This window comes from Ruminiclostridium cellobioparum subsp. termitidis CT1112 (assembly GCF_000350485.1).
Lineage (GTDB): Bacteria > Bacillota > Clostridia > Acetivibrionales > DSM-1351 > Ruminiclostridium > Ruminiclostridium termitidis.
Map to the genome: position 1 here is coordinate 1 of NZ_AORV01000018.1, position 105,381 is coordinate 105,381.

Here is a 105,381-nt window from a genome sequence, read left to right on the forward strand (position 1 = left end):
GGTATTATGAATAAACGAGAACGAATTAAAACAGCCTTTTTGTATGGTGCTTTCATTTGCTACATACTCTTGTTAATGAAAATATTGCTCTTATCAAGAATTTCGATTTTGGGGCTGTTTAATAATGAAAGGACTTTATTTAGGTCGATCAATCTCATTCCATTTTATAGTATAATGGAATATATATCTGGCAGCCCTGCAATTACGAATGCACTTGCTTTTGCTAATGTGGCTGGCAATATCGTTATTTTTATTCCCCTTGGTATATACTTGCCTTTATTCAAAAATGATAAAAGAGCAATAACCAATCTGCTGTTTATATTGATAGTGAGTTTATTTGTTGAAATCACCCAGGGGCTTTTAGGCATCGGAGCATCAGACATTGATGATGTAATTCTAAATTGTTTGGGTGGATGGATTGGTATTTTAGGGTACAAGTTTTCATTATTTATATTGCGAGATGAGAAAATAGTGCACACTGCAATTACAATACTATCTGTAATCATAGGATTACCTGTTACATTATATTTTTTATTCATAATTAAAATGAGATTCTGAATATTTATTGTATATTCCAGAAGATACCCTGCAACCTGTAGGGGATGTTTAAACCGGACAAACGTGTTGATAGCAATGATAAGAAGCAGAAAGGATACACCATGATATTCAAAGAAACTCCGAATAAACAGATGCCCACAATAATTTTGCTACATGGGGGCGGACTATCCTCCTGGTCGTTAAACAGTATTGTAGAACAGCTGCAATCTGATTTCCATATCATTACGCCTATTATTGACGGTCATGGAGAGGATGGTGATGAAGAATTCATATCCATTCAGGATTGCGCAAGGAAACTCATAGAATATATTGATACAAATTGCAATTCTCAGGTGTTTGCTATGGGTGGATTGTCAATTGGAGCACAGATTGTAACAGAGGTTCTATCTCAAAGGGAAAAAATTACAGATTATGCAATTATCGAAAGCGTATTGGTTTATCCGATCAGGGGAACGACAGCTTTGACTGTACCCGTATACAAGCTCTTTTACGGTCTGATTAAGAAAAAATGGTTTGCCGGAATGCAGGCAAAAACACTATGTGTCCCTCTGGATATGTTTGAACAGTATTATCAGGACAGTCTGAAAATATCAAGGCAATCGCTGATTAATATCACACTGAGCAATGGTAACTATAACTTAAATGAATGTATTGCAGACACAAAAACAAAAGTCTTGATTATTGTAGGGGAGAATGAAGTCGGAATTATGAAAAAATCCGCTCGTCTATTGCATGATAAGATACCGGGAAGTGTACTTTATACTGCGCCTGGAATGAAACATGGTGAATTGAGTTTAAAGTACCCTTTAAAATATGTTGATTTATTAAAATCATTTTTTTGTAAATAAGAAGATTACAAATGTTTATGATGCTTAGAAAGATTCTGTGGCTCTACCGGAGAAATCCTATGAAAAAGCTGTTTTGTACATTATTCATGTTGATGACTTTTTAGATTAGTTTTAGATTAGTAATGTTATAATCCAGATAAACATTTGTCGGATAATGTAAAGAGCAGAAAATTTATATTAGGTTAAATAGACCGGATCTGAAAGAATATATATTAAATATATCAGCAGAATTTGAGAAACTAGAAAATAATAAAGGAACAAATAATATAGAAGGAGCACTACAAATGGAAATGTGCACTTTTTCTAAACCAATATGGCATTACGGACTTGGGTGTTAAGTCCTGTGAAAAATGAGATTGAATTGCTGGATATTTGCATTAATAGACCGCATACAAAATGCGAAAAAATGTATCTGGAAATGATGGAATTTGCATTAGGTAAGATGACTTATGAGAAGTTTGTGGAGAAATCAGGAACAATGTGGAGTGATTGAACTGATAGACAAATACCAATTTTTATAGGTGATTAGCTCGTAACTTTTTAATATAATGAATTTTATTAAAAATAACAATAAATCAGAATTTGCCGCTGTGTTTATATATTGAATTTCCACGGTTTTGGGCAATGTAAAGTCAAGTTGCGTAATTGTAAAGTTGATGTGGTGGCATCAGAATGAGTTTTCTACTACAATGAAATCATCAAATCAAAGGAGGATTTCATATGAAATTAGCAGATAAAATATTAAATATTAGAAAGACGTATGGAATGTCACAGGATGATTTGGCTGAGAAGCTGAATGTTTCCAGACAGGCAATTTCTCGTTGGGAAATGGGGACAGCACAGCCTGACACACCTAATGTGTTGCAGTTAAGCAAGCTCTTTGGTGTTACAACTGATTACCTGTTGAATGATGATTATGAAAGTGACCGTGATGTGCCGGTTGTGAAAGAAACCGAAATCACAACAAAGGCCGAAGCCAGTCGACAATCAGCATTTATTCTTCTAACGGGTCTAAATGTTATGATTTTATTTCATCAGTTGATTGCTTGCTTTGTCCTTCAAAATGCCATTTTCTCTTTAGCTGGAACGATGCTTAGTATCGCTGCAGTTGTCGGCTTTGAATTTGGATATAGATATCGTAAAATTGCACCTGAGCCGGAGAGTGCAAAGAAATACTACTACAAATTCTACGTTATAGCCTTTTGGCTTGCAGCATATTTTCCTATTAGACTACTGGCGAATGTAGCAATGATGCTGTATCCTCGTTCATACTCTGGTCTCGTATTTGAGATTATTGTGGTGTTGGTATATTTGTTAGTCTCAATTCTTGCTACGCAGTTGATTAAGAAAAAAGCAAAGTAAAAGCCAACGTGCAAAATCCAATTTGCAGCAGAGGTGTAATTGTTGATTTACAATCTTCATTTGATCAAAAACACTTAAAATGCCTATTAATATCCTTATCCGAAGTTCAAATACATCTAATAAACATAATATGTATACAAGTAGTATTTTACCAAAATTTAATTATGAACTTAAAGCCGTTGGATGCTATGTACCTCCCCTCCAATTACGCGAAATTATTATTTCGCGTAATTGGGTAGGCCTGACTGTCGGGGGGTATCTGAATAAAAAATGTTATAGATTATCCCTTATCGCAGTAAATTAGCATAGTATCATATTTTCTATAACTATTAAAAATTGAAAAGTTATAGAAAAAGCATAAATATTCGTAATTAGTCTACTTATACGTATAAAGATGTAACTACTTACCACTATAATTGCATCTTTTTGCTTGCTCTCAATAGCGTGATTCTACTAATACCAGTAATGTTAGCTATTTCTTGAAATGTGTATTGATCTCGAAGTTTCAAGGCTTCACTTAACTGCTTTTTAGTGTATTTTACGGGTTTTCCGGAAGGAATTGTATTATCTAATTGATGGTTTGTCTTAGAAATTAAATGTCCAATACAGATTTTTTCATACTTGGTATCTTCTTCAAACACTTTTAATGCATTAATCCAGTTTTCGTTTGATATTATGTTAGTCTTCGGTATTATTTCACCTAAATCAAGTACTTTTAAATTAATCTGAAACTTCATTCTGATAAATATTTGTAATTCCTTGATTTTTTAGGAATTCAAGCTGTCTATTCTTGCTAATATCTCTTTCTGGTGAACAATTCTCTATAATACAACGGCAATTATATCCCAACCATTGCTGCTAATGACGATGCTTAATCATAGACCATATCATCCTTTCCCTTGCCCCCGCCTACTATGGATACTAAGCAGCGGTTGGGCTTTTCCTCCTGCAACCCACCCCAAGGTTACCCCTGACGCAGTTTCGGATGGGAATATTCCTACTACTGGAACATCAGACGCTTGTCTGCACTAACCTTTCAAGAAGAAGCCGCTTCTTGTCGCACTCCCATTATTATCCTAATGGGAAACTGGTAATTCCTACACTTGTTTTCTTTCATTCAATCTTCTTTAAATGATTGATTCAATATCAGTAATACTCTATTCACCATACTTAATCTCCATGGGTTTTGCAGAGTTAATAATTATCTCTTCTGCAATAGCACGTATCAAAGGTATTTCTTTTGAAAGATCTTTATCGTGCTTAAAAGGTTCATATCGTAATTTTTCTCCTTCCTTACTATGAACAATGGCATTTCTGACAGAATAAACCCTATTGCGAATAGCTACGTAAATCACATCCGATATATCATCGAAATTGATTATCTTTCCTTCATCCGCAAATAAGACATTATTATTTTTATAGTAATCAATTGCCGATGAATCAATTGCATGGATAGCATTTTTCAAGACTTCAACATTAGGGATAAACTTTTTCAAACAAAGTAGCAAGCCTGTCTTTTCATCCCAAACACCATCTTCTCTTTGATCTCTCATCTTCTTTTTTATTTTATTATAAAACAATCTAATATCTTCTTTTTTATAAGGCGAAAACGATGGACGAGTTATAAAACTCTCTATTTCCTGAAACGCCTCTTGTTCAGCAATTGTTTGGAAAAAGAACTCTGCAACATGATAGAATGCCAAGTACTGGGTAAATGGGATATCAGTTGAGGCGCCTTGATAGTAATACTTGACTAATTCTGCGTTATATGATTTATATGGGAAAAGTTGACCTCCTCGTCGTACACTACGTCTCATAGGTTGTCGATTTTCAGATAAATCTACGACAGAAAATACTATATTTCTGTTATATGATATATTGAACAAGTATGACTGAAGCATTCTTTTGAATTCAGATAATGAACATTCTACTGGTGCAGCTATTTTTGCGGTCATAATTCTAAACAAATCGCTTAGCTCCTCGAGAGACTTAAATATACCATCTCGCATCATAGTACGATACAATGGCGGTAAATCCAAATTGATATCAGAGTGTGATGATGAAAAACACATTAAAGCAATTATGTATTGAGAGCTTGCCTTGGTAATAAGAAGTTCGTAATTATGTTCTGAGACCAAAAATTGGTCTCGATCAAAAAATCTATATGAGGGTATTTTCATACGATCTTGTGCTTTAATTGCCACTTCAAAACCCACTTTTTTATACAATATATAGTCATTAAAAGTGGTTCCATTAGTAACATCATCGACAACAGCCTGTATTTCTGTAAGAGGTATTTCTCCTAATAGTTCGTTTTGACCTTGAGCAAATCCGCCATCCATTGCAAATCTTGAGATTAACAATTTATTCTCATTCACTATGACCTGTATGTTATGAAAAGCATTTTGTAATCCTCTAATAAAATTCTCTGTAGTAAACATTAATATTCTCCTTTTTTAAAAAAGCCTATTTACCTTCCCATTATTGCTAAAACATTCAGCTACGCGAACATCCGATTTTTAGCCAGACTAGAATGTATATCTAAACTTTTATAGCATCTTTTTTCTTAATTTTATTAATTGCATCCTGTAACTTATATCTCTTGTTTATAGAAATTGTAACACCAAAATGGAAATAATGATTTAAATAGCCCAGCAACTGTTTATTAGCCTTATAGATACCAAACTTAATTATATGCCTGAGTACTCATAAATAGGCATTTCAATTACAGTATCAACGGAGACAGTATCTTTTGCTTTATCGATTTGAGCAAAAGGAAACTGTTGTTTAGCAGCAAATGGTGCAATTATTTTCATGGCAATACATAGAGCATCCGAACAACAATTTTTATATTTTTTAGAACTCTTACAAGGGCAGCTATCATTTCTTCCAATATTTTTGTATCTATCCCATTCATAAGGAGCAATTTCTGTTATTAACTTCCACGCCTTTTTATCCCTTATGAAAAAGAATACTTCTTTTTTTAAAGTTGTTCCCATATGTATCCCGTTTCCACCTGCCATTGTGGCAGAAGGAGATTTATACTCAAATTTAATTAAAATACGTTGTAAAGAATCTTGGCGATAACTTATACATTTAGTATATGAGTTATTAATTATAGCTTCGTTTATCTCATCAACTTGGAATTGGTTTAGAATATTTACTTTATTACTTAATATGTACTTTGGGGTAAAACCATTTGAAAACACAGCATAATACTTCCCAGACAATGGAATTAAAAGCATCATATCCCGTAGACCTATATGTCTATTACTTATATTAAAAAATCTATTTTTAATCCCTAGAGCCACTGATGCAAGATATTGGTCACTTAGTATGAACTCATTATTTTCACTTTTAATTACTGAAAAGTTATAGTAATTAATGACTGTCTTGCTTAATTCACGTATGTAAGGAGAATTCATAACTTTTTTCAACATTACAAAAACTCTATCTGCTTTAATTTTTCTTTCAAATTCAAATTCGGTAAGTAAAGCGCCGCTTCTATAATAAAATATTATAAACTCACGCATATATTGCGATAATGCCTTTTTTACTTCTGAAAATGGGCATTCGCCAATTTCATGTTTTTCGATGGTATCAATTATTCTTTGAACAGCATCGCCAATATAACTCTCAATTTTATGAAAATACTTTTCAACTATATTTCTTTCCAACGCTGGATGCTCATAAGTAAATCTTTCAACCATTGAGTTTTTATAATTTGTTGAATATACTTTGCCTGATTCTACAAGTGCCTCAAATACTTGATCTTTTGAATTAGCAAAGAATTTTAATAAACACTGTGCAATATAATGTTGATTTTTTACATACTGTTCTGCCATAATAAATTATGCTCCTCGATTATCCATTAACCAAACTTCCCATTATAGCCATAATATTTATACAAGTAGTATTTTACCATAATTTAATATAAATTGTTAAAAATTCAAACAAATATAGAAAATTATATATAAATTAAAAAAAGCCGCAAATGCGACTTTTTTTATAATTATACATTTTTTATAAATCAACTTTATCTAATATTCTATAACATTATAGAATATCTATAATACAAATAAGTACTGACTTTGGAGGTATAATGAATACCAAAAATAATTTTCTATAATTTCATTCAGATATAAAATATAGTATCTTAATAAATGTCCATTGACACTATCATATATGGAGACATTATTGTCTCTTTGTACTATTTTCTGCTTTATTATATAATCACTGGGATTCATTTACTTATAAAAAACTTAATGACAGCACCTCCACAAGATAAGCTTTCTACTGCGCTAAAAGTTCCAAAATTAATACGAAAATGAAATAGCAATAACCATAGCTCCAAGGATAAATCTATAGACTGTGAATATTCCAAGCCCTTTATTCTTTAGATACTCAAGCAGGAACTTAATGCCTATGATGCCAACTACTGCTGCTGTTATCATGGCAGTAAAAAATGGCACCTTGTCAATAGATGTATGAATTAGATCCTTTGCATGATATAAACCATCTCCCAGAATAATCGGAGTTGACATTAAAAACGTGAATCTGGCAATACTCTCTCTGGTCATACCTAATGCACGTCCGACAGTCATAGTGATACCAGAACGGGATACTCCAGGAATTATTGCAAAAACCTGTGAAAGGCCTATAAGTAAGCTTCGTTTAGTACCTGTCTCTTTAATATCAATTACTTTTTTCCCATATTTATCTGCGACATATAACAGGATACCCATGATAATCAGCATAATACCGATCAATGCCGCATTCCTGAACATCTCCATATATTTGTCCAGCAAAACACCGAATAAAGCACCCGGAATTGTTGCCAGCACCAAAAGCCAGAACAGCTTTCCATCCTGCGTTTTAGGCTTTGTAAAACCTGCACCGATTAAATTCAGCCAATCTTTAAAGAAATATAAAATAACGGCCGCTGCAGTTCCCAGATGTAATGCCACATCAAATGCAACACCAGGATCTTGCCATCCAAATAGCCATGGTGCTAATATTAAATGCGCGGTACTTGATATAGGTAAAAATTCTGCGATTCCCTGCAAAATTCCGTAAATAACTGCTTGAAATATGTTCATTAACCAACCTCCTTACGGGTTTATGAGTATTTTTCCATATAAGATTTATAAGGGTTACTTAAAACTTAATTTTTATTAGTATTCATCCAGTTCTCTGGGAAATTTCTACAAAATTATTCATCGACAGCAGCAAATTTATTTTCTTTTCCCGAAGCCTGAATTTCGGTCGCATGATTCATTTAAGTACTGCTAATGATGCATTCAAAGCAGCTTTGCATGCTGGAGCATCCTGATGTCTGGCGCGTAGTTGCGATAATACTTCGTCGATGGTGTTGTCGATCTCAGTCCACTTTGCCTTATTCATTGATTTGAGACGGGCCGTAGCATTGTCCCAGGCTACTTCCAATTCATCAACGCGTGATTTAGCGCCAGACAAATCGCCTGCCTCTACCAGACTTAGCGTATCTTCCTCGATTTTCGTAAAGTTTGACAAATCACCTAATGGTTCAGTTTGTGTAACATTACCAGCCATCTCCCCTTGAGATGAGACTTCATTTTGAAGCGTAGTTTGGCTCCATAAAAATCCTGTTCCGACCAGGATAACCAGTAAGAACGCAACGATTCCAAGTTGCCATTTGACAGTAAATGGTTTTGAAACAGTTTCTTCTTTTATTGGTGTTCTAGCGATCAAATCTTTCTTTATGACAGCAAGGAAAATTACTGTCGCCATAATCGCTAACAGAAATATTGCACTTGTGACAGCTACACCTAATCCTACCCCCCCATACGTCGATGGTTGTGAAAGGTAATCCCCTAATGAGGCACCCAGAGGCCGGGTCATAATGTAGACAAGCCAGAATGCCAGTATAGGGTCCATCTTGAATCGCCAGGCAGCTGCCACCACGGCAATCACTGCAGCAATTAAGATCCCTGTAACAAGGTAACCAAAGCCCAGGCTCTCTGCCATAAGGTCTCCGGTTGCCGTACCCAACGCAAAGGTAAAAAGATTGATGTTCAGGAAATCCGATGCCGTCTCACCGACCGTGGTACATAAGACTTTAATGATCCAGAAGAAAATGGTTACCTCAGGGACTTTGCATCTTTTTCATCTCATTTGTTTTGATTACTTCCATTCTTCCATCTCCTATTATATAAATTTTCTCTCGTATTATTCCGCTGTATCATGAAATCTTCATATACCGCAGCAAAACAATCATATAAAGCTTTTCTTAAAAGCCAATTAAAATCAGATTAGAATAGGATTAGAAAATTTAGGCCACTACACTTAAAATCATTAAAGAACTTGATTTTAAGCAATGAATAGTTTGTCTGTTTAAATACGGTCCCATCAAAAAGCCTCCTTGCTCTGGCAAAATTGGAGTAGCCTTTTTGTCTTAAATAAACCAAATTATTCGAACTTTACAAATATTACAGCACTTCCTATAAACTTTCCTATGAGAATGGATGTAAGCAGGACGCAATTCAATGAAATTCCTCCACATGTCGAATATTCTTTGACGGAAAAGGGCCAGGCCTTGCGCCCGATTTTAACCTCTATAGTCGAATGGAGCCAGAAATATATAAGCAAAGTATAGCTTTGCGGTTGGCCTATTCCATATCCAACACAACTTTAATGGCACAGGCCGGCTTTGTTGCGGTTTCAAACGCTTCTGCAGCATCTTCCAACGGGAATTTATGCGTAATGATTTCAGGAATTTTTGTATTCTTCTTTGCCAGATTCGAGATGACTTCCTTTATATCTTCCGGCTCATACCCACGGGAGCCCATAATTGAACACTGCGTGCTCATAATCTCGTGGAATCGGATGGGAAGCTCCCCCTTATGGAGCGCTATGCAGCAAAATCTGGCTTTCTGCTTCGCGTGCTTCATGAATTCATCTACGAACATGGGGATTCCCGCGCAATCTATGACAACATCAATGTTCAGTACGGAGTTGGGTTCAACCGTCATTTTCCCGTTTTCCATACCAAGCCGGTGATTTGTATTATCCTGAACACCGAAATATTCTTCCAGAAATTTCACCATTGCTTCTGTTCCCGCTTTTGTGTTAAGGCCAATACCACCAAGCTTTTCGACAATTTTTAGGCGGTTGTCGTCAATAAAGGCGTCCACAGCCATAGCCCCGAATACAGCAGCGTGATATTTCCATCTGATATCAAATTATTTGCCTTCAGGTGATAGTCGATGATACTGAAATTGACAAATTATCCCGTTTAATTTTGTGGTAGGCGTAAACCACCAAAGCATCAAAAGAATAAATGGCACAATAGGCCATTTGTAACCTAACTGGTATTCCGGGATTCCATTTTTACTTATATAGCTGATACGTAACCGTTATATTTTCCGGGATGACAATAAATCTACTAAAACAGTAATAGCATTGTCCCGGATACAACCAGCAGCACACCGGCAAAGGCTTTTTTCGTAAGCTTTTCTTTGAGAAATATATAGGAAAAAGCAATGGCAACGACGATACTCAATTTATCAATGGGTACAACCAGACTGGCCTTTCCCTCCTGTAGCGCACGGTAATAGCAAAGCCATGAGAGACCCGTTGCCAGGCCAGAGAGCATGATAAATATCCAGCTTTTCCTGTCAATATCTCTTATGAGAACAAACTTTTTTTGAAACAATACGATTCCCCAAGACATAACCAATACTACAATCGTACGGATTGCCGTCCCTAAATTTGATTCGATTCCCTGAATTCCGATCTTGCCAAGGATAGAGGTCAACGCGGCAAAGACTGCAGACAGAACGGCATAGAAAAGCCATGACTTGCTCTTGACGTTTAAGGCTTCCGATTCCCGTCTTTGTATCATAAGGTAGGTCCCGGCAGCAAGCAGTACGATTCCAAATCCCATCCACATGGTAGGTATTTCCCCTAAAAATAAAAACGCAAGAAGGATGGTCAATATTGTACTGCTCTTGTCAATGGGAGTCACCTTATTTACATTTCCGAGCTGCAAAGCTTTAAAATAGCATAGCCAGGATGCACCAGTTGCGCCGCCTGAAAGAATCAGGAATATAAGGCTGCAGGTAGAAATCATACCGATGGTATGCTGTGAACCTACAACGAAAACCATCAGCCATGAAAACAAAAGCACAACGATTGTGCGGAGTGCCGTGGCCAGGTTGGAATCGGTACTTTTAATCCCGATTTTCGCTAAAATAGTTGTCATTCCTGCTAACAACGCCGAGACAAAAGCATATAGAAGCCACATTGACATCCCTCCATGAATCACAAATTTTTCAGGTTAAACGGCTAATTAAGAGGATTTTGTCTTTTGATTGGCTTCCAGTTTGGAATCCTCGCGCAGATCCCAAAAGATTTTAAATTCCAGTTTTTCAACTTCTCTTTGCTGCTTATAACTAATACGAAGTGTGGCCTCCTGCGGGATGGTGATATCCCTGTCCAGCTCTCTCAATAAGGTTTTGATATTATTGTTATTCTCTCCTAGCGTAGACAAGGCTTCATTGATTTTGCCAAACAAGGCGGACGATGTGCCGGGTACATCTTCGGAAACCATATATCGATCATTCTGATTGATATAATTGATGGAATCTCCGGAAGCAAGCCAGCGAAGCAGGGCCTCCCTGCTGAACCGCCACTCCCGGCCAATTTTGCGGGCAGGAATGTGTTCTGCACGGAGCAGTTTAATAATCGTTTTTTCACTGACCCCTAAAAATTCAATTGCTTGCTCAAGATTTAGAATATCATCTGTCATTACAAAAACCCCCTTATAACTAAATATAATTATACGGCAACAAAATGTAAATATCAACAATAAGCAGAATTTAATATCCAATTAACAGTAAATAATATGAAGATAACATGATATTGTTTTTATTGTGACGAGATGTATACGAGATCACCTTCATTGCTTGAATTATAAAACCAACTTTGCACTTTTGGGGGATCTATCTTGTTTATTTTAGGAAATTAGTCCGCGTTGGGTAATCACAACCGGCCTTTTATACGATCTAAGGTTAACATTGAAACTTCATAATGGAGCTTGTTCTTCATCAAGTTACTTTATATCCGCTGGTATCTGACATTAGTTTTGATTTTTTAGTTCGAATTTTGACCCTATCAGATATTTTTTTAAAATATTTACCCAATGTTACATCAGCTGTATTACTTATGAACTATTTTCATGTGTAGCAGGCGTTCTATCCCATCCGCAGTAATTATGGCAATAAAGTTTTAGCCAGAAAAGGCTGCTGAAGCTTAAACATAGTCTTATTTTTTAATTGTAACCGAATCCTTTAAAGCATTTTTGCTGTCATATGCATTGATTACCATTTCGGTATCGGAGACTGTAACCGCAAGATACATTTGTGTTTTCAGCTGCAGGCCCACTTCCTGCCATGAACGTGATTTTTGTGGATAGAATTTCACACCGCCGCTGTTACCCACCATATATATCGTACCCTTTCCAGGCTTGACCACAGCTCCCTTTTTCAAAGGATAGGAGCGTACGTAGTTATGGTCATGGCCCTGCAAAACCAGGTCGATGCCAAGCTCATCAAATACAGGAACCCAAGCCTTTCTGATGTCTGTAGTGTTATAGGTGGCACCGTAAGGCCCCCTGTGCAGGGCGACAATCTTCCACGGCTTGTCCGATTTTGCCATATCTTTTCGAAGCCAATCCCCCTGGCTTTTGAAATTTTTACTGCCGCATTCCGTATTCATGACAGCGATATGTGTATTACCATAGTCAAAGGAGTAAAACGTACCGGCAGGGGCACCCGTATTCTGTTCTGCCGGCAGATTAAACCTGTCGGTAAAGTTCTTTGCATTCGAATTGGTTCGGTTTTTATTAAGGACATCGTGATTTCCAACAACCGGAGCGATGGGAAGATTCATCAGCTCGCTTTTTGCCGCACTTGCAAAATTATCCCACTGATTTGTTTTGTCTCCATTATCCACTATATCTCCCGTATGTACCAGAAAGCGTGTGCTTGGAAACTTCTCCAGCGCTTTGTCAAGTATATTCTTCCATTTAGCATAGTCCCCGACCGTTACACCTTGCGTATCCGTAATATTGATAAAAGTAAAACTCTTCAAATCGCTTTCTGCGGTTTTGAACGTTCCTTTTTCGCAGTAGCCGCCGGTATCTCCAATACGGTATACATATTCCGTTCCGGATTTCAAATTTTTCAGTTCAGCTTTATGTATCATCCTCTTGTCCAGGTCGTTTTTCACTTCGTAACTCCTGGCTGTCGCTCTGCTGATATTGCTTTTGTCAAAACCCTTGAATTCATCCTTGATGCAGTATTCTACAACACTTTTTTTTACTGCTGTTGAGGTATTCCAAGTAAAACAGCGTCCGGTTGTTGGATCTTTCCCGAAAGTATTGATAATGCTTTTCGGTATGGCAGTCTGCGCAGATGCCGCTCCGGATACACAAGCAAGCAGAGAGAACAAAATACACAGAACTACAATTCCAATTACTGTCTTTAAGAATATCCTTTTCATACGCACACTCTCTTTCTATCCACTATTTTACTTTAGAAGATACGATATCATTGTACAAAATGGTCTTCTTTTATATCAACGATCTCAATACTTTATCTCCCTTGTCAGGGATCATAACCTGATTCGGATCTTCTACGACCTTTTCCACTATTAGTTTATTCTTGCAAAAAAATCAAATGAAACAGTATTTCACCCAATCTTTTGTTAATGTTCACATCATAACTCCCTTTCCTAAAGTGTGGTCTGGGGCAGCATAATGGCTACGACTGTACCTTCACCTATCGTGCTCTCAGCCCGGATGCTCCCTCCATGGGCATCCACAATCCATTTTACAATGGACAACCCCAGTCCGCTCCCTCCGGATTCCTTCGACCTCGCCTTGTCAACGCGGTAAAACCGGTTGAAAATATTATTGACCTCATCATCTGGAATACCTATGCCGGTATCTTCTACGACAATATTTACGGTATTATTTCCCCTCCCGGCGTGAACGGTTATTTTCCCATCGGTTGGTGTAAATTTAAAGCTGTTGTCAATGAGTGCCCTCAGCGCTTGTTTAATCATTTTTCTATCCGCTGTAAGAGCAATCTCTCCGGCCACATCACAATGCAAATCATGTATCGATGAAATAAGGTGACTTTCCTTACACACTTCCTCCATCAGCTCATTTAGGCTAAATTGAATTTTTTGCAGCTTTTGATTTCCACTGTCTCCTCGGGCAAGAAAAAGAAGCTTTTCAATCAAATCCGTCATCCCAGACGTTTCATTTTTTATTGCATCAATTGACTCCTGGAGAACACTTTTATCTTCCTTACCCCAACGGTCTATTAAACCGATATACCCCTGGATGACAGATATAGGTGTCCTTAACTCATGGGAAGCGTCGGAAACGAATTGGTTTTGCTTGTCAAAAGACTGTTTCAATCGGTCAATCATCTCATTAAAGGTTTCTGCGAGCCTTGATAACTCATCATCGGCTTGACTTACCTCAATCCGGCGGCTCAGATTATTTATGCCTATGCTCTGGGCTGCCTTGGTGATTCTGTCAATGGGTAAAAGCATTCTTCTACTGATCAGATAACCCGCAAGAAGGGAAATTGCAATGCCTACCGCATCGGCACATGCCATTAAAATGAATAAGACTTTAAGAAACATGTACTCATTTTCCATGTTAACCGCGACCTGGAGATATGCTTTCGTCTTACCGTCTGCTAAAACCTGCCTGTTTGCAATCGCTAAATGCATTTCATCCGACTCTGTTTTCCTCACAGAATCAAGTGATGAGGAGAAAGGTATCTTCTTCAAATGAAAGCTGTCCTCCGAATTTACAAGGATACCCTCGGGATTTGCTATTCTAACGCTGACTGTGGCGTCGGTGCGGGCTTCTCCGATCAGTTCAGGGTCCTCCAACGACATTTTTTCCTCCGTTGGTCCCACAATTCTTTCCGCTATTGTATTGCTTATGTTCTTGACTTTTTGCAGGGACTGGTTCACAAGATAGAATTTAATGCCGTAGAGTACGGAAGCACTTAAAAGGATCAACACCAGAGAAAATATGGATGCATAAAGAAGGGTCAGCTTCCAGGATATTTTCGTGAATTTGAAAAAGTTCATTCTCATCCCTTTTCCTCCCTCAGAATATATCCTACGCCACGTACTGTCTGTATCAGCTTTGTATCGTGTTCATCATCAATCTTACTTCTTAAATACCGGATATATACATCGACAACATTGGTATCTCCTGCATAGTCATACCCCCATACGTTTTCCAGTATCTGATCACGGGTTAAAACAATTCCCTTGTTCCTGAGCAGGTATTCCAGCAGATCATATTCCTTCTTTGTGAGGTCGATACTTTCATCCCCTCTGAATACTTGCCGCTTTGCCAGGTCCATTCTTAAGTCACCTGCAGCAAGACTTTTCTGCGGTTGCTTGGACTGATTTCTATTTCTCAGCACGGCCCTGATCCGTGCCAGGAGTTCTTCAATCACAAAGGGTTTTGTTACATAGTCATTGGCGCCTATATCCAGTCCCATTACTTTATCTGTCGTTTCATCTTTGGCTGTGAGCATAATAACAGGCACCTCTGAAAATTGCCTGATTCTCCTGCATACTTCCATACCGTTAATGCCTGGCAGCATAATGTCCAGGAGAATCAGGTCAGGCTCATTCTCTTCCGCTTTTCTGAGGCCCCCCCTGCCATCGTATTCAATTTCAACAGCATAGCCCTCGTGCTTTAGTTCAAGCTCCAGGAATCTTGCTATTTGTTTTTCATCTTCAACGATTAATATTGTTGTTGGAACCATCGAAACATTCTCCTCATTTATATATAAATACATTCTGCCAAAGTAAAGAAATTCATGCAGGTCGTAAAACCATATGATTCAGCTTACCGGATTAAGATTAGAATTCCATTAGAGAAAGATTAGAGCAGGATTAGAAAGTAAAAAGGGGGCCAAAACTTTGCTCCTGATCAAAAAAAGTTATCCGGTACCGGCTCTTTTGCGCAATGTTCGGTTGACTTTTTTAATATCATATACATTTAACCGGGCCATTTTGATATAGCAGAATGCAGCCGGAACAAAAAATATCTGAAACAGGGTTAATGTGATGATATAGCTGTTGGGTTCATTAGTAAAATTGGACACGAAAGCGAGAACAATTCCTACCCCGACATTGCCTATTGTCCTTCCTATGCCGCCTATAAGATTTGCCAGGCTGAAAACCGTAGCCCTATGCTCCGGAAGATTTACATCCGTTATCAGCGCCAGCCAGTTTGGAGTATTGGCCGACTGGGCTGCCGTGGCGAGAAAAGCTAATATAAACATCAGCATAGTCCATGGGTTTAGGACTATCTCTTTCAATAAGTATAGCAAAATAGAAATTGGACTGTTATCGTCAGGCAGCCGCAGATGATTCATTGGTATTGCGAACATTGCCGTATATATCGGTGCAGCCAGGAAAACGACAAGCGCTGTAAGGTACGCTCTTCCTTTATATGTTTTGCGCTGGAAAACATCTCCGAGATACCCGAAATAGGAGGAGGTCAAGCCTCCTATTTGAAGCAATGCAAAAAGATATCCTGCTGCAACAATGGACGTCTGTGTACTGTAGCCTGAATGCTCAATTTTTGATATATACAAGGTAGGGAGCCATATCAATGTACCCGTCGTTATGTTCATAAAAAAGCCCTGCTGCAGCAGCCATATGTTACTGGACTTTGAAACAATGCCGTATAGATGCTTCATTTCAATTCTATAATTATATTCCTGTCCATTTCTGACGAACTCTTTTAATTCCGGCTCCGATTCACCCATGCTTGGTTCTCTTATAAATACATACAGGAACAAAAGAAAAAAGCCTATTACACTTACAATTCCAAAGGGAGTCCGCCAGCTTGAAGCGGTCGCAATAAGGGATGCCATCAATGCTCCGGCAATTCCGCCAAAACCCTGTGCCATCCCCCAGAGGCTTAAAAGCATTCCTCTATATTTGTGAGGAATATAATCCGTCAGAACACTATAGCCGATTGATGCTATACAGCCTAATCCAATCCCCGTAAAAACCTGCAGGACAAAAAGCTGTATGTAATTTTTACAAACCGATGTCAGGAAGACAGAGGCGGCCCATATAACCGTTCCAATAATGATGTATTTTTTACGATTTCCTTTCCCTGCCAGGTACCCCCAATAGACTGAAGATAAGGAAGTAACCAAAATATTCACTGCCGATATGATCCCTAAAGAGGAAATATGAACGTTGAAATCTTTTGCGATCAGTGAAAAAAGCGGCGGAAAAAGCCCGATGACAATATTGTCAAAGGCAGCAAGGACAATAAAAACAAATATGGTATAAACTATTCTTATTTTTTGCGTATTAATTACCATCTAAATCTCCATTTTAATATCCAGACCCAAAATGAAATTTACAATATTTTTTGCCGTATCCGGATTGGTAAACTGTTCTTGGGACTTTTTTATCTGATTCAATTTAAGCGCATTGTCAGAAAGCAACTCACTGATCGTCTTCTGTAAATTCTTCAGATCCTCACAGACCACACCCAAATTATATTTTGAAGCAAATTCAGGGTTTCCCTGCTCCTGTCCGGGTAATGCTCCTGTAATCACCAGGGGGACATTACAGGACACAGCCTCCATGATAACATTCGGACTTCCTCTCGTAAATGCTATATCAGAAGACATCATCAACTCTTGAATGTTATTTACAAACCCGTATATTTCTACTTTTTGTCCGAATTTTCCGTACAAGGTATTCTCTAATTTCCTTTTTGCTGCCTTATTCCTGCCCGCCACAATTTTTACCGTGCAGTTGAAATTTTCCAGCAGTATCGAAGCTATTTTACTCATGTTCCCCGAGCCCTCTCCGCCACTCATGATTAAACACTTCAAGGGTATATCCTGTCTGTATCTATCATCTTTATCCGGATAGCCTATCCGATGATTATAAAATCTGGAACGCACCGGGAACCCCAGAATTTTAACCTTTTCTTCCGGGAATTTAAAGTATACGCATTTGTTTTTTGCTTCATACGTAGGGCTGATAATCCAATCTGCCTTTGGATTAGTCCAATGAGGACTTATACTTACCAAGTCGGCAATCAGTGTAACAAAAGGTATCCGGATTCCAGACTTCTCCATAATATTTAACACGGAACCATTGAAATTTGGATGTACCGATAAAATCAAATCCGGCTTTACCTGTTCCAGTACATTTAAAAGGTTATCTTTAATAATGATCTCTACCGCTTCATCGATCAGCTGCGGTTTGGTCAAAGATATTTTCCAGATCAGCTTCCACAGTTCTTTAGCATTTCTAGTGATTGGTCCATAGGATTTCCCCACCTGTATCATGGCTTTCCCGCCAAGAGAAAATCCGTCAATAACTTTTACATTGATGTCTTCGTACTGTGAAAATTTTTCGCACAAAGCTTCGGTTATGCTTTTATGTCCATGACCAGTATAGTCAGAAGATATAATCAATATATTTTTTATCATGACAAAAACTCCATATCATTTGTTATTTAAATAAATACCGCTTACGCTCATATGCAGTAAAATAAAACCGACGTTGCAGTTGCAAGTACCATACCGGCAATTACATCGGACAGGTAATGCACTCCCAGGTAAACTCTGGATAGCCCAACCATCAGGGCTGCTGGGAGAACAAGAAAAGCCAGCAGCGGCATATAAAGGGATACCGTCACAGCGATTGAAAATATAGCTGTTGAATGTCCCGATGGAAAGGAGTATAAATCAATGGGCACATTGAAAACATTAATTTCTTCAAGCATGTCTTTAGGACGCTTTCGGCAGACATTTCTCTTTACTATTTCTACGATGATATGGCTGACAGTAAGTGACACCAACGCCGTAATTCCTGCATTCCTTACCTTTGCGCTTCCAATCCCAATAAGCAGAAAGCAAATTGAGACTGTTGCTGCCGCGCTTCCTATATAGGTTAAGACAGGCAAAAATTTAATCTAAAAACTTGCATTTAAGCTTTATATTAAAAAAGAATGTCAACTGCACATCCTTATTTAAAATTTTGCTTTTTAATTCTTCCATGGCAAGACCTCCCATGAATGACAATACCAAAGGTCTTTCGGTGCTTTGTCCTTAAATATTCACTTTAACAAAGCACCGGAAAACCTTGACCAGTTATTTGGAACTTATGTCATTCAACATTTTAAGTACTACATCCTTTATCATGCTAGACATCCCGCGTTCGTCATCTTCTCCCCCGCTACGCTCAAATCTGCCTTCTGATTCGTCTCTGTGCCTTCCGTACCCTTCCTTGTCCTTTATATTCGTCTCATTGCTGGTACCATTCAGCAGTGCATAATACTGCTAAGGCGTAAGCTGCGTATATATACTTTTTTCGAGGTCTGAAATGGCAGTCTTGCCCGTTGTGGTGGATAGCTTGATTGTTTTGAGTTTTTCCAAAACCTTCATTTTATCATCCCTTTCAATTTTATTTTCTGTCCTATCCTTATTTTACAGAATCAACCTTTGAAACACCTTAAGTGATTATTAAGTAATTACTTAAGGTAATTTAAAGGCAAATTTGGTATGATAAACGATATGGAGGTATTTTTATGAGACTCTTATTAATTGAGGATGACCAGAGACTATCCGATGCTCTCATTAATATATTTGAAGATAACAGCTACTCCGTGGATACGGCATATGACGGAGAAAATGGGCAGGATTTGGCTGAAACCGGAATTCATGATGTAATCATACTTGACAGGATGCTTCCACTTAAAGATGGCTTACAGGTTTTAAAAGAATTACGAAGCAAGAATATAAAAACTCCGGTACTGCTGTTAACCGCAAAAGACACCATTGAAGATAAGGTTGAAGGACTTGATACCGGTGCTGACGATTATCTTATAAAGCCCTTTTCAACCAAGGAGCTTCTCGCGCGTATCCGCGCACTATCAAGAAGACAGCCGGAACAGCTCCAGCCAGATATACTCAAAGCCGGGTCCCTTTCACTTGATATATACCGTTGCGAGGCTTCAAACAGAAATGGCGTAATAAGGCTAACCTATAAGGAAGCACAGTTACTGGAGCTTTTTATGAGAAAAAAGGGCCAGGTTATATCGAAAGAGCACATTTTAGACAAAGTATGGGGGATGTCCTCCGATGTGGAAATGAACAATATTGAAATATATATTCATTATCTCCGTAAAAAATTGAATCCCGAAGCGTGTGGTATTCAGATTGAAACCATTAGAAACGTTGGCTATTGCCTGAAGGAGGATTGAAATGTTCAATAAACTCCGGTTTAGACTTACACTTACGAACGTTATTGTCGTAAGTGTTATTTTCATCGTATTTGTTTTAAGTATATTTTTGGTAATGAATAAAATAGTGAATGATCAGACAGAGCAATTGGTCAATCTGATTGCTTCCAATGCAGGAGTGAGCAATCTCCCGGAAAAAAACGGCTATGATAAGCATGAAGAGCATCAATACCGTTACTTTTATATAAGGTTGGATTCTTCTGGTAAGATCATAACTACATCCACCAATTTGAATTTGCAAAACAGCCCACATCTATCTGAAATGATCTCCGAAGCCTTTGCAGCTAAAAGGAGCAACGGTGTTGTTGACATTGATGAAGAAACTTATCAATTTTTTAAAAGCTCAGTTGGCAGCAATGAAACCTTTATTGCCTTTGTGAATACGCATGCGGAACATGAAATGCTTGGTGAACTGCTCATTGTGCTTATGCTTGCAGGCTTAGGTGGTCTTGTTCTTGTTTTTTTCGCAAGTTTGTATATGGCTAACAGATCACTCATTCCAATAAAAGAAGCATGGAACAGGCAAAAGGCCTTCGTAGCTGATGCTTCCCACGAACTCCGCACCCCATTATCTGTCATAGAAACAACCATTGATCTCCTTTCCAACAGAAAGGAAAAAACAATTGCCAGCCAGATAAAATGGCTTGAAAACATTCAAACGGAAAACAAGCGTATGACAAAGCTTGTATCCGACCTGTTGCTTCTTGCCAGAGCGGACTCTGATCAGGATACTCTTGAGCTTCAAAGTTTTCCTCTTCATACGGCACTTCTTGAAGCTTATATACCTTTTGAAGCTGTTGCTATGCAAAAAGGCATATATTTGCAGGCTTTTAACGGAAACCCCATCGAATTTTACGGAGATGAAGCGAAAATCAAGCAGTTAGCCGTAATTCTCGTTGATAATGGTATTAAATATACACCTTCCGGTGGAACAGTAGGAATGACACTAAAAGACATTGGCGACTCTGTAGAAATTTGTGTTACAGACAGCGGAGAGGGCATCTCCGAAGAGCATTCAGGTAAAATATTCCAAAGATTTTACAGAGTTGATAAATCGCGTTCAAGAAAAGATGGCAGTGTCGGCCTTGGCCTGTCTATTGCAGAATGGATTGTTAAACAACACTCTGGACATATAAATGTGGATAGCATTAAGGGCAAAGGCAGTATTTTCCACATCTACCTGCCTAAACAAAAATAGTTATCGTTAAACTATCATTTATTTTTTCAATATTCTATTGGATTGGCTAGCAGCTCCTTGCGAAATGTTTTGGCTTGAGTCTCTCCGATCAATATTGGATAAATCCGGAGGAACAGTCACTTGAATGAGAGAAGATTAATTTTTTTAACAATACCTTTTCTACCGAAATCCCGGTTTTTCCTGTGACATTGAATGTCCAAAAAGTTTTTTATAAACACTGTAAAGATAATGCCAATCCGAATATCCCACTTTTTCGGCTATTTCATATATCTTCATATCTGTATTTATATAAAGATTCCGGGCCTTTTCTACACGGAGTCTGGTTATATATTCAATAAAATTAACACCCATGGTTTGTTTAAAAATTTTACAAAAGTAATTCCTGCTTAAACCTACATGGTCGGCTACCATCTGGAGTGACAGGTTTTTATCTCCCAATTTATTCTTTATATAATCCAGTGCAATTTTCATTTCCTTATTTAAAGAAATATTACCTTTAAATTCCCAGGCATACGATATGTTCCCGCTTCCCAAACTTCCTTTGGATGCTTCAAAAGTAGCCTCCAGATATAATTTTGATAAATCGGTAAAAGTAGTGGACACATTACTTATTCCTATAGAAAAATCCAGTTTAAAATTAGTATTCATAAATTCTATAATCAGATGGATTTTTTTCTCAACATTATCAGTGAATTCCTTATTAGTGAGATTTTCCCCATCCCAGGAAACAAGTATATATTCATAAAAATTACTGCTTATAAATTGATGAATTGCTCCTTGTCCCAAAATATCATTAGCAGCTTCACAAACAGCTGCTTTTAAAAGATTTATATTGTTCTCAAATTTTTCGACTAAGCTCTCCTGGTAAAAATTCAATTTAAACACCGAAACAACTATTTTGTTTATATTTCCATTCAAATTGAACCTTTCCAATCCCTGAAGATACCGGTCTTGTTCAATCCCGGAGCCATTCAGCAGTTCAAAAAAGAATGTTCCCCTGTCCTGCGGATGGTTATGTCCCTCAATTTTGTTAGTTACGGACTTTGACTTTGATATTCTGTCCTTTTGACGGACAAAAGCTTTTTTTACTACCTCCAGAATATCATTTGGCAGCATAGCAGGTTTGAAAAGATAATCAAAAGCACCAAGCTGAAGAGCCTGCCTTACTAAATCGAACTCATTATAGCTGCTTAAAATTATTACTTCTGTTTCAATTTTCAACCTTCTTATTTCAGTCAGCAATTCCATACCGCTCATACCAGGCATTTTAATATCGGTCATAATGATATCAATATCTTCTGCTGACAAAACCTTCAACGCCTCATCACCGTTTGAAGCGGTAAATACCTGAATTGTATTATCTGCTGCTTTAATACTGTCTTCTATAGCTGTTCTGGCAAATGCCTCATCATCTACTATCAATATTTTCTGCATCAGATACCTCCTGCCTTTTTATTATAGGAATTGTCACAGTAACACAGGTTCCTTCCCCTATTTCACTTTCCAGCGTAAGTTTATATTTATCGCCATAATTCAGTCTGATTCTATCTTGTATGTTATGGAGTCCTATACCTGTCAGCTTGTCAAAGCCCATGAAATTAAAACCTTTTCCGTTATCTCTGATCTGAATTCTTATGAAGTCCTCATACAATTGACCTCGTATGGTAATGCGGTTATCACTGCTGCCATCTCCAAAGCCGTGAAGAATTACATTTTCCACAATGGGCTGCAATAGTATTTTCAAAATCATAAAATCGTCCAGTTCCTTATCCATAAAATAATCAATATGAACTGAATTATTATATCTGACTTCCTGAATATACACATAATCTTTAATAAACTGAATTTCCTGAGGAATTGGTACCAGTGTATCAACTTGCCTGCAGCTGTATTCCAGCATATTAACCAGGGATACAACCATTTTTGCTATATCTTCGGCACCTATCCTCACAGCCATCCACTTTACGGCGTTTAGAGTATTATACAGAAAATGAGAATTGATCTGGGAATTTAAAGCTATATGCTCCATAGTCATTCTTTCCCGCTCTTTATGGATATTTTCCTTCATCAGTTTATCCACTTCAGAAATCATGATATTGAAACTATCAACAAGTTCTGAAAGATCTTTATCGGCTACAGTATCAACTTTAATATTAAAGTCACCCCTGCTTACCTTTTTCATATTCCTTATAATACTTGTAATTGGCTTGGTAATACTTAAAGACAGGCTTAAAGCAATAACTCCTGCTGCCAGCATACATATAACAGCTATTGTCACCCAAATGTCTCTGAATTTAGCCAGCTCCTGCCTGAGCATCTGATCACTGTTTATCTGTATAATATTCCAGTTGCTGCCTTTTATTGCACACCTTCTTATGGTCATGCTATCTATATTTACCTTATCATGATTACCGGCTTTTTGCAAAATGGTATCCAGTGACTTATCGGCAATTGATATCTGTTCAGCAGATTTCCCTGCCTGCTGTTTATCGGGGGCATATATGACTTTACCGTCATTATCTACAATAAAGACCATATCTTTATCTGTCACTTCCATAAAATCCATTGCGTCTTTTATCTTCTGATAACTTACGTCGATCTGAATCAGCCGTATAACACTGTTTCCGTTATATTTATTTAAATAGGTCACAAAGCTGGCAACAAGCGGAGGATTTGAACCTGCACTCAAATATTTGTAGGCTGCCGTATGAGTTGGTATTGTTACCGTCCCTCCCGCCTGCCGCTTTTCATCATCCTCAGTCCAGTCACTTTTCAGAAATTCTTCCTTATTCCACTCTTTATTTGAGGTGTAGTAATTGCCGTCAAAGGTAACCATATAAATATTGTCTACTGAATCATTAGATACACGTATATTGGATAATAATGAATTCACATTCCGGAGTAAAATCAGCTTCTCATAAGAATTCATCTCGTTATAATTATTAAACATGGAAGAACTGACGGCCAGTCCCAATACCTGTTCCGATACAGTTCTTCCTTTGTTGATGGTATCCTCTATGTGCGATTTCATCATGTTAAGAGTATTTACCTGATATATTTCAATTCTATCTCTGTAGAAATTGTTAATGTTTCCGAAATAGATTAAAGATAAAAGTATCCCGGGAATAAGCGCCATGAAAATCATAGCCAGAGTAAAGCGGAAACGAAGAGAAGTACGGCTTCTGATTACCACATCATTTCCGCTGTTGCCGTTATATGCCTTTCTATTCCGCATTATCTTCCCTCCATTGTCTCACAACAATTACCATATTCATTATTTTGTATAAATGGCTTTACACTTGGTACTTTTTCATAATTCACAGGCTCATCAGCCAGATCTCTTTTGCCTTTTGCAAATAGTCTTTAAGCTCCATCCTGACAGGAATAATCTTGCAGCTGTATTCTTTCTTTATCATCCCATAAATCGATTCATAATCCTCATCAGCATCAGGGTACCTGTCCGAAGTAGACAGGCGTGTTAATTTTCCTTTCATAAACTCTAAAATACAGTTGAAATACAATTTGTCATTGTCTGTCAGCCATATAAAAACCACAGCATTATCAATTTCACCTTTAAGACAGGCTTTGAGCCTTTCCATATAACATCTCATTGTCTGGCTGTTTCTTTTGTATATCTTTATTCCGGCTCCGTTCTCCTGAGCATGGTAAAGACCAATAAAGTAATCATCTATATCCTGCTTATAAACAGTAGCTTTCTGTATTTCACCGTAGTAGCTTATCAGCCCCTCAGGAGTGTAAACTCTGATTTCTATTATATCAGAAAATTCGACAAAAATATCATCTATGCTGAGTACCTGTCCTTTGACATATGCTTCCAGTGAAAAGTTCTGATGGTCTGAGGTCTGAGCTTTATATACTCCTGATCCCTGATCCAGGATATGAAGTATCTTTCCTGTATTTATAAGTGGAGCAAGAACAGTTCCAAGGTTTGTCCATATTTCAGGTTTTAAAAACTCTATTTTGATTCTGCCGTCAATCATTTGCTGCTTCCTCCATTTCTACCTTCCAGATCTGAACAGTATGTGCGGGTATATCAATCACAAGGCTGCTATCCTTTGCCGAACCGCTGCTCCTCCACACGGCCGAAAATATGCAGACACCTTTGAACTCCAACAGTGCTGTTTGTTCTTCAACTGCTTTATTTGCTATATAAAGCAGCTGGATTTTAGGATTAACATGGTTTTTATGGACAGAAACTTCTATATTGGGGTTTTCGCATGAAACAATGTTATTTACAAGGCTTTTCGTATTTATCATACTTATATCAAAAGCTTCCGGATCCTTTAAAGGAATTATCTGCCCGTTGGAATGCTTCTTGATTTCTTCCTCCAGAAGGCTGCAGTTGTTGAAATCACGGTCCAAATATGGAGTATATGGCCCAAGTATTAAGCGCTTGTCCTTTGTTTGAGAAAATTGTAAAAGCTGCTCCTGAACCTTTTTATCCATAAAATCATATGAAGAAGCAATAATGACATCGTACTCTGTCCACTTTTCTGCAGGCAGATAGTGATCCGAATAATTGTAGTCATAGTGCTTTGAGTCCAAAATTCCGGAAATCTGCTCCACCCATTTTTCATCACTGTAATTTCCCGGTGTATAATCCAGGTTCAACTGTAAATCTACCTCTGGAATAAATAGTTCATGGGGAATATCCAAACCGTTTATAAAGCAGTTTGATGATAGTGTATTTAAATCCATAATGGAATACAACGCTCTGAATCTGCCCATATCATAATTCCTCATAATAAGAATTTTCGGTTTTCTCTTATATTGATGCAGATTGTGCTCTTTCATCATTTTTACCATATCACTGAACATATTATAATAATTCAACCGTTTCCGTCCGTCATTTGTGACAGGGCAGCCGCTCCAACGGTCACGCTCCACCAGCATATAAAAGTTAACAGCCTTCAGACCGTTCATTATGGAATATAAATAGCCGAATTCCTCTTCTTCCGCCGTAAGGAGTACTTCTCTGTCAAACCATGAACCCGATCCGAATTCAGGTACAAAAGGAAGTCTGCTGCTGCCCGCCAAATATCGTATTCGCCTGCGAAGCATGGCAGTATCACCGGGTTCAGGATATGCATCAATGCCTGCGACCTCCAGTTTATTAATCATTTCGGCCCGCTGGACCGAAATCGGAGTGTAATCCTGATAAGCACAATTATGGAAAACAGGAATGCCCAGCTCTAATTTTTCCAATATTGCAATTATCCTTTTCAAGGTATCAAGTATCTGATATTCCTTATATTCAACCCAATCAAAGTAATGGGGCAAATCCTCCCTGACCGTTCCCTTAAACCCCCACGGAGCTTTAATTTCCACGAAATCATCATATGTACTGCGGTATACCTGGTTTAATTCACTTATACTATTGTACTTTTCTGTCAGAAACCTGTGATACAAATCGGTTGAGGCAGATGAATAATCCATGATATAAGGCCTGTCTCTAAAAAAGTTGCAGGTTTCATTATCAGCCTGGATTAAAATTATACATCCCTTTTCATGAATATGTTTCTTTAAAACAGGTGCCAGCTTTTTAAAATAAATTTCTGTCTTTTCATATAATTTTTCACTTGAATAGGAGGGTATGGGAAACTGCTTTGCTGCATATGGATATACTACAGTTGAGCCCCATGGGGTTCTTGCCTGGATATCCTCATCCATAAGTATCCATTCAGGATATCCGAAAAAGGTCATTTCGGCGTTTATATGCGGCCCTGGACGAACTATAACATGGAGTCCCTTTTCTTCACATAAACTTAAGAACCCATCCAAGTCCTTGTTACTTTCTATTTCACCAAAATCAAATTTTCCTTCTTCATACTCATGAACAGACCATGGAATATAGGTTTCAATGATTTCAAAGCCCATATTGCATATATGTTCCAAAATGGTATCCCATTTTTCCCTGTCACTTCTCCAATAGTGTATTGAACCGCTGTATAATGGTTTTTCAATGCCATGAATCATAACCCCGGTTTCGGTAAATTTTATCATCCAGTCCTCCCCCGCAAGCCAGTTGCCTATCAGCTTTATAACCTGCGTCAATAATTGTAATATTAAATAAAATAATTTTTACATAACTCATATTTTTATCTGTACCGCCTCGTGCCGAGTTTATCCTTTGACTGCTCCTGCTGTCATACCTGCTATTACCTGCTTTTGGAACAGCAGATACATAATGACTACGGGTGCAATTGATATTGCAAAACCGGCGCAGAGCAAGCCGTATTGAGTCAGGTATGATCCTTTTAAAACCGATATTGCAACGGATAATGTCCGTTTAGCGGGTGTTGAGATTACTACCAGGCCCAGCAAAAGGTCATTCCAGCAATTCAGGAAAGCTAATGTTGCTACTGTGGCCAGGCCCGGTTTTGCTATGGGTAATAATATCTGAAAGAAAACCCTTGCTTTTCCGCAGCCGTCAATAGTTGCCGCTTCGTCAATCTCTTTTGGAATGCTTTTCAGAAATCCGTTCATTATAAACATGCTGAAGGAAATATTTACTGCGGTATATACCAGAATAAGACTAAATAAATTATCTGTTAGCTTTAAATATTTAAAGATTAATACCGATGGAATCAATAAAGCATGTATGGGTATCATAAGTCCCAGAGAAAAATATGTGGATAACAGCTTACTTTTAGCCACTCTGGTCAATATATAGCTTCCCATGGATGTAATTACCGCCAGAATTACCAAAGCTATCATACATACAAATAAGCTGTTAAAAAATGATCTTCCTGCATTGGCACTCTTCCAGGCCTCGGAGTAATTCTCCCATCTGAATATGCGCGGAAGCCCAAAGGAATTACCATAGATATCATTATTATCCTTCAATGACGTAATCAATACCCAAACGAAAGGATACAGAGAAATGACCGACACTAAAAGGAGAAAAATATACTTTACTGTTCCTTGAATCTTGTATTTCAGCGGCTTATCAAAAAAATTACGCATCTGTACCTCCTAATTTTCACTCCCGGATGCAGCGAACCTGTTAAATAATAATGTTATAGTCAAAGAAATTAGAATAATTGTTATTGTTATGGCACTTCCCATTCCGAAATCGGAATTGCCGAAGGCTGTTTTATACATGAATACTCCCAGATATGCCGAACGTACCCCGGGACCGCCGTTCGTCATGATATAGGAATGGTCAAAGGCTTTAAGTGAACCTGTGACGCATAAAACTATGCATATGTTAAGGAAAACAGATAACTGAGGCAGAACAACATGAAAGAATGTTTTGACTTCTCCTGCTCCATCAATCTGGGCGCTTTCTATCAAATCTTCCGGGATTGACTGCAGGGCTCCTAAAAAAATAGTAACATATAAGCCTATATACTGCCACACCTGAGGTGCCATTACAGCATACAGCAAAGTTTTCGGGTTTGACAGCCAGTTGGTTTGAATCATGTCCAAACCAACTGCAGAAAGAATTTTGTTAAAAATCCCGATCTCGCTGTTATAAAATAGTGAAAACATTAATCCGATGGCCACAGGAGCGATAACGACAGGCAGGAAAAATACTGTTCTGAAAATTTTCATTCCCCTGGTTATTGTATAAAGTAGATATGCCAGCAGCAGTCCAAAGGAAATCTGAACTATTAATGAGACAGCTGTTAATTTAAGGGTGTTAAAAAAAGTTATCCAATAATCGTTATTTTTGAGCAGCTCTTTATAATTTCCCAATCCGATAAACACTTTTTCTGAAACTCCGTTCCATTGGGTAAGACTGTAGTAGCTTGTCTGAAGCATGGGTACAAAGAGAAACGTTGTATAGATCAGAAATACAGGAGCCAGAAACAAAACCGGTAAGGTTAGTTTATTAATTTTATTTTTCATTAGAGTCCCTTTCTGAAAAGAAGGCCATCTCAATATTTTATTTTGAGACAGCCTTTACATTTTCATTCTATACAGTAAATAAACCTTAACCTATTTACTGTTTTTATCCAGAACTGCTTGTATTTTGTCAACAAAAGCCTGTGGTTCCAGAGCCTTGATAAACAATTCATCCAGGCTGCTGTCGAACATGTTGAGGGCGTCAAGACTTGGCATGGTTGAGAAATGAACCTGTATCAATTTCTTGTCAGCTGCATAAGCCATCATCTTCTGATAGATCACTTTTTGACCGTTCATATCCACATTGACCTTCTTGGCAGGAATCATACCGCTTTTTGAAAGGTTGACTGAAAGCTCATCCGATGCGAGAAAATCACAAAGTTTTATCATTGCATCATGTTTTTCAGGATCATTAAAGGTTGCCTTATTTATCTCAAAACCATAAACTGTGAAACCTGACATAATTGCAGCAGGATCTATATCTGCATCAGGGAGTTTGGGAATCGGAACAACTTCGCTGATCTTTTGTATTTCTTCAGGAATGGACTCAAACATCCATGGATAAGTATATGTCATAGCTGCCTTTTTATCTGTATACAGCTGCAGGCATGCTGCCCAGCCGCCGTTTGCCACAGTGTCCTTGGGGAACATTTTATTATTGATCATATCCTGTATGTTTGCAGCTACTTTTACAGCATTGGCAGTATTGAATTTTCTTGATGCAGTGAGGTTTTTAAGTTCATCTGCCGCACCATTGTATTGATTGTACAATTCACTGAAGAAGAACTCGGACGGTGTTCCACCGCTGCTTGCCATTGCTATGGGAATAATTCCTTTATCATTAAGTACTTTTGATACCTGTTTTAATTCATCATATGTTTTAGGTACTGTGAGACCATTTTGTTTAAATATTTCAGTATTTACAAGGAAAACTCCGCGGGTTGATTCAAGAGGAACACCGTAAGTCTTTCCATCTGCAGCCGTATAGTAGCTAAAGGAAGAAGGTTCAAAATTTTCTCTCTTCACAGTTTGACTGGCTTTAAAATATTCATCAATATCCAAAAGCAGACCTGCTTCAACCATAACATTCATCATGGCTCCACCCCAGTAGGTAAACGCATCGGGTAAATTTCCAGATGAAATCTGAGTCTTTATTTTTGTCTTGTAATCCTCAGTGCTGTATGTTTCAAAGGATATATCCATAGAGTCCTTGTTCGCATTCTGGAATTCCTGGAATTTAGGATAAAAATAATTGTATTTTGAGTCCCCTTCACCCCAGTTTGTCGACAGTACCAGTGAAACCTTCTTTTGAGCAGTATCAGCAGTACTTACGGCTGCTGTCGAATTTGCAGTCTGACTAGAAGATGTATTATCAGATGAATCCTTGCTTCCGCATGCAGCCATACTAACTGTTAAAACAGCTGTCACGGCCAATGCAAATGCCTTTTTACTAAAATTTTTCATGGTCATCCTCCTGTTATTATATATTTCTTCCTGATAGTTATAACATGCGCAAGTTGTAACTTTATATAAAGGTTTTCCCTTATGTGAAAATTGTATAGGATTAAGCACAAAAGATAAATACGATAAAATTCAGTAATATGTTATAAAATATTACGCTTTACATGCAAAAGGCTGCAGTAAACTAAATCGATTATTAGTTTACTGCAGCCTTTTGAAGCAGGAACGGAGATTTCCCACCCCTGCTTATCATTTCTCTTTATAAATTAAAATTTGTTCTCCATGCTTAGGATTTGAATATCGAAATCTTAGAAAGCTTCTTTCTCAAATTAAATGCATCCCAGGGCAGATGTTCCGCATTGTTCATGTTCCTCATAAATGTCAATGCTTCATTGTATAATTCTTTATCATGTGGTTCATCCAGAAGGTGCTTAAATTCACCTTATTAAATCAATTCCTTTTTGTAAGGTTTTTTCATCAATACCCCCTTGAACCCCTGTCACAATATAGCCGTCCTTATCAATAAAGATTGTTGTAGGTATGGACGCAATACCGTATTTATCGGCCGCATCCTGCTTGGTGTCAAAATAAACAGGAAACGAAAAATCCTCGTCCTTTACATACTGTGCACCTTTTTCTTGTGTTTCACGCTGCCCGTCCACAAGATCTATCATTATAAATGTGATGTCCTGTCCAACTTCCTCATATACCTTATTGAATTCGGGCATTTCACTTTTACATGGAGGGCACCAGCTTGCCCAAAAGTTCAGTACAATTGGTTTGCCGAATAATTCTGACAGTTTCACATTATTTCCGGCCGCATCTAAAACCGTAAAATCAGGTGCTTTCATTTTTTCTGTTACCTGCTCCTGGTTGTCTTGAGACACCTGACCATTTTTTTGAGAAATGTCAATATTATTTTGCGGTGATACCCTTTGGCTGAGTATGTTGTACACACAAGCAGCCAGGACAACAAACAAGGCAAATGCTGCTATCAGGATGATTGTTTTTGTTTTCTTGTTCATAAATATGCCCCCTAAAAAGTTAAAAGTGAAAGAAAATATCCCATGTATCCGGTTGCCATAAGTATACCGATAATGATGAGCAGTCCGCCGGATATAAAATTGATGATTTTATAATTTCTCTTAATAAAATTGAATGCACCTTTAAGCTGGTCAATTAATAGAGCACTTGCGACAAATGGAATCCCCAGCCCTAATGAAAAGGTAAGCAGCATGGAAATTCCTTGCAGTGATGATCCTCCCAGAGATGCCATCAGCAGAGCAGAACCCAGAAATGCCCCCACACAGGGTGTCCAGCTAATGGAAAACACAAGCCCAAAGAGCATGGATGAAAAAAATCCAAGATTTTTAACAACAGCATTTTTATTGCTTATACGGTTTAAAAATCCGATTTTTATAACTCCTAAAAAATTCAGACCAAATACAATTACAATTAGTCCTGTTACAACATTAAGTATTGTTGTGTAATCACGTATAACTCTTCCAATAATCCCCGCAAAAGCACCCATTGTAATAAAGACGACGGTAAACCCCAAAACAAATCCAATTGCATTCATGAGTGTTTTTCTTCCATTTACTTCATTTGCTGCAAAATACGATATGTATATAGGCAGCATGGGCAAAAGGCAGGGAGATATGAATGTAATAATGCCTTCTAAAAACAAAAGAATATATTGCATACTGATATACCTTTCAAATGTACTATACCTTTATTTGTTTATACTAAAACAATAAAATTATTATCTAATCATCACAATAATATTTTCTCAGCGTTTGGATAATTTCCTCAACCCTGTGGTCGGCGATTGAATAAGTTATATTTTGGCCATTTTTAGTAAAGTCCAGTATCCCATGTGCTTTCAAGAGCGCCAGGTGCTGTGATAATGCCGACTGTGTAATATTGGGAACTTTCTCGGCGATCCTGCTGACAGTTTTGGGCTCTTTCATCAACACACACAAAATCATCAAACGGTTTTCATTTGCCAATACTTTTAAAAGCTCTGCCAGCTGTTTCGCTTTTTTTTCCATAAACTTATCCCCTCTCTTTGTTTTTATGTTGAAATTGCTTTTGTCAATGTTTACATATCATTAATTAAGTAATTTCTAATATTCTACTATACAAATAAAGATTAATCAAGTGTAATACCGGAATGAAGACATTGGTTTTCCCAATTCTTTAAGACAAAAAAAGAGGGTATCTTCGTTAGAAAATACTCTCTTCTAAATTATCTTGCCATGCCGGCTGTGGCTGCTTATGCAGCAGGTTCAAACTGGCTGTTGTAAAGGTCGGCATAGAAGCCGCCCTTCGCCAGCAGTTCCAGATGGCTGCCGCTTTCGATGATATCCCCGTCCTTCATTACCAAAATCAAATCGGCGTTTTTTATGGTTGAAAGCCGGTGGGCAATCACAAAGGATGTGCGGCCTTGGGTCAGCTTATCCATTGCTTCCTGAATCAGCAGTTCAGTACGGGTATCCACGCTGCTGGTCGCCTCGTCCAAAATCAGCATTGGCGCATTCTGAATCATGGCTCTGGCAATAGTAACAAGCTGTTTTTGCCCCTGTGAAAGGTTGGCCTTATCATTCAACGGTGTGTCATACCCGTGCGGCAGTGTCTTGATAAAGTGGTGCAGTCCCACTGCCTTGCACGCGGCAATTACCTGTCCGTCTGTCACACCTTGCTTGCAATAGATGATGTTTTCCTTGATAGTGCCCTCGAAAAGCCATGTATCCTGCAACACCATACCGAACTGCTCATGCACGTTTTCACGCCGGACCTGGCTTTCGGGTATGTCATCCAACAGGATTTCACCGCTGTCCAGCTCATAGAAGCGCATAAGCAGGTTGACCATTGTGGTTTTTCCCGCGCCGGTGGGCCCCACTATTGCCACTTTCTGTCCGGCCCTGATTTTAGCCGAGAAGTCGTGAATGATAGTCTTATCCGGTGTATACCCAAACTTTACATGGCGGAATTCTACATCACCTTTTACGTTTTCCAGCCGCTTTGCTTTTTGGCTCTCGTCGGACAGTTCTTCTTCATCAAAGAACTCGAATACGCGCTCACTGGCAGCAGCAGTTCTTTGCAGGTTTTGAAAGGCCTGTGCGATTTGAGACAGGGGTTGGGTGAACAGGCGGATATATATCATAAATGCGACTATCACCCCGAAGCTAATGGTTCCGTTCATGGCCAGAGCTGCTCCCACCACGCAGACGGCCACATAGCCGAAGTTGCCGATAAACGCCATAAACGGCATCATCATACCGGACATAAACTGGCTTTTCCAGCCGCTGTCAAACAGATTTTGATTTACATTTTCAAAAACCTTCTTGGCTTCCTTGCCGCCGTTATATGCTTTTACCACGTTATGACCGGAGTAAACCTCCTCCACATGACCATTGGCCGCACCCAAATCATTTTGCTGCCGGACGAAGTATTTTTGAGATTTCATCATGATAATGCTCATGAAGGCAAACCCGAAAATGCTCGATCCAATGGCGGTCAGTGCCATAATCCAGTTGTTATAAAACATCATAATGGCAGAGCCCACAAACATGGTAATGGATGTGACCAGGTTTCCGATGCTTTGGTTCATGGTCATGCCAATGGTGTCCACATCGTTGGTTACACGGCTGAGAACATCACCATAGCTGACCTTGTCAAAATATTTTAAGGGCATCCTGTTGATTTTTTGGGATATGCCGGTACGCATATTTTTGCTGATTTTCTGCGTTATCGTTGCCATCATGTAGCTTTGAATAAAACTGAGAACGGTAGAACCTGCGTAAAAAGCAACCAGCAGGAACGCGATGCTTTTTACTGCGGATAAGTCTATTGTACCAAGAATCTGTTTGCCGTTTACCAGCGCGGGCAGCCCCTTCATGATTTCATTGGTTATTTCCTTCAACTTATCGGGTCCGACTATTTGAAGCACCGTTCCGATTGCCGCCAAAACGAGAGCGACAACCACCGCGGGCATATAATTCTTACAATAGGCAATCAACTTGCCCCAGGTTTCCTTAAAGTTTTTCGGCTTTTCTGCCACGCCGCCCATAGGCCCCGGCCCCATCGGCCCTCCGGCAGGTCTGCCATGCGGTTTGTTTCTTGTTTGCGCACTCATGATACAAGTTCCTCCTCACTTAATTGGCTCATGGCAATTTGCCTGTATACCTCACAGGTTTGCAGCAAATCCCTGTGTCTGCCCTTCCCAACAACCCGGCCCTCATTCAGCACGACAATCTGGTCGGCATCCATAATAGTACCGATACGCTGCGCCACAATCATACTGGTCACTCCGGCAGTTTCTTTTTTCAGCACACTGCGCAGAACCCGGTCGGTTTTGTAGTCCAGCGCAGAAAAGGAATCATCGAAGATATAAATTTCCGGCTTCCGGCAGACTGCGCGGGCAATGGCGAGCCGCTGTTTTTGGCCGCCCGACACATTTGATCCGCCTTGAGAGATGTCGGCGTCATAACCACCGTCCATGCGCTCCACAAAATCCGAGCCCTGTGCAATAGCAACAGCTTTTTTAACTTCATCTGCTGAATATCCACCCTGTCCGTTATCGCCGTATGCCACATTAGAGGAAACTGTACCCCTGAATATGACCGCCTTCTGCGGCACATAGCCGATTTTGTTGTGCAATGCTTCCTGCGTATATTCCCGGATATTTACGCCGTCAATCAGAATTTCGCCCTCGGTGGCATCAAAAAATCGTGGGACAAGATTAATGAGGGTTGACTTGCCGCTGCCTGTGGAACCGATAAAGGCGATGGTTTCACCCTGTTTTACCGTGAAATTCACATCCTTCAGCACATAGTCAGCCGCACCCGGGTATTTAAAGCTCACATGCTTGAACGTTACCTCTCCGGCCAAACCCGGAATGCTTTCTGTCCGGGTTCCGTCCAATATCGTGGGTTTGGTGTCCAGCACCTCGTTGATACGTTTTGCGGAAACACTGGCCCGTGGAAGCATGATAAAAATCATGACCAGCATCATAAAGGACATGATAACCTGCATGGCATAACTGGAAAATACCACCATGTTCGAAAACAGTGTCAGTTTATCCGTCATCTCGGCAGCATTAATCAAGTATGCGCCTATCCAATATATAGAGAGGGACAAACCGCTCATAATCATGCTCATAACAGGCAGCATAATTGCCATAGCCCGGCTGGTGAAAAGCTGGGTAGCAGTTAATTCGTCATTGGCCTGCTCAAATCTTTTTTCCTGGTAATCCTCGGCATTATAGGCCCTTACCACACGCAAGCCCGTCAGATTTTCGCGGGTAACACGGTTCATATTGTCAGTCAAGGTTTGCATCTTTTTGAATTTTGGTATGACGAATATCATCAGGAAACCGATCATCACAATCAAAATCACTACTGCAGCTCCTGTCGTCAATGTCCATTCGAAGCCCTTTCCAGCAATTTTGGTAATAGCCCATACAGCTGTAATAGGCGCTTTAATGATAAGCTGCAGCCCCATTGTAATCAACATTTGAACCTGCGTAATGTCATTTGTGGAACGGGTAATGAGGCTGTCAGTGGAGAAACGGTTGATTTCCTCCATGGAAAAGGCTTCCACCTTGTTAAAAAGCAGACTGCGCAGCTGCTTTGAAAACGTGGCGGCAATTCGTGCAGCAAAAAAACCAACAATAATGGCAGATATCAAGCTGCCAAGCGTGCAAAGCAGCATTTTGCCGCCTGCTATCCAAATGTCACTCATGGCACTGCCGGGTGTTTGTACCAACATTGTGATTTTAGACATATAATCCGGCGATTTTAAATCCAGCCAGACCTGTATCACCACAAAAAACAAGCTGATGAATGCCATCAGCCATTCTCTTGGCTTGAGGTATTTAAAAATTCGAATCATGAAAAAGACTCCCCCTTGTTATCCGTGTTAATATTGAACGCCGTTAGCGTTCGAGGTTTTTTAATGCAGACATATTGCAGCCTGCATTCTTAATTTTACTTTATTTCATTTCTGGTTGCTTGGGACATTCACCCGACGGGCATTTTCTACTCGGTAATATCCGGCATGGTTCGCTGGGCAATCTCAAAGAACCGTTCCATAAGCCGGACAAACTCCTTTGCGTCCTTCTCTCCCATTTCGGTCAGTACACAAATCATATGGTTCCTCATTTGCTGCATAAATGTATGAATTCGTTCACGCCCTGCATCTGTGATCGTGACCAGAATATTGCGGCGGTTGGACGTATCGATCTCACGATGGATCTGCCCTTTTTTTTCAAGGGTTCCGAGAGCTACTGAAATTCGTGCCGTGCTGCTTCGCAGTGCTTCACTCAACTCGGAGGGAAGCGCAGGTGAAGCCTTTTCAAAAAGATACTTCAGAATAAAAAGCTCGCCTTTCCCTGAACGATGAAAATCTTCCATAAATTTACCGCGGGCCATCAAAGCATCTAATGCATTAACCGCTTCTTCAATAGCGTTCAATTTATTCATCTCCTTTTATAATTTGTAGCATTAATGATTAATACTGTTAATAGTATACGCTGTTTGTTTTAATTTATCAATAGGGTTCTGAAAAAATTTAACTGTTCTTTTTTAAATTATCAGTGTTTAGGGAGTTTTTAGCAGTGCATGAAATTATTTGAATAAACCGGATAAGAAGCCGCTTTGCATTTCCTCGTCTGAAATTAAGCAGCCGTGCTGCCCAATTGAAATTGACGGCTTGGTTTTACCATGATAATCACTGCCGCAAGTAACAAGTATATTATTATTTATTGCTGCTTTATAGAATTTAAAGGCCGCTGACGGTGAATGGTAGCTGCTGAAGGCCTCTATACCGTCAATTCCTTTTGAAATAATATCATTCAGTATTTTACCATTGTCTTTCAGAGAAGCACCGGGATGTGCGAGAATGGCCTTTCCCCCGTTTTCATGAATGATTTCAACAATGTGCTCCAAGGTTGGGTAAAGCATTTCAACATAGCAGGGTTTCCCCTGGGAATAAAAATCCCAGTAGAAATTAACATACGGATTATCACTTCTGGACTCACCGGGACGATAAGGCAGAAGTAATTTATGATTTTTATACTCATGTTTATTTAACAGTACTTCCGCAAACATTTCCCCGGTCCATCTGTCATTCCAATACATATTTTCAGTCAAAGAGGACATATCGTCTCTGCTGATACCGAACCCTAACTTTTGAGTGGCAAGCAGCATTTTGTAAGACACTTCGGAACTTTGTTTTGTTATATCGTTCTCGATTATTTCAAAATCAGGACTGTTATAATCGATTCCATATCCCAATATGTGAAGATTGGTACCATTAAAAGTGCAGTCAATCTCTACAGCGGGAATATAAGTTATTCCTGCTGCCAATGCCATGCTTTGTGCCTCCCCATTTGCTCTTACACAATTGTGGTCGGCAATTGCCATAATTTGAATATCATTATTTTTGCATTTTATAACAAGTTCCTGGGGGCTGACTTCCCCATCATCACTATAGCAAGAGTGCAAATGCAAATCAATGGCACTTTTCACAAAACAGTCCCTCCTTTATTATTTATAGATAATCCTGTACATCAAATTTTTTATTTCCAACCAGGCTTTGTAAGGCAGTTCTGCAAACATTCTGTCTTTTTGCTTCATATAAATTTGCAGCCTTTCCATATAGCTTATAATTTATAAATTAAGGTATAGTGTATCAATTATTTTAAGAGCTATCTGTCTGATTCCTGCTTCGAAATCAGTATTTAAATCCGTTGATGTAATAATTTCCGGAAGCATGATTTTTTCTGCGGCCGACAGACTTTTTTCATGGCTGATCCAAGCTATTGAATCAGCTGATTTTTCTCCATAAAGGACAATGGTATCCGGATTGAACATACACTGAAATGCCTGTATGGTTTTTATCTTTATATTTTCCATATCTGCAGGGTTGTAATCAAAGGATTCCCAGTCTATACCAAATGGGAGATATTTTATTTCTCCGGCCAAACCGTTTCTCCCCTTGTAAATATCACCGTTCAGGTGGATTCCGGCTCCAGGTGGGTATTTGCCGGGAAAGTAGAGTCCAATGACACATTTATTGCTGGGGATATTATTCTGACGGCAGTAGCCAATTACAGCCGCATTTATATCATTTTCTATATGGGCGGGCAGATGAAATTTTTCATGTATATGTCCTGAGAGGGATTGTTCCTTCAATTCCTCATAATCGCTTATGACAAGCCTTTGATTCACCTCTTCACCCGGAATACCAAAACATATTGCTTTGATTTGAGGATATTTGGAAATAAGATATTCTATAATGGAGTCGAAGCTGTCAATACTAACGTTGGATAAATTTTGTTCGATTCTTTCTATCACCCCTCCCCTCAAATCGGTAACACAATAAAAAGCTGTATCCTGCCCCTTGTATTCATGCATAAAAATTGTCAAAGCCAGGCGGAATTTACTGTTATATCTGAATGATGCCGCCGGACGTCCACCGTCGGAATTCAATATTGTGTCGGTATGCAGCTCGCCTGTATCCAACAAGGTATTTACCAGGGAATTTACGGTTACCACACTGAGACCTGTAATTTCGGCTAGCTGGGGTTTGGTGGCAGTACCGGCATCTTTTAGGGCACTGCGCACTTTATTTAAATTAATTTCTTTTATTATATTGCCGTTACCTTTTTGATTCATATTTAGCTCCTCTACAGTATAATAAAGGTACTTTATAAATAGAGTTTATAAAGTACCTTTATTATATTTCTTTTCAAAAACATTGTCAACATGACGGGAATTCCTAATACAAATACTATTGCTTTCAATTTTAGGTTCGGTTACCATAGATATATAATTGATTGCAAGGCCTGATAGATAAGAATGTTGAGGGGATGGATTTTAATGACAATAAAAAAGCAGTATCAATCCGATATTGATAAAATTATGGTCAAACGTTATGACAACGGCGATGATTATTGGACCACTCCCGACAGACGTCTGATAAAAGGAAGTCCGTTTTCTACCCTTAACTGCGCATATATGTTGTCAGAACTGGGAATGGATGGTTTCGAACCTGTATTGAAAGAGACAGCCGACCTGATCTTAAGTTCATGGCGTGAAGACGGACGATTCAAGCTGACCCCTCAAGGTGCAATATATCCCTGCCATACTATTAATGCAGCCAGAACCCTCAGCCATTTGGGATATTCTTCTGACGGCAGGCTCAAGAAAACCTTTGAGCATCTCCTGGAAATTCAGCACAGCGACGGCGGCTGGCGGTGCAATAAGTTCAGCTTCGGCAGAGGCCCTGAGACGGAGTTTTCAAATCCTGGTCCGACGTTGGCGGCGCTGGATGCTTTCAGATTTACTCATTATTTAAACTCGGCTGAAGCTCTTGATAGAGCTGTAGAATTTCTGCTTGAGCATTGGGAAACCCGTATACCGCTCGGCCCTTGCCACTATGGAATCGGTACGCTTTTTATGCAGGTTACCTATCCGTTTTTCAGTTATAACCTTTTTTTCTATGTTTACGTTCTATCTTTTTATAACAGGGCAAAAAAGGACGGAAGATACCTCGAGGCACTGGGAGTTTTGCAATCCAGATTAAAAAGCGGCAGTATTGTAGTGGAACGGCCCAATCAGAAGCTGGCAGGGCTCACCTTCTGCAAAAAAGGGGAACCGAGTGACCTGGGGACTGAGCGTTACCACGAAATATTAAAAAACCTTGAACATAAATATGATTGAGATAATGTTTTCAATCAATCAGCTTAATTTTTTCAGTGAAGCTGTCTTTGGTGTCTTCAAAAAAATTATACTTATTCTTGTATGGTGAATATGTGACCACTTGGAGTAATCCTGATTCGGGGTGAAAATTGAGATATCTTAAATATCCGTCTCCTCCATGCGGTGCTTTTTGATAATCCGACAGTATTTCTATTACCTTTCTGGTGCTTCCATCGGTATTTATAACAGTTTTTATTCTTCTGACAGCACAATGGTTATGCCCGCATAAAACCATAATCACATTGCTGTTTTTTGAAATTATGCGGTTGAATACGTTGTGAGCAACGTAAGTCAGGGAGGAATTGCAGTTGAGATATTCGTGCATGGCTAATATGGCGGTCCGGCCGGAATATTTTTTCAGAATATTATTTGACCATTTGATGGTTTCTTCAGTAATATTTGTACTATAGTCCAGATAAAGAATAATAAAATCATGGCCGCCAAGGGTTATTAAGTCATAATGGTTGAGATTGTTACTCATGTTTCCTCCGTACCATGATTTGGCTTTAAAGCGTGATTTTCCAAAATATTTATTGTACATTTCATAATTCAATCCATTAATTGACACGTCATGATTTCCTGCAAGGACGCCGTAAGGAACATTTGCAGTATCAAGCTTTTTAAAATTGCGGTCGGCAACCTCCCATTGCCTGATATCGCTCGCAACATTTACCAGATCGCCGGTATTGATTACATAACCAAAAGAACCTTTCTTATATTCTTTGACAAGCCAGTCACCCAGGAAATCGAATATTTCAGGATAGGACTCGGCGTAATATTGCGTGTCGGTAAACCATACCATTGAAAAAGGTTTTTCATTAATTATTCTTTTTCCCTGTTCTGCTGTTTGACTATTACTTTTAACACCGCGGATATCACTTATCTGTGCAAATGTGATGTTGGAGTAATTGTTCATCATTAGGAAAACAGCCGTTAAAACAGCAAGCAACCGCCTTTTCATTTCCTCACCCACCTATAATATACTTAATTAATTGTCACTATTATTTTGAGTAATATTATTGGCGGCATACTTGAAATTAATAGAAAAATTTTTACATTCCTTGTTATCTTTATGCGCTTGCGCTTATTGCCACGGTAAAGATTTTTTCAATCAGGGACAGTGCACCTTTATACCCCACATACGATCTTGAAAGAACTACTTCATACGAGGACGGAAAGCCTATTTCAACTATATTACCCTTTAATTCTTTTGCGATATCCCTGTCCCAGGTAGTTCCAAAGATAATGGCGGGCTTTTCGGCTGCTGTACGCAGTGCTTCTTCAATCAGATAGCCGTCTTCCAGAAATTCAACCTCCAGATTCACATCGTGGTCAATATGTCTGAACTCTTCACGGATTTGTTCCTTATATTCCTCGGGAGTGTTTTCAGTTATGATTTGTTTTACTGAAATAAGCCCCAGCTGCTTTACAAGAAATTTTGTGATGGATAAGCTGTAGATACTGTCGCTGACGACGGCAAACCTGGCAGGTACACCCCACCAGTATTCGGAATAGAAATCGGAGAAATCCTCCACATATTTGTAATAGCTCTCTTCCTCTTTAGCGATAAATTCTTCTGTTGATTTGGAATTCAGACCGGCGAACTTTGATACCTTGCGCAGGAATTCAGAGGTCTCCAAAGCGCCTATGGGAATGGCAGGAATATGCAGGTACGGTTGATTGTACTTATTCTGAAGATGTTCCGCAATTCCGAGCCCTACCCAGGGCGATATTACCAGGTTGAAAGCCGCTTTGGGAATATCCAGCCATTCAGTGACACCTTTGGAGTCGTGCCCGAATAAAATATTTACCTTCAGTCCGATTCCTTTCAGGATTCGTTTGATCTCGCCCAGATCGCCGCGCCAGTATGTATTTTGATAGGGCACCTCTGTCCAGACATTTACGGTGTTTTTAATTTTATTTCCCGAATAGTCGCCTATAAATTGATCTATAATAGCACGCACCACAGTTTCATGACCAACCAGGTTGTTTCCGTGAAAACCGCCGGTTTCGGCATAAACGATGGGCACACCTTTCTGCTGGAACTCACTGACGACAGAAGGTATATCATCCCCAACTATGTCCGGAATACAGCCGGTAAGCACAACAAACAGGTCGGCAGCCATGATTTTGGTGGAAGCCTGTATCAGCTCTCTCAGCCTGTTGTCTCCTCCGAATACCACTTCGTTTTCAGAAATATTTGCGCTTGGGGGCACTGCTCCGCCGCTGTAGCCTCCGCCCTGAAAACCGTTATAAAATGCAAGACTCACATACTGCTTATCGGCACAGCCGGGCCCGCAATGGGTTATGGGTATCACCCCTGGTATGGCGGCAGCAGTATGTGTTGCTCCTATGGCGCAGCCGTAGCGCGGCCGGCTTATGGAATTTGTTTTTGTATCCTCAAGTAAAGACATCTGATTTCCTCCATTTCATATAAATAATGCCTGTTATAAAATCAATCCCGTTCATAAAATAAAACTCGTGCATAATCTGCATGTAATGTAATCTTGTATATAATCAATCCTGATAGATCAGCTGGGGGTTTCTTGCGACAATATAGGGATCTGTCTGCTCAAGCCACCACTTGGTATAGGGCAGTTTGACATGTTTTGAAAGATCCTCATGAAACTTTCTGCGCTGCAGGATTTCCAGGATGGCATTGCCAAGATTCACAATTCCGTCATAACCTACGGCAATATGCTCATCGCCCAGCGGAGCAGCAGGGATTCCCAGCCGTGAGGCAAGGGGAGCAAGCCCGTTGTGCCTTATGAGTATAAAGTCCGGATTTACCCTTTTTAGAAGAGCATAAAATTGGTGCTGCTGTCTGTTGCTGACACTGAAATTTTCTACATCTCCGTAGTTATCCACCAAAAAGGCCAGGGAGTCCTGAGCGGGGTCTTCACTGTCATAGATAGGATCATGATGGAATACCAGGGAGCCGTTTACCTCAATCCCCAGTTCTCTCATAACGGCTATCAGACCGTGGGAATATGCGGAACCTGTGGCTACATAGCCCTTTTTACCCTTCAGCTTGAGCTTTAGAGCAGCTATGAGGGGCTTGATCCGTGCATGTTCCTTTTTTATATATCTTTCGGCCGGTTCTTCACGGTGAGTCAGCTTTGCAAGTCCCCGGAGCCATGCATCGGTGCCTGCGATTCCATAGGGCTGCGGAGCCTTTAACTCCGGCACGCCGAAATTCTGCTCCAGCCCCTGGGCAAGATAGGAGGATAACGTGTTGCAGAAGCCGACTGTGGCAGCAGCCTCCGACATTTGTGCCAGATCCTCCACCGTTGCCATATCAATTACATAATTCACGCGCAAGTTCAATTCCTTCAGCATTGGGGTAAAAACGTCCGAACCCCAGAGATTGATCACATTGACCAGATCTTCCTGCTTTTTTGGATTTTTTCTCACTATATCCCTTAAAATCCCATGCTGTGTGGAATCAAATCCTGTACTCCAATGTTTTGACCTGAAACCCTCGCAGTGGAGCGGCACAACCGGAAGCCGGTGCTGCTCGGTATATTCGGCGGCTACACTGTCTATGTCGTCACCGATAATACCAGTGGAACATGAAGTTCCGATAAAGATAGCTTTTGGATTGTAACGTTCAATAACATCATCCAGAGTTTGCTTAAGCTTTTCAATACCACCAAAGACCATATCCTGTTCAAGGAGGTTGGTCGATACTATTTTCAGATTTTCCACCGGCAGATTCCTCATGGCAAGTCCGTTCCTGTAAATGGAGTTGTATATGGTCTGGCTGACGGCACAACCAATTGGAGAATGTTGTATGAGCACCGCATCACGGACGTTTCCGGCCTGACATTCAACCATCTGCTCACTGCAGACCGAGCCCTGTGTAAAGGGTCCTCTCACCTCACACAGCTCACATGCCTTCCCCTTTCTTCCGGTACATTTTCTTGCATACCCCGATTCTTCGGCGAGACTGTCGGCATTGCCGTCCCAGCCTATGATGGTACCAAGCCGCTGTTCGCGGCTTTCTACAGCGGTTGCAGCTAAATTGATTCTTTTCACTAAAATTCACTCCTTACATTTTAAGAATAGTTTTTCCAGTAAATAAAAAAGACTGTTTATAAGTACTTGATATACTTAAAACAGTCTCTGATAAATTCAGTCAACTTCATTATTGAATTTTTGCAGTTCAATAACACCAATTTACATTTTCATTTAAATTCTAGTAAAGTGTAATAACGTTTTTATAATTCAAAATATATTATGCATATATATTTAATATGTTAATATTAGCATACAATGTATTTTTTGTAAATCCAAAAATTTTTAATAAGCATTATTAACGTAAAACTCAATCAGCTGTGGGATAGCCGAATACAATCCTGTCAACCTTACTTTCTTTTATCAGTAAAACCAATGCCTGTGCTTTTACCGGTTCATCAGATTTATGCGGATCTGCATAGATTATCATGGCTTTTTGATAATTATTATACATATCAGCAGGTTTATGGCTGGTCAAAATATGTTTTATATCATTTAATTCATAGGTATCTTCAATCTTTTTTTCGGTATCCTTTTCCTCAGCTCCGAGGTTGTAGATATTGCGGTCTCCGAATCGGTCCGTCACTTCCTTGACAGTCATTCCCACTTTCAGGCCGCAGTCAAGTGCCTGACCATTACCTGTTAAATCAAATCTAAAGGTTGTATCGGTTTCGGAAGGCTGTTTTTTAGGTTGGTAACCTGAATAGAATTCCAATTCCATACCGGGATATTCTGCAATATGGTAGTATTCAAATGTATCCGGGCCGTCGGCAGGAGAATTTATTTTGCAGGTCCGCATATGGGCCGGAAGTCCAAACGATTGCACCAGCTTTTTATATGTAATATTCAGTAAAGGTTTTTTGCTGCTGCAAATATCGGACATTGCAAAACCCCATTTGACTGTTCCGTCAGGCGCATCAGATACCTGTGCCTGACCGGCAGTGTTCTTCCCTTTAACAGGCCGGTATTGCAGCTCGGAAGAATAGATCATCTTGACAGGAAACTTTTCATTTTTTCTGAAAAGGACAATGCTGTCATCACGGCCGGTGCTGTAGCTCCAGATGCCACCAATAGAGCCAGGCTGCGGGCTTTCATCAGTGCACCCGACTTCATTTGATTTGTTAATAAGGGCTTCATTGATGCTGTATACTTTCAGGCTTTCCTGCTCTTTGGTTAAAACATAGCTCAAATCCAAAGCATTATGTTCTATGGTTATTATTTCTCCTTTCGCAGGGAAACTCTCCAGCGGGTAATCAAAAACTACCGTATTGCTCGAGAATTCTATTTTTCTTATCCTGTTTTCCCTGCTGTTAACTTGGTATAGGTATAAACGGTTTTTTTCCTTATTTGTGGAATTATCATCATATGCGTAGCCGGATAGAGTTTTCCAATTTCCAGTTTTTCGCTCTTCAATCAATTTCAGAGTATCATTTTCAATTAAATAGACTGTGTCACCGGTGGACAGGAGGGTTTTTAAGGTACCTCCCCCGATATATCCGAACAGCACTTTTACATTTTTAAGAGAAAATTGAGGTTTCCACTGTACCGCATTGATTATGGTTTCAGTATCGTTTTCATTTTTTATATTCAGTAAAATGTTCTTTTCATCATCTATCAGCAAGCCGCGGCTGGTCAAAGAGCCCTGTATACTGTCTTCAACAGCTGTAAATCTGAGATTGGAGCTGAGACCCTGGGGCATATCATAGTAATTTATCTCAATGGTGTCAAAATCCGATTCATAGCTCTCCAGGTCAGGTAAAACATACTGCAGCAGAATTCTTGGTTTGGAACATACCAGCCCGCCGTAGCCCGAGGAATAGCTTATTTTTGCGAAGGCTATGGGATTCCTGATTATTTCCAGGAATTCTTTTTGTGTTACGGTTTTCTTTTTTTCATTTAATTTAACCCCTTGCAGTTCTGGCAAAGGAGAGTAATTTTCAGCTGAAAACAGGGTTTCTTCAATTGCATTCCCGGGAGCAGCAGTCATTCCCCGGTTGTTTGGCGGGGTGCTGTCCTTTTTACCAATTTCAACAAATTTATTTTTTTCTTTGTCGATTCTGAAATTATCTTGTCCGCAGCCTGTCATGCCGGCTAATATAAATATTAATAAAAACAAAAATAAAAATCTTTTCAATTTTACAGCCTCATTTCAATTTATTAGGCAATTATTATTTCCCTTAAATGTATACTAATGGAAATATTATATTATACAGGTATAAAAAAATCTATTATTTTACAAGAAAATTTGCTGCGCTCATTTTTTAGTGCTTATTGACTCTTATAAAAGTTATAAATTCATATACGCAAAAAAGTACCAGCCTGAATATAAAACGGCTGGCATTTTCAAAATCATATAAAATCAAATAACATATAATATAAACAATATAAATAGAAAAAATGGAGTGAATTTTTCTATTTTTTGAGTTGAGCGGGTTTGACAGGCATATTCTTAAATACCGGTTTTTTGTTCAGGGCTGTTTTCATCCTGCTTGTATGAAGCAAAATCAGGTCTGCATATGTAGTTGAATAATTTTTTGATAGCTGCCGAATATCCGCCGTCCCAGTCGCTGAAGGTACCTTCACTGGCAAGGTTCAAGCTGCTCTTGCCGGCCTGGCTGACCTTGACGGAGGCTTTGTGGGGGCCCTTGCTTCCACTGGAATGTGCATACAGGATGGTGTCTCCGGAAACCTCGTACACTATACCAATATGTCCCCCTCCATCAAAGCGTATGTAATCCCCGGGACGTACTTCTGAAAAGGTTGCTATTTTTTTGCTGCATTGGGTGGAAGTCATATTCGCTGCACTGACTCCCCAGTGAAGTACATTGTCAGTAGGAATTTTAAACACCTTTTTGTAATATTGTACTGCCAGGCCGTTGGTAGCAGCGTTTATAACCTGTAATACAAAGCCGGAACAATCAATCCCGGCCGCCTGGGGATTTGCCGATACTTTTTCCTGAAGTTTGGGATCGTCGGCAGTCAATCCAAGCTTTTGCATATTTTTATTCATTTCTTCCACAGACCATTTTCCCTTGCCGGAATCCCCTCCCCATTGATAGGGCAGCTGTATCTTCTTACTTTCCTTGCCGGACTTGTCGGTATACTTGAAATCAATATAGCTGCTGATCTTATCTTTTAGCATATCAATGTTTATTGCTCCGTTATCGCTGTTTTTTTCCTGAACTTTGTCCTGGGCTTTGTCCTGAGTCTTGTTCTGAACTTTATGGGGCTGAGGTGAACTTTTGTCAGGTGCCGGTATTTTCAGCTTTTGGCCCGGATATATACGGTTTATATCCTTAATGTTATTCAGGTTCTTAAAAGTTTCAACAGTGGTATGATATTTTTCTGCGATTTCACCAAGTGTGTCACCGCTCTTTACTGTGTATAAACTTTGACTTTCCTGAAGTTCCTTTAAAAATTGGCTTGTTGCACTGTTGCCGATGGTCTTCTGCAGTAAATTAATATCGTTGTATGTAAGAGAACCCGGGTTAGTGCGGAGCCTTTGTATAATTTCAAAGGGGTTGGTCTGCTTTACAATTGTTTTGCTGGAGGAGGCAGTCTTTTGGGGCGGCTTCTTGGCTCCTTCAGCCCGGGTTTGTTCATTTTCTTTGGAATGTAAACTTGTATACATATCAAAGCCTCCTTTAATTAAGCTTTCAAATAATAAGTAATATTAAAAGGGAGTTATACAACCTATATGTTTGTCAATGAACAAAAAGGCAGTGTGAAATAAAAAGAAGTATAATTCTGTCTTTGACAAAATTATACTTCGGATGTTTGGAACTATATAAATTTGAAGCTAATCCAATCTCAATTAAAAGACTTTAAATTCGGAGAAGCTGGCCCAACAACCGTCCTCCAGGCCTGTTACCGTTACTTTGACATATCTGATGTTACTTATGTTAAAGCTGTCTTTTTTTGTCTGTACAGCCGTGTTATTTCCTGTATTGTCTACGGCTGCCGTCCAGTTTGTGCCGTCGGCCGAAACTTCAATCCGGTACTTGTATACCTTGTTCTTTTCCCATGTGATTTCAGTACCTGTCAGGTCCAGGTTGCTTCCAAGATCTACCTGCCACCAGTGATTAACATTTCCGTCTGCTGCACACCACCGTGTGTCAAGGTTTCCGTCATTTCCGTTTTGAGCGGAGTTGCCGTTTTCCTCACTGTCCGAAACAGCACTCCTGCCCAGAGCTAAATTATCTATTGACGGCTGCTGTGTGGAAATTGTCACAGGCAGGGACTGGGGTGAATTGTTTCCAGCAGCATCATATGCCGATACTGTATAGGTATATGATGTATTTGCGGCAAGACCCGTATCGGTATAAGTTGTGCCGGAGGTCACAGTTTGAATCAGACTGCCGTTCCGGTATATCCTGTAACCGGCTACACCTGTGTTATCTGTAGAAGCTCTCCAGTTTAAAACCACCTGGCTGGATGAAACGGCTGAAGCACGCAGAGTGTCCGGAGTTGAAGGCGCCTGTGTATCAACATCGGTGCAATACAATTGACTCTTGGGAACAATTTGCTTTGTCTGGCTGGGGCTTGACCAGAAGAGTTTTGCCTCTGCTTCGTTGGTCTTATCGAAATATTCATATTTTATATCATATTTCTGTCCGGCTGTAAGTGTAATAGTACCGCTGCTTTCAGCAGAACTGTGTTCCCTCCAGTCGTCTATTATCCTGGTTCCGTTTATCCATAGCCTTGCACCGTCGTCAGAAACCGTAGTGAATGTGTATGTTTCCGAATACAAGGGCTGTATTTGTCCTGTCCAGCGGACAGAAAACTCATCTGCGCCCATTGAGGGTATGGGGGCATTTTTCCACCAGTTAAAGTTGATATTTTCATCCACTCTTTCCTTTATCAGGTTGGTGAAATCAATATTGTCATAGTACTCACCTTTGAGTCCATTGCCTGTACCCAGCGGGACCTGAGGTGTGGAGGTGCGGGTTGTTGCCGCTGCACTTGAGCTCTTGTTTGAGCTGTTACCCTCAGCATCAAAGGCTGCAACCTGGTAGGTGTATGTTGTATTTGCAGCCAGGCCGGTATCTGTAAAAGTCGTTGTGTTATTTACCGTTCCTGCCAGGACACCGTTTCTGTAAATCCTGTATCCTGCAACACCTGTATTATCTGATGAGGCATTCCAGGTCAAAGTGATTTGATTTGCAGAGACAGCCGAGGCCCTGAGACGTTCAGGAACTGTGGGCGCCTGTGTGTCTGTGCCGGAAGTTGTTCCGGAAGAATAAAGCTGGCTTTTAGGAACGATTTGTTTTGATTGACTGGAGCTTGACCATTTAAGATTAATTCTTCCTATATCACAATTATTATAGTACTCCAGTTTTATGTCATACTTCTGTCCCGCAGTCAGATTAATGTTTCCATTATTCTCCGTTTCGCTATGGTCACACCAATTGTCGATAAGTTTTACGCCATTAACCCATAATCTGACGCCGTCGTCTGATGTTGTGTAAAATGTATATGTTTCTGAATACAGTGGTTGAATTTGTCCAGACCACCTGATGGAAAATGTCTCTTTATCTATTCTTGAGTCAGGTGAGCTATTTTTCCAGTAATTATCTACTGTATCGTCGGTACGTGTAAATTTTAGGTCGGTTAAATCCTTATTGTTGTAATATTCGGCCTTCAGACCGTTTCCGTTTCCATACCAGGAATCACCGCCGTTTGAGTTCGGAGTTGTCACATAGGCAAATTCACTGTGATTTGAATAATTGCCTGCCGCATCGTAGGCGACTATGGAGTATACATAGGTGGTGCCTGCTGCCAATCCTCTATCCCTGTAAGAGGTGCCCTTTGATATATCGGCTACCTCGTAGCCGTTTCTGTATATTTTATAGCCTGCTATTCCCACATTATCATAAGAGGCATTCCAGTTCAAAGCAACTTCGCTGGGGACCGGAGCGGTTATTTTAAGGCTGGTGGGAGCTGTAGGAGCTTTTGTATCAACATTGGTATTTGTGCCTCCACTGCCAAATACCTTGAATTCGGAGAAACTTGCCCAACAGCCTGATTCCAGGCCTGTAACGGTAATCCTTACATACCTGGCCGAATTTGCACTGAAGCTGTCTGATTGAACCTGCTGCTTGCTGTAACTGTTGGTCTTATTAGCTTTAAGAGTCCAGTTGTAGTTATCGGGAGAAACTTCTATTTTGTACTTATATGCCTTATTTGGCTTTTCCCATGTTACCTGTGAACCGTTGATGTTGTAGAGGGCTCCCAGATCTACAGTCCACCAGTGGTTTATGGAACTGTCGGATGCACTCCAACGGGTTGAAGTATTTCCGTCATTACCCTTGTAGGCCGGATTTTCAGATTGCTGGCTGTCGGAAAAGACGCTTTTGTTTAATGCTATATTGCTTTGAGCGGCATCAGTTGAAAAAATAGTTGCTCTGTCGGCTGTAACATTAGTTCCTTTGGATTTGCTGTTTTTAGTTCCTGTAACGCGCACCTTCAGTGTATGCTGGCCTGGTTTCAAAACAGGACTTGTGTATACTAAAACATTGTCCGCTCTCTTGGAAGAGTAAAAATCAACATTGGTTTCCCGTCCGTTGTCGATTGAAACAGCGGCAATACCGTGATTATTCGAGGTTGCTCCATAAAGCTTTATCTGTGTGCCTTCAAATTTTACCTTATAATAAGCATTGCGGCTTGAGGACCAGTGATTATCCTCCAGATATGCATTTGCCTGTGTTCCGTAATTCCATTTTCCGCTGTAATTAAACTGGCCCAAGCCATTGCCTTTAGTATTGTCATTAATGCTGGTGCTTCCGTCATCATCAATGATAATGGCACCGGCACCTTCGTTAATTTCGGCATTCTTTCCCAGTACTTCGGCTATAAATTTTATCAATACTATTGTTTGATTTTTCTTGTTGCTTGTCAGAACACTGTTTTTGATTTCAAAACCGTTAACCTTTATTTTATTGTTGTCAAGATTCATAACCAGAGTAATGTTACCGTCTGTTATTGTAACAATGTGTGTTTTGCTGTTCCAGTTGACATTTGCCCCAAGGCCCTCCTGAACAGGTTTTACGGGTAATACAAAATTTTTGTATTTAATGGTATCCCCATCGTTGACAGAGTACTCCCGGCCGTTGATAAAAATTGATGTGGACCCATCCTTGTACTTTTGTTTTAACTTTAATATCTGATTAATAATTTCCTGGATATATTGCTGATCATAATAATCATAGTTCCTGTCATCTCTGCTGTAGTTATTAAGTATTGCCTGTAATGCGTTTATGGCATTTTCATACTCGTCGTTATAATTATTAAACTTTTTGTCATTGCCATTTCCGTTACCGTTAGTGGCAAAAACCGCTGTTGATGACAATAACAGCACGCATGCCAATAAGATACACAAAAATTTCTTCATAATTTTTAACCTCCAAATAAAATAAAAAAATATAATTCAGACTTAAATTTAAATCCTGTTGATTTTATTATATTCTATTTTCATTGTTAAATAATGGAGGTTAATTAAATATAATACTATTGTAAGTTTTTTGTAATAGTACTTACATTTTACATCGGACAAAAAAGTGATGAAACCCGGATTTTATGCAATACTCCAGCCTTCAGCCTGCTTTCTTATGGCATGGAACCGGCTATATATGCCATCTTCTGTCAAAAGCTGCTCATGTGTTCCCTGTTGAACTATTCTGCCTCCGTCCAGTACCAGAATCTGATCGGCATTCTCTATGGTCGCCAACCTGTGAGCTATGACTATGATGGTTTTCCCATGGGTTAAAGCACTGATGGCCTCCTGGATATAATGCTCATTTTCGGGATCGACACTTGCAGTTGCTTCGTCCAGTATGACAACAGGTGCATTTTTCAGGATTGCGCGGGCGATGGAGATACGCTGCTTTTCACCTCCCGACAGAGTCGAGCCTCCTTCGCCCACCATGGTATTATAACCATCCGGTAAATCGGTAATGAAGTCATGACAACGTGCCTTCCTGGCAGCTTCAATAATTTCCTCCATGGCAGCGTCAGGTTTTCCGAATTTGATATTATTAACAATCGTGTCATTAAAGAGATATACATTCTGAAATACCATGCTTATGTTTTTCAGCAGACTGTCACAGCCCATTTCCCTCACATCGGTGCCTCCGATGGATACGCTCCCCGAGTCCACATCATAGAATCTTGCAATGAGGCTGCAGATGGTGGTTTTACCGCTTCCGGACGGCCCAACTATTGCGGTTGTCGTATTTTGGGGTACGTTAAAGGTGACGTTATCAAGTATGGTACGTTTATCATAGGAAAATCTGACGTCCTTCATTTCAATGCTAAAATTCTTAACTTCAATGTCTTTTCCCTTGCTGTCAATAAATTTTGCCTGCTTGATTTTGTCCAGTTTGTCCAGAGTAGGCCCGATAACCTGCAGTACATGAGTGGCATTATTTATTTTTTCCACATGCCCGAAAACTACGAATGAAAATATTGCCAGCATGAGGAAAACAGGAATGGTCAGGCTTCCATCCGCTGCCAGGTATGCGGATACCGAAGCTATGGCAACCGAAGCCAGTTTCAGGGAAATCAGGTGCAGGCAGTTACAGGGTACATAATTTTTTTCAATCCTCACATTGATATTCCGGTGCTTTTTATAGGCCTGTCTGATGCTTTCGGTAGATGCTCCCTCCTGTCCGTAGGCCTTTACTACAGGTATTCCCCTGATATATTCCAATGTGGCAGTAATAATATCGTTTTGGGCCTGCTGATGGACGGGCGCATTGCGATGGCTGAACCAGCCCATAAGTCTTAAGGCCAGCGCCGACAAAATAATTCCCAGGACTGAAAAAGCCGCTGCCTGCCAGCAATAAAAGGAGAGGCATAAAATCATTGCAAAAGCACTGATGTATCCTCCGATCACTGTGTCTATCATGTTCATCGCAAACATTTCAACAAAAGAAAGGTCGGTGGTAACCGCACCTACAAGATCTCCCGTGTGGTTCCTGTCAAAAAACCCCAGGGAGACCCGCTTTAGGATACCGCCTATTCTCATGCGTTCCTCAGCTGTTATCTCAAAACCTATGCTATCCTGGTATACTGCACGGAGATAGGAAAATAAGAACCGGCCCAATATCATTAATACCATGAAAACAAGCATATACAGTGCCCATACCGGTGTCAGCCTTCTAATGCCGGCCTGGTCCTCCAGCATAAGGTTCAAGGTGTGGGCAGCACCTATTATGGGCATGGCTGTAAATACAGCACTGAGGAAGGACCAGAGAAATCCCAGGTACAGCCGGGATTTATGCTCTCCTGCCCAGATTATGATACGTTTAATTGTTTTAAGCATGAACTCGCCCCCCTTTTCTTCCGTTGTTTGCAGACCAGACTTTTGAACCTATATGGGCCTGCCACATATGGTGATAGAGCAAGCTTGTTTCTAAAAGCTCCTCATGTGTTCCTTTAGCTGATATTTTCCCTTTTTCCAATAAGACTATCTGGTCTGCATTTTTTACTGTGGAAAGCCTGTGAGCAATGACCAACAGTGTTTTACCTTTTGTAAGAGCCGCTATGGAGCGCTGGAGCTTATCCTCGTTTTCCGGGTCTGTAAATGCAGTTGCTTCATCAAGAATTACTATCGGAGCATTTTTCAGTATGGCTCTTGCGATTGCCAGACGCTGCCGCTCGCCGCCCGAAAGCTTTCCTCCGGCTTCTCCGGCCGGGGTTTTCCAACCGTTGTCCAGCCGTAGGACAAATTCCTCGCACCGGGCGGCTCTGGCTGCTGCATAGACTTCTTCATCACTTGCCGCAGGTTTCCCCAGTCTGATATTTTCCAGGATAGAGCAATTGAACAGAAAATTATCCTGGGCAACATAACTTACCATCTGGGACAGCTGTGAAAGAGGAATACTGCGGATATCTGCTTTTCCTATGGTAACAGCCCCTTTTCCCACGTCCCAGAATCTGGCGAGCAACCGTGCCACAGTGGATTTGCCTCCTCCGGACGGTCCCACCAGAGCGGTAAAGCTTCCCTGGGGCAGCACCAGGTTTATATCATGGAGGATGTCGCCGTCTGTTTTATTATAGGCAAAGCTTACATCCTTCAGTGCTATATCAAAGGTATCAAGGGAAACATCAGCTTTCGCATCAGGCAGCTCGGGAAGTTCCAGCAGCTGATTTACATCTTTTATTGCATACTCAATGGATTTCCAATCGTTTACGGCAACCGTGAACCAGGTTACCGGAGCCACGATGCTCAGGGAAAGAATCATACACAGGGTAAGCTGGGCAGGATTCAGACTTCCATCGATATACAGAAGTATTCCCACCGGAAGAATTCCCAGCAGGGTGGACGGCAGCAGTGCATTTCCAAGATTCATCAGCTTCCACGTGCTGCGGAACCATGCAAGGGTAAATTCCTTAAAGGATTTCACCGCCCCTGCAAATTTTTCATAGGAACCGGAGGAACGGTTAAAGGCTTTGATGACCTGTATGCCTTCAATGTATTCTACAATTACGCTGTTTACATGGCTGCCTGCCTCCATGTACGCTGCATACTGCTGGTTGTAATTTTTCATCATTACGGCAAAAACTATGGCACCAAGGAATACACATACCAGAGATGACAGTGCTATGCGCCAGTCAATATGCAGCATATATGCAAAAACGGCCGCCGGGAGCAGGAGATTTGAAATACCTTCAGGTATCATGTGGGCAAGCGGCAGCTCAATGGTCTCGACCCGGTCCACAACAATGCTTTTAAGTTTGCCGGCCGTATTGGACAGAATCTCACCCAGGGGAGCCTTCATAAGTTTCCTGCTTATGGCAAGCCTGATACTTTCCAGTATCTGATAAGCAGACGAATGTGACAGGGTTGTTGATATACCGTAGAACAGCATTTTAATAACATAACCCCCTGAACAAATTAACGTCCAGAAAAATATTTCCCCGGCAGTGCGGGACTCACTGAAAAACAGCAGTATGAGCCGGTAAACTCCCCAGTAAGGGACCAAGCCGCCTGCCACGCTTATTATGGCGGTTAAAATGGAAAGCAGCATTTTTCCCCTGCATTCCTGTGCAAAATAATAAATAGTACCCAGAGTACTTTTACGCCTGGTTTTCATAATTCAACTCCTTTTCGGCTTTGGTTGCAAAGCCATTTTTAATTAATCTGAAATTGCCGGTATATTTGTGATATCGACTATACTGATACTTTCAGCATCGATAAAACATAAATTTACACAAAAAAGAATGATCAGTATTAACCAACCATTCTTATGATAGTACCTTTAACTGTTCTTCACTACTCCATAAAGGAGATAAGCCCTCCATTCAGACAATGGATTTCCGGTAATCTGCCGGAGTTGTTCCAATAACCGATTTGAAAGCGGCAGAAAATTTGCTGGCATTTTCGTAGCCCATTTGCATGGCTATTGAAGTAACACTGTCCTTTGTCCTTCGGAGCAATACGGCAGCCGCATTCATGCGGTAATCCTTCATATAGGCGTAAATGGACGTTCCGTATACCCCTTTGAAGCAGTTCTTCATGGAGGTGACGGGAAAATCAAACCTTTTGGACAGTTCCTCAAGAGTATAATGCCGCTGCGGCTCTCCGGTGATAAGCTCCATTATGGCTTTGACTTTTTCAACATGGGTTTTGCAAAAGTAAGGGCGCTCTCCCAAGTCTGGCGAAACATTCAGTGAATTCAGAAACAGCAGCAGCTCCAAAACCTTTATCTTGAAAAACATGTTGCGTATTGACTCGGGTACGGTATAAAGCTCCGAAAATATATGTTCTATACTGGCTCCGGCCCTCATGATAAAGGGCTGCTTTCCTGAACAGAATTTATCCCTGAGTGAACAGACGTCTACCGAAAAACCCTCAAGTATTCCCGGAAGTACAGCTTCTGCTTCTTTTACACAAATTGAAACGGTGATACCATGATAATGTCTGAGGGGAAAATAAAACATTCTGGAATGTTGAGCACGGGAATTCATTTGCAGATCTCCCGCTTCCATATACATGCAGCTGCCGTCGTCCATCTCCCATTCCAGACGGCCTTCACGGCAGTGATCAATGCAAAATATTTCGGTGCCTGGCTGAAAATAGGACTTGCATTTTTCTATATGGAAATCATGGTAAAAAAGACTGACACCCGGAAAGACCGAATATCCGGTCATGATTCCTTCACCGGAATTATCCTGCAGCTTGTAAACTGTACAGGTACTGTCACTGCATACTACTGATACGTTTTTACCCAAATAGACCGATCCGTCAAGCAACAATATCTACACCACCTTTTGTTTACGTTTACTGTCAGCCTGTTCTCTTGGGGCATCAAGGAAATAACCAAGCATTTTTTCAATCCCGCATTCATCCAGAGGATAATTTTCTGCAATTTGTCCTTTTTCAACCTGTATGATATGGGTGCAGCAGGACAGAATAAATTCCGGATCATGTGTTACAATAAACAGGCTGTTTCCCCTTTCAGACAGACTGCGGAGGTTACGGGCCACCTCTTTCATGTGCTGCAGATCCAAACCGCTTGTAGGCTCGTCAAAAATGATTATCCTTCTTGAAGATGCTACTGCCGATGCAATTGCAACTCTTTGTTTCTGACCTCCTGACAGTGACATGGGATGGACCTCCTTGAACTGGAGCAAATCCAGACCTTCAAGGATTTCTTCAGCCAGATTCTGCTCCTCCTGTTCCATGGATATAAGGACTTCATCCAACACACTTTCAGTGAACAGCTGATGATTTACATCCTGCATTACCATGTAGCAGTTTTTCAGGCGCTGCTTTTGCAGGAGAGTCTGACCATTTATTTTTACACTTCCCCGGCATTTTTTCTCGAGACCGCACAAGCAGCGGGCAAAAGTTGATTTTCCGGCGCCGTTGTGTCCTATAACCGCTACTGCGGCTCCTTCAGGAACTGCGGCCTTATGTATATCCAGCACCTCCGAACCGTTGGGATATGTAAAATAAAAATCGGAAAAACTTAAAAAACTGCTGCTTTTATTGGTTTGTCCAATGGCTAATTTTCGAAGCTCCTCCAGTGACAGCACACGCAGCCCAAGATCATACAGGTCGCTTCTTTTCATGGCGGAAAAATCCCTTCCGCTGAATTCTTTGCAAATCTGTCCGTTTTCCATATATATCACACGGTCTGCCAGTTCATGGAGGTAATACAGACGGTGTTCCGCAATGACTACGGTTTTGCCCTGGGCTTTCCAATATGCCAGAAGGGCGCGTAGATCCTCGACTGCAAAGACATCAAGGTTGGAAGAGGGCTCATCCATAACATATATGTGCGGCTCCAGTGCCGCAACCGAACCGCAGGCTATCTTTTGCTTCTCACCGCCTGAGAGGGCAAAAATACTGCGGTTCAGCAAGGGATTTAAACCAAGCTCGGCTGAAGTCCTGGTGACCCTCCTGTTTATTTCATCGGCAGGCAACCCCAGATTCTCACAGCCAAAGGCCAGTTCGCCGGTGGTATCTACATTAAAAAACTGGCTGCGGGGATTCTGAAAAACCGAGCCTACTATACCTGCCATATCATACAGGGGAACACCGGAGACATTGATGCCGTCCACCAGCACCGAACCTTCCAGCCTTCCTTCATAATAGTTTGGAATCAATCCGTTAATCAACCTGGTAAGCGTGGTTTTTCCGCAGCCTGAGCTTCCGCAGAACAAAACGAATTCGCCATCCCTTATGGTGAGATTTATGTTGCTCAGGCCGCTTTCTCTCCCGCCGCTCTCATATGTAAAAGAAACCTGTTTGAATTCAATCATTTTAGTATAATCAGCCTTTCATTATTAATTTTACGCGTTATGCCAGTTCAATTTATGGTGATATCAATTGTAATTGCCCGTCCAGCCAATTTAAAATACAGCCCAGAGAAGCAGAGCACAGGTTGTAACAACAAGAAAGAAACAGTCAGCAGCTCCAAAGCCTATACTGCATATATTTGTCCGTTTGACAGGTTTGCCCAGTCCCCTGGTCAAAGCCGCCGCTGAAAGCTCTTCACCAATTTTGACGGTACACATCAGCAGAGGAACCAACCGGTATTCCAGCAAGGCTCCCGGTCTTTTCCCTCCCGCTTGAATGCCCCTCATGCGCATGGCATCGCTTATGGCTGAATTTTCTGCCCTGACAGTGGGAAAAAAACGGAGCATCACTGAAAAAGGGATGATGATGCTTTGAGGCAAATGAAGCCGCTCCATGGCTGCAATAAATTCAGCTATTTTTGTGGTGCTAACTACATAGTAACCCATGACCAGGCCGGGTACAAAACGGGTATTTAATCCCGAGAATATCACCAGAAGGAGGTTTAAAAGGCCTTGCGTTCTTCCCACGAGAAAACCTTCACAGGACAGGGCGGCTCCTATAAAAATGAAATACATTACCGATTTTCCATATTTTTTCTCCGAAAGCAGCAGGATAAACGGAAGAAATGCCAGCATGGGACGGATAATTACCGAAATACCGCTAAAGCCTCCGCCCAGCAGAACGATGTTTACTGCCAAAAGCATGACCAGTTTGGTTCTGGGATCAAGGGGAATGCGGGCGGCTGTATTTTTACCCGGGGCAGCAGTATCCATCAGACGATTCCCGCCCTTTTAAAATGCTTTTTAAGGGCTGCTTTCCCAAGGTATGCTCCGAGAATGGCTCCGGCGGCAGCAAGCACAATAAATACACCCAACAGCCAGGCAGGAGTAATTGCCATCAGGGTATCGGCATAGGTATCTCCGTATCCGCTTCTTATAGAAGCAAAATATGTATCGCGCATAATAAATAAAGGAATCATAAGACCCACTATCCACTGGCTGAATACGGCATATCCGGCGCATAGGGATATCCACTTTCGGTAGCCTCCCGATTTCATGATCAGATCGCCTGCCAGGGAGAAAAATATACCCGTCAGCAGGCATACCCAGGGATGGCCGGTAAGCATCATCAACAGGCTGAGGATGATGCCCATAATGGATACCATGCCGAACTTCCGTACCCGGGTGAGAAAAAGCATAAAGGGAATTCCCGCTGCAAGAGGGCATAAAAACGGCAGTGCAAGCAGCATAACCGGTATATAGCCTGTCATTCCGGTCGCAAAAAACACGACAAAATAAATAGCGGTGAAAATTCCTATGTTAATGAGATCTTTTGCGTTCAATTTCTTGTCCATATTTTGTCTCCTTATTGTGAGTTAGCAGTGGCTAACTATATTTTTAAATAAAAGCGCCGGCCTGGCGCTTTTATTTAATCATGAATAATTTATCAGAAACCGTTTTAAAAATCCACTCCATTCGGATAAAACTACTCCGATGAGACAATAAATGTATATTAATTATATAAATATTGTTAAATTTCCCATCCCACCGACTGGGACTGAATTGTCCATAATTTCTTAAACAGACCGCTTTTCTCAATTAATGTTTCAAAGGTACCTTCCTCCGATACTCTTCCAGCGTCCATTACAATAATATGGTCTGCGTTTTTAATGGTTTTTAATCTGTGGGCAATAACAATGACTGTCCTGCCTGCAATCAGTTCTCCTATTGCCTTCTGGACCTCCACTTCGTTTTCGGGATCCAGTGAAGCGGTTGCCTCGTCCAGAAGGATGACCGGAGCATTTTTCAGCATGGCACGGGCTATGGAAATACGCTGCTTCTCTCCTCCGGACAGAGTGCAGCCCCCTTCCCCCACCATTGTGTCAAAGCCTTTCGGCAGCTTCATTATGAAATCGTAGCAGCAGGCTTTCCTGGCGGCGGCAATGACCTCCTCCTGGGAGGCATTCTCCTTGCCGAACCGGATATTATTGCCTATGGTATCCTGAAACAGATAGACATCCTGGAATACCATGGATATTTTCTGCATCAGCCTTTCAGGGTCCATGGAAGCTTCGTCAACACCTCCAAAGGTGACTTTTCCGCTGCCGGGATCATAAAATCTTGCGCAAAGCTTGAGCACAGTACTTTTACCGCTGCCCGACGGACCGACCAGAGCTGTCATTGTCCCCTGCTTCATGGCAAGTGACACATTGTGGAGGACATCTTTTTCGCCATACCCGAAAGAGACATTCTGAAAAACAATATCGGTGCCTCCCTTGGGAAAGTTTGTCCCTCCCATTTCAGGCTCGTTCATCAGGTTGAGAATCCTTTCACCGGCCCTCTCGTCATAGCGGAGTTCTGCAAATTTCATAAGAGCCGAGCTGAGAGGATCGTATACACGTGAACCGATTACGAGAAACATTACAAAGGTCAGCAGATCAAGTTCTCCGCCTATCAGAAGATAGGAACCGGTCAGTATCATCAGAGTGAGCCCTGCGCGGATCAAGGTAATTGTCAAAAGCAGAACGGGACCGGACAGCGCTTCAAAACGGATACTCTCTTTCATCTGTTTGCGGAAGGAAGCTTCGAGACGTTCAAACTTTTCACCTATCATGTTATAGGCCTTCATTACGCGGATTCCCAGAAGATATTCCTGCAAACGGTTTCCTGCATCCAGCTTTGACTTCATCTGCCTGTCGGCCATACGCTTGTTGACCTTGGTATTGAGCCAGAGAATCACTATTGCCGCAGGCAGGGCAATAAACATTGCCAAAGACATCTGCCAATTGATAAAAAGCAGTGAAACGAATGCCAGTACCGGCATGACAAGTGCACCGAAAAGCTGCGGGACTATATGGGATACTCCTGTCTCAACCAGTGTAAAGTCCCCCATCATCATATTTGCGAGATCGCCGGGGTCACGTGAGGTTATGTATCCCAGCGGCAGCTTTCTGAGATGCTCGGCAAGATTTGCCCTGCCTGAGGCCGAAATGTCGTAGGCATCCCGGTAACTGTGGCGGTAGGCAGGTTTTTCGGCAAAGAACATAATTATCATATATGCGAAAAGTGTACCGATAATTATCCAGAGCCTGACCGTATCAAGGCCTTTCTCGGGATAAGCAAACGAATCGAAAATTATTCTTACTGTTTCTATTGAAAGCATAAAAGGGATTACGTTCACAATATTGGACAGGAGTGTGAAACCTATGGGCTTTATTAATTTTCCGGGCTGTCCTACGGTAATATTACGGAATATTTTCATGCCTTGACACCTCCGATGTTTAATGACCACTCATAGGCGCTGTTATAGGCATTCCACATGCGCCTGTAAAGACCGTCCTTTTCCACCAGTTCGGAATGAACACCCGTCTGGTTGATCCTGCCGTTCTCCAGGACTATTATCTGGTTTGCATTTTTAATAGAAGAGAGCCTGTGAGCTATCATAATTACTGTTTTATCCTTGATAAGCTCTTTAAGAGCTATCTGCATTTTATATTCATTTTCCGGATCGGCAAAAGCCGTGGCTTCATCCAATACGAGAATGGGTGCATTTTTTAATATTGCTCTTGCTACTGAAACACGCTGTTCCTCACCGCCTGAAAGAAATACTCCGCCTTCTCCTATCAGGGTGTTATAACCGTCGGGAAGACTCTGAATGAACTCGTGGCACTGGGCGGCTCTGGCTGCTGCGTATACCTGCTCGTCAGTGGCATTTGGATTTCCTACTCTGATATTTTCAAATAATGTATCATAAAACAGGAAGGTATCCTGAAAAACAAAGGATACGGTGTTCATTAACTCTTCAGTGGGAATATCCTTTATATTTACACCGCCGATTTTGATCTCACCCTCGGTTACATCCCAGAACCTGGGAATAAGATTCGCAACAGTGGATTTACCGCCTCCGGAAGGCCCTACAAGAGCCGTGATCTGTCCCGCTTTTGCCGTAAAGCTGATATTTGACAAAGCTTCTACCCGTGTTGTCTCTGCCTTGTTCTCATAGGCAAAGCTCACATTTTCAAACATGATGTCATGACCCCGGGGTCTTTTGGGAGAAGACGCTTCCTTTATGGGCTCCTGGCTGTAAATGGCATCCAGACGGCTCACTCCCTCGAATATTTCTCTTGTTCCGGAGGCCAGCATTGTAAACTTGTAAAGCGGTGCCGACGCACCGGGTACCATGATGATAAAGAAAAGGTAGACCAGCGCAAATGCCATGTTGCCGGGATCTTTACTGAGTGTCAGAAGCCCCACCGGCAGTATGAAGGTCAGAAAGGAATTTAAAACCACCGTGAAAACAGCCATGCCGTTTTCAAATTTATCGCAATAATTCACTGCCCAGTTTCTATATTCATACAAATCATCATTGAAACGCTTGAAGGAATGAACTGTCTGTCCGAAAATCTTTACAACGGGAATACCCCTGACATACTGTATGGCAGAAGCATGTATCCTTTCGAGAGAATCAAAATATGCCTTCATAGTCCCCTGTGCTTTCTTTCCAAACATCATGGTCATCTGCAGGCCTGTTCCGAGAAAAAATGCAATAATAACTGTAAGAGCCATCCAGCCGTTCAATCTGAAGAATATTATAAACATTATGACAACCGTTGCAGCTGCGTTAACCAGATCGGGAATGGTATGTGCCACAAACAGCTCCACCCTGTCCACATCCTGCTCAAGATTCTTTTTGACTGTACCAGTTGCCGTATTGTTTAAAAATCCAAGGGGAAGCTTGCCTATATGTCTTGCCAGACCCATTTTTATGCCGTATAAAATCCTGAAGGCTGCAACATGGGAAAATATAATGGAAGCATATAGAATCAGCAGGCCTCCGATGAGGCCCAGAAAGGCTATCCATCCCCAATGTATCATATAGTCCCTGTTGACTGCAGAGAGATTTCCCGCATTCTTCAAAAGCTCTTCAAGTATCCTGTAAACTGATAAAAATGGAACCAGCATGCAGGCTGCACTGATTGATGACAATATTCCTGAAATTATCAGCAGGCCTTTTTTTTTGCCCGCTATTTGAAAAAGACGTGACAGGCCTGTTTTTTGCTTTTTATGTTGTTCCATAAAGTACTCCTTTCGAAAATATATGGTGGTTAGCACATGCTAACCACCATATATTATAAATCCTGCGCTTCATTTTCTCTGCTCCGGTTGGGTCAAATATACTCCAAAAAGACAAAAATCAGCTTGCAGTGTTGTTTCTGTATTCCAAAGGACTCATTCCGATGACTTCCTTAAATGCGGCTGCAAATTTGCTGGAATTTACATATCCCACTTTTCCTGCAATTGAGGATATGCTCTCTCCGCTCCGGCGCAGCATTGAGGCAGCGGCTTGCATCCTGTAGGAACGGATAAAGGCATAGACGGAGGTTCCATATACCCCCTTAAAGCACAGCTTCATTGCCGTCAGGGGAATATCAAAGCGGACGGACAGCTCCTCCAATGTATAATGGTATTCAAGATTTGATATCATATATTCTTTAATTGCTTTTATGCTGTCAACCTGACTTTTTTGAAAATACCGGCGCCGTTCAAGAATGTCAGACACGTCCACAACGCTGAGAAATAACAGCAGCTCCAGCACCTTTAGCTTGAAATATCCTTTTTTTATCTGATCTGGTACTTTATACAGCTCTGAAAAAATATGCTCCACCGTATCGGTGGCCCGCATTATAAAACACCGGTTATTGGCACACAACCTGTCACGCAGGTCGTACAGATCAATGGAGATGTCGCTTAAGACTCGTGAAATTGAACGGGCTGCCTCGGGAAGCTCTATGACCACTGAAACGCCATGGTAGTGCTCCAGGGGAAAGCAGGAATTTCTTGCCTTGACTCCCAGCATATTTACCGAAAGGTCCCCTTCCTCCAGATAGACGCAGGAACCGTCGCAGAAATCGCATTCAAAGCGGCCCTGCCTGCAGTGATTGATTTCCATTATGTCTTCGCAGGTGTGTGTATTATGAAAACAGTCGTCGGTATGAAAATCGTTATATATGAGTTCTACGCCCGGAAAAACCTGATAACAGGTCATTATGCCGTCTCCGTAATCACCTGACATTTTGTATACCGAGCAATCCCCGGATTGGGATACCAGTGATATTTCCGAACTGTAGTAATCTTTTTCCCTGGTAAGGATACTCATATTGACCTCCCTGTATTTTCATCCCCTTGGCATACACTGAAATTCCAGCGGCTACCCTGTGGTTAGCAATAACTAACTACTTTTTAATGTTATCATCCCTGCGAATCATTGTCAATCGGGGGTGCTGTCAACAGGAGATACTGTCAATAGGGGTATACATAGTCGTATTCAGGTTTTTGGGCATTGGAAACATTATCTGCGATTATTATTGCAGTCTGCTCCCCTTTATAATCGATGATTTTAATAGTTCCCTCAACCTTCACCCAGCTGTCCTGTTTTAATTCCGGTGCATTTTTATACCTGCACAGCAAGCCGACAGGCTGCAAATCGGCAGTACAGCAGGCCATCATCAGCCGGGCCGGATAAAATTCGTTTTTGGAAAGCTCCTTGCCTTTTAACACAAAGCCTATGACCTGAATCTTCTTTCCCTGGTACTTTTGCTTATTGTCATAAAGCTCCTGCAGCCATTTGACAAAATTATTGTCATCCATAACTATGGTGTCGCCATCCAGCTTTAATTGGGATGAATATGCATCATCGTCCGGCTGCTCCTGTGTTAAAGGAATGCTTGTATCCTGGGCCTGCCATGTACTATCGGTGCCGGCAGCGGCCGCGTTTGAAGCATTGTTTACATTTTTACCGGTACCGGCTTGCTGGGATAAATTAACATCGCCCAGGGCTATTGATTTTGTGTCCAGAGGTTTTGCCTGGATGACAAATGCCGATACCAGCGGTATCAGAAAGAATAGGTAAATACCGATATTGGCCTTTCGTTGGGGCTTTAAGACATCGGGTATATAAAAAAGGGCAATTACCACCAGTGCAGCAATACCGAATTTAACATATGGAATTATACGTGGATTTACGTATAACAGCGCTTTCCCCGTTGCGATAATCATTGAAAAGAAAAACGCAAACCCCAGCAGAATTACCAATTTAAAAAGTGCTTCAATATTTATTTTATTTGATCTGACTATTAGCATATTAACCTCCCAAGCCATTATTATGGCTTTGAGCCGCAGCGCGGCCACAAAACTGTAATGAAATCTCTTCACTCCCTTATCCGCTGTAAGGCGAATAAAGGAGGTTAATTGGCCGTCATAAACCGAAGAACACTATTGAAAAAAATGACAGGATTATAAATGTAAAACTGAATATCAGAAAAACAAGCTTGGCTACAAATCTTTTTTTAAAATTGCCAAGAAGCATTAAAACATTTTTAATATCTATCATTGGCCCCAATACCATAAAACCCATGACCGATGCCATGGGAAACTGGTTGACAAAGGTTCTGGCAATAAAGGCATCCGAGGTGGAGCAGACCGACAGTACAAATGCCGAAAGCAGCATAATGATTATCGAAGCTGCCGCCCCTCCGCCTATCTTTAATAGTATATCCTTGGGCAGAAAGGTTTGAACAAGACTTGATAAAAATGCCCCCACGATAATAAAACGTCCCACTTCAAAAAATTCCGAGCCGGCATGCTTGAATACAGCCTCAATTTTCGAAGCGGGTTTATTGGAAATCCCGGTGTTGCAGTAGCCGCATTTGCAGTTAACTGCAGCAAGCCTGTTTAAGGTTATTTGTTTTTCTTCGGGAAAAATCCAGAAGGTCAGCCCCACTATTACTGAAATAATAATTCCAAGAATAACTCTGTAAATTGCGACCGATGGCTGCCCGGGAAATGCATAAAAGGTGGATGCTATGGAAAGCGGACTCATAAGAGGAGCTGCCAGCATAAAGGCCACAACGGTAGGGACCGGAACCCCTTTTTTCTCAAGTCTTGCTGCAACAGGGACAACAGCACAGTCGCACACCGGAAAAAGTAAACCCGCAAAAATTGCTGCAACAAAACCCAGTCCCATTTTCTTAGGAAACAGTTTGACAATTGTTTCATTTGATACCAAAACCTGGATTACAGAGGATACTATTACACCGAACAATATAAAGGGAAAAGCCTGGATGAGTATGCTTATAAATATGGTATTCAGTGCTTGAAACCTTGAAAGGTTAATATTTATCAATTCAAAGTTGACAGCCTTCAGAACCGATATCGACAAATAACAAAGCACAAGCATGCAGAATGTAAAGAATGCCACATCTGAGAGCTTTAGCTGCTTAGTCTGTTTTTCAATATATAATCCTTCGTTTCCTTCTGGGGCGCCTGATCCGGTATCACCGACGGTTCTTGCAATTTTGGCGGCGGGATTGACAGTTTTCAGGAGCTTTTCCATAGCCTTAAGCCGGCTTTTGGTAAAATCCGATGAATTATTTACAACAATCACATCTGAGCTGGCAATCTGTTCTGTCAGGATTGCTCCCATATTATCGATGAAAACTTCAAAAGTCTGGGCATCAATGGTATGCACAATATTATGTATGACACAATTTTTTTGTATTACCGGTTTCTGCAGATCCTCCAGCAGCTTTTCGGTACTTTCCGTGCCGTTATGCTCGATTATTATGCTGTGAGGCCGGTATTTTTTAAGAATATCTTCAATTAATTTAAGTACTGATTTTTTTGTTCTTTCCCATTTGATTATATGTACATTGCTATTGCATTCAAAAGCATTGTCAATTTCCGATTCTCCCTGTTCACACTGGATTATGACAACTTTTTCATCGGATAAATTCAGGTTGTCCAGCAGACCGTTTATATATGTAGTTTTACCTGAACCCAAAAAACCAGTTATAATGTACAGTTGAGTTTTCATGATTATCTCCGCTTATGTATTGATATTGAAAAGGCTGTCTAGTTCCTTCCTGTTCAGTTCCCTTCCGATGACACACAATCTTCCCGTGTAGTCGGCCCCCGAGTCCTTTATTTCAAACTCTCCGGGGACATAATCGAATTGCACCCATTTACTCCTGTCCGATTGAATAATTCCCTTTGCTCTTAAAATATTGCCGTAGCGTCCGGTGCTGCCCAGGCTCTCCAGTATTTTTTTCAAAGTGGCAGCATCATATGTTTCAGGTGTTTCGGCTCCCCATACTTCAAAGAATTCGTCCGCATTATGATGGGTATGCTGTGTTCCTTTACAGCCGCATTTACAGCCTTCCGGGTGAACATGTCTTTTCAGGACAACCTTTTTTATTTGCTGTTCCAGTGCTGCTGACCCATTCTGCTCGGCGGCCGATATAATCTGCCCGGCATTGAGTTCTTCCCAGGGAGTGGTAATTATATTTGCTTTGGGATTCAATTTACCGATCTCACCTGTAAATTTCACAAGCTTATCAGCCTCAGCCTTCTGTGAACGGCTGAGAATAATTGTTTTTGCATGCTTTATCTGATTCTCATAAAATTCTCCGAAATTCAGGATATACATTTTATATTTAAGGATATCGACTACTGTGATCACCATATTTATAGTTAACAGGTCTTTTGAGCTCAAGCTGTCACAGGCCTTTAAAATATCCGACAGTTTGCCGACACCCGAAGGTTCGATGATTATTCTGTCAGGCTTGTACTTATGCAGGACTTCCTCGATGGATTTTCCGAAATCACCAACCAGGGTACAACATATACACCCGGAGTTTATTTCCTTAACTTCTATTCCCGATTCTTTTAGTATACTTCCGTCTATTCCAATTTCTCCGAACTCGTTTTCAATGATTACCAGCTTTTCATCATGCAGTTTTTCTGCCATAAGCTTTTTTATCAGTGTAGTTTTTCCTGAACCTAAAAAGCCCGATATAATATCTACTTTTGTCTTCATTATTACCTCCTGCGAACGTTGATCTCACTAATCGGGACAACAGCTGCTTTTACTATTCTATGACAGCCTGTACGGACAATATGTAATATGGTGCATATGCTCTGTTTGATTATGAATGTTAATAAATGCGAATGATTCCCATCAGCATATATATTAATATAAATTATTTCTTTCAATATTTCAAGAAAATATTTTTTAAGCATTGTTATATATTTTTTAATTTGAATTGTAACTCTTTAAATTCATAATACATAAGTTAGTGTAGGGAAACTTTTTTGTTCACAGCTAACGGAGATTATATAAACCATATACATAATCAAGTATTGGAGGTTCAGTTATGGGAGAAAAATATATTCAGTTAAATTCCCTGCCTTTAGGAAAAAAAGGTAAAGTAAAAGTACTTACGTCGGAAGGAACCATCCGCAGAAGGATGTTGGATTTGGGACTGATTGCAGATACCGAAGTTGAAGCGCTTCAAAAAAGTCCGTCCGGTGATCCTGTGGCCTATCATATAAGAGGGGCTGTCATAGCTCTTCGCTCTGAGGAAGCATCACAAATATTTATCGAAGCTCTCTAGTCAGACCTGCGGTTTAATTTTTCCACGGGCGGCTAAAACTCTGCCCGTGGCTAAAATATTTTTCAAAAATATAAATGAGGAGGTTAATTCAATGGGTTTAACAAGCCAATCCACAGGGACGGGGATACTGACAGATGTACTGGCAAGTGAAATTTACATCAGCCGTACACATCCTGATGATAAAGTGATTGCCCTTGCAGGTAATCCCAATGTCGGAAAAAGCACTGTGTTTAACAGCCTGACCGGTCTTAACCAGCATACGGGCAACTGGCCGGGAAAAACAGTTACCAATGCACAGGGAAAATACAGGCATAAAGATAAAAATTTCATAATGGTGGACATTCCCGGTACATATTCCTTAATGGCAAATTCGGCCGAAGAAGAGATTGCCAGGGATTTTGTCTGCTTTGGAATGCCCGATGCAACAGTTGTTGTAGCAGATGCCACCTGTCTTGAGAGAAACCTGAATCTGATATTGCAAACACTGGAGATAACCGATAGGGTTGTAGTATGTGTAAACCTTATTGATGAAGCAAAAAGGAAGAAAATCCACATTAAATATGACAGGCTTTCAAAGCTCCTGGGTGTACCTGTCATACCTACTAATGCCCGAAGCAATAAAGGCCTTGATGAATTGATGGATGCGGTATACGATGTGGCAAACAGGCGCATGGCCACAAACCCCATTCAAATTACTTATGACGCAGTAATTGAAGAAGCTGTAAGTATGATCCAGCCTAAAATATGGGAACTGGTTGACGGTAAAATAAACAACCGCTGGGTAGCATTCAAGCTGCTGGACGGAGATACAACCCTGCTGAAAACATTGGACGAATATCTTGGTTTTGACCTGATGGAAAATTCGGAATTACAGGAGCTGCTTGCGGAGGCAAGAAAATACATGACTGAAAACGGCATCGGAACGGACCGGTTAAGGGATAAAATTGTATCCAGGCTTGTAGGCACTGCAGAAGAAATAAGCAGCGAGTCGGTTACTTTTGAAAATAAGCAATACAACCGTACCGACAGAAATATAGACCGTATTCTCACATCAAGAATTTTTGGCATTCCCATCATGCTGGGTATGCTGGCCATTATATTCTGGATCACCATAGCAGGTGCAAATGTGCCCTCGGGACTGCTTTCGGACATGTTTTTCCGGATTGAGGCAAAGCTCACCGAATTCTTTATGTGGGCAGGTTCGCCAGATTGGCTGCATGGGATTCTGGTCCTTGGTATATACCGGACGCTTGCCTGGGTTGTATCCGTTATGCTGCCTCCCATGGCTATATTCTTTCCCCTGTTCACTCTTTTGGAGGATTTGGGTTACCTGCCCCGAGTTGCTTTTAATCTTGATAATTTCTTTAAAAAAGCATGTGCGCATGGAAAGCAGGCTTTGACCATGTGCATGGGATTTGGCTGTAATGCCGCCGGTGTAATAGGCTGCAGAATTATTGATTCTCCCAGGGAAAGATTAATAGCCATCATCACAAATGTATTCGTACCCTGTAACGGCCGGTTTCCCACCCTTATAGCCATAGGTACTATTTTTATAGGCGGGACATTCGGGGGCGCTTTTGAATCGGTGGCTTCCACATTGGCTCTTACAGGAGTTGTTTTGATAGGAATATTTATGACCCTGCTTGTATCCAGGATATTATCGAAAACCATACTGAAAGGCCTTCCCTCCTCCTTTACGCTGGAACTGCCTCCATACCGGAAGCCGCAGGTGGGACGTATTATCGTACGATCCATACTGGACAGGACTCTTTTTGTTCTGGGCCGTGCGGTTGTCATTGCGGCGCCTGCAGGCCTGGTCATATGGCTGATGGCTAACATTAGTATAGGAGATTTGAGCCTCCTGTCACACGCCGCCGTTTTTCTTGACCCCTTCGCCAGGCTGCTGGGAATGGACGGATATATACTGATGGCCTTTGTACTTGGCCTGCCGGCCAACGAAATAGTCATACCCATCCTCATAATGAGCTATATGGCCTCGGGTTCCATGCTGGAGCTCGAGCAGTTATCCGACCTGAAACAGCTTTTTGTTGCCAATGGTTGGACCTGGCTTACCGGCGTCTGTGTAATGCTGTTTTCTCTTATGCACTTTCCCTGCGGTACAACCCTATGGACCATACGGAAGGAAAGCCGGAGCTGGAGGTGGACACTGGCCTCCTTTGCCATACCCACCGCAGCCGGTATTATAGTATGCTTTGCTGTTGCCAATGCGGCAAGGCTGCTGGGCTTGGTATAAATTGAGAATTAGTTTAATAAACAATGTTGATTATATATTTTCAAAAAATTGAGGAAATAATTTCTGAAAACAAATATAAGTACTATAAAAAAATAACAAATTCATATGTTAATAAAAAGTTTCTTAAAAATACAAAGGAGATCAGTATGAAAAGCTTTTTAAAAACCGTTGCTTATTTGATTTTTATATTTTTATCCATACTGTTTATTTATTATGGAAACAGATATGTATGCCATAATCAGTATAATAAGGGAATTAACTATGAAAGAGAGGAAGAATTGAATTACCTGGTTTTTGCAGAGGTGAAAACCATTGATAAAATAATAAAAGACACATCCGATCCCTCCAGCCAGAAAATATATTTTAAAGCAGAAATATTCGGGGATAAAAACTATAATAACAATTTAGTAATTGGAACACAAATTCTGGATGATACAGATAAGAATGTTGCACAAGTCTCCCCCGGAGACAAGGTGGTGCTGCTGCCCATGGATGACGATTTGATTTTTCAGTATTATTACCGTTTTGATAAAATCGTTATTTTAGGAGTTGTTTTTGCAGCATTGGTAATAGTGTTGGGTGGAATAAAAGGAATAAAAACAATCCTTGCACTTGCTATGACATGCCTGTCAATATTTTTTGTATTCATACCGGCTATCGGCAGAGGTTATAATATTTACTTTTCATCCTGCATCATATGTCTGTATATTATTATCACCACTTTTATAATTGTCTACGGCTATAACAGGAAAAGCATGGTAGCAGCCATAAGCTGTCTCACAGGGGTGGTGTTTTCAGTGATAATCACATTTTTAATGGACAGCTGGATGAAGCTGACAGGATATATCAATGATGAAACCTATATGCTGGGAAATATATTCGGTATTAAAGATCTGGATGTTAAAGCCATTATATTTTCAATGATCACCATAGGTGCAATGGGGGCAATCATGGATGTCTCAATGTCAATAACCACCTCCTTATATGAAATCAAGTCAAGTAAGACAAATGCCACTGCAATGTCTCTTTTAAAGTCAGGAATCTCCATAGGCAGGGATATAATGGGCACAATGACAAATACGCTCATACTTGCCTATATCGGCAGTTCACTGATTGTTGTTCTGATTTATGCGGGCTCCAATTATTCTTTGTTGAGTCTGGTGAACAAGGAGGAATTAATATTTGAGTTCCTGCAGTCACTTGTAGGCAGTTTGAGTATTTTACTGACAATTCCCATTACTGCTGTCATATCCTCAGTCTTTTTTACAGATGTGAATAAATACCCTGAAGGTCGAAGCAAGCTGAGAAAACTTCCGGCAGGATCGGGCCGTTCTGAAAAAATTCAACATCATTGAACCATTATACAATTTCCAAAAGGCAGCTGTGTCATAAGCACCCAGTGTATGATTTTTTCTTCATTTCCACCTATTGACTTTTTTAAAATACATGCAATAATATATATGTTGTGTTTAAAATTCAATCGATACACAATATATAGTATATGGATTGAATTCCGAGCATAAGCATAAAGTAAGGATAAATATCAATCCATTTGCAAAGGAGATAAAAACAGCTATGATAAAGCAGATTGTTAAAAGGGATCGATCTACCGTACCCTTTAAAAAGGAAAAAATAACTATTGCAATATTCAAGGCTGCCAATGCCGTTGGAGGCAATGATTTTTCCATAGCCGAAGCCTTGAGCTCGGAGGTGGTCGATATTGCCGGACAGAAATACCCCGAAGGAATTGCAGAGGTGGAAGGCATCCAGGATATTGTTGAAAAGGTTCTTATTGAGACAGGACATGCGAAAACGGCAAAGGCTTACATACTTTACCGCGAGAAAAGGCGTTCGGCCAGAGAGACAAATGCTTTGATAGGTGCAACAATCAATATGTTTTCAGAATACCTTAACGACAGGGACTGGCAGATAAACGAAAATGCCAATACGCAAAAGTCCATAAACGGACTGAATAACTATGTACGGGAAGCTTTTACAAAAAACTACTGGCTCCATGAGATTTATCCGGATGATATCAGACAGGCACATTTGTCAGGAGATATACATTTGCATGATCTGGGATTTTTCGGGCCTTACTGTGCCGGCTGGGATCTCCGTCAAATACTGATGAACGGCTTTGGAGGTGTCGGCGGAAAAGTCGAATCAAAACCGCCGAAACACCTTCGTTCCTTTCTGGGACAGATAGTAAACTCCACGTTCACCACACAGGGCGAAACCGCCGGTGCACAGGCCTGGTCATCTATTGATACCTATTGCGCTCCCTTTATACGGTATGACCGGCTGGACTATAAAGCAGTAAAGCAGGCATTGCAGGAATTTATATTTAATTTGAATGTTCCAACCAGGGTTGGTTTCCAGTGCCCTTTTTCAAACCTGACCTTTGATATCATTCCCCCAGGCACTTTAAAGGATGAAAGTGTAATTATAGGTGGGAAGCTCCTGCCCGAAAAATACGGTGATTTTCAGGAAGAAATGAACATATTCAACATGGCCTTTTGTGATGTCATGATGGAGGGGGATTCAAAGGGCAGAGTTTTTACCTTCCCCATTCCTACCATAAACGTAACAAAAGACTTTGACTGGAACAGTCCTGTAACCGGGAAGTTCATGGAAATAACCTGCAAGTACGGTATCCCCTATTTCTCAAACTATATTAATTCCGATTTATCACCGGAGGATGCACTTTCCATGTGCTGCCGTCTGAGACTTGATACCTCCGAACTGCGAAAAAGGGGCGGCGGTCTTTTCGGCTCCAACCCGCTTACGGGTTCTATCGGTGTTGTAACCATTAATCTTCCCCGCCTTGCATATATATCAAAAAGTGAGTCGGAATTTTTCACACGTCTGTGGCAGCAGATAAATCTGGCTAAAAACAGCCTTGAAATCAAGAGAAAAGTTATCGAGGAACAGACAGCCAAAGGCTTATACCCGTATTCCGCCAACTATTTGAAAGATGTTAAGCAAAGAACAGATTTCTATTGGTTTAACCATTTCAATACCATAGGTATAATTGGAATGAATGAAGCCTGCCTGAACCTGCTAGGTAACGGATCAGACCTGACAACACCTCAGGGTCAGGAGTTCGCAGTCAAAACTCTTAATTATATGAGGAGCCTTATTAAGGAAATACAGGAGGAGACTGGACACTATTACAATCTGGAGGCGACTCCGGCCGAAGGCACCAGCTACCGTCTTGCAAAAAAGGATAAAGAACGGTATCCGGACATTATAACCGCAGGTGGCGCAGTTCCCTATTACACCAATTCAAGCCAGCTGCCCGTCGGCTGCACCGACGATATTTTTGAGACACTGGAACTCCAGGATGAGCTGCAGTCTTTGTATACAGGAGGTACAGTCCTTCACCTGTATCTGGGTGAAGAAATAAAAGATACCGGCTCTGCCAAAAATCTGATAAGGAAGATATTTACCAATTATAAATTGCCGTATATTTCGTTGACTCCGACTTTTTCCATATGCAATAACCATGGGTACCTCACGGGAGAGCAGTTCTTCTGTCCTGAATGCGGTGAGGAAACCGAAGTCTGGAGCCGAGTGGTGGGGTATCTCAGACCTGTAAAAAATTATAATGAAGGAAAACGTGAGGAATACAGATTAAGAAAGAAATATGTCATAAAGGAGTAATGGGATATGATGATCGCAGGTATGGTCAAGAGTTCGCTGGTGGATTATCCGGGTATGGTCTCCTGTGTATTGTTTACGCCCGGCTGCAATTTCGACTGTTTTTACTGCCATAACCGTTCCATACTGGAGGGAACTCATGAGGTACTTTCAGCCGGATATGTCGAGAGTTTTCTCCGCAGGCGGGCGGGCTTACTGGACGGAGTTGTTATTTCAGGCGGCGAACCCACTTTACAGCCCGACCTGATTCCGTTCATAAGAAAAATTAAAAAATCAGGGTACAAAATAAAGCTGGATACAAACGGTTCTTCCCCCTCAACCGTTAAACAAATACTTGATAATGGGTTCTGCGATTATTTTGCTGTGGATTACAAAGCCCCTGCCGCCAAATATGAAGAGATTTGCGGCAGAGGTGCCGGCGCCGGGACTGTAAAGGAAACAATACAGCTGTTGGTGGACGCCGGGGTTGATTTTGAGGTCAGGACTACCGTCATTCCACAGCTTGGAAAGGATGACCTGATAAGTATGTCCAAAGAGCTTCCGGCAGTTCCAAAATATGTCCTGAACCGCTACAGGCCCCCTGAAAATTATAAGGAATATGACAGGTCAAGGATCATGGAAAAACCATATTCCCAGGAAGAAATCAAGTCATTTGCCGGACTAATGAAAGAATATCAACCCAATACCGTTTGTTAGCGGCTTCAATGACAAAATCATCTTATAAAACTTTCTTTGTTGACTGGACTGAGTATATTGTGATATATTGTTTTGGAAACAAGGTCACGAAGGCCTTAAATTTTACCATTGTTCCGTTTAATAGTTTTTATAAAAATCAAACCATGAAGGGATGCTATCAGGAATAGCTCTGTTTGTGGTTTTTTTATTTCACCTGCAACCATGAAGGCTGCCGAATTTTGGAGCTTTAATGGTTGTTTTTATTTAAATGCGAAAGGGGTTTTTTTAATGAAAAAGAAATCAGTAAGGGAATTGATTTTATCGGGTTTATCTATCGCAATAGGACTGCTGCTGCCAATGATTTTTCACGCCTTCGGCCTGGGCTCTGCTTTTCTCCCCATGCACATCCCGGTTCTTATTGCAGGCTTTGCCGTCAGTTTGCCCTTTGCAGTTATTGTAGGGGTACTGACACCTCTCTTAAGTGCCTTACTCACCGGGATGCCGCCGCTGTTCCCCGTCCTGCCTTTTATGATATTTGAGCTGGCGGCCTACGGAGCGGTAGCAAGCCTTCTGTACAGGAAATTCAGGCTGAATGTATACATATCATTGATTGCAAGCATGATAGCAGGAAGAATTGTATCAGGAATGGCAGTGTGGGTGCTTGCCGCATTGTTCGGGGCAAAACTTCCGGGTCCGGCTGCCTTTGTTGCCGGCAGTATAACAGGAAGTATACCGGGTATTGTCATACAGATTGTATTTATACCTGCATTAGTTATAATACTTGACAGAAATAGATTATTAAGAAAAGAGGGATTGTCAGGTGAATCATAAGGAGTTCTTCAATTCAATGGCTGAAAACTGGGATAATATCTGCTGGCATGATGAGAAAAAAATTAACGAAATACTTGATTTAATCGATCTCAAAGAGGGTTCAAAGATTATTGACGTGGGAACGGGTACAGGGGTTATGCTTCCCTTCCTTTCTTCCCGCATAGGAGGTACAGGCCGGATCGCTGCGGTAGATAACGCAGAAAAAATGATTGAGGTGGCAAGAAGTAAGTATGCCGATCCTAAAATAACGTTTATAGCAGGGGACATATTTGAACTGGAATTACCTCATGAACAGTATGACTTGATAATGTGCTACTCGGTATTTCCCCATTTTGAATATAAGGCGACTGCTGCTGAAAGGTTGGGCAGATTCCTTAAACCCGGCGGTAAAATTGCTGTTTGTCACTCTCAAAGCAGGGATGAAATTAATTCACATCATAAAACTGCTGCGGCTGAGGTTTCCGGAGACTATCTGCCTGAAGCTGAAATTATAAAGGGTTATTTTAATAATTCCGGCTTCAGGACTGTAGTTGAAATAGATGATGGAAGAATGTTTGCAGTGGTAGGCGAGAAAATTTAACCGCCGGCAATATATGAATTTAGATGTTACAGACTACTAAGCCTATACTGTAATTTTATAAACGGACGTTCTGGCTGCGATATACAATATGTTTCGGTTTTCTCCTCCGAAGGCTATTGTTGAAGGTCTCTCAGGAACCTTTATCCTCTCTTTCGGGAAACCGTTACTGTCGTATACCAGAATTTGTCCGTCACATATGTACAGGTTGCCCTGATCAGGTCATATTGGTGGGGAATAATTGTAACTCTGTCCAGCCCCATAAAACACTCATTATGTCTGGCTGTAATGACGTCTTTATAACTTGCGATTTCACACATTCTATTCCCGGGATACAGCACTTTTTTTGGTTTCCCCGCCTGGCTGCGTTTTACCTTTGGCAAAACCGCAATGGTCTCCTCGGGGTATAGTGATTATCAGGGCAATTAAACAGGTATTAAATTTTAAATGGGTTCGCTATTTTTAGAAATTTTAATGAATCAGGATGAGTTGTGTCTGCCGCTGGGTAAAATATAAGCCGCAAATCAGAAACAACTGATTTGCAGCTTATAAAAATTTAATCAATGCATAATGAAATTCAAAATAAATTTACTTGATAACTCTTTTAGCACCAATATAAGTACCTCTGTATTCCGATAGTTTTTGTATCCGTACTGCACCATTTGAGGATGATGCATGGATAAAGCTGTCTCCGCCCATATAGATTCCTGCATGATCTATTCTGCCTGACGCTTTGCGCGAGGATGCATCAAAAAACAGTATGTCTCCTGCTTCCAGCTGGCTCTTTGACACCTTTATTCCGTTTGAATACATAGCTTCTGCCGATCTGTTCAGGTTAATTCCGAACTTTTTGAAAACATAACCGATAAACCCTGAGCAGTCAAAACCGGTTTGAGGGGTATTTCCGCCGTATAAGTACCTGACACCGTTGAATTGCTTTGCATATGATATGATCTGTTCATTGATCGAAGGTGCTTCCTCAACTGCTGCATCTGCTGCTGCCAAAGCAACGGTATTTACAGAACGTGATACTTTGTCGGCAGTTTTTAATGCAATTGCTGAAGCACTTGTAGTTGTGGCGGATTTGACTGCAGCGGCTTTAACAGAAGCCGTTTGAACCGGAGAGTTGGCTACAAAATTGGAGGCTACATACCCAATCTTTGTTCCGATTTTAACTTTGTTCCACCCGTTTGCAGTATCAAGAATAACCACACCTGTGTTCTTATTGAGAGTAGTTATTTTTTTAGTACTGGTACTCGGGCCTGTTCTGAAATTAACTCCATTTGCATTTATGGTTCCATTTGCAGATACTAATTTCAAATAGTCTTCGCTTACCCAGCCTGTCTTTTGGTTATAAGACACCTTGTACCAGCCATTGGACTTATCAATGACCGTTACATCCGAGTTGGTCAGTTTTGAAATTATTGAAGCTGATGTTGTGGGATTCTTTCTTAAATTTACATCGGTGCCTGCAATTTCCCCGGGTACTGTAGCCGCCATCGCAATTGAGGATACAAATGCGAGAGAAATAACTAAAAAACAGCCTGCCAGTACCTTGTTTACCTTGTTTGTCATTAGTCCTCCTATAGTGTGCTTCCGAAGTTAGCTGTCGGGTTCGGGTAATAGGATCACCCTACCATATAAATGGATTAACCCCCTGTTTCCTGGTTCCTCCGTACCTCAATATTGAGGATTCAGCAAATTTTTGTTTCCTGTTTCAGCTTACTATAAAAGTTTGATGGCATCGCCTCCTTTCGCAGGTATTATTTATGAAATGAGTTAACAATTAGTTAACATAATTCATAATACTACAATATTCGATATTATTGAACCCTTTAATGGGGTGTGGGATAAATTGGATGGAATAAAGTATCCATTATCAACTGTACCTGATATAAACTTTTGATAATTAATATACCACTGTCAGGTGAAGAAATTATGAAGATAATGTGACAAATACATTTTTATTTGTTTATTGGTTTTACTTCGAATTGTTTTAGCAGCCTGAGAAAATGATTTGCCTCACGCAGGGTATGATCACCTAAAAGCGGAATGATTATGGATTTTATTTTGCACTCAAGCAGACCCTTTGTACCCTGCTCCTTGAAGTCACGTATTCTTTGCACTGCATTCAAGCTGTCTTCAGTTACCTTTTCAAGAGGAATGGTCATATCCACCGCAGCCTTTGCCTCCGTTGTCAACTGATCGAACTCATTTCCGAAGTCATGGGCGGTATTAATAAGCTGGTCCTCAGTGGGGTCAAGCAGTCCCCTAATAAATTTTGAGTGCTCTGCCATTATCCTGTTCCAGAACAGCTCCTGCTGCAGAGCTTCTTTTTCAATGCTCATTTCTTCCCTGCTTTGAAGCTGCTGGACCATCTGAACATACAACCTGGCTTCCCGCATGATATGGTCAATTAACAGAGGGTAATTGAGAGTGAACATTTTACAGGACAGAACATTGCTCAGAATAGTTTCCTTAAAGGTAATCAATGCTTTTATCAGACCGATGGCCCTATTATTAACAGAAACAACCCTTTGTTCCAGAAACGGATTTATTGTGACGGTTTCTCCACCCATTAAGTTAATCTCTGCCTGGGTTATATTTATTGGTATTCTAACTCCGGAATAGTACGAAGATACTGTTTCAGCATCAAGTGTATAGGGTGTAAAGACTTCACCCGAATGGATGACCGATTGACTGACAATGCCGTTGGATATTGAAACAACATCAATTAAGAGCCTGTCGAATTCCATTCTGAATTCATCGGCCTTTCTGGTGAAACTGTTATCTCTTGTTGTAAAGCCTGCTTCGAGGAAAAAAGAATGTTCTTTCATAATCCTGGCGAAAAAAAGATGTAACTCCAGAGATTGGCGGACAAAATCAAAACTTGACAGCATAAAAACCAACCTTTCATAAACTTCACTATGTTAGCATATTATGTTAACAAAATTTTGGTTGTTACAATTTTGTACAATCTCTCTTAATATAAAAAAGAGGCATATGATACTGAGACAATTGCAATATATTTTTCACATATATTTTCAATTGTTTCAGTTTTTCATATGTCTCTTATACTATATAAATACTATAAAATAGTTTTCAAAAATCAAAACTCCACGTATAATTCCTTTTTTGCTCCGCATATAGGACATTTGTCGGGAGCCTCATCAAGTATGGTGTGACCGCAAACCGGACAGATATGTACCGATTTCAGCTGGATATCCCTACCCTCTTTTACTGCGTCCTGCGCCTGCTTGAAAAGTTGTGCATGAATTTTTTCGGCCTCCAGGGCAAAATGGAATGAACGCTGCGCTCCGGTTTCGTTCTGGAATTGTGCAGCATTGAGATAAACGGGATACATTTGCTCTACCTCATGCAGCTCACCATTTATACCTCCCTGAAGATTGTCGTAGGTTTTTCCGTTACCAAATACAGCTCCTGCTGTCACAGTGGCATCGGCTGTGTTTCCCCCGATTTCCCTGAAATGGTTTGTGGCGTGTACCCTTTCTGCATAGGAAATGGCTTCAAACAGTTTTGCAACATTGGGATAGCCTTCTTTCCTGGCTATGTCACCCCAAGCCAGATAACGCATGTGAGCCATGCTTTCTCCTCCGTAGGCCGAGTGCAGAAAATCGGATGTCATTGCATTTTTTACAGACATTTTATAAATCCTCCCTATCAATTTAATTTATTAAATAATAAGAACTGCTAATTTAGCCTTCATGATAATGATTAACGCTTTTATTCGAATACAACGATTGCTTTCCTTCGCTTTATTCTAAGTAATGCCGTTTCCAATATTCTGAAGCTGTGATTTAAATCCTTCTGCTCCAGATAGGCTGTTGAAATGTCCTGTCCGATCACCAGATCCATGTTTCTGGGCTCGGAGCACACGAGAGCTGCCCTGCCCTTTCCAAGGACCGGACTTTTATATACGCGGCCCTCCAGCAATTTACTGACCCTGTCTATTTCCAACAGGCCTGTTCCTTCCTGTATCCGCTGCATCTGCATATAGAGATCGGGACTGACAGTCAGGGAATAGGCACCGTAAATGGCTTCTGAAGCCAGCAGTTCAATTGCAGCTGCCACATCTGTAAATGCATTTTCACCTGCCGACCAGTCCTTCCTTTTTAATTTGTTTGTTCCTGCAGCTGTAAAGAGTCCCTCATAACCTGCGGTCTCATTTCCGAAGAAAATGAGTTTATCCTCCTTCAAGGCACAGGCCTGGGCGGAATCCATGGCTTTGGAGAGATCAGCCGGATAGCCTGACTTTTCATGGATTTCAATGTCTCTGCCCAGCAGTGTAAAGTCATCATATATGACCGGAAGCTCCGAGAACTTCCTTCCCTTCGTGGTAATGAAGCCATCGTCAGCTTCTTCAGTGACATTGTCGGCATCATCTATATTTATGCTGCCGACACCTAGACCAACAGGGCCGAAAATATGCAGAAAACGCCTGCCGGTCAAAACACTGCGGGCAGTTTTAACGACCGCTTTATCGATCTGTTCCCAGAGTTCCTCCGAAACAGGAGAACCTTCTCTTGATAGATAATTCATATACTCCACCTCCTGATTTATTTAACATTTACTCATTTATTTACTTACTCATTTATTCATCTGCTTGCTTATTACATTACTTATCCATTATCCTTTTCATTTAACAGACTTCCTATGGTTAATGGAGAGGCAGAAGGAGTATTTGGCTCTGCCGGCGGCTGTGAAATACCCAGATCCTCCAGCATTTCCCTGACTTCTGATTCCCCCTCCGAAAATAATTCCGCCTCCCGGGGATCAAGTATCCTCAAAAGCGTCATCAATTCTCCTACATGGGCCTTTTCTTCATCGCGTATGTCGCTGATGATTTTTTTTGCAATTTCATTGTCGGTGGCCTGGACGTGTGCATCATAAACATAGATGGCTTCCAGTTCCCCGGCTATGTCCAGACGTATTGCCTGGATCAGTTCCTCTTTTGTCAATTTCCGGTCTACATTCCCCTGAAAGGGATTTGCAAAAGCTGGCATAAGTTTAACCTCCTGAATTTAAATTTTAATATTATTAATATGATCAAATAAAGTCTTTTAAATACCCTTTGATCTTGTCCACAGGTGTTGTTTTATCAATAAGCGGTTTATCACCATTAAGAAAATCGAATTTTTCGGTAAAGGTCTGCTTTTCGTTTTTATACAGTATACCTATGGGAATACGGTCACCCCATTCCATGGACCTTTCCATGGCCTTTAATCTGTCTGTGGCGTCATATCCGTCCTCTATCTTGTAAACCCGTTTACTGTACCACTGGAATGTATTTATTTTATTAAAGCTTACACAAGGCTGGAGGATATCTACAAGAGCATAGCCTTTATATTTGATGGCTTCCACCATTATGGAAGTAAGGTGCTCCCTGTCTCCGCTGAAGGCTCTGGCAACAAAGCCGGCGCCCAGGGCCAGTGCCACCAGAAGCGGATTCATAGGCTCATTCATTGAGCCTGCCGTCTGTATTCCGGTTATATGCCCGACACCTGTGGTAGGAGAAGCCTGGCCTTTTGTCAGGCCATAAATTTGATTGTCATGTACAAAATGTGTTATGTCCACATTTCTTCTGATATTGTGCAGAAAGTGGTTTCCGCCTTCTCCGTAGGAATCGCCGTCACCTGTATTCACCACTACTGTGAGGTCCTTGTTTACAATTTTAGCTGCCACGGCAGGCGGCAGGGATCTTCCGTGAAGGCCGCAAAAGCCGTTTGTGTTAATGTACTGGGGAGTTTTTGCGGCCTGGCCGATTCCTCCCACCACCAATACTTCATGGGGCTTTTTCCCTGTCTGCTCCAATGCCGCCTTAAGACATTCGATTATGTTCAAATCACCACAGCCTGGACACCATGCTGTTTCTGAAATACAATATTTTACATCGCACATAGTTATTCATTCCCCCTGATTTTCTCAATTATAAATCCGGAACTCATGGGTCTGCCGTCATATTTAAGCACACTGCTGTCGCAGAATATTCCGGTGACCTCTGAAACTATAGAGGCAAGCTGTCCTGTTGCGTTCTGCTCCACATTTATTATCCTCTTTGCCTTTTTTGCCTTCTCAACCAGCAGCCTGACGGGTAAAGGCCAGATATCGCCAAATACAAGAGCTCCATATTTTGTATCAGAATTGCTGTTCAGAATGTTTACCGCTTCAGTCACCGGCCCCCAGGTTGAGCCCCAGGCAAGCAGCAGTACATCACAATCGGCAGCACCGGTAAATTCAGGCTCAAGAAGTTCCTCCTCCAAATGTTGAAGCTTTCGGAGCCTCTTTTCCACCATCTGATTTCTGACCTGGGCAGATTCTGTTATATGACCCGATTCATCATGCTCATCACTGTCCACCAGCACAGCTGCTCCGGGATTTTTCCCCGGAATTATTCTCGGTGAAATTCCGGTGGGGGTGATTTCATATCTTTTATAGGGTTTGGCTTCATCAAACTGATAGCCGGATATATAATTATTTATTTCAACCCGCTCAAAATCAAAAGGTTTTACTGTTACAGTGGTATCGGCCAGATACTGGTCACTGAGGAGAATGACCGGAAGCTGGTATTTATCGGCCAGGTTGAAAGCTCTGACAGTCTGATAAAAAGCGTCTTCGGGGTTTCTCAGAGCTATTACCATCCTGGGGAATTCACCCTGTGATGCCGAAATGACAAATTTAAGGTCACTCTGCTCGGTCCTTGTAGGAAGCCCAGTGGTGGGTCCGGGACGCTGCACTTCAGCAATTACCAGAGGGACCTCCAGCATACCTGACAGGCCCAGAGCCTCGACCTTAAGTGCAAAGCCTCCGCCCGAAGTACCGGTCATTGCCCTTGCACCGGCATAGGAAGCACCTATTGCCATATTGATTGCAGCAATTTCATCTTCGGCCTGCTCCACAACTATTTCGGCATCCAGCATTTTTGATGCCAGGTAATCCATTATGCTGGTAGAGGGTGTCATGGGATAGGCTGAATAAAATTTACAGCCGGCTGCCAATGCACCCAGTGCAACAGCCTCATTTCCATTGATTATTATATTGTTATCCTGTGCTGCCGTAATAACCTCATATCTTCTTACAGCCAGCTTTCTTCCTCCCTGGACAGCTTTGAAATTCAATGCTGCAAGTTCGGAGTTAAAGAAAGCGTTAAGAACGTCTTCTGTTTCCCGGTCATCAATTCCCAGCAGCTCCAAAACCGCACCGACAGCCACACTTCCCATTGTTCTGGTATTTCCCGTACCCGAAGCGGTTTGTTTAAGGGGCAGTCTGATACATCTCAAATCCTGGTTTTTTATTTCTTCATCGCAAATAATAAAACCGTCGGCTTTTAAATTTTCAGCATGATATTCGACAGTTTCACCATTCATGGCAATAATGCCGTCCAATTCCTCTGAATGGGACAATAGTTTCTCACTGCTGAAACGTATCTGAATAAAATTATGTCCGCCTCTTACTCTTGACATGTAATCTCTGATTGTGAATACTTCAAAACCCTGTCTTTTCAGAATTCTTTCAAATATGGCCGAGAGAGTTTCAATGCCCTGCCCTGCCGCACCTCCGATTAAAATGTTATAATTCACAACGCCACCTCTTTTATTTAATGTGTAAATACCTTCTAGCTATAGAACAATTTAAAAATCTAAGCTTAGGTTATTAGATACCACTTTAATTTTGCTGTTAAACATGAAATTATATTTAATTTACCAATTTTGTAGAACACTTTAAGAAAAATTCCAGGAAGGAATCCAAAAAAAAGTGATACGAGCCCTTTGGTTAATTGTTCAAAAGGCGCTCATACCACTTGCTTGCAGTATAAAAATCAAAGACTTACGGCACTGCCATTTCAAAGGCAACACAGTAATTGGGCTGTGCAATTCCGGTGGTACTTCCTTTAAAGGTATCGGAATCCTTAAGCAGTCCCCACCTAACAGTTCCGTTTGTTCTTTTTGTCCCGCCTGTGTTATTTGCATAACCTACCTTGACACCTGAAGACGGAAGATCACTGGCACATGTGATTTTTACAGCATTACCGGATATTTCAACCGAACTGATTGTAATACGTCCGCTGGCTGTACTCACTTCAAAGCCTTTTCCGTTTCTCCACTCCGTCAGGGTGCTTTGATTTGGAGCAGGCAGGGTTGTATCCCATACCAGAGGTGCTACAGGTACATGGAAATTGACTGTGATGACCCTTCCGCTTTTGCTCACACTTGTGGGCTGGAGCGGCTGCCAGTCTTTGCCAAGTACTACCTTTTCATAATATATCTCACCCAATTTTTCACCCAGCTGCTGGTAACCGCTTGCTACCAGATGAACTCCGTCACTGTAGTAAGGGTACTGGTATTTGGGACCGGTACAGATGATATCTCCCGGATGGTCCAATCCAACTCTCCACTGCTGCAGAGTTCCCGCCGAAGTCCCGCTGTTGCTCGGGTATGCATGCTGCTGTGAAACAAACAGAGGAATGCTTTGAGATTGTCCGGTTATTGCCCTGATATCCTGATTGTAGTCCGACCACAACTTGTACAGGTCGTTTCCGTAGGTAGAACTTCCGGAATCGGTCTCACCGTGAGTGATAATTATTGCACCCACTCCGTAGGTTTTTCCTTCAGCGGCTGCCAGCCGCTTGATTGCATTTACTTCGAAAATGGAAGCAGCATAGGCACGGCCCACAGAACCCGTATCTGTTGCGCCTTTCTTTATTGCAACCATTCCCTGCCCCGATTCGCCGACAACCGTATGTGCCGTTATGTAATCCTTGCTGAAATTTGACTGAACCAGAGCTGTTATTTGATTGGCCATAACGGTATGAGGAGTTTCACCGTAAATATTTCCCGGGTAAGGTCCCGGATAACCCGTAGCATAACTGCGTATGGGTTCTACCAACGGTACCATCCTGAGTGAAGTACTGTTTGGATTGAAAGGAGGCACCGTCGTGTTTCCAAGGGAAAGCTTGAGATTGTGATAGGGCTGGGTGGTAGTCACGGCAGGATTGGCCTGTGCACCCACCGAAAGGCTCTGCCCCGTTCCGATGACTCCTGCCCAGTTCCAGGGAATGTTTACCGGATTGGACTGGTCAACAGGGAATTTGTCTATCAGCCCCAGCAAAAACTGTTTAAGCAGGCTGAGATCGATTGCTGTTACCGAATCCTTTCCATCCAGATCGGCAATTATCTCTCCATCCGTTACCGGGAAGGAATCAATAGTTTTCAGCAAATACATTTTAAACAGTGAAAAATCAAGTGCATCAATACTTCCATCTCCATTTACATCACCGTATTTGTAATTTGCGGCTGCATTAGCCTCTGAAGCATATGTGATTCCAGAAGTGAGAAAAAATGAAATTGCAAAAACTAAAACCAATAAAATGAGAAGACTCCTTCCAGAGGCTTTTTTACCTGGGCTGTCAATTATTTTACGCATATTAACCTCCATGAGCCACATTTGTGGCCACAAAATGTAATGAAAACTTATATCCTTTATCGCAATGTAGCGAATAAAGGAGGTTAATTGGCCATGTGCGCTTTCAAACTAACCTCCTCCTTATACCTTCATATAATGATATGATAATGTTTTAGCCATTGAGTACTTTGGCTTTCAGAAGTGCAAAATCGATGGAGTTTATTTCCCCGTCATTATTCATATCTGCATTCTGTTTGTTGATTATTGTGTCGGGGTTCAAAATGTACTGTTTAATTAAGGCACAGTCCAGCATATCGACTAATCCGTCGTCATTTGCATCTCCGGTTAATACAACAGGATTTTGTGTACCGTAATACTGCCCCAGTGAAATTCCGTTTGAACCAAGGGGTACCTGATGGTCAAGCCCGATGAACTTTCCGTTAGACTGCCATAGTGCCGGCTTTAACAATCCATATTTGGCCTCATCCCAGGTTGACCAGTCATTGCCGAGCAATCCTCCGGTATCACCGGAATTAGGGTTGATACACCAGAATGTATGGTTTATACGGTTCTTGATCATATAGTCCCGCAGTAAAGTCATCCATTTCTGATTTTTACCGCCATCCATAAAGCCACCCCATTCTCCGATCAGAAGCGGCGCGATTTTCTGGTCGTCAATATATGCCCAGGTGTCATACCAGTAATCATCCAGCAGGGTCTGGGTGGTAAAATCCTTATCAAACCAGGACTGATTGTATACCGAAGGCCCGTAGTCATGGGGAGAGTATACCACCTGGCTGTTCAGGGAACCTAAATTTATAGGGTAATCTTTGACTCCCCGCAGGTTTCCGCCCCACCAGCCGCCGTTCCAGGGCGCAGCATCACCGGTGGCACCCCAGACATCAGGGGTATCATAAGTATATCCTTTTTCAGTTTTGGGATATTGTTCAACGCCTTCGATGACAACCAGGAGTTTCGGATTTGCCGACAGGATAGCCCTTGAACACCGCTCGGCAGCATATTTCCAATTATTTTCATCGGTAGAATTATCCCATTTTGCAATATCAGTAGGTGTTTCCTTGGCATAGCCGCGTTTTCCGTGTGGTTCGTTTTTCAAGTCCATGGCCAGAATGGTATCATCGTTTTTGTATTTGTTGGTCAGCCATACCAAAGTATCTATCCATTTATCGGTGGTTATTGTTCCTGCCGTGGAGGTGCTCAGACCATACCAGAGAGGATACATATGCCCCGAATTGTTTGCATCCGGACTGTGTACGTCTATCATCACCTTTACTCCAAGTTCCTTGCAGTAGCCCATAATTATGTCGAAAATCTCCATGCTGTTTTTGGTTTTGCCGGTGGCAGAGTCGTAGAAATCCGGATTGCATACATGATAGGGCGGATTATTTGACGCCGTAACACTTGAAACCTTGTTAGGGTTACCGGACATCCAGCTGTATAAAAGTTCGGTTGAAATGGGTATTCTTAACAGCCCGATTCCTCTGTTTGCCACGCTGGTCAAAATGGTTTTAACATCATACCAGGCCCCGTGAAATACATTTTCACTGCAGTTGAAACCAAACCAGTTGGCACCGGTCAGCCAGACTTCATTACCATTCATATCATAAATTTTATCACCTGAGCAGTGCAGCCAGTCGTCGTTATTGCTGGCGGCGGCATACACCTGGCTGGTATTTGCAAAACCCAGCGTAATAATAATGGCAAATGTGCAAAGCAGAGAAATTACTTTTTTTAGTTTATTCATAATTATCCAAACTCCTTTCACAAAAGAAAATTATTTTGTAAAAAGCCGGAGCAGTATTTGATTATTTGTTTATAAGACAAAAACTGCTCCGGCCGTCATATTACATCAAAGCTTTCTTTAAAAGTGCAAAGTCAATGGAATCCACAATACCGTCACTGTTCATGTCGGCATTTGAAAGATTTATGCCATTGCCGTCCTGTGTCAGCAAGTACTTTTTAAGACTTGCCAGATCGAGAGCATCAACATTTTTATCATTATTCAGGTCTCCTTTTAATACAGGAGGTACCACTCCTCCGAAAAACCTGAGGGAGCCTGCCAATGCTCCTACCAGACCTGCATTGTAGTCTATGGCCACTTCTGTATACTGATACTGGGAAGCGTCGTCCAGGAATCTGTCACTCTGATCGGGGCCGCCCACCAGAGCACCTGTAAGCAGGTGTTTTGCAGGTTTAAGGTTGTCACCGTTGGCATATGTGTAGCCGTTGGCCGCCCTGTGGTGCGGATGGGTGCACCATTTGTTTCCGAAACCGATGATATAGGACATATTTGCAGGATTATTACCCAGTATGTAATCAATCTGACTTTTGGCCATATTGAGCAGTGACTGGTCAGGATTCTGCTTGCAGTATATCAGCATTACCATTGATTCGGCAGCTGCGTAACGCAGTACACCCCAGTTGGTAAGATATTTCAAACCGCCGGGTGTTGTGGTCAGCTGATTTTTCCAATAGTTGAAATTAAACTGCACAGCATCCTTGTATATCTGCTTGTCGGTTATCTGCGCCAGCCTGAAAGCTGCCGGCAGGTACATGTCATCCCAGCACATGGTCCATTTATCCTGCAGTTTGTTTTCGTTCATGGTGTTTCCTATGGTGATAAACTGCTCGGCGTCAGCTATATAGCTGCTGTCATTGGTTGCGGTATAAAGCCATGTGGCCCCCCAGGCCAGGTCATCCCCATAACTGGTGGATTGATAGAAGGACTGCCCGTTGCCTACGCCTTTATTGGCCTTTCCCATGGCATACAGTTCTTTTGCGGCTGTCAGGCACTTATTTGCATAGGCAGAGTCAATATTTTTGTAATTCAGGTACATAAGAGCAAGCGCTGCAGTTGTCTCGCCCAGAATATCCGAAGCGGGACTGCCTGCATCGGCTTTGTACAATGTCTGTCTGTTTCCCGGCTGCTGCTCAGGTGCGCCCCAATAGGTATGATCCTCATTCCCCTCACCTATCTGGTAATAAAAAGTATTTGCATTTGGATGGCATTTCAGGAAATAGTCTGTAAAATATTTCAGCTGTCCCAGCATTTTTGCAGTATTTCCCGTTGAATCGAATACGTCCTTGAATTCGTAAAACGACCAGCCCAGGACAGCAGCTGAATATCCCTGGGGAAGTCCGAACTTCACATGATCTCCCGCATCATGATAGCCGCCTGTCAGATCCAGGCCCACATCACTGCCGTCATGGGTATGGCAGGCGCCCCTCCAATCAAAGAAATTGTTTACTCCTGCATCATTACCGCATTTATTGGCATCGTAGAAAATTATTGAATCCTTGAAGGCAGTTGAATAGTCAGGATTTGCTGCTGCAAAAACACTGCCGGCCGGAAGCAGCGAAGTTGATACTAAAACTCCGCTCAGAATTAACGCACCTAATTTAGTAAATTTATTTTTCAATTTTAACACTCCCTCGTATTTTGATATTACCGTACAACATCTGAATGCTCTCTTCCAAAATCTATGAAGTCATTCCCGATATAAGGTTTGCAGTCATAGGCTCCATCGTTCCAGGACCACAGCAGATATCCGGCATAGCCGTTCTTATAAATGGCGTCCAGTACCTGTTTATGGGTCATTCCCAGGGATGAGCTCTTAGCATCCGGCATCATTTCGCCTATAATTACGGGCTTGTCCAGGTTCAGACTTGATGCAGGAGTTGTGGTCGGGTTAAAGTATGGGGTTGCCCAGTCATACCAGTGGAAATCATAGAAGTCGAGACCCAAATCGTCCCACAGATCATATTGAGCACCCAGCCACTTCATATTGGCACTTCCGAAGCTGACAGGCTGCTTTGCATATTGATGTATGTAGGCACATGTAGTTTTAATATAATTTCTCATTGCCGAGAGGGGGAAGCTTTCGCCTTTTCCGTTGGGTTCGCCGTTATCGGCCTTGTTTACTATCCACTCAGGTTCATTGATGATATCCCAGCCCATTACACCCTGGTGATCTCCCAATTTCTGAAGAATGGGTTTCATTGCGTTATCAAGGAAGCTCTGAAGAACCACAGGATTATCAATGATATCGTCATGATCAACGGAGTCATCATTTCTGGCACAGTCAAAGCTTGTAATTGTCCAGTAAATTTTTACGTTCTTTGAAAGGGCATAGTCACAGGTCTCTTTCATATGGTCCACCCATTTGTCAGGAAGGCCGGTGCACAGGCTGCCTTCATTTGCACCAGACCAGATAGGGCCGTAAGCCAGATCTGGGAATACCCACCACCTGAGCGCACGGACACCCTTGGTGGACATTGTATCAATATCGCTCTTTATCCTTGCAAAATTTGATGCCCAGTTGTTGTCCGAAAACTCATAGGACCAGTTGTACCATGCGTAATTGACCCCAACAGGATATAATTTCTTTCCGTCCATCCAGGTAATTCCGATGCCTGTTTGCTGCTGCTCCCCGGAAAACCTTGTAATTTTTCCTAGCAAATATTGTTTTATTTCGGCAAAGTCCAATGCCTCGACTTCTCCATTGGCATTGACATCAGCAGCTATGTACGCATTTCCGGTAAGTACGGATGTGCCTAATAAATGCTGTTTTACAGCTGCCAGATCGAGAGCCGAAACCTGATTATCATTGTCCACGTCACCAAGTTTTACTGTTCCTGCCGCCGAAACTGACGATGGAATAGCCGTAAGGATTATAAGTACTGCTGAGAGCACCAAACCGATACATTTTTTCATAACTATACCTCCTCGTTAAAATTTGTAGTTTACGAATTAGCAAGTAAAAGTCTCATCAATGCTATGAGATCAAGTGAGTTTATTTCCGAATCCTTATTCAGATCCCATACACTTAAATCAACCTCGGTAGTGGGATCAAGCAGGTATCTCTTTAATAATGCATAGTCAAGAGCATCAACATTTCCGTCTTTATTCAAATCCCCGGGCTTTATTTCTGTTCCTCCGGAGGAAGGCTCCTGCCCAAACATTTTTACGCCGCCCTTAAAGACTGATATTCTCTCATTTACAGCATAGGTCTTTGTAATATCTTTTCTGCTCCAGTCGTTGGTTGTATCCCAGTGAGTCTTCCAATTGGAGTCCTGAGCGGCAACCAATGCAAATTGAAATTCCCTGTCGCCGTAGAAAGAATTCCCGCTCCAGTCGATTTCGATATAGTAATCTCCGTTGGCTTCATTCCATGCAAAGGGTCCCTTTATTGCCGCAGCTTTTCCGTCAATGACACCGGCTTCGTCATACATGACCTGAACATCCACATTCTTTATTGTTTGGCCTGCACTGAGCATTTCGGAGATATTAAAGAAATATCTCAGCTTTAAGCCGTCGACGAATTGAGGAGGTCTGCTGGTTTCATTATGGATATTAACAGTAATCTGCGTTCTCTCGGCATTCTCCTGTTCCAGCTTTGATTCTGCATAGAAATCCACGCTGTCAGGCTCCTTGGGAGGGAAATCTGCCAGAGGTTTCTGGCCCTGGCCGTAATATTTATACAGCCCTGCCAGTGCACCCACGAAGCCTGCATTGTAGTCAATGGCAACCTCGTTATATACAAAGTCTGTGGTCTCGTCCACATGTTTATCGGTGGCATCAGGACCACCTACCAGCGCCCCCCACAAAGTATGCCTGTGTTCCTTGGGATCCAGCATGCTGAGTGTTTTTGAACCATGTGCTGCCCGGTGGTGCGGGTGTTTTGCAGAAATGTCCGAATATCCTACTTCATAACTCCTGCCCATGGGGTTATCCCCCAATATGTAATCCATCTGGGTCTTGGCCCAGTCGGATACATCCTGTTTTCCGGCATATTTGGTATATACCACTGCGCATAACTGCGCTGCGGCATTATATCTTGCCGAGCCCCAGGTATTTATAACCTTGAAGCCGGCTGGAGTACCTGCCATGAAAGTTCCGTCACTGGGATTTTCATGCTGTATTCCCGACCAGTATTCAAGGTTCCATCTGAAGAAATACCAGTCTCTCTGGGTATTTGTGATGGGGGCTAATTTTGCGAAAACACCGCCCCAGACCGTATCCCATGAATGGACCCAAATATTCTGCCAGTTATCTTCAGGTGCATTTATAATCTTTTTCAAATATCCCGTATAACGTCTGTCGCTGCCCACAGCCGTGATGTCATTTATGTAAGCTTGATCTCCGGTGGCGATATTCAGCCATACGGCTGCCCAGGACATTTCGTCGTCATCGTAGGACGAATTGTAAAAACCGCCTGAATATCCGCAGCCACGGTATTTAACCGCAAATTTGTACAGGGCCTTCGCAGTGTCCAGACACTTCTTTGCGTATGCCGGCTCTGTGTCCTTGAAATTCAGATAGTTGACTGCAAGTGCGGCAGCAGCTCCCGAACACTGGTCACTTGCGGGATTTTCGGAAGTTGCAAAATATGCGGGGCGCTGAACCTTCTCCTTTTGATTCAGTTCGGGGGGCTGCCACCAGTTGTGGTCTATGTTTCCTTCTCCAACCTGGTAGCAGAAGGCCACCACTTCACCATTCTTGTCAAGAAAGGTTGAACGGAGCAAATAGTCATTTCCCCATTTGAGGATATCAATCATATGTTCTTCTTCATTTATCTGTTTGAAGGAATCCCTGAACTCATAGAAACCCCAGCCCAGAGTCGAAATGGTATATGATTGCGGCAATCCGAACTTGACATGATCTCCCGCATCATGAAATCCCCCGTGGAGATCCAGTGTTCCATCGCCGTCAGGGTCAAGAACCGCCCTGTTTTTGTCGATAAATGCCTGGGAAAGGTTGGTGCCCACAGAATCCTTGTTTTTAGGAATCAAGGGGACCTGGCTGTCTTCAACATGGCAGTCGCCCCGCCACTCAAGCTTTCCTCCCGTTATTCCGGGACCGCACTTTTCAGCATCATAGAAATATAATGATTTTTGCAGTGCTTCGGCATAATTGAAAGGAGGAGTCGAAGACGCGGCATAAACACCTGTGCCTGTGAACAAAGTGGCGGTAATGGCCACTGTGGTGGCAAAACTTATTGTCTTTTGAAGATATTTTTTTAATGTCAAGATAATCACTCCTTTGCTGCTATATATTTGGACCTGAAACATAACGCCCTGTTATGTTTCTTTATTTGATCAATTTAATCTGTCTGATTTATATAAATGCATTTATCACGGAATTTTTCCTGAAAGGATGAACACATTACTTCCCCAGCAGCAGCTGTTTGAGAAGTATCATATCGATAGCATCAATGCTGCCGTCGCTGTTCATGTCTGCTGCTGATCTATCAATAGATGTGCTGCCCCCCAGCAAATACATTTTCAAGACTGCCAGATCCAGAGCATTTACATTTCCGTCGCTGTTAACATCTCCTGTTTGGATTTCAGAACCGGCACCCACATGTGTACCGGTTTTTCCAAGGTTGATTTTATGATCAAGTCCTATAAACTTGCCGTTTGTATTCTTCCACAGGGAACGCTGGACCAGGGCCAGCTTTTCCATGTCTATTTCATTAAATTCATTTCCGAGGAAAATCCCGCCGGTATCGGCAGAGTTGGAATTCAGGCACCAGAAAGTATGGCTGATTCCGGTATCTTCTATAAAGTCAGTCAATGCAGTCATCCATTTTTCATTGATCCCCTTGTCCATTCTGCCTCCCCATTCTCCAACCAGTACAGGAGCAATATTTTCCCCGTTGATATAGTACCAATTGGGACCCCATACATCTCTCAGCAGGGTATCCTTGTTAAAATCACCCTGGAACCAGGACTGCATCCAGACACTTGGCCCGTAATCATGGGGGGAGTAAACCAGCTGGCTCTGACGGGAACCCAGGTTGACGGGATAATCCCTTACACCCCGGAGATTGCCTCCCCACCAGGTATAATAGTATTTGTGTTCATCCTTTTCCGCATAGGTATAACCCTCATATGGATATGTTTCAACACCCTCAACTACAATAAGCAGATTTGGATTGATATCCAGGATGGCCTTTCCAACCTTTTCGGCTTCGTATTTCCAATTATTTTTATCCGTTGAACCGTCCCATTTTGCACCATCGGCTGCAGTTGGCTTCCCATACGGTTCATTGAATAGATCCATCGCGATAACGGTGTCGTCGTTTTTATAGTGTTCTGCCAGCCACTTCCAGCTGGCTTCAAAATCCTCAGCTGTGAAGGAATTCCCATACCAGAGACCGGTTTGATATGAATTGGTCGTTCTATGCATATCCAGCATTACCTTTAGTCCTATTTTTTTACAGTAGGCAATGGATGCGTCAAGAATTTCAAGGGTATTCAGGCCTTCCAGGCCGGGATTGTAAAAAATGTTGACAGCTGTTGTTTGAGGATATATTCCCTTACGCCATTGGTTCACCAGTTGTAAGGATAATGGCACCCTCAGCAGATTGAAGCCGTTATCTGCCGCCGTATCAAGTATAAACTCCATTTTTTGACTCCAAATTCCGTGATAACACTCATTTGGAGTCTCAAAGCCAAACCATGCTATACCGGTTAACCTTACCTGGTTACCATATTTGTCAAAGATTTTGTTTCCGCTGACATGCAGATAATCGTCAGAGTTGTCAGCCGCATCCTGGGCTGAAACCATTTGAACCTGTAATATAAAAGCTATTGCAAGGATAAATGTGAAAATTATAATAATTTTTCTCTTTTTTGCCGAGAAAGACATTTATACCACCTGCCTTTAAATTTAAAGTGGTTTAATCAACTTTTATTCCGCCTTCTTTAAATACGGCATTTATCCTGTTAAATGCCGTATCCCCGAACGCACCGGAGGTATCGCTGGCTATTGCGGCTACTCCTTTTTTGGCGTTCTCTTTAATCTTAAAACTTAAATTTGTAATAACTCCCGGTTTTGTCACCGAGTCCTTTCCGTTATTGCTGCACGCAAAAAGAAAAGTGACGGTACCGGTTTCATTGTTGATTGTATAATCAAAATCAGCTTCACTTACAAGCGCAGCACCTGGTTTCACTTCAACGGCTTCAAGGATGCCGGTGTCATATTTGATATTGAAATTAAAACTTCCGATACCTTTTTCAGGAACAGTATTCACACTTACGGGAATGGTTACGGTAGAACCGCCTGTTCCGTTTCCTGAACCGATCTCAATCTCCGATTCTCCTCCTGAAGCCTGGATAACGGTTGTGGCTGCCTGATTTGCACTAACATCCGAAACCTTTGCCGTTTCCGATGCAGACATGTAATTGACCCCGAAGATTGTTATAACGCAAATACAAATTATTATCACAATTCCTAATAATATTTTTTTCATATTGACCTCCAAAGCCATATTATGGCTTTGAGCCGCAATAGCGGCCACAAATAGTTATGAAATATGTTAATCGATTTCCATATAGCTTCTAATGTTTTTTGTAATGAAGGACAAGAACTATAGAAGCCCAAATACACAAGAACTTCTATAGTTCAATATCCTTACCCGAAACTAGCCTTCTGCAGGGAATTTGGTGATCATACCCAGCAGATACTGCTTATATATTGCAAAGTCAACTGCGTCAATGGATTTGTCTGCATTCAGATCAGCTGCTGCAAGATCTATTCCTGTTGAATCCTGAGTCAGCAAATACTTCTTTAATGCTGCGAAATCCAGAGCATCCTTTGCTCCGTCCTTATTCAAGTCACCGAGACTTATTGTTACAACAGAACCTATATTCGGTCCCTGTTCATCCAGATATGCGCTCATCCATGCGAGAGGAGCATTCCAGTTGATAGTTATTTCGTTTGTTGACCACGATTCAATATTATCCATAAAGCATTTTTCAGCGGGTCTTACTCCCGGCTTCCAGCCCGAACCCTTAACCCATGGATCCTGCAAACCGGAATTTGGACCACCTGACAGACATCCTGGAGGTGCTTTTGGGAAAGTATTATCGGCCTGATATGCCCAGAAACGGTGGTGAGGATTTTCCAACGGGTTATCCCCGTAACCTGTTACATAGCTCTGGACATTGGGGTTACGTCCCAGAATATAGTCCATGGCAGTAACCGCGCCGTTGATATACTTGGCATTTTGTCTGTTGCTGAATTCATAAGCATAGGACATTACAATAGCCTCATTGACAACAAAGGAGTTTGACCCCCATGGGAAACCGGTGACAGTTGAACCGTCGAAAGGAGAAGAAATTACTTTTTCTTCGATAGGCACACCGTAACCCTGAGCATTTTCTATGGAAATAAACTTATCTGCCGCAGCCTGTATATTGGCTTTGGCTGTAGCAACATCAGATGCAGGGAGACTGCTGGGTACAAGAGCAAGTGTTATTGTGCCCAAGCCTGCCGTATTTCCCCAGTCAAATGCACCTGTAAGGCCATTGTCTTCACCGCCCACCAATTCGGTTGGCATTTGGAGATAGTGAGGAGAACTCTTAATATAATCCAAATACTTGGCGCTTCCGGTAGTGGCATACAATTCACAGGCTGCCCAGTAGAAATCGTCCAGAACATAATTATCTCCGTAGGCACCGCCGCCCGGTCCCTGTTCCATACTTGCATAGATTGCAGGATGAGCTACAGCTGCGTTCCATGCTGTTTCGGCAGCAGTAAGACATTTGCTTGCAAAAGCGGCATCATACTGCTTCCAGAGACGTGAACCCTGTGCAGCTATTGCGGCCAGATTTAACGTAGCAGCAGTACTTGGCGGCTGCAGATAACGTTTCATGGTATCCTGGTCGGGACGTACTGCAAGAGCTGTCCAGCGCTCGTCATGTGCTTTATGATGTGCCATACCTGCCAGTTCATTTCCGGCCGGTACCTGCATATTCAATAAAGTCTTCAGATTGTAACGTGTTTCGTCAAGTATGTCCGGCCAGCCGTTTCCGCTTTCAGGTATGTTTAAGGTACCGTCTGCGAAAGGAGCGACAGCTGTATTGCCATTTAAGTATAAAGCGCGTTCATAGGAATTCATTACGGTCCAGGTTGATATACCGCCGTTTACAACATATTTACCGTGGTCGCCTGCATCGTACCAACCTCCGGTAACGTCAAGTGAATAATTTGCCTTGTAATCCTTTGTGGGATCAGGCTGGAGGATATCACTGGGATGTCCTGCAGGACGGGCCCATTGCGCCTGGTCACAGTACGGCAGCTTTATTTCTATGGCGCTTCTGTTATGGTAGAAATATTTCATTGCATCATATTTCATCTTGGTATAGATGTCATTGCCGATGGTAAACGGCATACTTTCTGCCGGGGTCACATCAGCTGTGGCTGCTCTCAGCTTATAGCCGGTGCCCGGAGTAGTATAGGATGAAAAATCAATAACGTGCACCTTGTCACCGGATGCGTGATCAGCACCCTTTACAGTCGATTGACCCTGTGCGACAACAGTACCCTGGCTGTTAACCAGCGTCCAGTTCACAGGAGTTGTCGAACTGGATACCAAAGTTGCAACCTTTGCTGAGTTGGGATAAAATCCTTCCTGGTTTAAACGGACAGCATTGGTGGGTTCTGGAATCTCATCCGGATACCCCTTGAATTGAGGATCCTTTACATAAATATCATCAAATGTAAAAGTAGTAGCCTGGTAATTTTCAGGTGATACAGTATTTTTTTCAGGAGCAAGGTGGAATGCAAATTCACAATTGCTCTTTGTGCCCTTATTCATTGTAAAGGTCTGGGTTACGGTTTTTGGTGTGTTGGCTCTTAATTCCAGGAAATGCCATTGCTGATCCAAATTCCAATATTCATCATATGGATCTCCCTGATCACCTATTTTGGGGTAAATCTTGCAATCCCTGTTGGCTGTGACAGTAAACTGTACAGTGTAAGTATGTCCCTGCTCGATGGTAAGACCCCTGTGACGGAATTGTAAATCCCATCTCTCCCCTGTTCCCATGGGCCCTATTTTTTCGCATTTTATTACATACTTGCCCTGATCTGTGATTTCGAAACTTGCCTTGGCGGGGTATGATTCGACCACATGCCATGGAAGGCCTATGTTGTTGTCGAAGGTGTGGTTTCTGATAATATCTCCTGCACCTACCACTGCAAATGCAGAGGAACTAAAAAAAACAGACAGCAGAATTACCAGTGCGAGAACCATCGCAACCTTGTTGAAAAACCTCATTGTCTTTACCTCCTCGTTTTTGTATTTTTTGGGCCTGACCCGGCATAAATTGCGCAGGCCAGGCTTTAAAACTTATTTTTTACATTCAGCTTGCAAGCAATTTTTGCTTAAGCAGAGCAATGTCCAGGGCATCCACATTTCCATCCTGGTTCATATCGGCAGCTTTCAGGTCGATACTTTGACCGCCGAACAACAAGTATGACTTCAGGGCGGCAAAATCTAACGCGTCCACATTTTTATCCCCGTTGACATCGCCCGGTATGAATTCTCCGCCGCTTCCCTTTGGAGGTTCATTACCGAAAATCTTCACGCCATTGTCATAAATAGGTATATTTTGAACGGTGTCCACAGTACTGCTGGAGGGCAAGTCCTTATATGAAAAGTCATTTTTAGGATCCCAATAGCTGGTACCCTGCGGTGCTGAAATTCTGAACTGTACTTCTCTTCTGCAGGCCGACTGTCCGCCCGGATATATGTTTTCACCCGCCAGATCAACATTTACATAATAGATATGTTTAGCCGTATCCCAGGGCAGAACTTTTGAGACCTTTATGTTACCCTCCGCATAATTGGAGTTGGTTGCAAGGCTCAATGGATCTATGTTGGCTGCAACAATCTCAGACAAATCCATAAAATATTTGAAGGATAATTTGTCTGTCACCCTTGCAGGCCATCCGGTCTGATTGTATACGAGTGCTTTGATTTCGGTGTAATTCGGGCCGCTGGAGTTCACACCGGCCTTTATAATGACCTCATCGTTGGTTTTTGTTTCAATGGCCTTGAAATTTGCAATGGGAGTTCCTCCATATTGCTTATACAGTTTTGCAAGAGCACCTGTAAAACCTGAATTATAGTCACAAGCCACCTCATTATTTACATAATTGCTGATTTCATCGGTATAACCGTCACTGCTGTCAGGTCCCCCCACAAGTGCTCCATAGAGGGTATGCCTGTGGTAGGTAGGAGAATTCATCTGATCGGTCCATGAACTGTGAGCTGTTCTATGGTGCGGATGCTGAGGCGGATTCTGGCCAAAGCCCACAACATAGCTTCTTCCGGTACTGCCAAGGGCATAGTCTACCTGCTTTTTCAGGAAGTCCTTGTATACAGCTGCTTTTGATGCCGTACAGCCTTCCCACTCAGCATAGACACCAGCTAAAAAAGCCTGGGTTGTTGAGTGTCTCAGGGAACCCCATTGGGTCAGCCATGCGAGACCTTTAGGTGAATATGTGATTTTTTGGCCGTTTACTCCGGTTGTCCAAAAATCCAGATTCATTTCAATGCTGTCCTTGTAGATCTGCTTATTTGTGATCCTTGCAAGCAGAAGTTCCGCACCGTAATGAACATCATCCCAGCACTGTCCCCATTTATATGAGATGGTATCTGTCTGGGGTTCTTTTCCCCAGCTTGGAACATAGGATTCTGCCTTGTCCAGATATGAACTGTCTTTTGAAGCAAGATAGATCCATACTGCCGCCCAGGACAGGTCGTCGTAAAAGCTTCCGGAAGTATAGAAACCGGATGCGGCTGTATAGCCGGCATCACTTCTTGTTCTGTCAGCCAGCGCAAACAACTCTTTTGCATGCTTCAGGCACTTTTCGGCATAGGCAGGATCGCTGTCCTTGAATACTACCGCCGCAGATGCCAGAGAAGCCGCTGTTTCGGCACACACGGCCGAGCCGGGTTTTGAAGCGTCCACTCTGAATGAAGGCCTGGCCATCTGCATTACTTCTGCCGGACCCCACCAGGCATGATCCCTGCCTCCGTCGCCGACCTGATAGTAATATACATCTGCCGACGGATGGCATTTAATAAAGTAGTCATTTGCCCATTTTATGGCATCCATTATATATTTTGTCTGGCCGCTGCTGTCATAGGCATCCTTATCTTCATATACCGACCATGCGAGCATTGAAGCCGTATACGACATGGGCAGATTGAACTTTACATGGTCACCGGCGTCAAACCAGCCTCCTGTGAGATCTACTCCCACATCAGAGCCATCCTTCAGCGCAGAATCACCTCTCCAGTTATCTCTCTTGTCGGCCGGAAGGACTCCGGAACGTTGAAATTCGTAAAACATGATTGACTTCTGGAGAGCCTCCCCGTAATTATAGGTTGGAGCCGCGAAGGTAACGTTTAGCGGTATTACCGAAGCCATTACAGAAAATGTCAGGGCAAGCCCTGCCAATCTTCTCAGTTTTCTTTTAATATTAATCATATTTATCACTCCTAGAAAAGTTTAAAGCCATTAATTAAGAAGCTTTAGTTTCAGCAGTGCAATATCAATTGCGTCTATGCTGCCGTCACTGTTCATATCAGCATTTGAAACATTTATATTAGTGAACACCTGTGTGAGAACGGCCTTCTTTAATTCGGCAAAATCCAATGCGTCAACGGTATTATCATTGTTGACATCACCTTTTAATTCTTGTTGAGGGGTATATTTATATAAGTTTGGGAAGTTACCTGTAGTATACAGAAGTGCCATCAATCTCAGCGAATTTCCATAATAAGTGTAGTTACCGCTGTCTTTGACTCTTATACACTCATTATAAATATTTCTGGCATAGGTGGCATCCTCGCCTGTCAACGCTGATGCGGCACAACAGCTGACAAAGGTTGCCGAATGGTTGGAACTTATCTGGCTTCCTGAAATTGTGTACCCATCCTTTATGTTTGAAACACCGATGTTCTTAAAAAAGTTGGATATCTGATCACAATTTGTTTTGGCTTTTTGAGTTCCATACCAGCTGTAATCTATGGCAGTCCTCCATTGGTAGCGGATGGCATCATATTTAAAATCGAAACCCCGTCCGCTTGCCTGTGTACCGTTTGCAGTGCACCAGTCAGGAACAAGACCTGTATTGCTGTTCTTTGCCCTGTCCACAATCTCATAGCACTTGTCGGCCACGTTATTCCACGCAGTGTTGCCTGTAAAATCGGCAAAGATTCTATACCAGGCAGGGGCAAAATAGGATGGATTGGTACAGTTTGAACCCCCGAAAGTGTCTCCGGGCTTCAATACGTAAGTACCCTGTTCAACCATTTTAGTAAAGATCTTGCTTATGTAGTTCTTTGCTTCGGATTCATACTGTATTGACCCGTTTGATCCCCATTTTTTATGTGCAAATACAAGGGCTATGGCAATATCCTCGTCCGCATCGGTTGCAGCTCCGATACCATCCGTGCCCACAATATTTCCGCTGGAGTCAATATGCCAGGACATCAAGCCGTTTGAGTTCAAAAACAATTTTACATATCTGTATAAATCGTCAAACAAAGGTTGCTCCCCGAAGTAAACTGCAAGAATCATACCATATCCAAGACCTTCCGAAACGGTATCAAAGCTTGTGGAGGCATCCCGTTGAACCCTTTTGTAACCTTTTGCTCCACTTGTTGTTATCCTCTCATTCTTCCACTGCTCCCATTCAGTCAGCAACAGTTGATCGGCAGTTGACTGGTTGTCAGCCAAAGAACTGAAAGTACCGTAGGGATATTTGGAATCATAGGGAAAAGGCATATTATCAGCCGCTGCACTTGCCGGCAGGCATGCCGAAAATATATTGAGTGAGAACAGTGAAGCAATAACAAGAGTTTTAATTCTTTTATACTTAAATTTTCTGATCATGTCTTATACCTTAAACCTTTATTTATTTGTTTTTCTGTAACCCATAAGCCCGGATAGTACAGGAAATCAACTTCACATACATGTCCGGACTTAATGGGTACAGTTTAGCTATTTACCGGTTAATTAAATTAATTACCTGCGTTTAACAGCTTTATCTTTAATTGGGCATAATCAATAGCATCAACAACTCCATCACTATTCATGTCGGAATTCTCTACGTTGATTGTTGCTGATCCATCCAGCAGGAATTTTTTCAACACTGCCAGATCAAGAGCGTCTACAGACTTGTCGTTATTTACGTCACCCTTTAAAACATCGACTGCTGCCGGGAACAAGACTGCATAAACACCATTTGCTATTGCAAATTCGCTCTGGGCCCAGAAGCGGTGGTAAACCATTGTAGGATTGACTCCGGCTTTCAGGTCGGCTTCAACTCTCTGCCAGTCAGGATCCTGCTTGTATTTGGAACGGATATCTATAAACTTGATGCCGGGCTGAATCTTGTCACCGTTGGCCATAGTTCCGGACCAACCCTGGGGAACATATACTTCCTGGTCAAGTAAACGATGGTAATCGGAACGGCTTTCAGGCACTGAGATACCCTTGCTGTCCTGATAGTTATTCCACATGCTGTCCAAAAGCTTCTTGGCATTGTTCTGCGAGGTTGTATCTCCTGATGCGGCTGCATAATATGCAAGAGTATTTGCAAGTGAGGATGCACATCCAAGGTCGGTACCGTAGCTTACTACTGATACGTGAAGATTTGGATTTCCTGTGTATGTGCCGTTCCAGGTATCGGGCTGACCCTGCCAGCCAATCTCGTTAGGAATCTGGAATGTGCCGTCAGAGTTAAACCTTATAACGGAATTAGCCCATTTTGCCCACTTGTCCAGTAAATTCTTAACTTTTACATCTTTTGTCTGATAATAGTACTCAGCCATACGCTGCATTGACCATACCTGCATTCCAAACCAGGTGTTGCTTCCTGGGTCGGCGTATACGGGATTATCTTCATAGCCCATTCCATAGAAGGTTGAAACATTGGAAGGCCAGGTCTCATAGCGTCCATTATATGAATTGCTGGCACCACCGGCTATTGCGCCTTCTGCAGACTGCAGCCACTGGTAGAATTCAATTTGTCTGGATAAGCTCTTTGACCAGTCGCTTGCACCGTTGGTTGACTTTGGCTTAAATGCTGCATCATTTGAAAGTACCCAGGCAGTCAGAGGATTCTGATAGCCAAAGTGGTTGTGGCTGCAGCCTATTATCCATGCCCAGTCGGAGCCTACTCCTCCGCCCCATGCATAGTACCAGGAAAGGAGATAATGTGCGGCATCGTAGCCTGTACCGGCGGTAGACGGCGAACCTATCTTTCTGAAGTACTTGTCAAACATGGAATATCTAAGGTAGTCACCCATTTTTGATGCCTTGCTGACATATTGGCTGACATCCTTGCCCTGATCCTTTGCCCACAGGTTTGCCCAGTAGGTTGCCTGTACTGCGCGGGCATCGGCATCGGGAGCATTGGTATATTTAAATTGTTTTGAATAGGAATTATCACCTGTAAACAGGTCAAGGAATCCGTTTTTACCTCCGAAGTTCATAGCGTCCCAACAGGGTTGAGGTATGGTTTCCCAGGTTGACTCCTGTTCACCTCTTTGGAATGTATTGATATATGAAGGTTTGCTCTTTCCGTCGGCTCTTTGTCCGTAGCCGTACCAGTTATCGGCATCCAGAAGCCAGTGCATTCCATATATCATATTGTTGCCGTATGCTGAAACCAGTTCTCTGTTTATAGGATCTCTTCCTACCGGTGCACCTGTATCCAGTCTTGCCGGATATTGACTTGGCAATTCCCATTCAGGAGCATATGTTGCCGGCTTGTTGGCATCGTATTTGCTCATGCTGGTATTGGGTTGATCCTGAGCTGATGGAATTATGTATTTTTCAGCTATGTCCCAGGACTTTCCGAAGCCTGAGAAATCACCGGTAAATCTTCCATTCATAGCTTCCAGCCACATGTAATAGCTAAAGGCTTCACTTGTGGTGACATGTCCGTAATCAGGTGCTTCAACCAGCAATGTTTCAATGGAATGGTAAGGAACACCTTCAGGACTGAAATATTTATTTGCAGGATCCTTGATTTTTTGATACATGGTTTGAAAACGATTTTGATATTCGGTATTAACCGGACCGGCAGCTGCAGAGATGCTTGTAGTTGCCATCACCGACAGGGTCATGACAGCTGCAATAGCCGCAGAGCCAAATTTTTTTATTCTTTTTCTCATTTCTTTCACCTTCCTTAATAATGTGTTTGATTACAGGCGGTTCAGTTTTGCCTGAATCAGCCTGTAGTTTTTTCCCTGCTGTATGCCTTTGTATACAGCAGGGCTGTTCATAATTTAAGAAACCGGATTAGAATTTAACACTTCCGTTTACATATGTAACGTCTGTGATCTTTGACATACTGCCGTTACCAAAAGCTCCGCCCGTCTTGAAGTTAACAGGTGTTGTCTGGCTGGTAGTTCCTTTTATTTTGAAAGTGATTGTTACAATATCGCCGTCGCTTGTTATCAGCTCGTTTCCGATTGTGTTGTCAAGGAATACTACGCTGATAGTGCCGGTGCTGCTGTTAATGGCACTTGACAGGTTAACGGCGGGATTCTTTACTATATTTCCGGCCGAAACTGTTGTAGCTTCCAGCAGATTCGGATCATAGGTTATATAGAAATTACATGTTCCAACATTTCCAACCTTTGATACATTTGTCAGTGTAACAGGTACTGATACAGTATCCCCGGTTTTGCCGGCAGCTGTGCCTATGGTTACACCCAGGCCGGTGAACTGTGGCTTGGAATCCTTGATTGTTAATGTCAATACAGGATTGGCTGTTACTCCGAAATCAAAGGTAAGTGTTTTTGTGCCTATTGCAAGAGTATTGAGATAGTTCTTTGAAATAACTACAGTATTACCCGATACAGTGTAGTCGGTACCCTGTACCAAACCGGTTATCCCCTTGAAGGTATTTCCGTTCGGTGTCAGTGTTACTGTGACATCAGCGGGCACATACTTGTCAAAGGCAGCAGCTGCAGGAGTTATTGCAGGTGTACCTACTGACGAGGTTACGGTAATAGTTAAATTAGGATTGGATGCTACACCAAAATCAAAAGTAAGTCACCTTTGTACCTGCTGTAAGAGTGTTGAGGTAATTCTTTGAAATCACTACGGTATTACCCGATACAGTATAATTGGTACCCTGTACCAGACCGGTTATTCCCTTGAAGGTATTGCCGTTAGGAGTGAGGGTTACAGTTATATCGGCCGCTGCACCCTGAACAAAAGTTGAGGTTACAGGAGTAATGCTTGGATTTAAGGTACTGGGAACTGAAATGGTAACGCTGCCGTCTGTCTTGGTGACATTATTTATCTTGTTCATAGCGCCGTCGCCAAAAGCTCCGCCCGTCTTATGGGTTACAGGTGTTGTGACATTCTGTGCTGTGCTCTTTAAATTAAACTTAATATTTGCGAACACA

Annotated in this window: 84 protein-coding genes and 1 riboswitch; of the genes, 15 read left to right on the forward strand and 69 right to left on the reverse strand. The window is 41.7% G+C overall.

The genetic code is table 11. The features are described 5' to 3' along the window. The first annotated feature begins 6 nt into the window (after window positions 1-6). The 4 genes from CTER_RS03625 to CTER_RS26765 all read left to right on the forward strand — a co-directional run bounded on the left by CTER_RS03625 (window position 7) and on the right by CTER_RS26765 (window position 2,768). The gene (locus CTER_RS03625; protein ID WP_040760270.1) at window positions 7-558 is read left to right on the forward strand and encodes a VanZ family protein; all 552 of its coding nucleotides are present in this window, start codon (window positions 7-9) and stop codon (window positions 556-558) included. Window positions 559-659: 101 nt separating this feature from the next. Continuing rightward, complete coding sequence (locus tag CTER_RS03630) at window positions 660-1,406, forward strand: alpha/beta fold hydrolase (RefSeq protein ID WP_004623816.1); 747 nt, start codon at window positions 660-662, stop codon at window positions 1,404-1,406. A gap of 343 nt (window positions 1,407-1,749) precedes the next feature. Further along, the gene (locus CTER_RS28200) at window positions 1,750-1,899 is read left to right on the forward strand and encodes a hypothetical protein (RefSeq protein WP_165585946.1); all 150 of its coding nucleotides are present in this window, start codon (window positions 1,750-1,752) and stop codon (window positions 1,897-1,899) included. A gap of 227 nt (window positions 1,900-2,126) precedes the next feature. Continuing rightward, window positions 2,127-2,768, forward strand: coding sequence for a helix-turn-helix domain-containing protein (locus CTER_RS26765; protein ID WP_004623832.1), 642 nt, complete (start codon window positions 2,127-2,129; stop codon window positions 2,766-2,768). Window positions 2,769-3,178: 410 nt separating this feature from the next. Here the strand turns inward: CTER_RS26765 and CTER_RS03640 are convergent, their stop codons facing one another. The 5 genes from CTER_RS03640 to CTER_RS03665 form a co-directional block, all read right to left on the reverse strand. Then, on the reverse strand, window positions 3,179-3,505 hold the full coding sequence (locus CTER_RS03640; protein WP_004623850.1) for a helix-turn-helix domain-containing protein: 327 nt from the start codon (window positions 3,503-3,505) through the stop codon (window positions 3,179-3,181). Between the two features lie 420 nt (window positions 3,506-3,925). Next, window positions 3,926-5,209: a hypothetical protein gene (locus CTER_RS03645; protein WP_004623778.1), complete on the reverse strand. Its 1,284-nt coding sequence runs from the start codon at window positions 5,207-5,209 to the stop codon at window positions 3,926-3,928. Between the two features lie 249 nt (window positions 5,210-5,458). After that, complete coding sequence (locus tag CTER_RS03650; protein ID WP_004623823.1) at window positions 5,459-6,613, reverse strand: DUF4238 domain-containing protein; 1,155 nt, start codon at window positions 6,611-6,613, stop codon at window positions 5,459-5,461. Window positions 6,614-7,084: 471 nt separating this feature from the next. Further along, entirely contained in the window at window positions 7,085-7,867 is a 783-nt protein-coding gene (locus tag CTER_RS03660) for an undecaprenyl-diphosphate phosphatase (RefSeq protein WP_004623819.1), read from the reverse strand. Window positions 7,868-8,042: 175 nt separating this feature from the next. Continuing rightward, entirely contained in the window at window positions 8,043-8,885 is an 843-nt protein-coding gene (locus CTER_RS03665) for a COG4705 family protein (RefSeq protein WP_083908913.1), read from the reverse strand. Between the two features lie 382 nt (window positions 8,886-9,267). Here CTER_RS03665 and CTER_RS27390 point away from each other — a divergent pair, with 382 nt between their 5' ends. After that, window positions 9,268-9,402: a winged helix-turn-helix transcriptional regulator gene (locus tag CTER_RS27390; protein ID WP_242834926.1), complete on the forward strand. Its 135-nt coding sequence runs from the start codon at window positions 9,268-9,270 to the stop codon at window positions 9,400-9,402. Window positions 9,403-9,415: 13 nt separating this feature from the next. On the opposite strand, the gene CTER_RS03670 is transcribed toward CTER_RS27390, so the two are convergent. The 9 genes from CTER_RS03670 to CTER_RS03710 all read right to left on the reverse strand — a co-directional run bounded on the left by CTER_RS03670 (window position 9,416) and on the right by CTER_RS03710 (window position 18,801). Then, window positions 9,416-9,940 (reverse strand): zinc-binding dehydrogenase, encoded by a 525-nt coding sequence (locus CTER_RS03670; protein ID WP_051066514.1) that lies wholly within the window; start codon window positions 9,938-9,940, stop codon window positions 9,416-9,418. 251 nt (window positions 9,941-10,191) lie between these two features. Beyond that, window positions 10,192-11,052: an EamA family transporter gene (locus CTER_RS03675; RefSeq protein ID WP_004623798.1), complete on the reverse strand. Its 861-nt coding sequence runs from the start codon at window positions 11,050-11,052 to the stop codon at window positions 10,192-10,194. 45 nt (window positions 11,053-11,097) lie between these two features. Continuing rightward, window positions 11,098-11,556, reverse strand: a complete 459-nt coding sequence (locus tag CTER_RS03680; protein WP_004623776.1) for a helix-turn-helix domain-containing protein — start codon at window positions 11,554-11,556, stop codon at window positions 11,098-11,100. 515 nt (window positions 11,557-12,071) lie between these two features. Beyond that, a complete protein-coding gene (locus tag CTER_RS03685; protein ID WP_004623793.1) occupies window positions 12,072-13,310 on the reverse strand; it encodes a purple acid phosphatase family protein in 1,239 nt (412 codons plus the stop codon). A 231-nt stretch (window positions 13,311-13,541) separates the two neighbouring features. After that, on the reverse strand, window positions 13,542-14,930 hold the full coding sequence (locus CTER_RS03690; RefSeq protein WP_004623849.1) for a sensor histidine kinase: 1,389 nt from the start codon (window positions 14,928-14,930) through the stop codon (window positions 13,542-13,544). Then, on the reverse strand, window positions 14,927-15,616 hold the full coding sequence (locus tag CTER_RS03695; RefSeq protein ID WP_004623792.1) for a response regulator transcription factor: 690 nt from the start codon (window positions 15,614-15,616) through the stop codon (window positions 14,927-14,929). The genes CTER_RS03690 and CTER_RS03695 overlap by 4 nt, the downstream gene beginning before the upstream one ends. A gap of 177 nt (window positions 15,617-15,793) precedes the next feature. Then, complete coding sequence (locus CTER_RS03700; RefSeq protein WP_004623843.1) at window positions 15,794-17,197, reverse strand: MFS transporter; 1,404 nt, start codon at window positions 17,195-17,197, stop codon at window positions 15,794-15,796. Next, window positions 17,198-18,325: an MGDG synthase family glycosyltransferase gene (locus CTER_RS03705; protein ID WP_004623848.1), complete on the reverse strand. Its 1,128-nt coding sequence runs from the start codon at window positions 18,323-18,325 to the stop codon at window positions 17,198-17,200. It abuts the gene before it with no gap. Between the two features lie 47 nt (window positions 18,326-18,372). After that, window positions 18,373-18,801 carry a phosphatase PAP2 family protein gene (locus tag CTER_RS03710; protein WP_004623827.1) on the reverse strand — a complete coding sequence of 143 codons (429 nt, stop codon included), beginning with the start codon at window positions 18,799-18,801 and terminating at the stop codon, window positions 18,373-18,375. A 624-nt stretch (window positions 18,802-19,425) separates the two neighbouring features. Here CTER_RS03710 and CTER_RS03715 point away from each other — a divergent pair. Both CTER_RS03715 and CTER_RS03720 read left to right on the forward strand, forming a co-directional pair. Then, window positions 19,426-20,100, forward strand: coding sequence for a response regulator transcription factor (locus tag CTER_RS03715; RefSeq protein WP_004623802.1), 675 nt, complete (start codon window positions 19,426-19,428; stop codon window positions 20,098-20,100). A 1-nt stretch (window position 20,101) separates the two neighbouring features. Next, entirely contained in the window at window positions 20,102-21,337 is a 1,236-nt protein-coding gene (locus CTER_RS03720; RefSeq protein ID WP_004623800.1) for a sensor histidine kinase, read from the forward strand. Between the two features lie 159 nt (window positions 21,338-21,496). Here CTER_RS03720 and CTER_RS03725 read toward each other — a convergent pair whose 3' ends face one another. The 15 genes from CTER_RS03725 to CTER_RS03795 form a co-directional block, all read right to left on the reverse strand. Beyond that, complete coding sequence (locus CTER_RS03725) at window positions 21,497-22,771, reverse strand: response regulator transcription factor (RefSeq protein WP_004623790.1); 1,275 nt, start codon at window positions 22,769-22,771, stop codon at window positions 21,497-21,499. After that, window positions 22,746-24,572, reverse strand: a complete 1,827-nt coding sequence (locus tag CTER_RS03730) for a cache domain-containing sensor histidine kinase (RefSeq protein WP_004623795.1) — start codon at window positions 24,570-24,572, stop codon at window positions 22,746-22,748. The genes CTER_RS03725 and CTER_RS03730 overlap by 26 nt, the downstream gene beginning before the upstream one ends. An 82-nt stretch (window positions 24,573-24,654) precedes the next feature. Then, on the reverse strand, window positions 24,655-25,338 hold the full coding sequence (locus tag CTER_RS03735) for a hypothetical protein (protein ID WP_004623840.1): 684 nt from the start codon (window positions 25,336-25,338) through the stop codon (window positions 24,655-24,657). Then, window positions 25,331-27,361, reverse strand: a complete 2,031-nt coding sequence (locus CTER_RS03740) for a beta-galactosidase (RefSeq protein ID WP_004623835.1) — start codon at window positions 27,359-27,361, stop codon at window positions 25,331-25,333. Before CTER_RS03740 ends, CTER_RS03735 begins: the two co-directional genes overlap by 8 nt. A 120-nt stretch (window positions 27,362-27,481) precedes the next feature. After that, window positions 27,482-28,324 (reverse strand): carbohydrate ABC transporter permease, encoded by an 843-nt coding sequence (locus CTER_RS03745; protein WP_004623834.1) that lies wholly within the window; start codon window positions 28,322-28,324, stop codon window positions 27,482-27,484. Between the two features lie 9 nt (window positions 28,325-28,333). Continuing rightward, the gene (locus CTER_RS03750) at window positions 28,334-29,212 is read right to left on the reverse strand and encodes a carbohydrate ABC transporter permease (protein WP_004623844.1); all 879 of its coding nucleotides are present in this window, start codon (window positions 29,210-29,212) and stop codon (window positions 28,334-28,336) included. Between the two features lie 90 nt (window positions 29,213-29,302). Beyond that, the gene (locus CTER_RS03755; RefSeq protein WP_004623828.1) at window positions 29,303-30,673 is read right to left on the reverse strand and encodes an ABC transporter substrate-binding protein; all 1,371 of its coding nucleotides are present in this window, start codon (window positions 30,671-30,673) and stop codon (window positions 29,303-29,305) included. A 434-nt stretch (window positions 30,674-31,107) separates the two neighbouring features. Beyond that, window positions 31,108-31,695: a TlpA family protein disulfide reductase gene (locus CTER_RS03760; RefSeq protein WP_004623839.1), complete on the reverse strand. Its 588-nt coding sequence runs from the start codon at window positions 31,693-31,695 to the stop codon at window positions 31,108-31,110. Window positions 31,696-31,706: 11 nt separating this feature from the next. Further along, a complete protein-coding gene (locus tag CTER_RS03765) occupies window positions 31,707-32,372 on the reverse strand; it encodes a cytochrome c biogenesis CcdA family protein (RefSeq protein ID WP_004623825.1) in 666 nt (221 codons plus the stop codon). A 64-nt stretch (window positions 32,373-32,436) separates the two neighbouring features. Then, a complete protein-coding gene (locus tag CTER_RS03770) occupies window positions 32,437-32,721 on the reverse strand; it encodes an ArsR/SmtB family transcription factor (RefSeq protein WP_004623820.1) in 285 nt (94 codons plus the stop codon). A 224-nt stretch (window positions 32,722-32,945) separates the two neighbouring features. Beyond that, window positions 32,946-34,808 (reverse strand): ABC transporter ATP-binding protein, encoded by a 1,863-nt coding sequence (locus tag CTER_RS03775; RefSeq protein WP_004623813.1) that lies wholly within the window; start codon window positions 34,806-34,808, stop codon window positions 32,946-32,948. Then, entirely contained in the window at window positions 34,805-36,565 is a 1,761-nt protein-coding gene (locus CTER_RS03780) for an ABC transporter ATP-binding protein (RefSeq protein WP_004623809.1), read from the reverse strand. Before CTER_RS03780 ends, CTER_RS03775 begins: the two co-directional genes overlap by 4 nt. A 146-nt stretch (window positions 36,566-36,711) precedes the next feature. After that, window positions 36,712-37,155 carry a MarR family winged helix-turn-helix transcriptional regulator gene (locus CTER_RS03785; RefSeq protein WP_040760260.1) on the reverse strand — a complete coding sequence of 148 codons (444 nt, stop codon included), beginning with the start codon at window positions 37,153-37,155 and terminating at the stop codon, window positions 36,712-36,714. A 144-nt stretch (window positions 37,156-37,299) separates the two neighbouring features. Beyond that, the gene (locus CTER_RS03790; RefSeq protein ID WP_004623801.1) at window positions 37,300-38,202 is read right to left on the reverse strand and encodes a PHP domain-containing protein; all 903 of its coding nucleotides are present in this window, start codon (window positions 38,200-38,202) and stop codon (window positions 37,300-37,302) included. A gap of 141 nt (window positions 38,203-38,343) precedes the next feature. Continuing rightward, window positions 38,344-39,351 carry an ROK family protein gene (locus CTER_RS03795; RefSeq protein ID WP_004623805.1) on the reverse strand — a complete coding sequence of 336 codons (1,008 nt, stop codon included), beginning with the start codon at window positions 39,349-39,351 and terminating at the stop codon, window positions 38,344-38,346. A gap of 204 nt (window positions 39,352-39,555) precedes the next feature. On the opposite strand from CTER_RS03795, the gene CTER_RS03800 reads away from it, so the two are divergent. Beyond that, entirely contained in the window at window positions 39,556-40,398 is an 843-nt protein-coding gene (locus CTER_RS03800) for a hypothetical protein (RefSeq protein WP_004623781.1), read from the forward strand. A 10-nt stretch (window positions 40,399-40,408) separates the two neighbouring features. Here the strand turns inward: CTER_RS03800 and CTER_RS03805 are convergent, their stop codons facing one another. The 18 genes from CTER_RS03805 to CTER_RS03890 form a co-directional block, all read right to left on the reverse strand. Then, complete coding sequence (locus tag CTER_RS03805; protein WP_004623808.1) at window positions 40,409-41,398, reverse strand: metallophosphoesterase; 990 nt, start codon at window positions 41,396-41,398, stop codon at window positions 40,409-40,411. Window positions 41,399-41,507: 109 nt separating this feature from the next. Continuing rightward, window positions 41,508-42,851 (reverse strand): nitrogenase component 1, encoded by a 1,344-nt coding sequence (locus CTER_RS03810; RefSeq protein WP_004623797.1) that lies wholly within the window; start codon window positions 42,849-42,851, stop codon window positions 41,508-41,510. A gap of 103 nt (window positions 42,852-42,954) precedes the next feature. Then, entirely contained in the window at window positions 42,955-44,475 is a 1,521-nt protein-coding gene (locus tag CTER_RS03815) for a nitrogenase component 1 (RefSeq protein WP_004623812.1), read from the reverse strand. Between the two features lie 289 nt (window positions 44,476-44,764). Continuing rightward, complete coding sequence (locus CTER_RS03820) at window positions 44,765-46,588, reverse strand: hypothetical protein (protein ID WP_004623814.1); 1,824 nt, start codon at window positions 46,586-46,588, stop codon at window positions 44,765-44,767. Between the two features lie 315 nt (window positions 46,589-46,903). Beyond that, window positions 46,904-48,085 (reverse strand): LysM peptidoglycan-binding domain-containing protein, encoded by a 1,182-nt coding sequence (locus tag CTER_RS03825; RefSeq protein ID WP_004623833.1) that lies wholly within the window; start codon window positions 48,083-48,085, stop codon window positions 46,904-46,906. Window positions 48,086-48,268: 183 nt separating this feature from the next. Further along, window positions 48,269-51,844: a PA14 domain-containing protein gene (locus CTER_RS03830; RefSeq protein WP_004623838.1), complete on the reverse strand. Its 3,576-nt coding sequence runs from the start codon at window positions 51,842-51,844 to the stop codon at window positions 48,269-48,271. Between the two features lie 183 nt (window positions 51,845-52,027). Continuing rightward, complete coding sequence (locus CTER_RS03835; RefSeq protein ID WP_004623806.1) at window positions 52,028-53,776, reverse strand: ABC transporter ATP-binding protein; 1,749 nt, start codon at window positions 53,774-53,776, stop codon at window positions 52,028-52,030. Further along, window positions 53,769-55,550: an ABC transporter ATP-binding protein gene (locus tag CTER_RS03840; protein WP_004623789.1), complete on the reverse strand. Its 1,782-nt coding sequence runs from the start codon at window positions 55,548-55,550 to the stop codon at window positions 53,769-53,771. Before CTER_RS03840 ends, CTER_RS03835 begins: the two co-directional genes overlap by 8 nt. A 208-nt stretch (window positions 55,551-55,758) precedes the next feature. Further along, window positions 55,759-56,712 carry a helix-turn-helix domain-containing protein gene (locus tag CTER_RS03845; protein WP_004623830.1) on the reverse strand — a complete coding sequence of 318 codons (954 nt, stop codon included), beginning with the start codon at window positions 56,710-56,712 and terminating at the stop codon, window positions 55,759-55,761. Between the two features lie 3 nt (window positions 56,713-56,715). Next, window positions 56,716-58,224 (reverse strand): ABC transporter ATP-binding protein, encoded by a 1,509-nt coding sequence (locus tag CTER_RS03850; protein ID WP_004623836.1) that lies wholly within the window; start codon window positions 58,222-58,224, stop codon window positions 56,716-56,718. Between the two features lie 90 nt (window positions 58,225-58,314). Then, window positions 58,315-59,034, reverse strand: coding sequence for an energy-coupling factor transporter transmembrane component T (locus tag CTER_RS03855; RefSeq protein ID WP_004623775.1), 720 nt, complete (start codon window positions 59,032-59,034; stop codon window positions 58,315-58,317). Then, window positions 59,034-59,615, reverse strand: coding sequence for an MptD family putative ECF transporter S component (locus tag CTER_RS03860; protein ID WP_004623794.1), 582 nt, complete (start codon window positions 59,613-59,615; stop codon window positions 59,034-59,036). The genes CTER_RS03855 and CTER_RS03860 overlap by 1 nt, the downstream gene beginning before the upstream one ends. A 176-nt stretch (window positions 59,616-59,791) precedes the next feature. Further along, window positions 59,792-61,522, reverse strand: a complete 1,731-nt coding sequence (locus CTER_RS03865) for an ABC transporter ATP-binding protein (protein ID WP_004623780.1) — start codon at window positions 61,520-61,522, stop codon at window positions 59,792-59,794. Then, a complete protein-coding gene (locus tag CTER_RS03870) occupies window positions 61,519-63,336 on the reverse strand; it encodes an ABC transporter ATP-binding protein (protein WP_004623854.1) in 1,818 nt (605 codons plus the stop codon). The genes CTER_RS03865 and CTER_RS03870 overlap by 4 nt, the downstream gene beginning before the upstream one ends. Window positions 63,337-63,454: 118 nt before the next feature. After that, window positions 63,455-64,417: a helix-turn-helix domain-containing protein gene (locus CTER_RS03875; RefSeq protein WP_004623845.1), complete on the reverse strand. Its 963-nt coding sequence runs from the start codon at window positions 64,415-64,417 to the stop codon at window positions 63,455-63,457. A gap of 143 nt (window positions 64,418-64,560) precedes the next feature. Further along, entirely contained in the window at window positions 64,561-65,400 is an 840-nt protein-coding gene (locus CTER_RS03880) for a TIGR03943 family putative permease subunit (RefSeq protein WP_004623829.1), read from the reverse strand. A 115-nt stretch (window positions 65,401-65,515) separates the two neighbouring features. Continuing rightward, window positions 65,516-67,132, reverse strand: a complete 1,617-nt coding sequence (locus tag CTER_RS03885; RefSeq protein WP_004623804.1) for a permease — start codon at window positions 67,130-67,132, stop codon at window positions 65,516-65,518. Between the two features lie 12 nt (window positions 67,133-67,144). Continuing rightward, complete coding sequence (locus CTER_RS03890; protein ID WP_004623779.1) at window positions 67,145-68,134, reverse strand: CobW family GTP-binding protein; 990 nt, start codon at window positions 68,132-68,134, stop codon at window positions 67,145-67,147. A gap of 337 nt (window positions 68,135-68,471) precedes the next feature. Between CTER_RS03890 and CTER_RS03895 the strand changes: the two genes are divergently transcribed. The 7 genes from CTER_RS03895 (at window position 68,472) to CTER_RS03925 (ending at window position 76,711) form a co-directional block, all read left to right on the forward strand. Beyond that, on the forward strand, window positions 68,472-68,711 hold the full coding sequence (locus CTER_RS03895; protein WP_004623788.1) for a FeoA family protein: 240 nt from the start codon (window positions 68,472-68,474) through the stop codon (window positions 68,709-68,711). A 91-nt stretch (window positions 68,712-68,802) separates the two neighbouring features. Beyond that, the gene (gene feoB / locus CTER_RS03900) at window positions 68,803-70,965 is read left to right on the forward strand and encodes a ferrous iron transport protein B (protein WP_004623786.1); all 2,163 of its coding nucleotides are present in this window, start codon (window positions 68,803-68,805) and stop codon (window positions 70,963-70,965) included. A 146-nt stretch (window positions 70,966-71,111) separates the two neighbouring features. Beyond that, complete coding sequence (locus tag CTER_RS03905) at window positions 71,112-72,320, forward strand: YibE/F family protein (RefSeq protein WP_004623821.1); 1,209 nt, start codon at window positions 71,112-71,114, stop codon at window positions 72,318-72,320. 220 nt (window positions 72,321-72,540) lie between these two features. Next, the gene (locus CTER_RS03910; protein WP_004623831.1) at window positions 72,541-74,628 is read left to right on the forward strand and encodes a ribonucleoside triphosphate reductase; all 2,088 of its coding nucleotides are present in this window, start codon (window positions 72,541-72,543) and stop codon (window positions 74,626-74,628) included. 6 nt (window positions 74,629-74,634) lie between these two features. Beyond that, window positions 74,635-75,321 (forward strand): anaerobic ribonucleoside-triphosphate reductase activating protein, encoded by a 687-nt coding sequence (locus CTER_RS03915; protein ID WP_004623785.1) that lies wholly within the window; start codon window positions 74,635-74,637, stop codon window positions 75,319-75,321. 267 nt (window positions 75,322-75,588) lie between these two features. Continuing rightward, complete coding sequence (locus CTER_RS03920) at window positions 75,589-76,131, forward strand: ECF transporter S component (RefSeq protein WP_004623853.1); 543 nt, start codon at window positions 75,589-75,591, stop codon at window positions 76,129-76,131. Continuing rightward, window positions 76,121-76,711: a class I SAM-dependent methyltransferase gene (locus tag CTER_RS03925; RefSeq protein WP_004623807.1), complete on the forward strand. Its 591-nt coding sequence runs from the start codon at window positions 76,121-76,123 to the stop codon at window positions 76,709-76,711. The genes CTER_RS03920 and CTER_RS03925 overlap by 11 nt, the downstream gene beginning before the upstream one ends. Before the next feature lie 42 nt (window positions 76,712-76,753). Here CTER_RS03925 and CTER_RS29235 read toward each other — a convergent pair whose 3' ends face one another. From CTER_RS29235 to CTER_RS28695, 22 genes are all read right to left on the reverse strand, one after another. Beyond that, complete coding sequence (locus CTER_RS29235) at window positions 76,754-76,915, reverse strand: SMP-30/gluconolactonase/LRE family protein (RefSeq protein ID WP_083908915.1); 162 nt, start codon at window positions 76,913-76,915, stop codon at window positions 76,754-76,756. Beyond that, the gene (locus CTER_RS03930; protein WP_040760262.1) at window positions 76,852-77,091 is read right to left on the reverse strand and encodes a hypothetical protein; all 240 of its coding nucleotides are present in this window, start codon (window positions 77,089-77,091) and stop codon (window positions 76,852-76,854) included. The genes CTER_RS29235 and CTER_RS03930 overlap by 64 nt, the downstream gene beginning before the upstream one ends. Before the next feature lie 205 nt (window positions 77,092-77,296). Next, window positions 77,297-78,283 carry a C40 family peptidase gene (locus CTER_RS03935; protein WP_040760264.1) on the reverse strand — a complete coding sequence of 329 codons (987 nt, stop codon included), beginning with the start codon at window positions 78,281-78,283 and terminating at the stop codon, window positions 77,297-77,299. Further along, window positions 78,284-78,418, reverse strand: a riboswitch (cyclic di-AMP (ydaO/yuaA leader). 254 nt (window positions 78,419-78,672) lie between these two features. Next, window positions 78,673-79,608, reverse strand: coding sequence for a DUF2935 domain-containing protein (locus tag CTER_RS03940; RefSeq protein WP_004623815.1), 936 nt, complete (start codon window positions 79,606-79,608; stop codon window positions 78,673-78,675). 209 nt (window positions 79,609-79,817) lie between these two features. Next, complete coding sequence (locus tag CTER_RS03945) at window positions 79,818-80,372, reverse strand: rubrerythrin family protein (protein ID WP_004623811.1); 555 nt, start codon at window positions 80,370-80,372, stop codon at window positions 79,818-79,820. 80 nt (window positions 80,373-80,452) lie between these two features. Continuing rightward, the gene (locus CTER_RS03950; protein WP_004623777.1) at window positions 80,453-81,268 is read right to left on the reverse strand and encodes a family 1 encapsulin nanocompartment shell protein; all 816 of its coding nucleotides are present in this window, start codon (window positions 81,266-81,268) and stop codon (window positions 80,453-80,455) included. Between the two features lie 80 nt (window positions 81,269-81,348). Beyond that, on the reverse strand, window positions 81,349-81,732 hold the full coding sequence (locus CTER_RS03955; RefSeq protein WP_004623803.1) for a demethoxyubiquinone hydroxylase family protein: 384 nt from the start codon (window positions 81,730-81,732) through the stop codon (window positions 81,349-81,351). 43 nt (window positions 81,733-81,775) lie between these two features. Then, window positions 81,776-82,627, reverse strand: coding sequence for a thiamine pyrophosphate-dependent enzyme (locus tag CTER_RS03960; protein ID WP_004623783.1), 852 nt, complete (start codon window positions 82,625-82,627; stop codon window positions 81,776-81,778). Between the two features lie 2 nt (window positions 82,628-82,629). Further along, window positions 82,630-84,306 (reverse strand): 2-oxoacid:acceptor oxidoreductase subunit alpha, encoded by a 1,677-nt coding sequence (locus tag CTER_RS03965; RefSeq protein WP_004623841.1) that lies wholly within the window; start codon window positions 84,304-84,306, stop codon window positions 82,630-82,632. A 247-nt stretch (window positions 84,307-84,553) separates the two neighbouring features. Continuing rightward, on the reverse strand, window positions 84,554-86,149 hold the full coding sequence (locus CTER_RS03970; RefSeq protein WP_004623826.1) for a dockerin type I repeat-containing protein: 1,596 nt from the start codon (window positions 86,147-86,149) through the stop codon (window positions 84,554-84,556). A 151-nt stretch (window positions 86,150-86,300) separates the two neighbouring features. Next, the gene (locus tag CTER_RS03975) at window positions 86,301-87,893 is read right to left on the reverse strand and encodes a cellulase family glycosylhydrolase (RefSeq protein WP_004623837.1); all 1,593 of its coding nucleotides are present in this window, start codon (window positions 87,891-87,893) and stop codon (window positions 86,301-86,303) included. Between the two features lie 100 nt (window positions 87,894-87,993). After that, complete coding sequence (locus tag CTER_RS03980) at window positions 87,994-89,568, reverse strand: glycoside hydrolase family 9 protein (protein WP_004623847.1); 1,575 nt, start codon at window positions 89,566-89,568, stop codon at window positions 87,994-87,996. Window positions 89,569-89,594: 26 nt separating this feature from the next. After that, on the reverse strand, window positions 89,595-90,863 hold the full coding sequence (locus tag CTER_RS03985; protein WP_004623799.1) for a dockerin type I domain-containing protein: 1,269 nt from the start codon (window positions 90,861-90,863) through the stop codon (window positions 89,595-89,597). Between the two features lie 29 nt (window positions 90,864-90,892). Then, window positions 90,893-93,220, reverse strand: coding sequence for a glycoside hydrolase family 9 protein (locus CTER_RS03990; RefSeq protein ID WP_004623824.1), 2,328 nt, complete (start codon window positions 93,218-93,220; stop codon window positions 90,893-90,895). Between the two features lie 94 nt (window positions 93,221-93,314). Next, entirely contained in the window at window positions 93,315-94,802 is a 1,488-nt protein-coding gene (locus CTER_RS03995) for a cellulase family glycosylhydrolase (protein ID WP_004623784.1), read from the reverse strand. A gap of 31 nt (window positions 94,803-94,833) precedes the next feature. Further along, window positions 94,834-95,406: a cohesin domain-containing protein gene (locus CTER_RS04000; RefSeq protein WP_004623782.1), complete on the reverse strand. Its 573-nt coding sequence runs from the start codon at window positions 95,404-95,406 to the stop codon at window positions 94,834-94,836. A gap of 171 nt (window positions 95,407-95,577) precedes the next feature. After that, complete coding sequence (locus tag CTER_RS04005) at window positions 95,578-98,217, reverse strand: glycoside hydrolase family 9 protein (RefSeq protein ID WP_004623852.1); 2,640 nt, start codon at window positions 98,215-98,217, stop codon at window positions 95,578-95,580. 85 nt (window positions 98,218-98,302) lie between these two features. After that, a complete protein-coding gene (locus CTER_RS04010) occupies window positions 98,303-100,438 on the reverse strand; it encodes a glycoside hydrolase family 9 protein (protein WP_004623817.1) in 2,136 nt (711 codons plus the stop codon). 30 nt (window positions 100,439-100,468) lie between these two features. Continuing rightward, window positions 100,469-101,848 carry a glycosyl hydrolase family 8 gene (locus CTER_RS04015; protein ID WP_004623846.1) on the reverse strand — a complete coding sequence of 460 codons (1,380 nt, stop codon included), beginning with the start codon at window positions 101,846-101,848 and terminating at the stop codon, window positions 100,469-100,471. A gap of 128 nt (window positions 101,849-101,976) precedes the next feature. Next, window positions 101,977-104,136 (reverse strand): glycoside hydrolase family 48 protein, encoded by a 2,160-nt coding sequence (locus CTER_RS04020; RefSeq protein WP_004623851.1) that lies wholly within the window; start codon window positions 104,134-104,136, stop codon window positions 101,977-101,979. 127 nt (window positions 104,137-104,263) lie between these two features. Further along, entirely contained in the window at window positions 104,264-104,914 is a 651-nt protein-coding gene (locus CTER_RS28690; protein WP_004623822.1) for a cohesin domain-containing protein, read from the reverse strand. Between the two features lie 97 nt (window positions 104,915-105,011). Further along, on the reverse strand, window positions 105,012-105,381 hold a 370-nt coding region (locus CTER_RS28695), incomplete at its 5' end, for a X2-like carbohydrate binding domain-containing protein (RefSeq protein WP_004623810.1).

Excerpts from the sequence above, each read along its gene's own strand:
- CTER_RS04000 (WP_004623782.1), bottom strand. The coding sequence starts at position 95,406 with ATGAAAAAAATATTATTAGGAATTGTGATAATAATTTGTATTTGCGTT.
- CTER_RS03835 (WP_004623806.1), bottom strand. The coding sequence starts at position 53,776 with ATGCTTAAAACAATTAAACGTATCATAATCTGGGCAGGAGAGCATAAA.
- CTER_RS03700 (WP_004623843.1), bottom strand. The coding sequence starts at position 17,197 with ATGGTAATTAATACGCAAAAAATAAGAATAGTTTATACCATATTTGTT.
- CTER_RS04005 (WP_004623852.1), bottom strand. The coding sequence starts at position 98,217 with ATGAGGTTTTTCAACAAGGTTGCGATGGTTCTCGCACTGGTAATTCTG.
- CTER_RS03860 (WP_004623794.1), bottom strand. The coding sequence starts at position 59,615 with ATGGACAAGAAATTGAACGCAAAAGATCTCATTAACATAGGAATTTTC.
- CTER_RS03760 (WP_004623839.1), bottom strand. The coding sequence starts at position 31,695 with ATGAACAAGAAAACAAAAACAATCATCCTGATAGCAGCATTTGCCTTG.
- CTER_RS03660 (WP_004623819.1), bottom strand. The coding sequence starts at position 7,867 with ATGAACATATTTCAAGCAGTTATTTACGGAATTTTGCAGGGAATCGCA.
- CTER_RS03680 (WP_004623776.1), bottom strand. The coding sequence starts at position 11,556 with ATGACAGATGATATTCTAAATCTTGAGCAAGCAATTGAATTTTTAGGG.
- CTER_RS03685 (WP_004623793.1), bottom strand. The coding sequence starts at position 13,310 with ATGAAAAGGATATTCTTAAAGACAGTAATTGGAATTGTAGTTCTGTGT.
- CTER_RS03970 (WP_004623826.1), bottom strand. The coding sequence starts at position 86,149 with ATGCGTAAAATAATTGACAGCCCAGGTAAAAAAGCCTCTGGAAGGAGT.
- CTER_RS03800 (WP_004623781.1), top strand. The coding sequence starts at position 39,556 with ATGACAATAAAAAAGCAGTATCAATCCGATATTGATAAAATTATGGTC.
- CTER_RS03920 (WP_004623853.1), top strand. The coding sequence starts at position 75,589 with ATGAAAAAGAAATCAGTAAGGGAATTGATTTTATCGGGTTTATCTATC.
- CTER_RS03955 (WP_004623803.1), bottom strand. The coding sequence starts at position 81,732 with ATGCCAGCTTTTGCAAATCCCTTTCAGGGGAATGTAGACCGGAAATTG.
- CTER_RS03740 (WP_004623835.1), bottom strand. The coding sequence starts at position 27,361 with ATGATAAAATTTACCGAAACCGGGGTTATGATTCATGGCATTGAAAAA.
- CTER_RS04015 (WP_004623846.1), bottom strand. The coding sequence starts at position 101,848 with ATGATCAGAAAATTTAAGTATAAAAGAATTAAAACTCTTGTTATTGCT.
- CTER_RS03795 (WP_004623805.1), bottom strand. The coding sequence starts at position 39,351 with ATGAATCAAAAAGGTAACGGCAATATAATAAAAGAAATTAATTTAAAT.
- CTER_RS03675 (WP_004623798.1), bottom strand. The coding sequence starts at position 11,052 with ATGTGGCTTCTATATGCTTTTGTCTCGGCGTTGTTAGCAGGAATGACA.
- CTER_RS03770 (WP_004623820.1), bottom strand. The coding sequence starts at position 32,721 with ATGGAAAAAAAAGCGAAACAGCTGGCAGAGCTTTTAAAAGTATTGGCA.
- CTER_RS26765 (WP_004623832.1), top strand. The coding sequence starts at position 2,127 with ATGAAATTAGCAGATAAAATATTAAATATTAGAAAGACGTATGGAATG.
- CTER_RS03885 (WP_004623804.1), bottom strand. The coding sequence starts at position 67,132 with ATGAAAACTCAACTGTACATTATAACTGGTTTTTTGGGTTCAGGTAAA.
- CTER_RS03875 (WP_004623845.1), bottom strand. The coding sequence starts at position 64,417 with ATGAGTATCCTTACCAGGGAAAAAGATTACTACAGTTCGGAAATATCA.
- CTER_RS03750 (WP_004623844.1), bottom strand. The coding sequence starts at position 29,212 with ATGAAAAATAAAATTAATAAACTAACCTTACCGGTTTTGTTTCTGGCT.
- CTER_RS03855 (WP_004623775.1), bottom strand. The coding sequence starts at position 59,034 with ATGGATACTGCTGCCCCGGGTAAAAATACAGCCGCCCGCATTCCCCTT.
- CTER_RS03880 (WP_004623829.1), bottom strand. The coding sequence starts at position 65,400 with ATGCTAATAGTCAGATCAAATAAAATAAATATTGAAGCACTTTTTAAA.
- CTER_RS03765 (WP_004623825.1), bottom strand. The coding sequence starts at position 32,372 with ATGCAATATATTCTTTTGTTTTTAGAAGGCATTATTACATTCATATCT.
- CTER_RS03950 (WP_004623777.1), bottom strand. The coding sequence starts at position 81,268 with ATGAATTATCTATCAAGAGAAGGTTCTCCTGTTTCGGAGGAACTCTGG.
- feoB (WP_004623786.1), top strand. The coding sequence starts at position 68,803 with ATGGGTTTAACAAGCCAATCCACAGGGACGGGGATACTGACAGATGTA.
- CTER_RS03780 (WP_004623809.1), bottom strand. The coding sequence starts at position 36,565 with ATGATTCGAATTTTTAAATACCTCAAGCCAAGAGAATGGCTGATGGCA.
- CTER_RS03985 (WP_004623799.1), bottom strand. The coding sequence starts at position 90,863 with ATGAAAAAATGTATCGGTTTGGTGCTCTCAGCAGTACTTATAATCCTT.
- CTER_RS03785 (WP_040760260.1), bottom strand. The coding sequence starts at position 37,155 with ATGAATAAATTGAACGCTATTGAAGAAGCGGTTAATGCATTAGATGCT.
- CTER_RS03850 (WP_004623836.1), bottom strand. The coding sequence starts at position 58,224 with ATGATTGAATTCAAACAGGTTTCTTTTACATATGAGAGCGGCGGGAGA.
- CTER_RS03695 (WP_004623792.1), bottom strand. The coding sequence starts at position 15,616 with ATGGTTCCAACAACAATATTAATCGTTGAAGATGAAAAACAAATAGCA.
- CTER_RS03650 (WP_004623823.1), bottom strand. The coding sequence starts at position 6,613 with ATGGCAGAACAGTATGTAAAAAATCAACATTATATTGCACAGTGTTTA.
- CTER_RS03990 (WP_004623824.1), bottom strand. The coding sequence starts at position 93,220 with ATGTTTCAGGTCCAAATATATAGCAGCAAAGGAGTGATTATCTTGACA.
- CTER_RS03625 (WP_040760270.1), top strand. The coding sequence starts at position 7 with ATGAATAAACGAGAACGAATTAAAACAGCCTTTTTGTATGGTGCTTTC.
- CTER_RS03755 (WP_004623828.1), bottom strand. The coding sequence starts at position 30,673 with ATGAAAAATTTTAGTAAAAAGGCATTTGCATTGGCCGTGACAGCTGTT.
- CTER_RS03805 (WP_004623808.1), bottom strand. The coding sequence starts at position 41,398 with ATGAAAAGGCGGTTGCTTGCTGTTTTAACGGCTGTTTTCCTAATGATG.
- CTER_RS03870 (WP_004623854.1), bottom strand. The coding sequence starts at position 63,336 with ATGGAACAACATAAAAAGCAAAAAACAGGCCTGTCACGTCTTTTTCAA.
- CTER_RS03720 (WP_004623800.1), top strand. The coding sequence starts at position 20,102 with ATGTTCAATAAACTCCGGTTTAGACTTACACTTACGAACGTTATTGTC.
- CTER_RS03975 (WP_004623837.1), bottom strand. The coding sequence starts at position 87,893 with ATGAATAAACTAAAAAAAGTAATTTCTCTGCTTTGCACATTTGCCATT.
- CTER_RS03895 (WP_004623788.1), top strand. The coding sequence starts at position 68,472 with ATGGGAGAAAAATATATTCAGTTAAATTCCCTGCCTTTAGGAAAAAAA.
- CTER_RS03810 (WP_004623797.1), bottom strand. The coding sequence starts at position 42,851 with ATGTCTTTACTTGAGGATACAAAAACAAATTCCATAAGCCGGCCGCGC.
- CTER_RS03995 (WP_004623784.1), bottom strand. The coding sequence starts at position 94,802 with ATGTCTTTCTCGGCAAAAAAGAGAAAAATTATTATAATTTTCACATTT.
- CTER_RS03690 (WP_004623849.1), bottom strand. The coding sequence starts at position 14,930 with ATGAGAATGAACTTTTTCAAATTCACGAAAATATCCTGGAAGCTGACC.
- CTER_RS03840 (WP_004623789.1), bottom strand. The coding sequence starts at position 55,550 with ATGAAAACCAGGCGTAAAAGTACTCTGGGTACTATTTATTATTTTGCA.
- CTER_RS03905 (WP_004623821.1), top strand. The coding sequence starts at position 71,112 with ATGAAAAGCTTTTTAAAAACCGTTGCTTATTTGATTTTTATATTTTTA.
- CTER_RS03865 (WP_004623780.1), bottom strand. The coding sequence starts at position 61,522 with ATGAAAATATTCCGTAATATTACCGTAGGACAGCCCGGAAAATTAATA.
- CTER_RS03735 (WP_004623840.1), bottom strand. The coding sequence starts at position 25,338 with ATGATTGACGGCAGAATCAAAATAGAGTTTTTAAAACCTGAAATATGG.
- CTER_RS03725 (WP_004623790.1), bottom strand. The coding sequence starts at position 22,771 with ATGCAGAAAATATTGATAGTAGATGATGAGGCATTTGCCAGAACAGCT.
- CTER_RS03630 (WP_004623816.1), top strand. The coding sequence starts at position 660 with ATGATATTCAAAGAAACTCCGAATAAACAGATGCCCACAATAATTTTG.
- CTER_RS03705 (WP_004623848.1), bottom strand. The coding sequence starts at position 18,325 with ATGATAAAAAATATATTGATTATATCTTCTGACTATACTGGTCATGGA.
- CTER_RS03745 (WP_004623834.1), bottom strand. The coding sequence starts at position 28,324 with ATGCGTAATTTTTTTGATAAGCCGCTGAAATACAAGATTCAAGGAACA.
- CTER_RS03645 (WP_004623778.1), bottom strand. The coding sequence starts at position 5,209 with ATGTTTACTACAGAGAATTTTATTAGAGGATTACAAAATGCTTTTCAT.
- CTER_RS03910 (WP_004623831.1), top strand. The coding sequence starts at position 72,541 with ATGATAAAGCAGATTGTTAAAAGGGATCGATCTACCGTACCCTTTAAA.
- CTER_RS04020 (WP_004623851.1), bottom strand. The coding sequence starts at position 104,136 with ATGAGAAAAAGAATAAAAAAATTTGGCTCTGCGGCTATTGCAGCTGTC.
- CTER_RS03945 (WP_004623811.1), bottom strand. The coding sequence starts at position 80,372 with ATGTCTGTAAAAAATGCAATGACATCCGATTTTCTGCACTCGGCCTAC.
- CTER_RS27390 (WP_242834926.1), top strand. The coding sequence starts at position 9,268 with ATGGATGTAAGCAGGACGCAATTCAATGAAATTCCTCCACATGTCGAA.
- CTER_RS03775 (WP_004623813.1), bottom strand. The coding sequence starts at position 34,808 with ATGAGTGCGCAAACAAGAAACAAACCGCATGGCAGACCTGCCGGAGGG.
- CTER_RS03640 (WP_004623850.1), bottom strand. The coding sequence starts at position 3,505 with ATGAAGTTTCAGATTAATTTAAAAGTACTTGATTTAGGTGAAATAATA.
- CTER_RS03890 (WP_004623779.1), bottom strand. The coding sequence starts at position 68,134 with ATGAAGACAAAAGTAGATATTATATCGGGCTTTTTAGGTTCAGGAAAA.
- CTER_RS03915 (WP_004623785.1), top strand. The coding sequence starts at position 74,635 with ATGATGATCGCAGGTATGGTCAAGAGTTCGCTGGTGGATTATCCGGGT.
- CTER_RS03830 (WP_004623838.1), bottom strand. The coding sequence starts at position 51,844 with ATGAAGAAATTTTTGTGTATCTTATTGGCATGCGTGCTGTTATTGTCA.
- CTER_RS03935 (WP_040760264.1), bottom strand. The coding sequence starts at position 78,283 with ATGACAAACAAGGTAAACAAGGTACTGGCAGGCTGTTTTTTAGTTATT.
- CTER_RS03730 (WP_004623795.1), bottom strand. The coding sequence starts at position 24,572 with ATGCGGAATAGAAAGGCATATAACGGCAACAGCGGAAATGATGTGGTA.
- CTER_RS04010 (WP_004623817.1), bottom strand. The coding sequence starts at position 100,438 with ATGATTAATATTAAAAGAAAACTGAGAAGATTGGCAGGGCTTGCCCTG.
- CTER_RS03715 (WP_004623802.1), top strand. The coding sequence starts at position 19,426 with ATGAGACTCTTATTAATTGAGGATGACCAGAGACTATCCGATGCTCTC.
- CTER_RS03940 (WP_004623815.1), bottom strand. The coding sequence starts at position 79,608 with ATGCTGTCAAGTTTTGATTTTGTCCGCCAATCTCTGGAGTTACATCTT.
- CTER_RS03825 (WP_004623833.1), bottom strand. The coding sequence starts at position 48,085 with ATGTATACAAGTTTACATTCCAAAGAAAATGAACAAACCCGGGCTGAA.
- CTER_RS03960 (WP_004623783.1), bottom strand. The coding sequence starts at position 82,627 with ATGTGCGATGTAAAATATTGTATTTCAGAAACAGCATGGTGTCCAGGC.